General features: G+C 60.5%; 98 protein-coding genes and 3 tRNA genes (2 of these 101 cut by a window edge). 42 read left to right on the forward strand and 59 right to left on the reverse strand.

Annotated elements, in window-relative coordinates; translation table 11 throughout:
* Window positions 1–660, reverse strand: partial view of a bifunctional methylenetetrahydrofolate dehydrogenase/methenyltetrahydrofolate cyclohydrolase FolD gene (gene folD, locus BLS60_RS14155; RefSeq protein WP_070883389.1) — the 5' portion only. Its footprint begins 195 nt before the window's first position; only the first 660 of its 855 coding nucleotides appear in the window; it begins with the start codon at window positions 658–660; its stop codon lies off the left edge, out of view.
* A 267-nt stretch (window positions 661–927) separates the two neighbouring features.
* Here folD and BLS60_RS14160 point away from each other — a divergent pair.
* The 9 genes from BLS60_RS14160 to BLS60_RS14200 all read left to right on the forward strand — a co-directional run bounded on the left by BLS60_RS14160 (window position 928) and on the right by BLS60_RS14200 (window position 9857).
* A tRNA-Arg gene (locus BLS60_RS14160) sits at window positions 928–1004 on the forward strand.
* 38 nt (window positions 1005–1042) lie between these two features.
* Window positions 1043–1118 (forward strand) — tRNA-His (locus BLS60_RS14165).
* Between the two features lie 62 nt (window positions 1119–1180).
* Window positions 1181–1265, forward strand: a tRNA-Leu gene (locus BLS60_RS14170).
* Between the two features lie 126 nt (window positions 1266–1391).
* The gene (gene tig / locus BLS60_RS14175) at window positions 1392–2702 is read left to right on the forward strand and encodes a trigger factor (protein WP_092369197.1); all 1311 of its coding nucleotides are present in this window, start codon (window positions 1392–1394) and stop codon (window positions 2700–2702) included.
* Between the two features lie 93 nt (window positions 2703–2795).
* Window positions 2796–3437: an ATP-dependent Clp endopeptidase proteolytic subunit ClpP gene (gene clpP, locus BLS60_RS14180; protein ID WP_070883387.1), complete on the forward strand. Its 642-nt coding sequence runs from the start codon at window positions 2796–2798 to the stop codon at window positions 3435–3437.
* Between the two features lie 109 nt (window positions 3438–3546).
* On the forward strand, window positions 3547–4827 hold the full coding sequence (clpX, locus tag BLS60_RS14185; protein ID WP_070883386.1) for an ATP-dependent Clp protease ATP-binding subunit ClpX: 1281 nt from the start codon (window positions 3547–3549) through the stop codon (window positions 4825–4827).
* 148 nt (window positions 4828–4975) lie between these two features.
* A complete protein-coding gene (gene lon / locus BLS60_RS14190) occupies window positions 4976–7372 on the forward strand; it encodes an endopeptidase La (protein WP_092369200.1) in 2397 nt (798 codons plus the stop codon).
* Between the two features lie 135 nt (window positions 7373–7507).
* A complete protein-coding gene (gene hupB / locus BLS60_RS14195) occupies window positions 7508–7780 on the forward strand; it encodes a nucleoid-associated protein HU-beta (RefSeq protein ID WP_070883384.1) in 273 nt (90 codons plus the stop codon).
* Window positions 7781–7997: 217 nt separating this feature from the next.
* Complete coding sequence (locus BLS60_RS14200) at window positions 7998–9857, forward strand: SurA N-terminal domain-containing protein (protein ID WP_092369203.1); 1860 nt, start codon at window positions 7998–8000, stop codon at window positions 9855–9857.
* A gap of 124 nt (window positions 9858–9981) precedes the next feature.
* Here the strand turns inward: BLS60_RS14200 and BLS60_RS14205 are convergent, their stop codons facing one another.
* The 7 genes from BLS60_RS14205 to gloB all read right to left on the reverse strand — a co-directional run bounded on the left by BLS60_RS14205 (window position 9982) and on the right by gloB (window position 19926).
* Entirely contained in the window at window positions 9982–11595 is a 1614-nt protein-coding gene (locus BLS60_RS14205) for an ABC transporter ATP-binding protein (RefSeq protein ID WP_070883382.1), read from the reverse strand.
* 1 nt (window position 11596) lies between these two features.
* Window positions 11597–12616 (reverse strand): ABC transporter permease, encoded by a 1020-nt coding sequence (locus BLS60_RS14210; RefSeq protein ID WP_070883381.1) that lies wholly within the window; start codon window positions 12614–12616, stop codon window positions 11597–11599.
* Between the two features lies 1 nt (window position 12617).
* The gene (locus tag BLS60_RS14215) at window positions 12618–13706 is read right to left on the reverse strand and encodes a microcin C ABC transporter permease YejB (protein WP_092369206.1); all 1089 of its coding nucleotides are present in this window, start codon (window positions 13704–13706) and stop codon (window positions 12618–12620) included.
* Window positions 13707–15557: an extracellular solute-binding protein gene (locus tag BLS60_RS14220; protein ID WP_092369209.1), complete on the reverse strand. Its 1851-nt coding sequence runs from the start codon at window positions 15555–15557 to the stop codon at window positions 13707–13709.
* The gene (locus tag BLS60_RS14225; RefSeq protein ID WP_092369500.1) at window positions 15554–17386 is read right to left on the reverse strand and encodes an extracellular solute-binding protein; all 1833 of its coding nucleotides are present in this window, start codon (window positions 17384–17386) and stop codon (window positions 15554–15556) included. The genes BLS60_RS14220 and BLS60_RS14225 overlap by 4 nt, the downstream gene beginning before the upstream one ends.
* A gap of 107 nt (window positions 17387–17493) precedes the next feature.
* Window positions 17494–19053, reverse strand: a complete 1560-nt coding sequence (locus BLS60_RS14230; protein WP_092369212.1) for a LysM peptidoglycan-binding domain-containing protein — start codon at window positions 19051–19053, stop codon at window positions 17494–17496.
* A 99-nt stretch (window positions 19054–19152) separates the two neighbouring features.
* Window positions 19153–19926, reverse strand: a complete 774-nt coding sequence (gene gloB / locus BLS60_RS14235; RefSeq protein ID WP_092369215.1) for a hydroxyacylglutathione hydrolase — start codon at window positions 19924–19926, stop codon at window positions 19153–19155.
* Between the two features lie 88 nt (window positions 19927–20014).
* Here gloB and BLS60_RS14240 point away from each other — a divergent pair, with 88 nt between their 5' ends.
* The 7 genes from BLS60_RS14240 (at window position 20015) to nudC (ending at window position 27925) form a co-directional block, all read left to right on the forward strand.
* A complete protein-coding gene (locus tag BLS60_RS14240) occupies window positions 20015–20776 on the forward strand; it encodes a class I SAM-dependent methyltransferase (RefSeq protein WP_092369218.1) in 762 nt (253 codons plus the stop codon).
* 44 nt (window positions 20777–20820) lie between these two features.
* Window positions 20821–21273 carry a ribonuclease HI gene (rnhA, locus tag BLS60_RS14245; protein ID WP_042552587.1) on the forward strand — a complete coding sequence of 151 codons (453 nt, stop codon included), beginning with the start codon at window positions 20821–20823 and terminating at the stop codon, window positions 21271–21273.
* Window positions 21266–22006, forward strand: a complete 741-nt coding sequence (gene dnaQ / locus BLS60_RS14250; protein WP_092369221.1) for a DNA polymerase III subunit epsilon — start codon at window positions 21266–21268, stop codon at window positions 22004–22006. The genes rnhA and dnaQ overlap by 8 nt, the downstream gene beginning before the upstream one ends.
* 115 nt (window positions 22007–22121) lie before the next feature.
* Complete coding sequence (locus BLS60_RS14255; protein WP_092369224.1) at window positions 22122–24392, forward strand: Orn/Lys/Arg family decarboxylase; 2271 nt, start codon at window positions 22122–22124, stop codon at window positions 24390–24392.
* Between the two features lie 193 nt (window positions 24393–24585).
* A complete protein-coding gene (locus BLS60_RS14260) occupies window positions 24586–25398 on the forward strand; it encodes a crotonase/enoyl-CoA hydratase family protein (protein ID WP_092369227.1) in 813 nt (270 codons plus the stop codon).
* Window positions 25399–25436: 38 nt separating this feature from the next.
* On the forward strand, window positions 25437–27095 hold the full coding sequence (locus BLS60_RS14265) for a FimL-related protein (protein WP_092369230.1): 1659 nt from the start codon (window positions 25437–25439) through the stop codon (window positions 27093–27095).
* Complete coding sequence (nudC, locus tag BLS60_RS14270) at window positions 27095–27925, forward strand: NAD(+) diphosphatase (RefSeq protein ID WP_092369233.1); 831 nt, start codon at window positions 27095–27097, stop codon at window positions 27923–27925. The genes BLS60_RS14265 and nudC overlap by 1 nt, the downstream gene beginning before the upstream one ends.
* Here the strand turns inward: nudC and BLS60_RS14275 are convergent.
* Window positions 27893–28678, reverse strand: a complete 786-nt coding sequence (locus BLS60_RS14275; protein WP_070883371.1) for a TSUP family transporter — start codon at window positions 28676–28678, stop codon at window positions 27893–27895. The two genes, nudC and BLS60_RS14275, sit on opposite strands and share 33 nt — an antisense overlap.
* A 98-nt stretch (window positions 28679–28776) precedes the next feature.
* Between BLS60_RS14275 and BLS60_RS14280 the strand changes: the two genes are divergently transcribed.
* Entirely contained in the window at window positions 28777–29424 is a 648-nt protein-coding gene (locus tag BLS60_RS14280) for a hypothetical protein (protein ID WP_092369236.1), read from the forward strand.
* A gap of 23 nt (window positions 29425–29447) precedes the next feature.
* Here BLS60_RS14280 and BLS60_RS14285 read toward each other — a convergent pair whose 3' ends face one another.
* The 4 genes from BLS60_RS14285 to BLS60_RS14300 all read right to left on the reverse strand — a co-directional run bounded on the left by BLS60_RS14285 (window position 29448) and on the right by BLS60_RS14300 (window position 32564).
* Window positions 29448–30215 (reverse strand): SDR family oxidoreductase, encoded by a 768-nt coding sequence (locus BLS60_RS14285; protein WP_070883369.1) that lies wholly within the window; start codon window positions 30213–30215, stop codon window positions 29448–29450.
* 27 nt (window positions 30216–30242) lie between these two features.
* Window positions 30243–31310, reverse strand: a complete 1068-nt coding sequence (locus BLS60_RS14290) for a phosphotransferase family protein (protein ID WP_092369239.1) — start codon at window positions 31308–31310, stop codon at window positions 30243–30245.
* A 200-nt stretch (window positions 31311–31510) separates the two neighbouring features.
* A complete protein-coding gene (locus BLS60_RS14295) occupies window positions 31511–31822 on the reverse strand; it encodes an SCP2 sterol-binding domain-containing protein (RefSeq protein WP_042552596.1) in 312 nt (103 codons plus the stop codon).
* Between the two features lie 43 nt (window positions 31823–31865).
* On the reverse strand, window positions 31866–32564 hold the full coding sequence (locus BLS60_RS14300; protein ID WP_092369242.1) for a histidine phosphatase family protein: 699 nt from the start codon (window positions 32562–32564) through the stop codon (window positions 31866–31868).
* A 209-nt stretch (window positions 32565–32773) separates the two neighbouring features.
* Between BLS60_RS14300 and sohB the strand changes: the two genes are divergently transcribed.
* Entirely contained in the window at window positions 32774–33793 is a 1020-nt protein-coding gene (sohB, locus tag BLS60_RS14305) for a protease SohB (protein WP_092369245.1), read from the forward strand.
* A gap of 36 nt (window positions 33794–33829) precedes the next feature.
* Complete coding sequence (locus BLS60_RS14310; RefSeq protein ID WP_092369248.1) at window positions 33830–34822, forward strand: YhdH/YhfP family quinone oxidoreductase; 993 nt, start codon at window positions 33830–33832, stop codon at window positions 34820–34822.
* Between the two features lie 154 nt (window positions 34823–34976).
* Here BLS60_RS14310 and BLS60_RS14315 read toward each other — a convergent pair whose 3' ends face one another.
* From BLS60_RS14315 to BLS60_RS14330, 4 genes are all read right to left on the reverse strand, one after another.
* Window positions 34977–37205 carry a catalase gene (locus BLS60_RS14315; protein ID WP_420848472.1) on the reverse strand — a complete coding sequence of 743 codons (2229 nt, stop codon included), beginning with the start codon at window positions 37203–37205 and terminating at the stop codon, window positions 34977–34979.
* 559 nt (window positions 37206–37764) lie between these two features.
* The gene (locus BLS60_RS14320; protein WP_092369251.1) at window positions 37765–38262 is read right to left on the reverse strand and encodes a DUF934 domain-containing protein; all 498 of its coding nucleotides are present in this window, start codon (window positions 38260–38262) and stop codon (window positions 37765–37767) included.
* On the reverse strand, window positions 38246–39904 hold the full coding sequence (locus tag BLS60_RS14325) for a nitrite/sulfite reductase (RefSeq protein WP_092369254.1): 1659 nt from the start codon (window positions 39902–39904) through the stop codon (window positions 38246–38248). Before BLS60_RS14325 ends, BLS60_RS14320 begins: the two co-directional genes overlap by 17 nt.
* 454 nt (window positions 39905–40358) lie before the next feature.
* Complete coding sequence (locus BLS60_RS14330) at window positions 40359–40823, reverse strand: OsmC family protein (protein ID WP_092369257.1); 465 nt, start codon at window positions 40821–40823, stop codon at window positions 40359–40361.
* A gap of 113 nt (window positions 40824–40936) precedes the next feature.
* Here BLS60_RS14330 and BLS60_RS14335 point away from each other — a divergent pair, with 113 nt between their 5' ends.
* The 3 genes from BLS60_RS14335 (at window position 40937) to BLS60_RS14345 (ending at window position 43059) form a co-directional block, all read left to right on the forward strand.
* Window positions 40937–41866, forward strand: coding sequence for a ZIP family metal transporter (locus BLS60_RS14335; RefSeq protein ID WP_092369260.1), 930 nt, complete (start codon window positions 40937–40939; stop codon window positions 41864–41866).
* A 93-nt stretch (window positions 41867–41959) separates the two neighbouring features.
* A complete protein-coding gene (locus tag BLS60_RS14340) occupies window positions 41960–42718 on the forward strand; it encodes a substrate-binding periplasmic protein (protein WP_167357676.1) in 759 nt (252 codons plus the stop codon).
* A 38-nt stretch (window positions 42719–42756) separates the two neighbouring features.
* Window positions 42757–43059 carry a DUF1883 domain-containing protein gene (locus BLS60_RS14345; protein ID WP_073266852.1) on the forward strand — a complete coding sequence of 101 codons (303 nt, stop codon included), beginning with the start codon at window positions 42757–42759 and terminating at the stop codon, window positions 43057–43059.
* A 6-nt stretch (window positions 43060–43065) separates the two neighbouring features.
* On the opposite strand, the gene BLS60_RS14350 is transcribed toward BLS60_RS14345, so the two are convergent.
* Genes BLS60_RS14350 through metH form a run of 3 tightly spaced genes read right to left on the reverse strand, consistent with a single transcriptional unit; the run spans window position 43066 to window position 47543 of the window.
* On the reverse strand, window positions 43066–43485 hold the full coding sequence (locus tag BLS60_RS14350; protein ID WP_070883357.1) for a hypothetical protein: 420 nt from the start codon (window positions 43483–43485) through the stop codon (window positions 43066–43068).
* Between the two features lie 24 nt (window positions 43486–43509).
* The gene (locus tag BLS60_RS14355; protein WP_070883356.1) at window positions 43510–43830 is read right to left on the reverse strand and encodes a DUF5629 family protein; all 321 of its coding nucleotides are present in this window, start codon (window positions 43828–43830) and stop codon (window positions 43510–43512) included.
* Window positions 43827–47543, reverse strand: coding sequence for a methionine synthase (gene metH / locus BLS60_RS14360; protein WP_092369266.1), 3717 nt, complete (start codon window positions 47541–47543; stop codon window positions 43827–43829). Before metH ends, BLS60_RS14355 begins: the two co-directional genes overlap by 4 nt.
* A gap of 252 nt (window positions 47544–47795) precedes the next feature.
* Here metH and BLS60_RS14365 point away from each other — a divergent pair, with 252 nt between their 5' ends.
* The 5 genes from BLS60_RS14365 to BLS60_RS14385 all read left to right on the forward strand — a co-directional run bounded on the left by BLS60_RS14365 (window position 47796) and on the right by BLS60_RS14385 (window position 54026).
* Window positions 47796–50021 (forward strand): fatty acid cis/trans isomerase, encoded by a 2226-nt coding sequence (locus tag BLS60_RS14365; protein WP_420848466.1) that lies wholly within the window; start codon window positions 47796–47798, stop codon window positions 50019–50021.
* Between the two features lie 159 nt (window positions 50022–50180).
* Window positions 50181–51200 carry an acyltransferase family protein gene (locus BLS60_RS14370; protein WP_092369272.1) on the forward strand — a complete coding sequence of 340 codons (1020 nt, stop codon included), beginning with the start codon at window positions 50181–50183 and terminating at the stop codon, window positions 51198–51200.
* 71 nt (window positions 51201–51271) lie between these two features.
* On the forward strand, window positions 51272–51856 hold the full coding sequence (nfuA, locus tag BLS60_RS14375; protein ID WP_092369275.1) for a Fe-S biogenesis protein NfuA: 585 nt from the start codon (window positions 51272–51274) through the stop codon (window positions 51854–51856).
* A gap of 203 nt (window positions 51857–52059) precedes the next feature.
* Window positions 52060–53064, forward strand: a complete 1005-nt coding sequence (locus tag BLS60_RS14380) for a response regulator (RefSeq protein WP_092369278.1) — start codon at window positions 52060–52062, stop codon at window positions 53062–53064.
* A gap of 5 nt (window positions 53065–53069) precedes the next feature.
* Window positions 53070–54026, forward strand: coding sequence for a sensor domain-containing diguanylate cyclase (locus BLS60_RS14385; protein WP_092369281.1), 957 nt, complete (start codon window positions 53070–53072; stop codon window positions 54024–54026).
* Window positions 54027–54039: 13 nt separating this feature from the next.
* Here BLS60_RS14385 and BLS60_RS14390 read toward each other — a convergent pair whose 3' ends face one another.
* The 6 genes from BLS60_RS14390 to BLS60_RS14415 all read right to left on the reverse strand — a co-directional run bounded on the left by BLS60_RS14390 (window position 54040) and on the right by BLS60_RS14415 (window position 58939).
* Window positions 54040–54546 carry an HPP family protein gene (locus tag BLS60_RS14390; RefSeq protein WP_070883778.1) on the reverse strand — a complete coding sequence of 169 codons (507 nt, stop codon included), beginning with the start codon at window positions 54544–54546 and terminating at the stop codon, window positions 54040–54042.
* Window positions 54547–54558: 12 nt separating this feature from the next.
* The gene (locus tag BLS60_RS14395) at window positions 54559–54807 is read right to left on the reverse strand and encodes a DUF1272 domain-containing protein (protein ID WP_083328771.1); all 249 of its coding nucleotides are present in this window, start codon (window positions 54805–54807) and stop codon (window positions 54559–54561) included.
* Window positions 54800–55810: a GlxA family transcriptional regulator gene (locus BLS60_RS14400; RefSeq protein ID WP_092369287.1), complete on the reverse strand. Its 1011-nt coding sequence runs from the start codon at window positions 55808–55810 to the stop codon at window positions 54800–54802. Before BLS60_RS14400 ends, BLS60_RS14395 begins: the two co-directional genes overlap by 8 nt.
* Window positions 55811–55905: 95 nt before the next feature.
* Entirely contained in the window at window positions 55906–56931 is a 1026-nt protein-coding gene (locus tag BLS60_RS14405; protein WP_092369290.1) for a DNA topoisomerase IB, read from the reverse strand.
* A gap of 288 nt (window positions 56932–57219) precedes the next feature.
* Window positions 57220–57489 carry a hypothetical protein gene (locus BLS60_RS14410; protein ID WP_092369293.1) on the reverse strand — a complete coding sequence of 90 codons (270 nt, stop codon included), beginning with the start codon at window positions 57487–57489 and terminating at the stop codon, window positions 57220–57222.
* A gap of 370 nt (window positions 57490–57859) precedes the next feature.
* Window positions 57860–58939, reverse strand: a complete 1080-nt coding sequence (locus BLS60_RS14415; RefSeq protein WP_092369295.1) for a patatin-like phospholipase domain-containing protein — start codon at window positions 58937–58939, stop codon at window positions 57860–57862.
* A 128-nt stretch (window positions 58940–59067) separates the two neighbouring features.
* On the opposite strand from BLS60_RS14415, the gene BLS60_RS14420 reads away from it, so the two are divergent.
* The 7 genes from BLS60_RS14420 (at window position 59068) to BLS60_RS14450 (ending at window position 66182) form a co-directional block, all read left to right on the forward strand.
* The gene (locus tag BLS60_RS14420) at window positions 59068–59376 is read left to right on the forward strand and encodes a PepSY domain-containing protein (protein WP_092369298.1); all 309 of its coding nucleotides are present in this window, start codon (window positions 59068–59070) and stop codon (window positions 59374–59376) included.
* Between the two features lie 35 nt (window positions 59377–59411).
* Complete coding sequence (locus BLS60_RS14425; RefSeq protein WP_420831593.1) at window positions 59412–59690, forward strand: PepSY domain-containing protein; 279 nt, start codon at window positions 59412–59414, stop codon at window positions 59688–59690.
* 1 nt (window position 59691) lies between these two features.
* Window positions 59692–60360 (forward strand): response regulator transcription factor, encoded by a 669-nt coding sequence (locus BLS60_RS14430; RefSeq protein WP_092369301.1) that lies wholly within the window; start codon window positions 59692–59694, stop codon window positions 60358–60360.
* A complete protein-coding gene (locus tag BLS60_RS14435; RefSeq protein WP_092369304.1) occupies window positions 60357–61679 on the forward strand; it encodes a sensor histidine kinase in 1323 nt (440 codons plus the stop codon). The genes BLS60_RS14430 and BLS60_RS14435 overlap by 4 nt, the downstream gene beginning before the upstream one ends.
* A 228-nt stretch (window positions 61680–61907) precedes the next feature.
* Entirely contained in the window at window positions 61908–63227 is a 1320-nt protein-coding gene (locus BLS60_RS14440; protein WP_092369307.1) for a Na+/H+ antiporter family protein, read from the forward strand.
* A gap of 116 nt (window positions 63228–63343) precedes the next feature.
* Window positions 63344–65026: a methyl-accepting chemotaxis protein gene (locus tag BLS60_RS14445; protein ID WP_092369310.1), complete on the forward strand. Its 1683-nt coding sequence runs from the start codon at window positions 63344–63346 to the stop codon at window positions 65024–65026.
* 91 nt (window positions 65027–65117) lie between these two features.
* Entirely contained in the window at window positions 65118–66182 is a 1065-nt protein-coding gene (locus tag BLS60_RS14450) for an AI-2E family transporter (RefSeq protein WP_070883768.1), read from the forward strand.
* Window positions 66183–66435: 253 nt separating this feature from the next.
* On the opposite strand, the gene nuoN is transcribed toward BLS60_RS14450, so the two are convergent.
* From nuoN to cspD, 24 genes are all read right to left on the reverse strand, one after another.
* Window positions 66436–67920, reverse strand: a complete 1485-nt coding sequence (gene nuoN / locus BLS60_RS14455; protein WP_070883767.1) for an NADH-quinone oxidoreductase subunit NuoN — start codon at window positions 67918–67920, stop codon at window positions 66436–66438.
* Window positions 67921–67939: 19 nt separating this feature from the next.
* The gene (gene nuoM / locus BLS60_RS14460; RefSeq protein ID WP_092369314.1) at window positions 67940–69469 is read right to left on the reverse strand and encodes an NADH-quinone oxidoreductase subunit M; all 1530 of its coding nucleotides are present in this window, start codon (window positions 69467–69469) and stop codon (window positions 67940–67942) included.
* A 41-nt stretch (window positions 69470–69510) separates the two neighbouring features.
* The gene (gene nuoL, locus BLS60_RS14465) at window positions 69511–71358 is read right to left on the reverse strand and encodes an NADH-quinone oxidoreductase subunit L (RefSeq protein ID WP_092369317.1); all 1848 of its coding nucleotides are present in this window, start codon (window positions 71356–71358) and stop codon (window positions 69511–69513) included.
* Window positions 71355–71663, reverse strand: coding sequence for an NADH-quinone oxidoreductase subunit NuoK (nuoK, locus tag BLS60_RS14470; protein ID WP_070883764.1), 309 nt, complete (start codon window positions 71661–71663; stop codon window positions 71355–71357). Before nuoK ends, nuoL begins: the two co-directional genes overlap by 4 nt.
* Complete coding sequence (gene nuoJ / locus BLS60_RS14475; RefSeq protein ID WP_070883763.1) at window positions 71660–72169, reverse strand: NADH-quinone oxidoreductase subunit J; 510 nt, start codon at window positions 72167–72169, stop codon at window positions 71660–71662. Before nuoJ ends, nuoK begins: the two co-directional genes overlap by 4 nt.
* Window positions 72169–72717, reverse strand: a complete 549-nt coding sequence (gene nuoI, locus BLS60_RS14480; RefSeq protein WP_070883762.1) for an NADH-quinone oxidoreductase subunit NuoI — start codon at window positions 72715–72717, stop codon at window positions 72169–72171. Before nuoI ends, nuoJ begins: the two co-directional genes overlap by 1 nt.
* A gap of 12 nt (window positions 72718–72729) precedes the next feature.
* Window positions 72730–73722, reverse strand: coding sequence for an NADH-quinone oxidoreductase subunit NuoH (nuoH, locus tag BLS60_RS14485; protein ID WP_070883761.1), 993 nt, complete (start codon window positions 73720–73722; stop codon window positions 72730–72732).
* On the reverse strand, window positions 73719–76463 hold the full coding sequence (gene nuoG, locus BLS60_RS14490; protein WP_092369320.1) for an NADH-quinone oxidoreductase subunit NuoG: 2745 nt from the start codon (window positions 76461–76463) through the stop codon (window positions 73719–73721). The genes nuoH and nuoG overlap by 4 nt, the downstream gene beginning before the upstream one ends.
* Window positions 76464–76569: 106 nt before the next feature.
* The gene (nuoF, locus tag BLS60_RS14495; RefSeq protein ID WP_092369323.1) at window positions 76570–77931 is read right to left on the reverse strand and encodes an NADH-quinone oxidoreductase subunit NuoF; all 1362 of its coding nucleotides are present in this window, start codon (window positions 77929–77931) and stop codon (window positions 76570–76572) included.
* On the reverse strand, window positions 77928–78428 hold the full coding sequence (gene nuoE / locus BLS60_RS14500) for an NADH-quinone oxidoreductase subunit NuoE (RefSeq protein WP_092369326.1): 501 nt from the start codon (window positions 78426–78428) through the stop codon (window positions 77928–77930). Before nuoE ends, nuoF begins: the two co-directional genes overlap by 4 nt.
* A 9-nt stretch (window positions 78429–78437) precedes the next feature.
* Window positions 78438–80219, reverse strand: a complete 1782-nt coding sequence (gene nuoC / locus BLS60_RS14505) for an NADH-quinone oxidoreductase subunit C/D (RefSeq protein ID WP_092369329.1) — start codon at window positions 80217–80219, stop codon at window positions 78438–78440.
* Between the two features lie 59 nt (window positions 80220–80278).
* The gene (locus tag BLS60_RS14510) at window positions 80279–80956 is read right to left on the reverse strand and encodes a NuoB/complex I 20 kDa subunit family protein (RefSeq protein WP_070883756.1); all 678 of its coding nucleotides are present in this window, start codon (window positions 80954–80956) and stop codon (window positions 80279–80281) included.
* A 10-nt stretch (window positions 80957–80966) separates the two neighbouring features.
* Window positions 80967–81380 (reverse strand): NADH-quinone oxidoreductase subunit A, encoded by a 414-nt coding sequence (locus BLS60_RS14515; protein ID WP_070883755.1) that lies wholly within the window; start codon window positions 81378–81380, stop codon window positions 80967–80969.
* Window positions 81381–81827: 447 nt separating this feature from the next.
* Complete coding sequence (locus BLS60_RS14520; RefSeq protein ID WP_070883754.1) at window positions 81828–83423, reverse strand: isocitrate lyase; 1596 nt, start codon at window positions 83421–83423, stop codon at window positions 81828–81830.
* A gap of 474 nt (window positions 83424–83897) precedes the next feature.
* A complete protein-coding gene (locus BLS60_RS14525) occupies window positions 83898–84704 on the reverse strand; it encodes a secretin N-terminal domain-containing protein (RefSeq protein ID WP_092369332.1) in 807 nt (268 codons plus the stop codon).
* Window positions 84701–85321 (reverse strand): DUF7931 domain-containing protein, encoded by a 621-nt coding sequence (locus tag BLS60_RS14530; RefSeq protein WP_092369335.1) that lies wholly within the window; start codon window positions 85319–85321, stop codon window positions 84701–84703. The genes BLS60_RS14525 and BLS60_RS14530 overlap by 4 nt, the downstream gene beginning before the upstream one ends.
* A gap of 39 nt (window positions 85322–85360) precedes the next feature.
* Window positions 85361–85786, reverse strand: coding sequence for a GNAT family N-acetyltransferase (locus tag BLS60_RS14535; protein ID WP_092369338.1), 426 nt, complete (start codon window positions 85784–85786; stop codon window positions 85361–85363).
* Window positions 85779–86948: a ribosomal protein uL16 3-hydroxylase gene (locus tag BLS60_RS14540; protein WP_092369341.1), complete on the reverse strand. Its 1170-nt coding sequence runs from the start codon at window positions 86946–86948 to the stop codon at window positions 85779–85781. The genes BLS60_RS14535 and BLS60_RS14540 overlap by 8 nt, the downstream gene beginning before the upstream one ends.
* A gap of 80 nt (window positions 86949–87028) precedes the next feature.
* Complete coding sequence (purB, locus tag BLS60_RS14545; RefSeq protein ID WP_092369344.1) at window positions 87029–88399, reverse strand: adenylosuccinate lyase; 1371 nt, start codon at window positions 88397–88399, stop codon at window positions 87029–87031.
* Window positions 88400–88521: 122 nt separating this feature from the next.
* Window positions 88522–89142: a high frequency lysogenization protein HflD gene (hflD, locus tag BLS60_RS14550; RefSeq protein WP_070883748.1), complete on the reverse strand. Its 621-nt coding sequence runs from the start codon at window positions 89140–89142 to the stop codon at window positions 88522–88524.
* Complete coding sequence (gene mnmA / locus BLS60_RS14555) at window positions 89139–90254, reverse strand: tRNA 2-thiouridine(34) synthase MnmA (protein ID WP_070883747.1); 1116 nt, start codon at window positions 90252–90254, stop codon at window positions 89139–89141. The genes hflD and mnmA overlap by 4 nt, the downstream gene beginning before the upstream one ends.
* A gap of 91 nt (window positions 90255–90345) precedes the next feature.
* Window positions 90346–90792 carry an NUDIX hydrolase gene (locus BLS60_RS14560; protein WP_092369347.1) on the reverse strand — a complete coding sequence of 149 codons (447 nt, stop codon included), beginning with the start codon at window positions 90790–90792 and terminating at the stop codon, window positions 90346–90348.
* Between the two features lie 81 nt (window positions 90793–90873).
* A complete protein-coding gene (locus tag BLS60_RS14565) occupies window positions 90874–93102 on the reverse strand; it encodes an NADP-dependent isocitrate dehydrogenase (RefSeq protein WP_092369350.1) in 2229 nt (742 codons plus the stop codon).
* 517 nt (window positions 93103–93619) lie between these two features.
* Window positions 93620–93886 carry a cold shock domain-containing protein CspD gene (gene cspD / locus BLS60_RS14570; RefSeq protein WP_070883784.1) on the reverse strand — a complete coding sequence of 89 codons (267 nt, stop codon included), beginning with the start codon at window positions 93884–93886 and terminating at the stop codon, window positions 93620–93622.
* A gap of 219 nt (window positions 93887–94105) precedes the next feature.
* Here cspD and clpS point away from each other — a divergent pair, with 219 nt between their 5' ends.
* Both clpS and clpA read left to right on the forward strand, forming a co-directional pair.
* Window positions 94106–94468, forward strand: coding sequence for an ATP-dependent Clp protease adapter ClpS (gene clpS / locus BLS60_RS14575; RefSeq protein WP_070883743.1), 363 nt, complete (start codon window positions 94106–94108; stop codon window positions 94466–94468).
* Between the two features lie 29 nt (window positions 94469–94497).
* The gene (gene clpA, locus BLS60_RS14580) at window positions 94498–96768 is read left to right on the forward strand and encodes an ATP-dependent Clp protease ATP-binding subunit ClpA (protein ID WP_092369353.1); all 2271 of its coding nucleotides are present in this window, start codon (window positions 94498–94500) and stop codon (window positions 96766–96768) included.
* Window positions 96769–96905: 137 nt separating this feature from the next.
* On the opposite strand, the gene infA is transcribed toward clpA, so the two are convergent.
* From infA to trxB, 4 genes are all read right to left on the reverse strand, one after another.
* Window positions 96906–97124 carry a translation initiation factor IF-1 gene (infA, locus tag BLS60_RS14585; RefSeq protein WP_002553999.1) on the reverse strand — a complete coding sequence of 73 codons (219 nt, stop codon included), beginning with the start codon at window positions 97122–97124 and terminating at the stop codon, window positions 96906–96908.
* A gap of 225 nt (window positions 97125–97349) precedes the next feature.
* A complete protein-coding gene (locus BLS60_RS14590) occupies window positions 97350–98057 on the reverse strand; it encodes an arginyltransferase (protein WP_070883741.1) in 708 nt (235 codons plus the stop codon).
* Between the two features lie 68 nt (window positions 98058–98125).
* Window positions 98126–98827 (reverse strand): leucyl/phenylalanyl-tRNA--protein transferase, encoded by a 702-nt coding sequence (aat, locus tag BLS60_RS14595; protein ID WP_092369356.1) that lies wholly within the window; start codon window positions 98825–98827, stop codon window positions 98126–98128.
* A gap of 47 nt (window positions 98828–98874) precedes the next feature.
* Window positions 98875–99825, reverse strand: coding sequence for a thioredoxin-disulfide reductase (gene trxB / locus BLS60_RS14600; RefSeq protein ID WP_092369358.1), 951 nt, complete (start codon window positions 99823–99825; stop codon window positions 98875–98877).
* Window positions 99826–100183: 358 nt separating this feature from the next.
* Here trxB and ftsK point away from each other — a divergent pair, with 358 nt between their 5' ends.
* From ftsK to cysG, 6 genes are all read left to right on the forward strand, one after another.
* On the forward strand, window positions 100184–102589 hold the full coding sequence (gene ftsK / locus BLS60_RS14605) for a DNA translocase FtsK (RefSeq protein ID WP_092369361.1): 2406 nt from the start codon (window positions 100184–100186) through the stop codon (window positions 102587–102589).
* A 20-nt stretch (window positions 102590–102609) separates the two neighbouring features.
* Entirely contained in the window at window positions 102610–103236 is a 627-nt protein-coding gene (lolA, locus tag BLS60_RS14610; protein ID WP_070883738.1) for an outer membrane lipoprotein periplasmic chaperone LolA, read from the forward strand.
* A 7-nt stretch (window positions 103237–103243) separates the two neighbouring features.
* Complete coding sequence (locus BLS60_RS14615) at window positions 103244–104569, forward strand: replication-associated recombination protein A (protein WP_092369365.1); 1326 nt, start codon at window positions 103244–103246, stop codon at window positions 104567–104569.
* Complete coding sequence (crcB, locus tag BLS60_RS14620) at window positions 104566–104940, forward strand: fluoride efflux transporter CrcB (RefSeq protein ID WP_092369368.1); 375 nt, start codon at window positions 104566–104568, stop codon at window positions 104938–104940. Before BLS60_RS14615 ends, crcB begins: the two co-directional genes overlap by 4 nt.
* A gap of 16 nt (window positions 104941–104956) precedes the next feature.
* A complete protein-coding gene (serS, locus tag BLS60_RS14625) occupies window positions 104957–106234 on the forward strand; it encodes a serine--tRNA ligase (RefSeq protein ID WP_092369371.1) in 1278 nt (425 codons plus the stop codon).
* A gap of 112 nt (window positions 106235–106346) precedes the next feature.
* On the forward strand, window positions 106347–107744 hold the full coding sequence (cysG, locus tag BLS60_RS14630) for a siroheme synthase CysG (protein WP_092369374.1): 1398 nt from the start codon (window positions 106347–106349) through the stop codon (window positions 107742–107744).
* Window positions 107745–107803: 59 nt separating this feature from the next.
* Here the strand turns inward: cysG and BLS60_RS14635 are convergent, their stop codons facing one another.
* The 5 genes from BLS60_RS14635 to BLS60_RS14655 form a co-directional block, all read right to left on the reverse strand.
* Complete coding sequence (locus BLS60_RS14635) at window positions 107804–108805, reverse strand: TRAP transporter substrate-binding protein (RefSeq protein ID WP_070883733.1); 1002 nt, start codon at window positions 108803–108805, stop codon at window positions 107804–107806.
* Window positions 108806–108965: 160 nt separating this feature from the next.
* The gene (locus BLS60_RS14640; protein ID WP_092369377.1) at window positions 108966–110267 is read right to left on the reverse strand and encodes a glycosyltransferase; all 1302 of its coding nucleotides are present in this window, start codon (window positions 110265–110267) and stop codon (window positions 108966–108968) included.
* A gap of 7 nt (window positions 110268–110274) precedes the next feature.
* On the reverse strand, window positions 110275–110781 hold the full coding sequence (locus BLS60_RS14645; protein WP_092369380.1) for a disulfide bond formation protein B: 507 nt from the start codon (window positions 110779–110781) through the stop codon (window positions 110275–110277).
* Between the two features lie 256 nt (window positions 110782–111037).
* A complete protein-coding gene (locus tag BLS60_RS14650) occupies window positions 111038–112450 on the reverse strand; it encodes an efflux transporter outer membrane subunit (protein WP_092369383.1) in 1413 nt (470 codons plus the stop codon).
* A protein-coding gene (locus tag BLS60_RS14655) for an efflux RND transporter permease subunit (RefSeq protein ID WP_070883730.1) crosses the window boundary here: on the reverse strand, window positions 112447–115343 show its 3' portion. Its footprint extends 277 nt past the window's final position; only the last 2897 of its 3174 coding nucleotides appear in the window; its start codon lies off the right edge, out of view; its stop codon occupies window positions 112447–112449. Before BLS60_RS14655 ends, BLS60_RS14650 begins: the two co-directional genes overlap by 4 nt.

A 115343-nucleotide genomic window follows, 5' to 3' on the forward strand; every position in this document is an offset into this window, starting at 1 on the left:
CCACTCGCCCTTGACCAGCCCAGGCTTGCCCGCCGCAACCACGACGATATCAGCCTGGCCCACATGACCGGCCAGATCTTTGGTGAAACGGTGGGTGACGGTCACGGTACAGCCGCCGAGCAGAAGCTCCATCGCCATCGGCCGACCAACGATATTCGAAGCGCCCACCACTACCGCGTGCATGCCATAGAGATCCTGCCCCGTGCTGGCCAGCAGCGTCATGATGCCCTTCGGCGTACAGGGACGCAGTAGCGGCATGCGTTGAGCCAGACGGCCAATATTGTAGGGGTGGAATCCATCGACATCCTTGTCCGGGCGGATGCGTTCCAGCAGCAGCGATGCATCGAGGTGTGCCGGCAACGGCAACTGCACCAGAATGCCATCGATGCTGGCGTCATTATTCAGCGAGTCGATCAGGTTGAGCAGTTCATCCTGGCTGGTTTCAGCGCTCAGGTCATAAGCACGGGAAACAAAACCGACTTCCTCGCAATCCTTGCGCTTGTGCGCGACATATACCTGAGAGGCGGGATCGCTGCCGACCAGGATCACCGCCAGGCCGGGCGCACGCAGCCCCTGCTGGCGTCGCTCGGCAACGCGCTGGGCAATCTGCTGGCGGATATTGGCGGCAATCGCTTTGCCATCTATCAGTTGTGCGGTCATTGCGCTCGATTAACCATTGGAAGGGAGTGAAAAAGGACGCGCATTCTCGCATGGCATTAAGGAAGGGCAAAGGCGCGTGCACGTGGATTTGGTGTAACTCCTTTATCTAACTGAATTTTTTCGATTCAGGTGTTGACGGCATTTAGGTGGCTCTATAAGATGCGCACCACTTGGCGAGCACAGCAAGTCACAGGGTAAAGCGGCAACGGCAGCAACGAAAGTGGCCGCTCTAGCCGAAGCTTGAAATCTGCTCTAGTGGATGGATAAGTGCCCGTAGCTCAGCTGGATAGAGCATCCGCCTTCTAAGCGGATGGTCGCAGGTTCGAGTCCTGCCGGGTGCGCCACTAGGTGAGTCGGCACAAGTAAGCAGTAAAGCAATATGGTGGGCGTAGCTCAGTTGGTAGAGCACAGGATTGTGGCTCCTGGTGTCGAGGGTTCGATCCCCTTCGTCCACCCCATATTCTGAAAGCGCCAGGCCTTAAAAAGCCTGGCGTTTTTGTTTGTAAAAGGTATTTACCACGCGGACGTGGTGGAATTGGTAGACACACTGGATTTAGGTTCCAGCGCCGCAAGGTGTGAGAGTTCGAGTCTCTCCGTCCGCACCATCTTTAGCGCCCCTCCCGTTTGCCACCTGCATCTAGGGTGACTTCTGCAACACCTCCCTCTAGAATGCATGCCCTTAAATGGGGCCGGTGAACGGCTGGCATATGTCTGTGCAACGAGGAATATCCATGCAAGTTTCTGTTGAAAGCACTTCCGCTCTCGAGCGCCGCATGAGCATTACTGTGCCGGCCGAGCGTATCGAGACTCAGGTCAACAAGCGTCTGCAGCAGACTGCCCAGAAAGCCAAGATTCCTGGTTTCCGTCCAGGCAAAGTGCCAATGAGCGTAATTCGTCAGCGTTTTGAAGCTGATGCGCGCCAGGAAGCCGTGGGTGACGTGATTCAGTCCTCCTTCTATGAAGCCATTGCCGAGCAGAAGCTCGCGCCTGCCGGCCAACCATCGGTCGAGCCGAAAGTGCTGGAGAAGGGCAAGGACCTGGAATTCATCGCGACCTTCGAAGTGTTTCCGGAAATCACCATCGGTGGTCTGGAAGGCATCGCTATAGAGCGTCAGCAAGCTGATGTGGCTGATTCCGATGTCGATAACATGCTGGACATCCTGCGCAAGCAGAACACCCGTTTCGAAGCCGTTGAGCGTGCTGCGGAAAAAGACGACCAGCTGAACATTGATTTTGTCGGCAAGATCGACGGCGAAGCGTTTGCTGGCGGTTCCGCCACCGGCACTCAGCTGGTGCTGGGCTCAGGCCGTATGATTCCAGGCTTTGAAGACGCGCTGATCGGCGCCAAGGCCGGTGAAGAGCGCGTGATCAATCCGACTTTCCCCGAGGATTACCAGAACCTCGACCTGGCCGGCAAAACTGCCGAATTCACCGTCAAGGTGAATAACGTCTCCGCGCCGCAGCTGCCGGAACTCAACGACGAGTTCTTCACCCTGTTCGGCATCAAGGAAGGCGGCCTGGAAGGTTTCCGCGCCGAGGTTCGCAAGAACATGGAGCGCGAGCTGCGCCAGGCTATCAAGTCCAAGATCAAGAATCAGGTGATGGACGGCCTGCTGGCCGCCAACCCGATCGAAGTGCCGAAAGCGCTGATCGCCAGCGAAGTCAACAATCTGCGCGTGCAGGCTGTTCAGCAGTTCGGTGGCAACATCAAGCCTGATCAACTGCCGGCCGAGCTGTTCGAAGAGCAAGCCAAGCGCCGTGTCTCCCTCGGCCTGATCGTTGCCGAAGTGGTCAAGCAGTTCGAGCTGAAGCCAGACGATGCACGCGTGCGTGAGCTGATCCAGGAAATGGCCTCGGCCTACCAGGAGCCAGAGCAGGTCGTGGCGTGGTACTACAAGAACGACCAGCAAATGAACGAAGTCCGTTCGGTTGTACTGGAAGAGCAAGTTGTAGATACTGTTTTGCAGAAGGCCAATGTGACTGACAAATCGGTCTCTTACGAAGAAGCAGTCAAGCCGGTAGAAGCTCCGCAAGCCGCCTGATTTCTTCACCTCGTTCGAGAACACCATAAGCCAGCCACAGTGCTGGCTTATGCGTATTCGAGACATGACTTTTATTAGGAGTGAGTGCTGGAAATGTCGCACAATCCTTTCATGCAGCAAATGTCCGATATTCAGGCCGCTGGCGGTCTGGTACCTATGGTTGTTGAGCAGTCCGCCCGTGGCGAGCGCTCTTACGATATCTACTCGCGCCTGCTGAAAGAGCGGGTGATCTTCCTGATCGGCCCGGTCGAAGACTACATGGCCAATCTGGTAGCTGCGCAACTGTTGTTCCTTGAAGCCGAGAATCCGGACAAGGACATTCACCTGTACATCAACTCGCCAGGCGGTTCGGTGACTGCCGGCATGTCGATCTACGACACTATGCAGTTCATCAAGCCCGACGTGTCGACCACCTGCATTGGCCAAGCCTGCAGCATGGGCGCGCTGTTGCTGGCGGGCGGCGCTGCTGGCAAGCGTTACTGCCTGCCGCATTCGCGGATGATGATTCACCAGCCGCTGGGCGGATTCCAAGGCCAGGCCTCGGATATCGAGATCCATGCGAAGGAAATCCTCTTCATTCGTGAGCGTTTGAATCAGGTTCTTGCCAATCACACCGGCCAACCGATTGAAGTGATTGCCCGTGACACCGACCGCGACCGCTTCATGAGCGGCGAGGAAGCTGTTAACTACGGCCTGATCGACAAGGTACACAGCCGTCGCGAACAAATCGGCTGATGAGCGAGGCGAGCTGATCGACAATGGTCGGTCAGCCGCACATCGGGCTTGAAAATGCCCCGGTTTGGCTCCATCTTGTGTTTTAAGCCTACGGTATTGGATTGATCGAATGACTGACACCCGCAACGGCGAGGACAACGGCAAGCTGCTTTATTGCTCCTTCTGCGGCAAAAGCCAGCATGAAGTGCGCAAATTGATTGCTGGCCCCTCGGTTTTTATCTGCGACGAGTGCGTCGACCTGTGCAATGACATCATCCGTGAGGAGGTGCAGGAAGCCCAGGCAGAGAGCAGCGCGCACAAACTGCCGGCTCCCAAGGAAATCAGCGCGATCCTCGATCAATACGTGATCGGTCAGGAGCGCGCTAAGAAGATTCTGGCAGTCGCGGTTTACAACCACTACAAGCGCCTCAACCAGCGCGAGAAGAAGGATGATGTAGAGCTCGGCAAGAGCAACATCCTGCTCCTCGGTCCGACAGGTTCGGGCAAAACGTTGCTGGCTGAAACCCTGGCGCGCTTGCTGAACGTTCCGTTCACCATCGCGGATGCCACAACCCTGACCGAAGCTGGCTACGTGGGTGAAGATGTCGAGAACATCATCCAGAAGCTGCTGCAGAAGTGCGATTACGATGTCGAGAAGGCCCAGATGGGCATTGTCTACATCGACGAAATCGACAAGATTTCCCGCAAGTCGGACAACCCGTCCATTACTCGAGACGTATCGGGTGAGGGCGTCCAGCAGGCACTGCTGAAGTTGATCGAGGGCACCGTTGCCTCCGTTCCGCCTCAAGGGGGCCGTAAGCATCCTCAGCAGGAATTCCTGCAGGTCGACACGCGCAACATCCTGTTCATCTGTGGCGGCGCTTTCGCAGGCATCGAGAAGGTGATTCAGGGGCGCTCTACCAAGGGCGGCATCGGTTTCAGTGCCGAAGTACGTACCAAGGATGTAAGCAAGAAAATTGGCGAGTCGTTGCGCGAAATCGAGCCTGATGACCTGGTCAAGTTCGGTCTGATTCCAGAGTTCGTTGGCCGTCTGCCGGTCATTGCGACGTTGGAAGAGCTTGATGAGGCTGCACTGGTGCAGATTCTCACTGAGCCGAAGAACGCCTTGACCAAGCAATACGGCAAGCTGTTCGAGATGGAAGGCGTTGATCTTGAATTCCGTCCAGATGCGCTCAAGGCTGTGGCGCTCAAGGCGCTGGAGCGCAAGACTGGGGCTCGCGGTCTGCGTTCGATTCTCGAAGGCGTTTTGCTCGACACCATGTATGACATTCCGTCGCAAACGGATGTCAGCAAGGTGGTCATTGATGAAAGCGTGATCAACGGCACTTCCAAGCCATTGTTGATCTACGAAAACAGTGAGGCGCCAGCCAAGGCTGCGCCTGACGCGTAACGCGTTTATCAGCTGATGAAAGCAAGGGGCCTGTGGGCCCCTTTGCTTTTGCCCTCGCGGCGCTTGTTTTTTCCTGGGGTAACCCCCATCTTAGAATCAAGGGTACTCCCACCGTTCACGGCCGCAAGGCCGCCGTAGAGCCAAAATCATGAAGACAACCATCGAATTGCCTCTCCTGCCTTTGCGCGATGTCGTGGTCTATCCGCACATGGTCATCCCGCTATTCGTGGGTCGCGAGAAATCCATCGAAGCACTCGAAGCCGCGATGAATGGGGAAAAGCAGATCCTGCTGCTGGCCCAGAAGAATCCCGCTGACGATGAACCTAATGAAGAAGGGCTCTACCGAGTCGGCACTGTGGCCACGGTGCTGCAGCTGCTGAAACTGCCTGATGGCACCGTAAAGGTGCTGGTTGAAGGCGAGCAGCGTGGTGAAATCGAGCAGTTCATCGAGGCTGACGGGCATAGCCGTGCCGAAGTCCAGTTGCTCGACGAAGTCGATGCGCCGGAACGCGAGTCCGAAGTCTTCACCCGCAGCCTACTGAGCCAGTTCGAGCAGTACGTCCAGCTTGGCAAGAAAGTACCTGCCGAGGTGCTGTCCTCGCTCAACAGCATCGATGAGCCGAGCCGCTTGGTCGATACCATGGCTGCGCACATGGTGCTGAAGATCGAGCAGAAGCAGGAAATCCTCGAGATCGTTGACCTGCCCACGCGTGTCGAGCATGTGCTGGCATTGCTGGATGCCGAGATCGACCTGCTGCAGGTCGAGAAACGCATCCGCGGGCGCGTCAAGAAACAGATGGAGCGCAGCCAGCGCGAGTACTACCTGAATGAGCAGATGAAGGCCATTCAGAAAGAGCTCGGTGATAGCGAAGATGGCCATAACGAGCTCGATGAGCTCAAGCGCCGCATCGAGAATGCCGGGCTGACCAAGGAAGCCTATACCAAGGCTCAGGCGGAGCTGAACAAGCTCAAGCAGATGTCGCCAATGTCCGCCGAAGCCACCGTAGTGCGTTCCTATATCGACTGGCTGGTGAATGTTCCATGGAAGGCGCAGAGCAAGGTCCGTCTCGATCTGACTCGTGCTGAAAGCATTCTGGACGCCGATCACTACGGCCTCGAAGAGGTGAAAGAGCGCATCCTCGAGTACCTCGCGGTGCAAAAGCGCGTGAAGAAGCTCAAGGGACCGGTTCTCTGCTTGGTCGGCCCGCCTGGCGTCGGCAAGACCTCTCTGGCCGAGTCCATCGCCAGTGCCACGAACCGCAAGTTCGTGCGCATGGCGTTGGGTGGCGTGCGTGACGAAGCGGAAATCCGTGGTCACCGTCGCACTTACATTGGTTCGATGCCGGGCCGCCTGATCCAGAAGATGACCAAAGTAGGGGTGCGCAACCCGCTATTTTTGCTCGATGAAATCGACAAGATGGGTCAGGACATGCGCGGAGATCCTGCCTCGGCACTTCTGGAAGTGCTCGATCCCGAGCAAAATCACAATTTCAACGACCATTACCTTGAGGTCGATTACGACCTGTCCGACGTGATGTTCTTGTGCACGGCCAATTCCATGAATATCCCGGCAGCCTTGCTGGACCGAATGGAAGTGATTCGTTTGCCAGGCTACACCGAAGACGAAAAGATCAATATCGCGGTCAAATACCTCGCGCCCAAGCAAATTCAGGCCAATGGTTTGAAAAAAACCGAGCTTGAATTCGAAGAAGCGGCAATTCGCGACATTATTCGTTACTACACGCGAGAAGCCGGTGTGCGAAGCCTGGAGCGGCAGATTGCCAAGGTCTGTCGGCGCGCGGTGAAGCAGCACGCGAAGGAAAAGCGCTTCCATGTGCTGGTTACGGCCGAGTCGCTTGAGGATTTCCTGGGCGTGCGCAAACACCGCTATGGCCTCGCTGAGCAGCAGGATCATGTCGGTCAGGTGACGGGGCTCGCGTGGACTCAGGTAGGTGGCGAATTGCTCACTATCGAAGCCGCTGTGGTGCCTGGCAAGGGTAATCTGATCAAGACTGGCTCGCTGGGCGACGTGATGGTCGAATCGATCACAGCCGCACAAACAGTGGTGCGCAGCCGTGCTCAGAGCCTTGGAGTGGCACCCGATTTCTATGAGAAACGTGATATTCACATCCACATGCCCGAAGGCGCGACGCCCAAGGATGGCCCAAGCGCCGGTGTTGGCATGTGCACTGCGCTGGTGTCTGCGTTGACGCAGATTCCGGTGCGCGCGGATGTCGCGATGACCGGTGAAATCACCCTGCGCGGGCAGGTGCTGGCCATCGGTGGCTTGAAGGAAAAGCTGCTTGCAGCACATCGCGGTGGAATCAAAACCGTGATCATTCCTCAGGAGAATGTCCGCGACCTCAAGGAAATTCCTGAGAACATCAAGCAAGACCTGCAGATTAAACCGGTTAAATGGATTGACGAGGTCCTGCAAATTGCGCTGCAATACGCCCCGGAGCCCTTGCCAGACGCGGCTCCGGAGTTGGTTGCAAAGGATGAAAAACGCGAGTCTGATTCCAAGGAGCGAATCAGCACGCATTAGCCGGGTGGCTTCCTTGACACTATTTTAGAGCCCTTGTTATAAAGCGGCTCTTACCGTGTCGGCAGGCCATCTAGCACCCGATTCGCTTCCATTAAAATCAAGAAACAAACTCAACCGAAATTAAGGGGACTTAGAGTGAACAAGTCGGAACTGATCGATGCCATCGCTGCATCTGCTGATATCCCGAAAGCTGCTGCTGGCCGTGCGCTGGACGCAGTAATTGAATCCGTTACTGGTGCTCTGAAGGCTGGTGATTCCGTGGTACTGGTAGGTTTCGGTACTTTCGCTGTGAAAGAGCGCGCTGCTCGCACTGGCCGCAACCCGCAGACTGGCAAGCCGATCAGCATCGCTGCTGCCAAGATCCCAGGTTTCAAAGCTGGCAAAGCTCTGAAAGACGCTGTCAACTAAGCGTCTTCGGGCCTTTGCCCGCCGGGTCGGCTAACCCCGGCTCAGTTGTGAAGCGGCAATAGGACCATTTGGTCCGTGATACCGGGGATTGTAGATAGATGATCCCGTTCCGCTCCGCACGCTACGAGAAGGCGCATCCCAGGATGCGCCTTTCTTCTATCCGGATTTTACCCACGCTGCGCGGCCATTTTTAGTACGTGGTCGTTCTGGGGGAAGCATGCTGCAAAATATCAGGGACAATTCACAGGGTTGGATTGCCAAAACCATCATCGGCCTGATCGTCGTCCTTATGGCGCTGACAGGTGTTGATGCGATTATCACCGGTACCAGCAACAGCCAGAACGCTGCCGAAGTGAATGGCGAGGCGATCAGCCAGAATGAACTCAATCAAGCTGTGGAGATGCAGCGCCGCCAGTTGCTGCAACAACTGGGGCAGGAGTTTGACCCTTCGCTGCTGGATGAAAAGCTTCTCCGTGAAGCCTCGTTGAAAGGATTGATCGAGCGCTCCCTGCTATTGCAAGGTGCGGCCGACGCCAATTTTGCCTTTTCCCAGCCAGCCCTTGACCAGGTGATCGTTCAGACCCCTGAGTTCCAGGTGGATGGGCGTTTCAATGCCGAACGTTTCGACCAGGTAATTCGCCAGCTGGGTTATACCCGCATGCAGTTCAGGCAGATGCTCGAGCAAGAAATGCTGATCGGCCAGCTGCGTGCCGGGCTGTCTGGCAGCGGCTTTGTCACCGACGAAGAAGTGGCTGCCTTCGCACGGCTTGAAAAGCAGACCCGCGACTTCGCCACCCGTACCATCAAGGTGGATGCCGATGCGGTGCAGGTCAGCGACGACGACATCAAAGCCTACTACGATGCCCAGCAGGCTCAGTTCATGAGTCCTGAACAGGTCGTACTCGATTACGTCGAGCTGAAGAAAGACTCCTTCTTCTCTGGTATCACGGTCAGCGATGACGAGTTGAAGGCCGCATACGAGTCAGAAATCGCCAGCCTGGCCGAGCAACGCGACGCCGCGCACATCCTGATCGAAGCGGGCGGCGACGTCAGTGATGAACAGGCCAAGGCGAAGATCGAAGAGATTCAGAAGCGTCTGCAGCAGGGCGAAGATTTCGCCGCGCTGGCCAAGGAGTTTTCTCAGGACCCAGGTTCTGCCAGCGATGGCGGTGATCTCGGTTACGCGGGCAAGGGCGTGTATGACCCAGCCTTCGAGGATGCGCTTTACGCACTGAACAAGGATGAAGTATCGGCACCGGTTCGCACCGAATTTGGCTGGCACCTGATCAAGTTGCTGGGCGTTCAAGCTCCTGAAGTGCCGCCGTTGGCGAGCATGAAAGATAAGCTTGAAGCTGATCTCAAGACTCAGCGTGTCGAGCAGCGTTTCGTGGAAGCGACCAAACAGCTGGAAGATGCGGCGTTCGAATCCTCCGATCTGGCTCAGCCTGCACAAGAGCTGGGGCTGAAGGTGCAGACCAGTGAGCCAATCACCCGTCAGGGCGGAGAAGGTATCGCCGGTAATCGCCAGGTGCTGCAAGCTGCCTTCAGCCAGGAGGTACTGGAAGACGGTAGCAACAGCAGCGTCATCGAGCTTGATCCGAGCACGCTGGTGGTGATCCGTGCCAAGGAGCACCGCAAGCCAAAGCAGCTGGAGCTGGAACAGGTGAGCGACAGCATCCGTGCTCAGTTGACCCAGACCCGTGCCAGCGAAGCCGCCAAGGCAGCCGGAGAGAAATTGGTTGCCGACCTGCGTGATGGCAAGGCGCAGGCGGAGGGCGATGATTGGCAGGTAGTTGAAGCGGCCACCCGCAATCAGGACGGCGTTGATCCGGCGGTGCTGCAGGCGCTGTTCCGTATGCCCAAACCAACCGACGGCAAATCCGAGTTCAGTGGCGTAACGCTGAACAATGGTGATTTCGTGGTGGTGCGCCTCAAGGGTGTCAGCGAGCTAACGGAAGCGCTCAGCGACGAAGAGAAGGCCATGTACCGCCGTTTCCTCGCCTCGCGCAGTGGCCAGCAGGATTTTGCGGCGTTCCGTAAGCAGTTGGAAGCCAAGGCTGATATCGAGCGTTTCTAACCCCGACACCCGCTGAATGACAAAGGCCCCAATTCGGGGCCTTTGTGTTTCTTTAGCAACGCACCCGATAAACAAAAGGCCCCGTGTCGATGAGGACAACGGGGCCTTTTTTATTATCGCCCAGTTATGTGGCGCTGACGGGTGACAGAAACGCAGCTTCCAGCAGCTGCTGCGTGTAGGCGTGTTGCGGGGCGTGGAAGATCGACTCGGCATCTCCTTGCTCGACCACCTGGCCTTGTTTGACCACCATCAGTTGATGGCTGAGGGCTCTGACCACAGCCAGGTCATGACTGATGAACAGATAGGTCAGGTTGTATTTGCTCTGCAGCGCACGCAGCAGCTCCACCACCTGACGCTGCACGGTGCGGTCCAACGCCGACGTCGGTTCGTCCAGCAGAATCAACGCTGGCTTGAGCACCAGCGCCCGGGCAATGGCGATGCGCTGCCGTTGCCCACCCGAGAACTCGTGAGGGTAGCGATGGCGGCTCTCGGGATCCAGGCCCACCTCGAGAAGCGCGTCGATGATCGCTTGCTGCTGTTCAGCCGCATTGCCGATGCCGTGAATACGCAGCCCCTCGCCAACGATCATGCCCACGGTCATGCGGGGGCTCAGGCTGCCGAACGGGTCCTGGAACACCACCTGCATCTGGCGCCGGAAGGGGCGCACCTGATTTTGCGAGAGGCCATTCAACGCCTCGTTACCGAAACGGATCGCGCCCTGGCTGCCGATCAGGCGCAAGATAGCCAGCCCCAGCGTGGACTTGCCCGAGCCGCTTTCGCCAACGATTCCAAGAGTCTGCCCGCGCTGCAGGCTGAAGTTGATGCCATCCACAGCCTTTACGTGATCAACGGTGCGCCGTAGCAATCCCTTCTTGATCGGGAACCAGACACGCAGATCCTCGACTTCGAGCATGGTTTCGGCAGCGTGGGTAGTCACCGGGCCGCCATCCGGTTCGGCTGCCAGCAGCTCGCGGGTGTAGGGATGTTGTGGGCTTGTAAACAAGGCTTCGCAATCGGCCTGCTCGACCAGCTCGCCGTTCTGCATGACGCATACGCGGTTGGCGATGCGCCGCACCAGGTTGAGGTCATGGCTGATGATCAGCATGGCCATGCCCAGACGGGCCTGCAGATCCTTGAGCAGTTCGAGGATCTTCAACTGCACGGTGACATCAAGCGCCGTGGTCGGCTCGTCGGCAATCAACAGCTCCGGTTCGTTGGCCAGGGCCATGGCGATCATCACACGCTGACGCTGCCCGCCGGAGAGCTCATGTGGCAACGCCTTGAGGCGCTTCTGTGGCTCGGGGATGCCGACCAGCTCCAGCAGCTCCAGCGTGCGCCGAGTAGCAGCCTTGCCACTCAACCCCTTATGCAGGGCGAGCACCTCGTTGATCTGCTTCTCGATGCTGTGCAGCGGATTCAGCGACGTCATCGGCTCTTGAAACACCATGGCGATGCGGTTACCGCGGATACCACGCAGTTTCTTCTCGCTGAGCTTGAGCAGATCCTGATCGGCATAATGAATGGTGCCGCTGGGATGCTGCGCCTGGGGGTAGGGCAGCAAGCGCAGGATCGAGTGGGCGGTCACCGACTTGCCAGAGCCGCTCTCACCAACCAGTGCCAGTGTTTCGCCGCGGCGTATGTCGAAGCTGATGCTATTGACCACCTGCCGTCGGCTGTCGCCGTTGACGAATGCCACGGACAGGTCACGTACTTCGACGAGGTTTTCGGGATGAGTCATCTTATTTCCTCGGGTCGAAGGCATCGCGAGCGGCCTCGCCGATAAACACCAGCAGGCTGAGCATGATGGCCAGCACGGCGAATGCGCTCATGCCGAGCCAAGGCGCCTGCAGATTGGATTTGCCTTGCGCCACCAGTTCGCCGAGCGACGGTGAGCCGGCAGGCAGGCCGAAGCCGAGGAAGTCCAGCGCAGTGAGCGTGCCGATGGCGCCAGTGAGGATGAACGGCAGGAAGGTCATGGTCGACACCATGGCGTTGGGGAGGATATGTCGGAACATGATGGCGCCGTTACGCATGCCCAGCGCACGGGCTGCGCGCACGTATTCCAGATTGCGGCCACGCAGAAACTCTGCACGCACCACATCCACCAGGCTCATCCAGGAAAACAGCAACATCAGGCCCAGCAGCCACCAGAAGTTCGGCTGCACGAAACTGGCCAGGATGATCAGCAGGTACAGTACTGGCAGGCCGGACCAGATCTCCAGGATGCGCTGCCCGGTCAGGTCCACCCAACCGCCATAAAAGCCCTGCAGGGCACCGGCGACGACGCCGATCACCGAGCTGGCGAGGGTCAGGCTGAGGGCAAACAGCACGGAAATCCGGAACCCGTAGATCACCCGCGCAAGCACATCGCGGCCCTGGTCATCTGTGCCCAGCCAGTTGTCCGCTGAAGGCGGAGCGGGGGCCGGTACCGTGAGCTCATAGTTGATGCTCGAGTAGCTGAACGGAATGGGCGGCCAGACCATCCAGCCATCCTTTTTCTCGATCAGATCCTGGATATATGGGCTTTTATAATTGGCCTGTAGCGGAAATTCTCCGCCAAAGGTGGTTTCCGGGTAGCGCTTGAGTACCGGGAAATACAGCTCGCCGTCGTAGCTGACTACCAGTGGTTTGTCGTTGGCGATCAGCTCGGCGCCCAGGGTCACGAAGAACAGCGCGAGGAAAATCCACAGTGACCACCAGCCGCGTTTATGCGCTTTGAAGTGTTCGAAGCGTCGCTGATTGAGCGGGGATAGTGCCATGTCAGGCCTCCCGGCTTTCAAAGTCGATACGTGGATCGACCAGGGTATACGTGATATCGCCGATCAGTTTCACGACCAGTCCCAGCAAGGTGAAGATGAACAAGGTGCCGAAGACCACCGGATAGTCACGGTTGATCGCCGCCTCGAAGCTCAGTAGGCCGAGGCCGTCGAGCGAGAAGATCACCTCGATCAACAGCGAGCCGGTGAAGAACAGGCCGATGAACGCAGCCGGGAAACCCGCAATGATCAACAGCATGGCGTTGCGGAATACGTGGCCGTACAGCACGCGGGTGTTGCTCAGGCCCTTGGCACGTGCTGTGGTCACGTACTGTTTGTTGATCTCGTCGAGAAAGCTGTTCTTGGTCAGCAGGGTCAGGGTGGCGAAATTGCCAATCACCAACGCCGTTACCGGCAACGCCAGGTGCCAGAAATAATCGATTATCTTGCCGCTCAGGCTCAGTTCATCGAAGTTGCTCGACGTCAGGCCACGCAGCGGGAACCAGTCGTAATAGCTACCGCCTGCGAACAGCACGATCAACAGGATGGCAAACAGAAAGGCGGGGATCGCATAACCGATGATGATCGCCGAGCTGGTCCACACATCAAAGGCGCTGCCATGCCGGGTGGCCTTGGCAATCCCCAGCGGGATGGACACGAGGTACATGATCAACGTGCTCCATAACCCCAGGGAAATGGACACGGGCATCTTCTCGATGATCAGGTCGATGACTTTGGCGTCGCGAAAGAAACTCTCGCCGAAGTCGAGTTGTGCGTAGTTCTTGAGCATGATCCAGAAACGCTCCGGCGCCGACTTGTCGAAACCGTACATTTTCTCGATTTCGGCAATCAGTTCGGGATCGAGGCCTTGGGCGCCGCGGTAGTTGGATCCAGCGGTGGCCACTTCGCCACCGCCGCCTCCGGATATACGCCCCGTGGCGCCGCCGGAGGCCGCATCAAAGCCCTCGAGCTTGGCGATCATCTGTTCGACCGGACCGCCAGGCGCGGCCTGGATGATCACGAAATTGATCACTAGGATGCCGAAGAGGGTCGGGATGATAAGCAGCAGGCGCCGCAGAATATAAGCCAGCATCTAGCGTTCTTCCTGCTCGGTGGTGGGCTTGTCTTCGGGCGTTATCACTTCTCCAATAGGCTTTTCCTGCCACCAGTTCATCAGGCCGTAGTCATACAACGGCGATTTCTGCGGGTGGCCGAAACGCTTCCAGTAGGCCACACGATAGGCATCCACGTAATAGTTCGGAACCACGTAGTTGCCCCACAGCAGAACGCGATCTAGTGCCCTGGTGTGGGTGATCAGCGACTCACGCGAGTCGGCGCGGATCAGGCCGTCGACCAGCTGGTCGATGGCCGGGTCACGCAGGCCGATGAGGTTGCGGCTACCGGGGTTGTCGGCGCTGCTGGAATGCCAGAATTCGCGCTGTTCGTTGCCCGGAGAGCTGGACTGCGGCCAGATCGACGAAGTCATTTCAAAGTCCCGCGAGCGCAAGCGATTGACGTACTGGGACACGTCGACACGACGAATCTGCAGGTCGATGCCCAGTTCTGCGAGGTTGCGCTTGAAGGGCAGAATCACCCGCTCCAGGTTGGCCTGGTGATTGAGAAACTCGAACGCCAGCTGATTGCCGTTGGCATCGACCATCTTGTCGTTCTCGATACGGTAGCCTGCATCAGTCAGCAACTGATACGCACGGCGGGCCTGATCGCGGATGATGCCGCTACCATCGCTGACCGGTGGCTTGAACGTCTCGGTGAACACCCGATCGGGAATTTGCCCGCGCAGCGGCTCCAGCAATTTCAGCTCGGCTTCGCTGGGCAGGCCGGTAGCGGCCATTTCCGAGTTCTCGAAGTAGCTATGGGTGCGCTTGTAGGCGCCATAGAAGAGCTGCTTGTTGGCCCATTCAAAATCGAACAACAGGGCGATGGCCTCGCGCACCCGAGGGTCCTGAAACATGGGTTTGCGGATATTGAAGACGAAGCCTTGCATGCCAGCCGGATTGCGGTTGGGGAAGGCTTCCTGGACGAAGCGCCCGGCGCGAAGCGCTGGCGAGTTGTAGCCCGTGGCCCAGTCTTTGGCGGAGTACTCCAGGTTGACGTCGAACTGGCCGGCCTTGAACGCTTCCAGCGCGACGGCCATGTCGCGGAAGTACTCGATGCGGATCTCGTCGAAATTGTATTGGCCGCGGGCGACGGGCAGATCCTTGGCCCACCAGTCCTTGACCCGCTCGAAGCGAATCGAGCTGTTGGCCGAGAAGTCGGCGATGCGATAGGGGCCGCTGCCGAGCGGAATTTCCAGCCCGCCGCGCGAGAAGTCGCGACCGGCCCACCAGTGCTTGGGCAGTACCTGCAACTGGCCGAGAATCAGCGGTAGCTCGCGGTTGCCGGCATGCTTGAAGGTGAACCGCACGGTCCGCTCGTTTTCCGCCACCACCTGGGCGACGTCCGCGTAGTAATGGCGGTACATCGGGTCGCCATGCTCGATCAGTGCGTTGAAGGTGAAGATCACGTCCTCGGCGGTAACCGGCTCACCGTCATGGAACCGCGCCTTGGGGTTGAGAAAGAAACGCACGTAGCTGTCATCGGCAGCTTTCTCGACTTTCTCGGCCAATAACCCGTACTCGGTGAACGGCTCGTCGGGCGAATGGTAGGTCAGCGTGTCGTAGATCAGGCCCAGGCGATCGGCCGAGTTACCCTTGGGGATGAACGGGTTGAAGCTGTCGAAACCATTCAGGCCAGGCAAGCGCAGGATGCCGCCCTTGGGCGCGTCAGGATTGACGTAGTCGAAATGCTTGAAATTGGCAGGGTATTTGGGCGGCTCCCCGTACAGCGTCAGCGCGTGTTTGGGTGCGGCCTGGGTCAGGCTGGCGAGGCCAAGCAGCAGCAGGGCGCTGCCATGCATCAGAAATGAGCGCAGCGGACGCGTCATTGGGTGGTCTCCGTGGGTTTCAGCCACCACGTTCGCAACCCCAGCGTGTAGGGCGGCGTGGTGACGAAGGCAAAGCGGTTACGGTACGCCAGGCGGTGATAGTCGATGTACCAGTTGGGAATGGTGTAGTGCTGCCAGAGCATCACGCGATCCAGGGCGCGGGTCGCGGCCACTTGTTCGTTGCGGCTGCGGGCTGAGAGCAGTTTGTCGAGCAGGGCATCGACCACCGGGTCGCTGATGCCCGCGTAATTCTTGCCACCTTTTACGCTGGCCTGGCTGGAATGGAAGTACAGCGATTGCTCCAGGCCAGGGCTGAGGGTTTGCGGCAGGGTCAGCAGTATCATGTCGAATTCGAATTGGTCCAGGCGCTGCTTGTACTGGGCGCGGTCCACGGTTCTCAGGTTGGCCTGTATGCCGATGCTTGCCAGATTCTCGGTGAAGGGCTGCAGGATGCGTTCGAGGTTGGGGTTGACCAGCAATATCTCGAAGCGCAGCGCCTGCCCCTTGTCGTTGAGTAGACGCTGACCAGAGGGCTTCCAGCCGGCATCGGCCAATAGACCCAGAGCACGACGCATGGTTTCCCGGGGAATGCCGCGGCCATCGGTAATCGGCATCTGGAACGGCTCGGTGAAGAGCTGGGATGGCAACTGCGCGCGATAAGGTGACAGCAGCAGCCACTCAGCGCCCTTGGGTTTACCCTTGGCGGAGAACTCGCTGTTGGGGTAATAGCTGGCGGCGCGGGTGTAGGAGCCGTTGAAGAGCGTGCGATTGGTCCACTCGAAATCGAACATCAGGCCGAGGGCCTCGCGAACACGCACGTCCTCGAACGTGTTGCGCCGCGTGTTCATGAACAGCGCCTGGGTCTGGGTGGGAATCTGGTGGGGAATTTCTGCACGGACCACGTCGCCGCGAGTCACCGCCGGGAAGCGATAATTGTTCGCCCAGTTCTTCGCCTGCTGCTCAATGTACAGATCGAATTCGCCGGCCTTGAACGCTTCGAAAGCCACATGACTGTCGCGATAGAAATCCACTTCGACGCGATCGAAGTTGTACTTGCCACGGTTGACCGGTAACGACGCCCCCCACCAGTTTTCGACTCGCTCAAAGCTGAGGCTGCGCCCTGGATTGACCTGGGTAATTCGGTAAGGGCCGCTGCCCAGTGGCGGCTCGAACGTAGTGGCCTTGAAGTCCCGATCTTTCCAGTAGTGCTGCGGCAGCACAGGCAGTTCGCCGAGGCGCAGGATCAGCAGCGGGTTGTTCGAGCGCTTGAGCACGAAGCGCACACGGTGCCGATTGAGGATATCGACACGCTTCACCTCCTGCAGGTTGGTGCGGTACTGCGGGTGGCCTTCCTTGAGCAGTAGCCGGTAGGAGAACGCCACGTCGTAGGCAGTGATCGGCTTGCCATCGTGGAAGCGCGCTTCCGGGCGCAGGTTGAACACTACCCAGCTGCGGTCCTCGCTGTACTCGACGGATTGGGCAATCAGCCCATAGCTGGACGCGGGCTCGTCGCCAGAGGGGTCGTATTGGCCGGTACCGACCATCAACGGCTCGTTGAGCTCGGTGACGCCATATTGCAGGAAGTTGGCCGTGGCGACCGGGCTGGTGCCCTTGAAGGTGTAGGGGTTGAGGGTGTCGAAACTGCCCGCGGCCATGATTCGCAGGGTGCCGCCTTTGGGCGCTTCGGGATTGACCCAATCGAAGTGGGTGAAGCTGGCGGGATATTTGAGCGTGCCGAACTGCGCGTAGCCATGGCTTTCGCTGAGCGTTGCCAGGGCCGGGAAGCTGGTGGCCAGGCCGAAAATCAGCGAGAGGAGAGGGCGTCTCAAGTGCAATGTCCGATCCGGGGCCGCATAGATCGCCGTACAGTAACAGCTTGTCTGTACAGGAAAAAGGCCAGCCCCGGCCGCTTGCGTCATGTGTGTGGCATGAAGCTTCAGTCAGGCAGACGCAGGGTCAGCACCTGGCCAGGTTTCAGCGCCTTGCCGGTCCTTGGATTCCAGCTTTGCAGGCTCTTCATCTGTACATTGAAACGTTTGGCAATCAGGTGCAGCGAGTCGCCTTTGCGCACCTTGTAATAGGTCACGTCGTCACGCGAGAGCTGCGCAACTGAGGGGCGCTCGGTGGTACCGCGCACTTTCAGATCCTGGCCGACCCGCAATGCATTGCCTTTCAGTGCATTCCAATGCTGGATGTCGGTGACCGACACGCTGTGCGCTTTGGCGATCGTCCAGAGGTTGTCGCCGCTGCGTACCTGATAGGTGCGCGATGCCAGCGCAGTATTGCCGGCACGTTGCGGCGCTGCTTCCTGTGTTGGCTGAGCCGTGGTCGGCAGATTGATATGCTGGCCGACGCGCAAGGTACTACTGGCGAGCTGGTTGAGCTCCTTGATGCTGGCGACGCTCAGCTCGTAGCGGCTGGCGATACCATGCAGGTTGTCGCCCGGGCGCACCACGTATTCCTGCCAGTTGCGCAGGTCCTGAGGCTTGAGGGTCGACAGGTTGGCCGTCAGCAGCTCGACCTTCTCGGTTGGCACCAGCAGGTGCTGCGGGCCGTCCATGGTGATACGTTTTTTGAACGCCGGGTTGAGCAGGTACAGCTCGTCTTCATCGACCTCGGCGAGGGCTGCGATGCGCGACAGGTCCATGCGCTGCTTGAGCTCCACTTCTTCGAAGTAAGGCTCGTTGGCAATCGGGTTGAGGCTCACGCCGTAAGCGCCGGGCGCCATGATGACCTGAGACAGGGCCAGCAGTTTGGGAACGTAATTCTGGGTTTCCTGGGGCAGCGACAGGTTCCAGTAGTCAGTCGGCAAGCCAAGCTTCTGATTGCGCTCGATGGCGCGGCTGACGCGTCCTTCACCAGCATTGTAAGCTGCCAGCGCCAGTAGCCAGTCGCCGTTGAACATCTCGTGCAGGCGCGCCAGGTAATTCATGGCTGCCTGGGTGGAGGCCGTAACATCGCGACGGCCGTCGTACCAACTGGTCTGGCGCAGGTTGAAGTGACGGCCCGTAGACGGTATGAACTGCCACAGCCCAACAGCATTGGCTGGCGAGTAGGCGAACGGGTTGTAGGCGCTTTCGATCATCGGCAGCAGCGCCAACTCCATGGGCATGTTGCGCTCTTGCAGGCGTTCAACAATGTAATGAATGTAGGGGCTGCTGCGCTCACCGGACGTTTCCACGAAGGACGGGTTGCTGGCGAACCAAAGGCGCTGCTGCTCGATCCGCGGATTGACGCCAATGGTGTCCTGTAGTTGATAACCTGCCCGTACCCGCTCCCAAATGTCCTTGGGCTGCTCGGCTTGAGCCGCAGCATTGATCCAAAGGGGCTCTTGCGGCGTTCTGCCACTCAAATCGACAGTCGGGCCTGTATCGTTAACGGCCTGTTGGTCGAGGCTTTGGCAGCCACTGAGAACAGCGCAAATAGCCATGGCGAGCGCCGGGGAGCGCAAGGCCAATGCCTTTTGGTTCAACGAGTTACGGGGACAGGAAGGCATTGGTTAGTGGGGGTGTCCTGGATCGAAAGTCGGGGGATTCTAGAAACCGATCCAGGTGTGGTCAAGTTTTGACCAGTATTTTGCGGCCTAGTCGGCGCTTCAGAAATGATCTTTCCAGGCGCGCAGCGCGGCGAAAACCTCACCCTCACTGCCCATCGCGCGGCCTTCACGGCTGGTGACCATTTCTTTAACCGATGTTTCAGCAGCTCGTAAAAAGGGGTTGGTGGCGCGCTCCAACGCCAGTTGCGAAGGCAGGCTGATACGGCCCTGTTCACGCCATTCGCTAACTTGCTGCAAGCGTGCGGCAACGGCCGGATTGTCAGGCTCGACAGCGTGGGCGAAGCGCAGGTTGCTCAAGGTGTACTCATGGGCGCAGTACACCAGCGTACTGTCCGGCAATGCCGCCAGACGTTGCAGCGAATTGTGCATTTGCGCAGGTGAGCCTTCGAACAGCCGGCCGCAGCCGGCCGCGAACAGCGTATCGCCACAGAACAACCAGTGATGGTCGCCCTGATAGAAAGCAATGTGGCCTAGGGTATGACCGGGCACCTCGATGACCTGCAACGTGAGGCCAAGCACTTCTATGCGCTCGCCATCGACCAACGCCTGATCCCGGCCGGGGATGGTTTCATTCGCCGGGCCATGCACGCGCGCACCGGTCTCGCTGCGCAATTGCTCGACGCCGCCGACATGATCGGCGTGGTGGTGGGTGATCAGAATATCGCTCAAGGTCCAGTCGCTATGCGCCTGCAGCCAGGCCTTCACCGGCGCGGCGTCACCGGGGTCGACGACAGCGACGCGTTTGCTTTGCTGGTCCTGGAGCAGCCAGATGTAATTGTCTGAGAATGCGCTGAGGGCTTCGATCTTGATCATCAGGTGGTCGCCAAGCGGGGGACAAAGGTGCATCTTAGGTGTCATTGTTGAAGATGGCTATGCAGGTACTGTCCATGAGCAAGAATCCATGAACGACGATCCCTTTGCCCAGGCTGACGCCGATTGGCTGCAGTTGATTGGTGCGGCCCGTGAGTGGTTCACCAGCCCCTTAGGGCGGTTGCTGCTGGAGCAGGAGCAGCGCCTGCTGGACGAGGAACTGGCGCGCTTCTTCGGCGGCTACCTGGTGCACTACGGCCCGTGTGCCGAAACCTCCATCGACACACAGCAGATCCAGCGCAGCGTGCGCGTTGGCGCCCCGTTCGCGGGCGTCGAGATCGTCTGTGAAGAGCAGTCCTGGCCGCTGGTCGAGCATGCCGCCGACGTGGTGGTACTGCAGCACGGTCTGGACTTCTGCCAGTCCCCCCACGGCCTGCTGCGCGAGGCTGCGCGCAGCGTGCGCCCGGGCGGTCACCTGCTGGTGGTCGGCATCAACCCGCTGAGTGCCTGGGGCATCCGTCATCTGTTCGCCCATGACATCCTTCACGAGGCTCGTTGTATCGCGCCGGGGCGCCTTGGCGACTGGCTCAACCTGCTTGGCTTCGCGCTGGAGAAACGGCGCTTCGGATGTTATCGTCCGCCGCTTGCTTCCGCTGCCTGGCAGGCTCGGCTCGCCCCCCTGGAACGCTGGGGCGGCGCCTGGCAGTCGCCGGGTGGCGGTTTTTACGTATTGGTGGCGCGCAAGCTGGTGGTCGGCCTGCGCCCCCTGCGCCAGCCCCGTCGCGAACCGATGGGCAAGCTGGTGCCCATGCCGGTCGCCAAGGTCAGCCGTCGCGATAGCGAAGCGTCCTGATCCGGCAATCGCAACATCGATCAGACCATAGACGAAGGCGCTGAATGTCCGAACAAGTTGAGCTTTACACCGACGGTGCCTGCAAAGGCAATCCCGGCGTCGGTGGCTGGGGCGCATTGCTGGTGTTCCAGGGTGTGGAAAAGGAACTTTGGGGCGGCGAGGCCGTGACCACCAACAACCGCATGGAACTGATGGGGGCGATTCGCGGCCTGGCCGAGTTGAAACGTCCCTGTGACGTACGCCTGGTTACCGACTCGCAATACGTCATGAAGGGCATTCAGGAATGGATGCCCAACTGGAAGAAGCGTGGCTGGAAAACCGCTGCGAAAGAGCCGGTAAAGAATGCCGACCTGTGGCAGCAACTGGACGAGCAGGTCAACCGTCACAACGTGACCTGGCAGTGGGTGCGCGGCCACATTGGCCACCCAGGCAATGAACGCGCGGACCAGCTGGCCAACCGCGGCGTCGAAGACATCAGGAGCATGAAGCGTGCGTAGAGTTGTACTGGATACTGAAACTACCGGTATGCCGGTTAGCGATGGTCACCGGGTCATCGAAATCGGCTGTGTCGAGGTCGAGGGGCGTCGCCTGACCGGGCGGCACTTCCATGTGTACCTGCAGCCCGATCGTGATATCGATGAAGGCGCTATCGCCGTTCACGGCATCACCAGCGAAGACCTCAAGGACAAACCGCGCTTCAAAGACGTTGCCGACGAGTTCTACGAGTTCATCAAGGGCGCGCAGCTGATCATCCACAATGCGCCGTTCGACGTGGGCTTTCTGGCCAATGAGTTCTCGCTGATCGGCCAGCACGAGCGCGCGGACCTCGCCTCGTATTGCGACGTGCTGGACAGCCTGCAGATGGCCCGCGAGCGCCATCCGGGCCAGCGCAACAGCCTCGATGCGCTGTGCAAACGCTATGGCGTCGACAACTCCGGCCGCGAGCTGCACGGCGCCTTGCTCGACTCCGAGATTCTTGCCGACGTCTATCTGGCGATGACCGGTGGGCAGACCAATCTTTCGCTGGCGGGTGATGGTTCCGAAGGTGACGGCAACGGCCGTCAGCAGCCGACACCGATTCGCCGCCTGCCCGCCGACCGGGCCCAGGGTGTGGTGATTGCCGCCAGCGCCGAAGATATCGCCGCTCATGTCGCGCGCCTGGCGGCAATCGAGAAGGCCGCCGGCGCCCCCGCGCTGTGGGCGCAGATGGAAGAGGGCGCCGCCTCCTGATCGGCGAATTGCGACCTTTTCGTACAGCTGCGCTTGCAGGGGGTTCCGTCCTTTCCGGCGAGCCTCTACCCTGAGGACACAGCGGGTCGATCCCGTGTGACCTCAGGTGTAGCTGATGTACAAAGACCTCAAGTTCCCGGTACTCATCGTTCATCGTGATATCAAGGCCGATACCGTGGCCGGCGAGCGTGTACGGGCCATCGCCCAAGAACTGGAGCAGGACGGTTTCACCATTCTGCCCACGGCCAGTTCTGCGGAGGGGCACATCGTCGCTTCTACCCATCATGGCCTGGCGTGCATCCTGGTCGCCGCCGAGGGCGCTGGGGAAAATCGCCACTTGCTGCAGGACATGGTCGAGCTGATTCGCATCGCTCGTCGACGCGCGCCGCAGCTACCGATTTTCGCCCTTGGCGAGCAGGTCACCATCGAGAACGCGCCGGCCGAAGCCATGGCCGACCTCAATCAGCTGCGCGGCATTCTCTACCTGTTCGAAGATACCGTGCCGTTCCTGGCCCGGCAGGTGGCGCGAGCTGCGCGCAATTACCTCGATGGCTTGTTGCCGCCGTTCTTCAAGGCGCTGGTGCAGCACACCTCGCAGTCCAACTATTCCTGGCATACGCCTGGCCATGGCGGGGGGGTGGCCTACCGCAAGAGTCCGGTGGGCCAGGCGTTTCACCAGTTCTTCGGGGAAAACACGCTGCGCTCCGATCTGTCGGTGTCGGTGCCCGAACTCGGGTCGCTGCTCGACCACACCGGCCCGCTGGCGGCCGCCGAGGAGCGTGCCGCCCGCAACTTCGGCGCCGACCACACCTATTTCGTGATCAACGGCACCTCGACCGCCAACAAGATCGTCTGGCATTCGATGGTCGGCCGTGACGACCTAGTGCTGGTGGATCGCAACTGCCACAAATCGATTCTCCACGCGATCATCATGACCGGCGCGATTCCGCTATACCTCTCGCCGGAGCGCAACGAGCTGGGGATCATCGGGCCGATTCCGCTGAGCGAGTTCTCCCGCGAGTCTATCCAGGCCAAGATCGATGCCAGCCCGCTGGCGCGCGGCCGGGAGCCCAAGGTCAAGCTCGTGGTGGTGACCAACTCGACTTACGACGGGCTGTGCTACAACGCCGAACTGATCAAGCGCACCCTGGGCGACTCGGTCGAGGTGCTGCATTTCGATGAGGCCTGGTACGCCTACGCCGCGTTCCATGAGTTCTACGCCGGCCGCTACGGAATGGGCACCACACGTGAGGCCGGCGGCCCGATGGTGTTCACTACGCATTCGACTCACAAGCTGCTGGCAGCCTTCAGTCAGGCGTCGATGATTCACGTGCAAGAGGGCGGCGCGGGCACCGGTGTGCGCAAGCTTGATCGCGATCGCTTCAATGAAGCTTTCATGATGCACATTTCCACGTCGCCGCAGTACGGCATCATCGCCTCGCTGGACGTCGCCTCGGCGATGATGGAAGGGCCGGCCGGGCGTTCACTGATCCAGGAAACCTTCGACGAAGCCTTGAGTTTCCGCCGTGCCCTCGCCAACCTCGGGCAGAGCCTGAGCAGCGAGGATTGGTGGTTCAGTATCTGGCAGCCACCACAGACCGAAGGCGCCGATGATGTATCCACGACGGACTGGCTGCTGCAGCCCGAAGCTGATTGGCACGGTTTCGGTGACGTGGCCGAGGACTACGTGCTGCTCGACCCGATCAAGGTGACGCTGGTGATGCCCGGCCTGACCGCCGGCGGCCGCCTGGATGACCGCGGCATTCCCGCTGCGGTGGTCAGCAAGTTCCTCTGGGAGCGTGGCCTGGTGGTCGAGAAAACCGGCCTGTACTCGTTCCTCGTGCTGTTTTCCATGGGCATTACCAAAGGCAAATGGAGCACGCTGCTGACCGAACTGCTGGAGTTCAAGCGCAGCTACGACGCCAACCTGCCATTGACCAGCGTGCTGCCTTCCATCGCCAGGGACGGTGGCAGCCGCTACCAGGGCATGGGCCTGCACGACCTCTGCGATGCGCTGCACGATTGCTACCGAGAGAACGCCACCGCCAAATCGCTCAAGCGCATGTACACCGTGCTGCCTGAGATCGCCTTGAAGCCGGCCGACGCCTACAACCAGCTGGTGCGCGGTGAGGTGGAAGAAGTGTTGGTCGACGATGTGCAAGGGCGCATCGCGGCAGTGATGCTGGTGCCTTATCCGCCGGGTATTCCGCTGATCATGCCTGGCGAGCGCTTCACCACGGAAACACGCTCGATCATCGATTACTTGCGCTTCGCTCAGGCATTCGAGCAGCGCTTCCCCGGTTTCGATGCCGACGTACACGGGCTGCAGCGCCATGAGGGCGATCAGGGCCGCTATTACACCGTGGATTGCATCACGCAAGCGTGAAACGACATAAATGCGCCATATTGGCGCATTCGCTTGAGCGAGGCGTGCTGCACGTCACACCGGGTGTGATCGACTTTCCAGCCGCGCTTGCTATAGTTGCGCGGTTCCCAGTAACCGCCATCACGGGGCCATTAGTGCCGCCGTTGCCCCTATGATCCATAGCGCTCAGCGCTTGCTGCCGAGGATGACTGTCATGGCCGACTATCAGGCTTTTCGCGTCGAGTTGGCTGACAAGGTCGCCCATGTGGTTATCAATCGCCCGGAAAAGATCAACGCGATGAACGCCGCCTTCTGGACGGAGATCATCGACATTTTCCGTTGGGTCGATGAGACCGATGAAGTCCGCGTCGTGGTGTTATCCGGCGCAGGAAAGCACTTTTCTTCCGGCATCGACCTCAGCCTGCTGGCGCAAATCGGCAGCCAGTTGGGCACGGACGTCGGGCGCAACGCGCAGACCCTGCGGCGCAAGATTCTCGAGCTGCAGGCCTCGTTCAATGCTGTCGACCAGTGCCGCAAGCCGGTGCTGGCCGCGATCCAGGGCTATTGCCTCGGTGGCGCCATCGACCTCGTGTCGGCGTGCGACATGCGTTATTGCGCCGAAGACGCGCAGTTCGCCATCAAGGAGATCGATGTCGGTATGGCTGCCGATGTCGGGACCCTGCAGCGTCTGCCAAGAATTATCGGCGATGGCATGATGCGCGAGCTGGCGTTCACGGGGCGCACGGTTGGTGCGGCGGAAGCCCGTCAGATTGGCCTGGTCAACCAGGTTTTTGCCGACCTCGATGGCCTGCAGACTGGGGTAATGGATATCGCTCGGCTGATCGCCGCAAAATCGCCAATTGCCGTGCGCGGTACCAAGGAAATGATTCGCTATATGCGCGATCATCGCGTCGACGACGGGCTTGAGTACGTCGCGACCTGGAACGCCGCCATGCTGCAGTCAGTCGACCTGCGTGTGGCCATGGCGGCTCACATGAGCAAGCAAAACCCGGAATTCGCTGACTGATGTCGGCTTTATCACTTATGCGAGAGGCACAATAGCGGATGGTTTCTGGAGCATCGTCACTGGGGCTGGTTCGCGACGAACTGTTCGCCACGATCGAAGAGGCCGAGGCGAGCCTCGAGCAGTTCATTGTCGAGCGCAATAACGGCAGCCTGTTGCAACAGGCCGTGGACAACCTGCATCAGGTGCGCGGCACGCTCAATCTGATCGAGCTGACCGGCGCCGAGCTGCTTGCCCAGGAAGTACTCGACCAGGCCACCGATATTCCCGCTGGTGTCGGTCAGGAGCGCGACGCTCAACTGGCGGCGCTGAGTAACGCCCTGCATGTGCTGCGCCGTTATCTCGAAGGCCTCGATGTGCATCGTCAAGAGATGCCCGAGCTGCTGCTGCCGGCAATCAACGATCTGCGCCAGGCCTGCCGGCAACCGCCGCTGCCGGAGAGCTTCTTTTTCAGCGTGCGCCTCGACCAGGCTCGCCCACGCATGGCGCCGCCGGCGCTGGATGCTGCGGCGAAGGAGAGCGAAGGCCGTCGGCTGCGGCAGATGTATCAGGTCGGCCTGCTGGGCTTCATCCGTGAGCAGAACCCTGCCGCCAGCATGAAGTTGATGGGCCGCGCCATGGGCCGCCTGGACAAACTGTTTGCCAACGAGCCCCGCGGGCGCCTGTGCTGGTTGAGCGCTGCTGCCCTTGAAGCACAGAACGATGGGCAGCTGTTGCCGCGCAAGTCGCGTAAGCAGCTGTTCTCGCGTATCGACCGCGAATTGCGGCAAATGCTGATCAATGGCGCCTACGAGCCACCGCGCAGCCTGCTCAAGGAGCTGCTGTATCTGGTCGCGCTTTCCGGCGGCCAGGGTCCGATGGCTGCTGAGGTGCGTGAGCTGTTTGGCATCACCGCGCTGCCGTTCACCGACCACCTTCTCGAAGAGGAATACCAGCGTCTGTCTGGGCCGGGCAAGGCTGTCATGCGCTCGCTGAGTTCGGCGATTCGCGAGGAGCTGGCCAGCGTCAAGGACCTGCTCGACCTGATCGAACGGGGCACCTTGCAGGGCGATGGCTTGAGCAGCCTGCATGCGCTGCTGGGCAAACTGAGCAAGACCCTGGCGATGGTTGGGCTCAGCTCGGCCGGCAATTCGCTGGCCACCCAGCTGCCGACGGTCAACAAGTGGTGCGAGGGCACACCTGCCGAGGCGGATGAGCTGATCACCCTGGCAGACGCTGTGCTGTACGTCGAAGGCATGGTGGCGACCCTGGAGCGCGGCGAGCGCGTCAGCCTGCCGCGGCCCGAGCCAGAGCTGTGCACCTTTGCCCAGCATCAACTCTTCGAGGCGCGCGTTGTCGTGCTTGATGAAGCCCGCGCTGGGCTGGCCCTGGCGAAACGGGCGATCACCGCTTACCTCGAAGCGGCGGGCGACCGTATGCACCTCGCCAACGTACCGTTCAGCTTGCAGGCTGTGCGTGGCGGCCTGTGGTTTCTTGGCCAGGAGCGCGCCGCGGTACTGGTCGGAGCCTGTGCCGACTACATCCAGACGCAGATGCTCGACGCCGAGCAGATGCCCGCAGAAGCGCGTCTGGAAGTGCTCGCCGATGCATTGAGTAGCCTTGAATATTACCTGGAAGCCGATACCGGGCTGGCGCAACCGAGCGTGCTGGATCTGGCCACCGAAAGCGTACGCGCGCTGGGCCAGGAGATAGCGGCGTGATGCCGACTCGCTGGTTGCCCGAACTGCTGGATTGTGAACAGCCTGGTGGCTTGGCTGTGGTACATCATCGCCAGCACTTCCTGAGCGATTCCAGCGGGCTTTTCTTTCCACGCGCCTGGTTGAAAAAACAGGACTTGCCGGCGATTGCCGAGCACGGCCTCGGGCACTTCCGGGGCGAGCCGCTTTACCTGATCGAACTCGACCACAAGGCCGAACTCCCAGGCTGCAGCTGGCAGGGGCTGCGACAGATCATGCTGGAAGGCGACAGCGAGCTGTTCCAACTGCTCGGTTACGCCGCGCAGATCGGCACCTGGGCCAGCGACAATCGATTCTGTGGCGGCTGCGCCACTCCCATGGAACTGGTCGCTGGCGAGCGCGCCATGCATTGCCCACGCTGCAACCTGCGCCAGTATCCGCAGCTATCGCCGAGCATGATCGTGCTGGTCACCCGCGGTGACGAAGTACTCTTGGCCCGTTCACCGCGCTTCGTTACCGGGGTGTACAGCACGCTGGCCGGGTTCGTCGAACCCGGCGAGTCGGTCGAGCAGTGCGTGGCTCGGGAAGTCCGTGAAGAGGTCGGCGTAGAAGTCTGTGACATCGAGTACCAGGGCAGCCAGAATTGGCCATTCCCCCACTCGCTGATGCTCGGCTTCCATGCTCGCTATGCCGGTGGCGAGATCGTCCGGCAAGAGGCGGAAATCGAAGACGCACGCTGGTTTTCCATCCACGAGATGCCACCTCTGCCGGCATCTCGCTCGATTGCCCGTTATCTGATCGATTTGTACGTCGCGCGACGCTTAGGGCTGGCCGAACCAGTGCTGCCAGGCTAGGCGTACGGTCAGCGCGAGTACCACCGCGATAAATACCGGACGGATGAATTTCGAACCGCCACCGATAGCGGTGCGTGCGCCGAGGAAGGCGCCTGCCATCAGCGCAAGGCCCATGCACAAGCCCAGCACCCAGGCCACCTGGCCGGCGGCAATGAACACCACCAGTGCACAGGCATTGCTGACGAAGTTCATGCTGCGCGCCACACCGCTGGCACGCAGCAGATCCAGCGGATAAAGCAGCAGCGTACTGACCGTCCAGAAGGCACCGGTGCCTGGACCCGCCACGCCGTCATAAAAACCCAGGCTCAGACTCTGTGGCCACTGCCGCTTTTTAGCGATAGGCCGGTCAGCGTCCAACGGGGCCGCTGGCGTTTTGCCAAACAGCAAATACAGGCCGCAGGCGAAGACCACCACCGGCAGCATCTGATTGAGCCATTCGGCCGGCATCCAATGCACCACCACTGCGCCGATCGCCGAACCTACAGCGGTGCCGATCAGCGCATTGCGCCACTGCCGCGGTACGAACAACTTGCGACGGTAGAAGGTATAGCTGGCAATCGCGGCGCCAAACGTCGAGCTGAGTTTGTTGGTACCCAGCACCAGGTGCGGCGGCAGGCCGGCGGTGAGCAGCGCTGGAATGGTCAGCAGGCCACCACCGCCTGCGATGGCGTCGATAAATCCGGCAATGAAAGCGACCAGGGCAAGCAGTAGCAGCGTCGTGGGATCGACAGCCATTTCAAAGGGGAAGGGCATAAAAAGCGACCTGTATCCAATTGTGCGGTGGCGGCGCTATTCGCAGAGGAATGCGCTGCGCATAATGCCGACATTTTCTCGCACAAGGAATTGATTCCATGCAGTACAACGGTCTTGCCTGGGCAACAGCCCTGCTGGCGTTGCTGGTGCTGTTCGTCGCGGTTCGGGTGTTATTCGGCGGGCGCTGGTTTCTGGCCTGGTTGCGGGGTACCTGCGGGCTGGTGTTTCTCGCCCTGGCGGTGATGGTAGGGCTGGTGGCTTACGATTTGAGCCGCTACGACCCGTACCCGACAGATAAGCCATTGCTGACCCTGAGCTTCCACCGTAGCGGCAACCTTTATCAGGTCGACATTCTCGAAAACGGCGTTCAGCGCAGCGTCAATCTTGAGGGTGATCTCTGGCAGTTGGATGTGCGTCTACTGCAGTGGAAAGGGCTGGCGGCGTTGATCGGGCTGGAGCCGGGCTATCGCCTCGAAAAGCTCGATAGCCGCTTTTTGGCTATCGAGCAACAGACCCAGGCTCGTTACACGCAGGCTGAATTGACCCAGAGCCTATATGGCGTCGATTTGTGGCGCTGGCTGCGCCTGGGCCAGCATGACCTGTTGATGTTCGATGCCCAGGCTCGCCGCGTGACTTACCTGCCGATTGCTGAAGATGCGGTGTTCAATATCAGCCTCACGCCCACCGGCCTGCTGGCACAGCCGATGAACCAGGCTGCCCACCAGGCCCTGCAGGACTGGCAGTAAGGCGCCGACTCGGGGCACCGCTTTCAGGACAGGAAGCCGCCGTCTACATTCAACGCCACACCCGTGGTGTAGCTGGAGGCATCGCTGGCCAGGTAAAGCACTGCGCCGGCCATTTCGCTCGGGTCGGCCACGCGCTTGAGCGGAATGCGTTGCAACGCGAAGTTGAGGATCGCCTCATTCTTGGTCAGTGCTGAGGCGAAGCGCGTGTCAGTGAGGCCGGGAAGCAGTGCGTTACAGCGAATGCCGAACTGCGCGCATTCCTTGGCGAAGACTTTGGTCATGCTGATCACGGCGGCCTTGGTCACCGAATAGATGCCCTGGAACTCGCCCGGTGACACGCCATTGATCGAGGCGACGTTAATGATGCTGCCGCCACCGTTTTCCTTCATCAGCTTGCCGCCTTCGATGGACATGAAGTAATAGCCGCGAATATTCACGTCGACGGTTTTCTGAAAGGCGCCAAGGTCAGTGTCCAGCACGTTGCAGAATTGCGGGTTGGTAGCGGCGTTATTGACCAGGATATCGAGGCGGCCGAAGCGATTGCGTATCTCTTCGAACACCGCTTTGATCTGCTCCATTTCACCGATATGGCAGGCCATCGCCACGGCTTTGCCGCCCTTGGCGATGATCGCGTCGGCCACCGTCTGGCAGTCATCCAGTTTGCGGCTGGCGACGATCACTTCGGCGCCTTGTTGAGCCAGCAGGTGGGCGATCGCTTCACCGATCCCGCGGCTGGCACCGGATACGAAGGCAATCTTGCCGTCGAGGTCGAACAACTGGGTCTTGGACATGGCGTGAGCCTCTCTCAAAGGTTGGCGTCAAAGTGACGAGCGGGCGGTGACCCCAAGGGCCATCTGCTCGAGCAATGCGTTCATCTGCACGAAAGGGGCGAAACGCTTGTCGGCGGTCTGCCCGTGGTAGTAGCGGTAGTAGATCTGCTGGACGATGCCAGCGAGACGGAACAGCCCGTAGATGTAGTAAAAGTCGAAATTATTGATTTCGATGCCGGCGCGTTGCGCGTAATAGTCTACGAACGCCTGGCGCGTCAGCATGCCGGGGGCGTTGCTCGGTTGCCGGCGTATCAGTTGCACCGGCGCCGGGTCGTCTGCCTCGATCCAGTAAGCCAGCGTGTTGCCCAGATCCATCAGTGGGTCGCCCAGCGTGGTGAGCTCCCAGTCGAGCACGCCGATGATGCGCATCGGGTCTTGCGGGTCGAGGATCACGTTGTCGAAGCGGTAATCGTTATGGACGATTGCCGGCTGTGGGTGATCGGCGGGCATTTTTTCCTGCAGCCAGTCTCTGACTTCCTGCCACAGTGGTGCGTCCGGCGTGCGGGCATTGTCGTAGCGCTGGTTCCAGCCGCTGATCTGGCGCGCCACGTAGCCGTCGGGTTTGCCGAGATCGCCTAGCCCGCAACGTTGGTAGTCGACCTGATGCAGCTCCACCAGCCGGTCGATGAAACTCTTGCACAGAGTGGTCGTTTGCGCGGGTGTGAATGCCAGCTCGGCGGGCAGGTCGGCGCGCAGGATGATGCCTTCGACCCGCTCCATGACATAGAACTCGGCGCCGATCACCGACTCATCGGTGCAGTGCACAAAGGCCTGCGGGCAATAAGGGAAGACATCTCGCAGTTTGTTGAGAATGCGAAACTCGCGACCCATGTCGTGGGCCGATTTGGCCTTGCTGCCGAACGGCGGGCGGCGCAGCACCAGGTCCTGATCGGCATAGCGCAGCAAGTAAGTGAGATTGGAAGCGCCACCGGGAAACTGGCTGATCTGCGGTTCGCCACGCAAGTCGGCGATATGGGCCTTGAGATAGCCATCGATACAACGCGTATCGAGTTCCTCGCCTTGGCGAATGGCGCTGGAGCGGTCGGTGAGTGTCATCCCTATCCCTTCTACTTGTCGTTGGCGGTGATGAGCGGGCCAATCTAATCAGCCCTTGACGCTGCTACAAGCCCGGCACGGGCTTATCTATCTGGCTGTTGGCGGCGGATCAAGGCGGCTGATACGCGTGCGCGGCAGGCCAAAAAAAAACCGGAATCCATCGACTCCGGTTTTCGTTGTAGAACCCGTGGGCCTGGCACTCAGACCGGGAACAGTTCGCTCAGCTTGAGCGCCAGCATCATGTCGCCTTCGGCGCGCAGCTTGCCGGCCATGAATGCCTGCATGCCATCGGTTTCACCGGTGGTGATGCCCTTGAAGGTTTCCTTGTCCATGATCAGGGTGACGTTGGCGTCTGGGCTGTCGCCCTGTTTGACGTCACAGGTGCCGTCCTTGACGATCAGGTAGTGGTTGTCGGCATCTTCGATGTTGAACTGAAACACCAGGTCCAGGCCTTCGGCGGCGCTTGGGTTGAACTTGGCCTGCATGGTTTGGACGATGTCTGCGACGCTCATGGTGGTTTCCTTTGTTTTCGGTTTGGGGCACATGGACCGTGGCTCAGCGATAAGTGATGAGCGACGGCGTGTTCAATAGCTGCAAATGGGCGTGGCTGTTGAACGAAGCTAAGGTCACCCGCTCGCCCTGAAACTTCAGGCAGCTTAGCGAGGTGTTGACGATTTGCCAGTTCATGGCGAAGGCGCTGCTGACTGGCATGCCGGTCAGCACATGCAATAAAGCTGTGATGGTACCGCCGGAGGTGAACACGGCAATTCGCTCTCTGGCTGGAGCGCCCGCCAGCAGGCGCTCCAGGCCGCCTGCGACCTGATCCACGAACGCCTGCCAGCTTTGTAGCGCCGGCGCGTCGTAATCGCCGCCGATCCAGGTGTCCATCAGGCGTACGAACAGGCGTTGAAACTCCGCGCGATTGTGCGCTGCGTTGCGCATGATTTCGACCGCTTTCGGCTCGTGAGGCAGCAGCGTTGGGAGCAGGGCGCGGATCACGCCTTCGGCGTCGAACTCGTTGAATGCAGGGTCGGTTTGTAGCACTGGCGCCTCGTCCAATTGGTCCAGCACCAAGCGACCGGTGTGCGATTGCCTGAGCAGGCTGCCGCTAAAGGCACGATCGAAGCGCATCCCGGTTTGTGCCAAATGCTGGCCGAGCAACACGGATTGACGCTCACCCAGCGACGAGAGGACGTCGTAATCCTGCGCACCGAACGATGCCTGGCCATGTCGAATGAGATAGATGCTGCCCACGTGCGCTGCAATCCGGGAACCTGAATGTTGGCCGAGGTTAGGAGGGATGCCCGGAGGCTGTCAACGAAAAATCATACGTTTGTTTGAATTCGCTTTGAGCCGCTATGCCGAAAGCCACGACGCTGTCTGGTCGCGGTCAGGTGGCGTCGGTATGCTTGAGCAACGCAGGACCTCGAAGAGAGGCCGTAGATCATAGATAGGGGAAAAGTGTGGAGTTTCTTGCTGATTACGCAGGGTTTCTGGCCAAGACAGTCACTCTGGTGGTGGCCATCATCGTCGTGCTGGTCGCACTGGTTGCGGTACGCAGCCGCGGTCGGCGCAGCGGTGGTCAGTTGCAGGTGACCAAGCTCAACGATTTCTACAAGGCGCTGCGTCAGCGTCTCGAACAGTCGATTCTGGACAAAGACCAGCTCAAGGCGCTCGGCAAGGAAGAAGCTAAAGCCGCCAAGCAGGCAAAAAAACAGCCGCAGCAGAAGTCCCGCGTCTATGTGCTGGATTTCGACGGCGACATCAAGGCCTCGGCCACCGATGGCCTGCGTCACGAAATCACCGCGTTGTTGAGCCTGGCCACGCCGCAGGATGAAGTGGTGCTGCGCCTGGAGAGCGGTGGTGGCATGGTGCACAGCTATGGGCTGGCCTCGTCGCAACTGGCGCGCATCCGCCAGGCCGGCATCCCGCTGACAGTATGCATCGACAAAGTCGCCGCCAGCGGCGGCTACATGATGGCCTGCATCGGCCAGAAGATCATATCCGCGCCGTTCGCCATCCTCGGCTCCATCGGTGTGGTCGCCCAACTGCCCAACGTCAATCGCCTGCTCAAGAAGCATGACATCGATTTCGAAGTGCTGACCGCCGGCGAGTACAAGCGTACCCTCACGGTGTTTGGCGAGAACACCGAAAAGGGCCGGGAGAAGTTTCAGGAAGACCTGGAAACTACCCACGAGCTGTTCAAGAACTTCGTGGCCCGCTATCGCCCGCAGCTGGAGATCGACGAGATTGCCACAGGTGAGGTATGGCTGGGCATGGCTGCACTGGAGAAACAGCTGGTCGATGAGTTGAAGACCAGCGACGAGTACCTGGCCGAACGCGCCCGCGAGGCCGAGTTGTTCCAGCTGCACTTCGTGCAGAAGAAATCCCTGCAGGAGCGTGTCGGCCTGGCTGCCAGCGTGGCGCTGGACCGCTTCGCCCTGACCTGGCTGAGCCGCCTGGGCCAGCAACGTTTCTGGTAACCGCAGCGTCCGCCGAGGCGGATGAAGGAGGTTTGGATGACGAGTTTTTTCGCGCTACAGGCAGCACCTGATGCAAACGGCGCCTTCGCCCAGCAAGTGGTTGAGCGCGATGTGGCCGACCTGCCAGCCGGCGAGTTGCTGATCCGCGTTCAGTACTCCTCACTCAACTTCAAGGACGCACTGTCGGCCAGTGGCCAGCGCGGCGTCAGCCGTCACTATCCGCATACGCCTGGGATCGACGCAGCCGGTGTGGTCGAGCATTCCAGCGCCGCCGAGTTCGCCGAAGGTGATGAGGTGATCGTTACCGGCTACGACCTCGGCATGAACACCGCAGGCGGTTTCGGTCAGTACATCCGCATTCCGGCGGGCTGGGCAATCAAACGGCCTCAGGGGCTTTCGCTGCGTGAAGCGATGATTCTCGGCACCGCGGGGCTGACGGCTGCCTTGTGCATCGACAAGCTGGAGCGTAGCGGGCTCGAACCGGATGACGGCCCTGTGCTGGTCACCGGCGCTACCGGCGGTGTCGGCAGCATTTCGGTGATGCTGCTCAGCGCGCTCGGGTACAACGTGGCCGCGGCTACCGGCAAGGAACAGCAAGCGGATCTGCTGACTCGCCTCGGTGCCAAGCAGATCGTGCCACGCCTCGAACTGCAAAGCGGGACCGACCGCCCGTTGCTGCGTGAACAATGGGCCGGCGCGGTCGACACGGTGGGCGGCGATATTCTCTTCAACGTGCTCAAGGCCACCCAGTATGGCGGTAGCGTCGCCTGCTGCGGACTGACCGCGGGTGTTGATTTCCAGGCCAGCGTGCTGCCGTTCATTCTGCGTGGCGTCAACTTGCTGGGTGTCGACTCGGTCGAGTTGCCGCTGGTGGTCAAGGCGTCGATGTGGGACAAGCTGTCGCTGCAGTGGAAATTGCCGAATCTTGATGACTTGGTCACCGAAGTCAGCCTGACGCAGCTGCCTGCCGCTATCGCGCAGATTTTGCGCGGTGAGCAGGTCGGCCGGGTACTGGTCCGGTTGGATTAAACGCTTCCATTTAGCGCATCGCTGAAGCAAACGCCCGGTGTAAATGACCGGGCGTTTTGCATTTCAGATACAGGCAATCCGCCGTATTATCGGCTTCCTACCGCGAACAAGGCAAAAAAAAGCCCGGCGGATGCCGGGCTCATGTATCAGCGGATCAGACCTTGGGGGGATCGGTCTCGCGCTCTGGATGGCGGTGCTGGGCGATGCCGTCGATCAATTGCTTGATCAATGGCTGGTCAGCGCTGTCGCCTATGTAGACGCCGACAGGCGCCTCCTGCAACGGCACATCGGCCTTCTCCAGCAACGTCGAACCGGCACCCACTGCGAGAATAGTCTTGCCGTGGCGGAAGCTGTCACGCACGAACTCCAGGGCGCGGCCATCAGCCTGCAGCATGTTGCTGGCCTCTTTACCATCCGGCACCACCAGCGCATCGAACAGCGGCGCCGGTTGGTTTTCCAGGGAGCAATCGGCCTCGATCACGCTGCCGTCGGCCGCAGTGAACGGCCCGACACGCGGGCCAACCAAACGAACCACGGCGCCCTCGGCCTGCAGAGCAGCAGACACGGCCTGTAACGACGTAGCATCAACACCACCCGCCAGCAGAATGGCTACCTGACGAGTGCGGATGCTGCCGTCTCCTGGCCGTGCCAGCAGTGACAGCGCTGGCGAGTTGTCGATTTCTGCGGCGATTGGCTCTGGGTTGGCGCGTGGCAGCGGTTCGGGTAATGGCATGCCGAGGCCATCGGCTACGCCTTGCGCCAGCGTGTCGCTGATATTGCGCAACATCGCCACGGTACGAACACGGATGCCCGGCACGGTCACCTTGCTCAATTCGAAACGCAGCGCGTCAATGATGTGTTGCTGCTCGTGGGGCGCCTGGCTGTTGAAGAACAGGCTGGCTTGGTTGTAATGCTCGGCGAACTTCTCCGGCTTGCCGCGCGTTTCATTGCCCTGCACCGGCTCGGGAAACGACATGTAGCCCATCTCGCCATTCTGGAACGGGCAGCCACCGGCCAGGGAGTTCGGCTCGTAGGCCACTCGACCACGGTGAATGGTCTGGCGATGCATGCCGTCACGCTGGTTATTGTGCACTGGCACCACGGGCGCGTTGATCGGCAACTCCTGGAAGTTGGCGCCGCCAAGGCGGGTGATCTGCGTGTCCACGTAGGAATGGATACGCCCGGCCAGCAGCGGGTCGTTGCTGAAGTCGATACCTGGCACGACGTGGGCGGTGCAGAAGGCGACCTGTTCGGTTTCGGCGAAGAAGTTGTCCGGGTTGCGGTTGAGCACCATGCGGCCAATCGGCCGCACCGGCACCAATTCCTCGGGAATCAGTTTGGTGGAGTCGAGGATGTCGAAGCTGAACGACTCGGCGTCGGCTTCCGAGATGATCTGGACGCCCAGTTCCCATTCCGGGTATTCGCCGGCTTCGATGGCCTCCCACAGATCACGGCGATGAAAGTCCGGATCGGCCCCGGAAATTTTCACGGCTTCGTCCCACACGTGGGAGTGAGTGCCGAGCTTCGGGCTCCAGTGGAATTTTACGAAGTGCGACTCCCCGGCGGCGTTGACGAAACGGAAACTGTGCACGCCAAAGCCCTGCATCATCCGGTAGCTGCGCGGGATGCCGCGGTCGGACATGACCCACATGATCATGTGCGCAGATTCCGGCATCAGCGAGATGAAGTCCCAGAACGTGTCATGGGCAGAAGCTGCCTGTGGCATGCCATGGTGCGGCTCGGGTTTGACCGCGTGCACCAGATCGGGAAATTTCATGGCGTCCTGAATGAAGAACACCGGAATATTGTTGCCCACCAGATCCCAGTTGCCCTGGTCGGTGTAGAACTTCACCGCGAAGCCTCGAGCGTCACGGGCGGTGTCCTTGGAGCCACGCTCACCGGCCACGGTTGAGAAACGCACGAATACGGGCGTTTGCTTGCCGGCTTCGGCGAACAGCGAGGCGCAGGTCAGGTCCTGCAGCGAATCGTAGGTTTCAAAATAGCCGTGAGCTGCCGAGCCACGGGCATGGACGATGCGCTCGGGTATCCGCTCATGGTCGAAATGGGTGATCTTCTCACGAAGGATGAAATCCTTGAGCAGCGCCGGGCCACGCAGGCCAGCTTTCAGCGAGCTCTGGTTGTCGCCGATCGGCACACCCAGGTTGGTGGTCATGCCCTGGCCGCCGCTGTCGGCACGCACTCTCGGCAGATGGCCGGTAGCGGCGTTGACGCCTTGCTGTGGCGCATCACCCGTCTTCTCGTTGCGATTGGCCTCGCTCACGGTGCTTGCGCCCACGCTGAACGGGCAGCCGGCGGTTGCACCCTGGGGCGGCCTGCCAGAAGCCTCGCCGTATTCGGCTGCCTTGGTGGCATTGTGCGGCATGGCGTCGACGGTTTCGCCGGTGGCGCGTTTCTGTTCGATCACGGCCTTGCCGGTGTCGGCGGGTGGCGCCGCATTGGCAGCGCTGTCGCTTTTCAGGTAAGCGCTGTCGGCGGAAGATTTCGGGCTGGACGGTTTGCGCGAAGCCATTTGCATATCCTCATCGGGCTGTTGGGGTGGCTGCACCTCGGTTGCGCGCAGCGTGGTTTGGTCACCCCAAGGCATCGAGCGGTCTGATGACGCACTGCTTCGATACCCACGGGCTTCTCAGGTCTATGGGTATCGAACGGGCGTGTACAACTTAGGTTCAGGGTAATTAACCCAACGGTTGCAGGCATTTAGCCACCAGCTAAGGAAGGCAGACCGATTGGCTTAGGAGCTGCCTGAAGACTTACGGCAGTTGATGAGCAGCCAAACAGCGCTGCGCTTTGCAAGCGACTGTACGTGCCAGGAAGGCGGGGGAATGAGTGCGAAGAGGCCGCTACGGCTGTGGCGACGTTTTGTACAGTTTTGCGGAGCAGGGCGCATAAAAAAGCCCCGCCGACTGGCAGGGCTCTTGGCATCAGGCGCGGCGCCTGAAAAGAGGCACCGGCTGGTCGCTGGAGGCCTGATACACCTCGCTGAATTCCTCGAAGGCTTTCAGTGCGTCTTCAGGGTCCTTGTCTTCACGCAAGGCGAAGGCATCGAAACCGCAGCGCTTGAGCGCCCACAGTTGGTCACGCAGCACATCGCCGATTGCGCGCAGCTCGCCCTTGAAGCCGTAGCGAGTGCGCAGCAGGTAAGCGGAGGACGAGTGACGCCCGTCGGTGAAGGCCGGAAAATTCAGCGCGATGACCTGGAAATCGTCCAGCGAGTCGACGATGGATTCAATTTCTTCCTCGGCATCCAGCCAGACACCAAGGCCGCCGTCACGAGCTTTCAACGCACGGCCGTGCTCCAGCCACAGGGACAACGGGACGATCAGGTCGTCACAGTTGGACAGCTCCTCGAAGGTAGTTTCCTTCGGCAGCACGTGCCAGCTTTCGTCGACGATCTGGCCGTTCTTAATGATTCGCTGCATATACGCGCTCCTTGAACGGGGCGACACCAATACGGCGGAAGGTGTCGATGAAACTCTCTTCTTCGGTGCGTTGCTCGACGTAGACGTTGACGATCTTGTCGATCACGTCCGGCATATCGTCCTGGGCAAAGGACGGGCCGAGGATCTGCGCCAGGCTGGCGTCGCGACCGGCGCTGCCGCCGAGCGATACCTGATAGAACTCCTGACCCTTCTTGTCGACACCGAGGATGCCGATGTGGCCGACGTGGTGGTGGCCGCAGGCGTTCATGCAGCCGGAGATGTTCAGGTCGATATCACCGATGTCGAACAGGTAGTCGAGGTTGTCGAAGCGACGCTGGATGGCTTCGGCCACAGGGATCGACTTGGCATTGGCCAGGGAGCAGAAGTCGCCACCCGGGCAGCAAATGATGTCCGTCAGCAGGCCCACGTTTGGCGTCGCGAAACCCTGCTCGCGCAACTCACCCCACAGGGTGAACAACTGCTCCTGCTCGACGTCGGCAAGGATGATGTTCTGGTTGTGGCTGTTGCGCACCTCGCCGAAGCTGTAGCGGTCGGCCAGCTCGGCAATGGCGTCGAGCTGCTTGTCGGTGACGTCCCCGGGGGCCACGCCGGTTGGCTTGAGCGACAGGGTCACGGCCACGTAGCCGGGTTTCTTGTGCGCGAAGGTGTTGCGCTCACGCCAGCGTGCGAAACCAGGATGCTCGCTGTCGAGGGTGGCGAGGAGGGCGTCCTGATCCTGCAACGCCTTGTACGCCGGGTCGACGAAATGTGCGGCAACGCGCGCCACTTCATCGTCGGTCAGGGTGGTAGGGCCGTCTTTCAGGTGCGCCCACTCGGCGTTCACGCGCTCGGCGAACACTTGCGGGGTCAGCGCCTTGACCAGGATCTTGATACGCGCCTTGTATTTGTTGTCACGACGGCCGTAGCGGTTGTACACACGCAGGATGGCGTCAAGGTAGGAGAGCAGGTGCTGCCACGGCAGAAATTCATTGATGAAGCTGCCCACGATCGGTGTACGGCCCAGGCCGCCACCAACGGCAACGCGGAAGCCCAGTTCGCCAGCCTTGTTCTTCACCGCTTCCAGGCCGATGTCATGCACTTCAATCGCCGCACGGTCGCCGGCAGCGCCATTGACGGCAATCTTGAACTTGCGCGGCAGGTGGCTGAACTCGGGATGAAAGGTCGACCACTGGCGGATAATCTCGCACCACGGGCGCGGATCGATCAGCTCGTCTTTGGCAACCCCGGCGAACTGGTCGGTGGTGGTGTTGCGGATACAGTTGCCGCTGGTCTGGATCGCGTGCATCTGCACGGTAGCCAGCTCGGCGAGAATCTCCGGCACGTCTTCCAGCTCAGGCCAGTTGAACTGGACGTTCTGACGGGTGCTGATGTGGGCGTAGCCCTTGTCGTAGTCACGGGCGATCTTTGCCAGCTTGCGAACCTGAGTGGACGACAACAGGCCGTAAGGCACGGCGATGCGCAGCATGGGCGCAAAACGCTGGATGTACAGACCGTTCTGCAGGCGCAGCGGACGGAATTCTTCACCGCTCAGTTCGCCACTGAGGTACCGGCGGGTTTGATCGCGGAACTGCTTGACGCGGTCCTCGACGATTTGTTGGTCGTACTGGTCGTATACGTACATGGACAATCCTGTTATCAGGCTGCTTGCCAGATCGGTGAATGGCTACTGCGATCAGTAAACGGTGTGACGAATCTGCATCGGACGGCTCACCGCTCGATAGCAGATCGTATTGCTCACCGGCTGTCGCTCACGGCTTTTTCGATGACCTGTTACAGCAAATCTGCGCGCACGGCCGCGCACTCCAGGCGGAGCCGAGGGAAGATACCAGTTCGGGTTTATGCGCAAAAGTGAAGTTTTAATATATACAAAGAGCTTTTTGAACTAAGCGCTTCAAGAAGCATAACCAGGCTGGTCGACCGTCGCGAATTGCTTAAATAATCGGATTCAGGCGCGTGCGTTCAGCATCCGCCTCCGAGAGGCGGAAACTGAAAGCCGGGCACAGCACAGCTGCTCGATGTTTATCGCTAACTCGGTTGATCACAATGCTTGTGCCAACCACCTGCCCACAGAACCGCTAGAGAATTGGCTCGCAGCGTACGTCGCAACTGACCGAGTTGGCCAGGAAACAGGCCTCGTGCGCAGCGTGATGCAAGGCGTGTATATCCGTGTCGCTGGGCTGCTTGTCCCCGCTGAAAACAACCCGAGGGCGCAGCAACACATCGGTGATAGCCACGCGGCTCTGCTTGTTTCGAGCACGTGTACCTTGCGCTTGATCCTGATAATCATCGACCTGGAAGCCCTGTTGTGCAGCCAGCGACAAGAACCACAACATATGGCAGCTCGACAACGAGGCAATAAAGGCTTCCTCGGTATCAACAGCGTTCGCATCGGACATCGGTAGTGGCACCACCGAAAGCGAAGACGAGGCGGGTATTTCCAAACCGCCATCTAATTGCCAGCGGTGTGCGCGGCTGTAGCGGTTATCAAGGAAAGGTTGATCGCCCCGTGACCAGAAAATGGTGGCACTGTGGCTTGCCATGCTGGTAATCGCACTCCATGTTGGATGAACACTCATCATCGCCAGAGTGTCGCAGCTACTACAGAGGTATTGAAGGCATTCGCCAATTTCGTTGGGGTTGATCAGAGGGATACATGCAAACACTTCCACAGTCGAACAGCGGGTTTCTCCAGGCTTGGCTCACCCAGGCGCGTGCCTCGCCCTGGGTCGCTGCCGGGCTGGGGCTGGCACTTCTGGTGGTGCTCTGGCTGTTGGTGGCGAGCTTGTTCAATGTGCTCGATGAAGGGCATTCCGAACGTATGCGCTACGCGCTGTATGGCGGCGGTGCGGGCTTTGCGGCTACTGCGCTGGGGGCGATGGCCGCCTTGGCGTTGGGCAGCATCAGCGTAAAAACCCAGGACAGCCTGTTGGGCTTCGCTGCGGGTATGATGCTCGCCGCCAGCTCCTTTTCGTTGATTCTTCCAGGCCTCGAGGCCGCCGAGACGATTACTGGCAGCGGCCTTCTGGGTGCCGCGACCGTGGTGCTCGGCTTGGCGCTCGGCGTGCTGTTGATGCTCGGCCTCGATCATTTCACCCCACACGAGCATGAGAGCACCGGGCCGCTTGGGCCACACAATGAGCGCTTGAATCGGGTGTGGCTGTTCGTATTCGCCATCACGCTGCACAACCTGCCGGAAGGCATGGCAGTCGGTGTCGGGTTTGCCGGTGATGACATGAAGGTGGGCATTCCCCTGGCAACCGCCATTGCAATTCAGGACATTCCCGAAGGGCTTGCTGTTGCACTGGCGCTGCGCACGACGGGCATCTCCGCATTACATGCGGCGCTGATCGCTGCGGCTACCGGATTAATGGAGCCACTGGGCGCACTGGTTGGCGTTGGCATGTCCAGCAGCTACGCACTGGCTTATCCCATTGGCTTGGGCTTGGCGGCAGGCGCCATGCTGTTCGTGGTGTCCCACGAAATCATCCCCGAGACTCACCGCAACGGCCATCAAACGCCTGCGACGTTGGGTCTAATGGGCGGATTTGCTGTGATGATGTTCTTGGATACCGCATTAGGCTGATTACCTTTGCCCGTACTTGATGCACACTTTACAAGCGATTGGTAATGGGGCCTGCGTGTGCACATAAGCGATGTAATAGCCTTGATGCGGCGAATGGGCTGCAGATTTTCATTGGTTGCGGCGTTGGGTTGGGTGAGCGCGGTGCAAGCCGAGCCGCTCGACATTTATGTCGGCCAGGGGCAAATGCCATTTGCCGATGCGACCGTCGGACCAACCGGGTTGTTTGGCGATCTCATGCGCGAACTGTGCGGGCGCATCCAGCGGCAGTGTGTGTTTCGCAGCGTACCCTGGCGCCGGGTATTGAATGAAGCGAACGCCGACCCACACGGTATCGTGCTGAATCTTGGCTACACGGCAGAGCGCGAAGATGAATTTCTCTGGCTGCTCGATGTGCTACCGACTCCTTACGTACTTGCCAGCGTGAGCCGCTCTTTCGATAGCCTGGCCGATGCACTGAACACCGGCCCTGTAGCGGTGATGGCCGGCACGCCCCGTGCTGATGCGATCAACGCGATACGCACGGGTGCGCAGCGGGTAGTCGAAGTCACTGACCCTGAACAAGCCGCCCAGCTTCTACAGAGCGGCCGCGTGGTCGCCTGGTATGAAATCGACCTACGCGCCATTTACCTGTGGCGTCAGCTGGGCTACCAGGCACCTTTGCGTTTCGGCAAGCCGATCAGCCGCACGCGCAGCCATATAGCTGGCAGCCTCAAGCTCGACAATGCGGCTGCATTGGGCCAGCAGATGAACGACGCCTTCGTCGACATGCGCAGAGACGGCAGCTGGCAGCGCATATTGGCACGCTACCTCGGTGCCGAGAAATCAGAGGCTTTGCTGTCCGAGGGCTGGTGAGTCATGCTATTGCGCTGAAAACATGCGTGGAGCGTCTGATGAAGTACATACACCAGCGCGAGCACCTTAACGAAGACGACCTGGTCGTGATCGAATGCTCGCAACCCTGCAATATCCGCCTGATGAACGACGCGAACTTCCGCAGCTTCAAGAATGGTGGTCGACACACTTACCACGGCGGCGCGTTCGACAAGTTTCCGGCCAAGATCACCGTTCCCAGCAGCGGCTTCTGGAACATCACCATTGATACCGTGACCCGCAAGGCGATCAGTGTCACGCGCAAGCCGACCTTGAAGCACTCCATCAAGCTCGTACGCAGGTCGTCGTCCGATCTGTCGTGATGGTCGTCAGATTACGCTGGTGTTGAACCCTTCCTCGATCATCAATTCGCCGGTGGCCGGCGTAAAGCTGCAGATCACTTCCAGGCCGAGGTAATCGGCCTGCTCGTGCCCGCCGAGCCCCAGACAGCGAATCTGAACCCACAGTTGATAATCACCATCGTCGCGATAGCCTTCGAAGGTTTGCGAACCGATGTAGTAATCGCCCGATAGCTGGCTGCGGCTGGGGAATTGCTCATCGTCGCCGAAGCACTGCCGAGGATCGTTGACAAATGCATTGATCCGCTCGTCCAGGCTGGCATGGATCTGCGTCAGCAAGGGTTCGAAGGCACGCTGACTGGCCTCGCCATCGTCACCGAGGTAGTCGATTACGTTGCGTGCATAGTCGGGAGCCCAGTGCGGCGGGTCGATGCGGGTCATCTTCAGCACGTGGTCACTCCCTGTTGGTTACGGCTAGTCGTCTTCGCTGTCGGCTGCGGTTGCATCGAAACAACGTAAGCGGTGTTCACCCAGCGTCCAGCTGTCGTCGGCCGATTGATACTCGGCTTCCATCACTGCGTTATAGCTGAACTGCCAGCGTTTGCGCTCGCGGCCATCCTGCGCCTCGATGTGCAGAACAGTGGCTTCGCTGGCGAACGACTCATCGGCTTCGGCCGCAACGTCGGCCTGGTCGAGCAGGGCGTCGTCGAGCTGGAAGTCGAAGGCATGCAGGCCATCGATCTCCAGCATGTCGGCGCTCTCCAGTTGGTCGAGCAGATAAGGTTGTTCACTCATTCGTCATACCCCAGATTGGGTGCCAGCCAGCGTTCGCTGACGGCGATGTCCTGATCCTTGCGTGCGCTGTACTGCTCGATCTGGTCTTTGTCGACCTTGCCGACGGCAAAGTATTGCGCCTCGGGATGGGCGAAGTACCAGCCGCTGACCGCCGCCGCCGGGAACATGGCGTAGTGCTCGGTGAGGAACACGCCGCTGCGGCCGGCCTTGTGATACTCAGCCTCGGGGTCGAGCAGGTTGAACAGGGTTCTTTTTTCGGTGTGATCCGGGCAGGCCGGGTAGCCGGGGGCAGGGCGGATACCTTTGTAGGCTTCCTTGATCAGCTCGTCGTTGCTCAGGTGCTCGTCGGGCTGGTAGCCCCAGTGCTCCTTACGCACCTGCTCATGCAGCCATTCCGCGCAGGCTTCGGCGAGGCGATCGGCCAGTGCCTTGACCATGATCGAGTTGTAGTCGTCGCCCTTGGCCTCGTAAGCCTTGGCGACTTCCTCGGCGCCGATGCCGGCGGTGGTGATGAAGCCGCCTACATAGTCAGTGATGCCGCTGTGCTTCGGCGCGACGAAGTCGGCCAGCGACAGGTTTGGCTTGCCGTCCGGCTTGATGGTCTGTTGCCGCAGGTGGTGCAGCGTTGCCATTGGCTGGCCGTCTTCGCCATACACTTCGATGTCGTCGTCACACACCTGATTGGCCGGCCAGAAACCGAATACTGCACGGGCCTTGATCAGTTTCTCGTCGATCAGCTTTCTGAGGATCGCCTGGGCGTCTTCGAACAGGCTGGTGGCCGCTTCGCCGACCACTTCGTCGGTGAGAATGCGCGGGTACTTGCCGGCTAGGTCCCAGGAGATGAAGAACGGCGTCCAGTCGATGTATTCGGCCAGCACGTTGAGGTCGATGTCATCGAGAACCTTCACTCCGGTAAAGCTCGGTGTCGGTGCGGTATAGCCGCTCCAGTCGAACGTCGGCTTGTTGGCGATGGCCTTGTCGTAGCTCAGCCGCTCGGTACGCGAGGCACGCGCCGAGGTACGCTCGCGCACCACTACATAATCGTCACGGGTGCGCTGCACGAAGTCGGACTTGAGTTCCTTGGACAGCAACTGCGTCGCCACGCCGACGGCTCGCGAGGCATCGGTCACGTAGACGACCGCATCGTTGCTGTACTGCGGATCGATCTTCACTGCGGTGTGCGCCTTGGAGGTGGTCGCGCCGCCGATCATCAAAGGCAGGGTGAAGCCCTGGCGCTGCATTTCCTTGGCGACATGCACCATTTCGTCCAGCGACGGGGTGATCAGCCCGGACAGGCCAATAATGTCGCATTTCTCGGCGATGGCGGTCTGCAGGATCTTCTCTGCCGGCACCATCACGCCGAGGTCGACGATGTCGTAGCCGTTACAACCCAGCACTACGCCAACGATGTTCTTGCCGATGTCATGTACATCGCCCTTGACGGTGGCCATGAGGATCTTGCCCTTGGCTTCCGGCTTGTCGCCTTTCTCGGCTTCGATGAACGGAATCAGGTGGGCCACGGCCTGCTTCATCACCCGGGCGGATTTGACCACCTGAGGCAGGAACATCTTGCCCGAGCCGAACAGGTCGCCAACGATGTTCATGCCGCTCATCAGCGGACCTTCGATGACCTCGATGGGGCGCGCGCACTGCTGGCGGCATTCTTCGGTGTCTTCGACGATGAACGCGGTGATGCCCTTGACCAGCGCGTGTTCAAGGCGCTTGTCGACCGGCAGCGAGCGCCACTCTTCATTCTCGACTTCCTTGGTCGCGCCACCGCCACGGTAGTTCTCGGCGATGGCCAGCAGGGCGTCGGTGCCGCCCGGCGTGCGGTTGAGCACTACATCCTCGACGCGGTCACGCAGCTCCTTGGGAATCTGGTCGTAGATTTCCAACTGGCCGGCGTTGACGATGCCCATGGTCAGGCCGTTCTGGATGGCGTAGTAGAGGAACACTGAGTGGATCGCTTCGCGCACCGGGTTGTTGCCGCGGAACGAGAACGACACGTTGGATACGCCACCCGAGCTCAGCGCATGGGGCAGGTGGTCGCGAATGAAAGCGCAGGCTTCGATGAAGTCTACGGCGTAATTATCGTGCTCCTCGATGCCGGTGGCGATGGCAAAGATGTTCGGGTCGAAGATGATGTCTTCCGGCGGGAAGCCCACTTCGTTGACCAGGATGTCGTAGCTGCGCTGACAGATTTCGCGCTTGCGAGCGGCAGTGTCGGCTTGGCCAGCTTCGTCGAAGGCCATCACCACCACGGCAGCGCCGTAGCGCTTGCACAGTTTGGCGTGGTGCTTGAACTGCTCGACGCCTTCCTTCATGGAGATCGAGTTGACGATGCCTTTGCCCTGGATGCACTTGAGGCCGGCTTCGATCACTTCCCACTTGGAGGAGTCGATCATGATTGGCACACGGGAAATGTCCGGCTCGCCGGCAATCAGGTTGAGGAACCTGACCATCGCCGCCTTGGAGTCGAGCATGCCCTCGTCCATGTTGATGTCGATGATCTGCGCGCCGGCTTCCACCTGCTGCAGGGCGACTTCCAGGGCCTCTGTGTAGTTCTCTTCACGGATCAGGCGGGCGAACTTGGCCGAGCCGGTGATGTTGGTGCGTTCGCCTACGTTGACGAACAGCGACTGGCGGTCGATGGTGAACGGCTCCAGCCCCGACAGACGACAGGCCTTTGGAATATGCGGGATCGGTCGCGGCTGATACTTGGCGACCGCTTCGGCGATGGCCTGGATGTGCCCAGGCGTGGTGCCGCAGCAACCGCCGATGATATTGAGGAAGCCGCTGGCAGCGAATTCCTCGACCACGGCGGCCATTTCCGCTGGCGTCTCGTCGTATTCACCGAAGGCGTTGGGCAGGCCCGCGTTGGGGTGCGCAGAAACGTGGGTGCCGGCCTTGGTCGACAGCTCCTCCAGGTAGGGGCGAAGGTCAGCGGCACCGAGGGCGCAGTTGAGGCCCACGGAAATCGGCTTGGCGTGGGCGACCGAGTTCCAGAAGGCTTCGGTGGTCTGCCCGGACAGCGTGCGGCCGGAGGCATCAGTGATGGTGCCCGAGATCATGATCGGCAACTCGACGCTGTCTTCGTCGAACACCTGCTGCACGGCGAAGATCGCCGCCTTGGCATTGAGCGTGTCGAAGATGGTCTCGATCAGGATCAGGTCGGCGCCGCCTTCGATCAAGCCGCGGGTGGCTTCGGTGTAGTTGTCGACCAACTCGTCGAAGGTGACGTTGCGATAGCCCGGGTCGTTGACGTCCGGAGAAATCGAGCAGGTGCGGCTGGTCGGGCCGAGCACGCCGGCGACGAAACGCGGGCGGTCCGGGGTTTCCAGGGTTTTGGCATCCGCCACCCCACGGGCAACGCGGGCACCGGCCAGGTTCAGCTCATAGGCCAGCGACTCCATGCCGTAGTCCGCCTGGGACACCTGGGTAGCATTGAAGGTGTTGGTTTCCAGAATGTCGGCGCCAGCGTCCAGATAGGCGCGCTCAATCTCGGCGATGATCTTCGGCTGGCTGAGCAGCAACAGGTCATTGTTGCCCTTGACGTCGCTCGGCCAGTCGGCGAAGCGCTCGCCGCGGTAGTCGGCTTCTTCCAGCTTGTAGCTTTGGATCATGGTGCCCATACCACCGTCGAGGATCAGGATGCGTTCCTTGAGGGCGTGCTGAAGTGCTTGGAGGCGGGCGCTGCGATCTGACAAGGGCATGGGAAAAGCTCTGAACGGTGGGCTATGACAAGGGTTGCGATCATAACAAAGGTTGGTGCTTTTTCTGCACGATGCGGTTGTGCATGAATTATGTTCATGTTCACGCAGCGCATCAGACTGACTGTTTGGCATGCAGGCATAGCGACAGCACAGACGAGACGGCTAGAATGGCCGGCTAATTTTGTGGGATTTGTGACCATGCGCTGCCGGCTGTTGTTGAGTGTTTGCCTTGTTTTAATCAGCCCGCTGTTGATGGCGCAGTCCGTTTCCTACAGCCGCGATATCCAGCCGATCTTCACGCAGAACTGTGTGGCCTGCCATGCTTGCTACGACGCGCCCTGCCAGCTCAATCTGGGCAGTGGCGAAGGCACCGAGCGGGGCGCCAGCAAGGTGCCGGTCTATGACGGTACGCGCAGCGAAACCCAGGCCACCACGCGTCTGTTTATGGATGCTCATGGTGAGCCCGCCTGGCGACGCAAGGACTTCAACTCGGTGCTCGACCAACAGGGCGGCCAGGCGGCATTGATGGCGCGCATGCTCGAGTTGGGCCACGCCACGCCGCTGCCGCCCAATAGCAAATTGCCCAAGGAGCTGGCCATCGGCATCGACCGGGTCAACCAGTGCCCGCTGCCGGGTGAGTTCGAGAGCTTTGCCAGCAAAAATCCTATGGTTGGCATGCCGTTCGCGGTAACGGGGCTCACCGAGCAGGACTATCAAACGGTGCAACACTGGCTGGCGCAGGGCGCTCCGGTGGATCAGCAGGCACTGCAGCCAAGCGCGGGGGAGGCACGCCAGATCGGCGAGTGGGAGCAGTTTCTCAATGCGCCCGGCGACGAACAGGCGCTGGTCAGTCGCTGGCTGTACGAGCACCTGTTTCTCGCTCACCTGCATTTCGAGGCGGGCGAGGCCGGCCACTTCTTTCAACTGGTGCGCTCGCGTACACCGAGCGGCCAACCCGTCGATATCATCGCCACGCGGCGCCCCAATGATGATCCCGGCACCACCGTCTATTACCGCGTGATACCGATACAGGGCGTGATCGTTCACAAGACCCACATCACCTACCCACTCAGCGCCGCGAAACTGGCTCGGGTGAAATCGCTGTTCTTCGCCAGCGAGTGGCAGGTAGGGGTCGTGCCAGGGTATGGCGTGCAGCGTCGTTCCAACCCCTTCGAAACCTTCGAGGCCATTCCGGCTCAGGCGCGTTATCAGTTCATGCTCGATAACGCCGAGTACTTCGTGCGCACCTTTATCCGCGGCCCTGTATGCCGCGGGCAGATCGCTACCGACGTGATTCGCGACAACTTCTGGGTGGTGTTTCAGGATCCGCAGCATGACCTGTACATCACCGACCCGGCGTATCGGGGTGAAACCACGCCTTTGTTGGCAATGCCCGGCCAGCTCGACCAGATCGGCGACCTGCTGGGCCTGTGGCGCGCCTACCGCAACAAGCGCAACGACTATGAAGCCCTGCGTACCGACGGCTACGCCCAGGCGCCGGCGCCCGACTGGTCGCATATCTGGCGTGGCAACGACAACGCGCTGCTGTCGATCTTCCGCCAGTACGACAGCGCCTCGGTGCGCAAAGGCCTGGTGGGTGAGATTCCGCAAACCCTGTGGTGGATGGACTATCCGCTGCTCGAGCGCACCTACTATCAGCTGGTGGTGAATTTCGATGTGTTCGGCAACGTCTCGCACCAGGCGCAGACGCGGCTGTACTTCGACCTGATTCGTAACGGCGCCGAGCAGAATTTTCTGCGCCTGATGCCAGCCGACGCGCGCTCGGGGCTGTTCAGCGACTGGTACCAGAACAGCGGGAAGCTCAAGGCCTGGATGGATTATTACCCGCTGGACAGAAAAACCCCGAGCGGTCTGGCGTTGGCGGGAGATGACCCGAAACGGCAGTTCAGCGAGCAACTGTTGCAACGCTTCGGCATGCTCAATGCGCGACCCGATCCCATCAATCGCTGCAGCGGTGAGCATTGCCACCGTGATGGGCTGGCTGCTGACCTGCAGCAGGCTGAGCAGGCATTGAGCCGCCTGGCCTCACGGCCAGCTTCGCAGCTCAACGTGATCCATCACCTGCCCGAGGCGACGTTATTGCGGGTAGAAGGGGACAATGGCCGTCGTGAGGTCTACAGCCTGCTGCGCAACCGTGCGCACAGCAACGTGGCGTTCATGCTCGGTGAGGAACTGCGCTATCAGCCGCGTCTGGACACCCTGACGATCTACCCGGAAGTGCTGACCAGCTACCCCAACTTCATGTTTTCGGTACCGGCCGGCCAAGTGCCTGAGTTCGTCACCGCGCTCGAGCAAGTGAGCGATACCGCGACATTCGACAAGGTGGTCGAACGCTGGGGAATTCGCCGAACCCATCCGCAGTTCTGGCGGTACTTCCACGACCTGACCGCGCATATCCGCGAACAGGATCCGCAGGAAGCGGGCGTGCTGGACATGAACCGCTACCAGAACCTCTAAGTACACGCGGCTCAGCAGGCAAGCGGTTGCCGCTGTTCAATGGCAGGGTCGCATGCCATTTCTCCCGACCTTTCTCCAGCCGCTGCGGTCGGACGCTGTGGCAGCCCGTTACGGTGCTTGCCCCGTGTCGGTTTCAACGAGAGGGAGAGTGGCGGTTTTATGCTGATTTCAGTGCAGGCATTGCGGGCGTTGGCAGCCTGGGTAGTAGTCTTTCACCATGTCATGCAGGTGTTTTTCGACTTCAAGGCCGATAGCTTTCTGGGCTATCTGTTCACTGACAAGGGCGCAGTCGGTGTCGATATTTTCTTCATCATCAGCGGCCTGGTGATTTATCTGTCGACTCAAGGCAAGAGCATCACGCCGTGGCGTTTCATGCTCAACCGCGCGCTGCGCATCGTGCCGGCGTACTGGCTCTATTCGCTGATTGCTGCGGTGATCATCGCCTTCGCCAATCCGGTGATGCCAACCCAGGCGTTCGATCTGCAGCACCTGATGATGTCGCTGCTGTTCATTCCCGCAGAAAACCCCGCCGGCTTTGGCTTGTACCCGACGTTAAACGTTGGCTGGACGCTGAATTACGAAATGTTCTTCTACCTGCTGTTCGCGCTGGCATTCATCGTGCCGCAGCGTTTCCGTCTGCTGCTCATCACCAGCAGCCTGCTGCTGTTCGGATTGCTGGCGACCCAGCCGTGGGTCAGCGACTTCTATCGCAATAGCATCGTCTACGAATTCCTCTTCGGCGTACTGCTGGGCATGGTCTACAGCCGCGGCTGGATTCGTCAGGGCCTGTGGATACCGCTGCTGCTGATCGCCGGCGCACTCATGGCCATCTACCACCTGGACAACTCCATGCGCCTGCTGCACTGGGGTGTGCCCAGCGCGATGATCGTGGCTGCTTGCATCGCCATGGAACCGTGGTTCAAGGACAGCCGGCTATTGGCTCGGATGGGCGACCTGTCCTATTCGGTGTACCTGCTGCACGTGATCGTGCTGTCGCTGGGCTGGTACCTGCAGGCCAGCCTGGATCTTAATCCGTATGTGGTGATCGCGGCCTGCATGCCGCTTATTGCGTTGGCGTCGTGGGGCAGTTACGAATTGATCGAGAAGCGTTTTTTCGTTCACGCCAAAGCCTGGTTTAGCGAGCGGACGACGCAGAAACCGCTCCAGGCTCTATCCTGAGTAAAATAGTAGGACTTTATCCAGCAGCATGATTTGGCGTACACTTCGCCACATGACCGTGAGGAGTTGCCATGAGCACTATTACCATTACCGATGCCGCCCATGATTACCTGGCAGACCTGCTGAGCAAGCAGAACACTCCGGGAATCGGCATTCGCGTTTTCATCACCCAGCCGGGAACCCAGTACGCGGAAACTTGCATTGCGTACTGCAAGCCCGGTGAGCAGAAGCCGGAAGACCAGGCTATCGGCCTGGCTAACTTCACCGCATGGATCGACGCCGTCAGCGAGCCATTTCTCGAAGACGCCGTCGTCGATTACGCCACCGATCGCATGGGCGGCCAGCTGACCATCAAGGCGCCGAATGCCAAGGTACCGATGGTCAATGAGGACAGCCCGCTCAATGAGCGCATCAACTACTACCTGCAGACCGAGATCAATCCCGGTCTGGCCAGCCATGGTGGCCAGGTGACATTGATCGATGTCGTCGACGAAGGCATTGCCGTACTGCAGTTCGGCGGCGGCTGCCAGGGTTGCGGTCAGGCGGACCTGACGCTCAAGGAAGGTATCGAAAAAACGCTGCTGGAGCGCATTCCGCAGCTCAAAGGCGTGCGCGATGTGACCGACCATAGTAATCGGGAAAATGCCTACTACTGATAGGCTCACACATGAAAAGGCGACTTCGGTCGCCTTTTTTTATTTTTGAGGTGCGCCGGTTCACGAAAAGAGGATTAAAGCCAAAGTGTAATGGCTTTTTGCTATAGCTTGGCCGAAGCACTCCAGGATGGGGCCGCGTTGTTGGCATGGTGACCATCGCGCGATGAAGTCGGATCTGTATTCAGCTCTCCCGAGGCGTATTGATGCCAAAAGCATCTCTTCTGGTCTGCGATGATTCAAACATGGCCCGCAAGCAGCTCATACGCGCCTTGCCTGCGCAATGGCCGGTGCTGGTCACTCAGGTCAGCAATGGCCAGGAAGCCCTCGACCAGTTGCGTGCGGCGCCTAGCGATCTTCTGCTGCTCGACCTGACGATGCCCGTGCTCGATGGTTATGGGGTGCTGGCTGCGCTCAAGGCCGAGGGACTGGCGCAGAAGGTCATCGTGGTGTCTGGCGATGTGCAGGAAGAGGCCATACGCCGCGTAAAAGAGCTGGGCGCATCGGCTTTTCTGAAGAAGCCGGTCGATCCTGAGTTGCTCCGGCAGACCCTAAACACGCTGGGCATGCTTGACGCAACTGCCGGCACATCCCTGACAGTACCCGCGCAAGCACTCAGCGAGCCTAAGGTGTCGTTCCGCGACGCCTTCCGAGAAGTCGTCAACGTCGCCATGGGGCAGGCCGCTGCGCTGCTCGCCCGCGTGCTCGGGGTGTTCGTGCAACTGCCAATTCCCAACGTGAACATCCTCGAAGTCAGCGAACTGCATATGGCCCTGGCCGATGCACAACGCGGCAACGGGCTGACCGCTGTATGCCAGGGTTACATCGGCGGCGGCATGTGCGGCGAAGCGCTGCTGATCTTCCACGATTCGGAAGTGGCCGACATGGCCAGGCTGATGAAGTGGCAGCAGCAAGACCATTCTTCCATGGAAATGCTGCTGGACATGTCCAGCGTGCTGATCGGTGCCTGCCTGAGCGGCATCGCTGCCCAGCTCGACGTGAGTTTCTCCCAGGGTCATCCCCAGGTGCTGGGCGAGCACGCCTCCATCGATGAACTGATCCGTATCAACAGCCAACGCTGGCGCAAAACCCTGGCAGTGGAAGTCAGCTACAGCATCGAGGGGCACAATATCCACTTCGACCTGCTGCTGTTATTCACCGAAGACTCGGTGCCATTGTTGACTGGCAAACTCGCTTACCTGATGGAATGACAGACATGGTCGCGAACATGGATTTGAACGAGTTCCACTGGTTGCTGGCGATCGTGCAGAGCATCGACGTTGGCGTGGTGGTGCTGGATCGCGAATACCGGGTCGAGGTCTGGAACAGCTTCATGGAAAACCACTCGGGGCGCACTGCGCGCGACGCCTCGGAACGCTCGTTCTTCGAGCTGTTTCCCGAGGTCGAAGAAAGCTGGTTTCGACGTAAGGTAGAGAGCGTTGCCACCCTGGGAACGCCGGCCTTCACCATCTGGGAGCAGCGACCCTATCTGGTGCGTTTCAAAAACTACCAGCCGATTACCGGGCTGGAGGATTTCATGTACCAGAACACCACCATCCTGCCGCTGCAGGCCACCAACAGCAAGATCGAACACCTGTGCCTGATCATCTACGACGTCACCAGTGTCGCTGTGAACAAGCGTCAGCTGCAGTCGATGAGCGATCAGTTCAAGCACCTGTCACGTACCGATCGGCTGACAGGACTGAATAACCGGGGTTACTGGGAGGAGGAGCTCAAGCGTGAGTACGCAAGGCACCGCCGTTATGGCAGCAGCGCTTCGCTGGTGATCTTCGATATCGACCACTTCAAGAAGGTCAACGACACCTACGGCCACCAGGCAGGCGATACGGTGATCCAAAGCTTGGCCAAGATCGTCAGCGAGCAGATCCGCGACACGGATATTGCCGGGCGCTACGGCGGCGAAGAGTTCGTGGTACTGCTGCCGGATGTCGATGCCGCGGGCGGGCGAGTGTTTGCCGAACGGCTGCGCGGCGTGGTCGAGCGCCTGCAGATCAGCCACGAGGGGCAGGTGATTCCCTTCACCGTCAGCCTCGGCGTGGCCGACCTGAGCGAGCCGTGCCATGACCACCAGCAGCTCATCGAGCGGGCCGACCAGGCGCTGTATGGCTCCAAGCGAAATGGCCGCAATCAGGTGACGGTGTACGGCGCCTGACCGCGGCTATTCATTACCAGTATTTCGGGTAGCGCGCTTCGCGGCTGGCGTTGTTGTAGACGAGTGCCACCGCGATCAGCAACAGCGAGCCGCTGAGCGTCGGATAGAGCAGAAAATCCCACCCCGGTAACGCCAGGAATACGATCACCGGGTTGGAGCCGGCAGGCGGGTGCACTGTGCGCGTGAGCATCATCAGGGCAATAGCGGTGCCGACTGCCAGCGCCACGGCCCACCAGTGCGGACCGCATATCTGCAGGAATAGCAAGCCGGTGAATGTGCTCAAAAAATGCCCGAACATGACGTTGCGCGGTTGCGAGAAGGGTACATCGGGGAAGCCGAATACCAGCACGCAGGAAGCGCCGAACGAGCCTAGTAACAAGCTCGCCGTCAGCGCGTCGCCCAGCCCCGCGATCGCAGCGATCGCCAGCACACCACCGAGCCAGGCGATCAATACCTGCCGCAGGCCAGGGCGTGCGGGCAGCGCGGCGCTATCACCACGCAGCTTGTTGAAGGTGAACATGATTTCTCGCTTTCAGGTATGCGCTGCGCAACCTGCGGGATTGTGAACCCGTAAGCTGGACGGCGGGTTGGCAGGCAATTTTGCGGCAGGCCGGATTGGCCTGCGCACCAGTTCACCCTGGCAGTTTGGGCAATGGCCGTTCAGATGCGTGTCGGCGCAATCGCTGCAGTAGGTGCATTCGAACGAGCAGATGCGCGCTTCGCTGGACTCGGGCGGCAGGTCACGATCGCAGCATTCACAGTTGGGGCGTAGTTCAAGCATGAGAAATCTCCTGGCCGAAGCGTTCGGCATATTCCTGGGGGCTGATGGACAGATGTTTTTGAAAGACCCGGCGCAAATTCTCTGGATGGCCGAAGCCGGTCAGGCGTGCGACGGTGCTGATGGAGGCCTGGGCATCCTGGAGTAACGCTCGGGCCGCCTCTAGACGAATGCGCTCCACGTAACGGGCAGGGCCGATGCCCAGTTCGCTGGCAAACACCCGTGAGAGGGTACGTGGCGCCATGTTCGCGTTACTGGCCAGTGCCTCAAGAGAGAGATCGCTACCCAGGTGGGCAGGAATCCATTCGAGCAGGTCGGCAAGCCGTGGTGTGCGGCTTGGCTCGGGAGCGAGCAGGGCGCTGAACTGCGCCTGGCCGCCCGGGCGACGCAGGAACAACACCAGCCGTCGCGCCACCGCCAGCGCCATGCTGCGTCCCAGATCGGCCTCTACCAATGCCAGGGCCAGGTCGATACCGGCGGTGACGCCTGCCGACGTGAACAGGTGGTTGTTGCGGTTGCCGGCGGTGGGGTCATAGGTGTGCAGGCAGTCACTGTCCACACGTAACCTGTCGTGTTGACGCAAGGTCTCGACATCCGCCCAGTGGGTGGTCACACGCTGGCCGTCGAGCAGCCCGGTGCGGGCGAGGATCAGCGCGCCCGAACATACCGAGCCGAGCCTGCGTACATGCGGCTCGGCGCTGCGCAGCCAGTCGAGCAGCGGCAGGTTCTCGCACTGCCGCGTCTCGCCGATGCCACCGGGAATCAACAGGGTATCCAGAGTGGCAGGATCACACTCGCGCCACGCCGCATCAGCGACCATGCGCATGCCGGATGAACTGCGTACTGCGCCGGGCACCTCGCTGAGCATTAGCAGCCGATAGGCATCGCTTAGCCCTTGGCGGTTGCGTTCAACGTTGGCAGAGGCAAATACCTGCAAGGGGCCGACCACGTCCAGGCTCATGAAGTCTGGATAGATCAGCGCAGCGATGCATTTGATGTCGTCCATGGCGGCCCCTCGGAGATGAGGGACGGATTGTGCGCGGGCGTTCATGTGACAGCAATGACATTAACCCCACATATCTCGCCATTTGGCTTGTTGGATCAGGTGACGGGGATCTTCTCCAAAAAACGCATCAGCAGGCTTTCCTCGGCCCGTAGGCCCTTGCGCGCCGATGCCAGCCGCAAGTCGGCAAGCTCGCCCGCATGGAAGGCGTCTATCAGTGCCGGGTGGATATAGCACTTGCGGCATACCGCTGGGGTGTTACGCAACTCTTCGGCGACCTGCTTGACCATTGCCACCACCTGTTTTTTAGCTGAACTCTCTGGCTGCCACTCAAGCTCTCGCAACAGCGTCAGTGCCAAAGCGCTGCCCGCCCAGGTGCGGTAATCCTTGGCGGTGAAGTCGGCGCCTGTCAGCTCGCGCAGGTAGTTGTTGACGTCACTGGAGGTGACCGTGTGGCGTTCGCCGTTGGCATCTAGGTACTGAAACAGGTGCTGGCCCGGCAGCTCCAGACAGCGGCGAATGATCCGCGCCAGACGGCGATCACTGACCTCTACCTCATGTTCAATGCCGCTCTTGCCACGAAAGTGGAAGCGGATGGCGCTGCCCTGCACCTCGACATGGCGGTTCCTCAATGTGGTGAGGCCATAAGAGCGGTTCTCCTTGGCATAACGCACGTTGCCGATACGGATCAACGTGTTGTCGAGCAGAGTGATGACCGTGGCCATGACCTTTTCGCGACCGTGCTCAGGCAGCAAGAGATGTTGTTCGACGGTCTGCCGCAGTTTCGGCAGAGCTTTGCCGAACAGCAGCAGATTGGCGTACTTGTCGGTATCGCGCACTTCACGCCAGCGGGGGTGATATCGGTACTGCTTGCGGCCGCGCGCATCACGGCCAGTCGCCTGCAGATGTCCCTTTGGGTCCGGGCAGATCCATACATCGACGTAGGCGGGCGGGATAGCCAACGCATTGATGCGGGCGATCTCATTGGTATCGCGAATGCGCTCGCCGCTAGGCTCGAAATAGCAGAATTTGCCTCGCAGCTTGCGTCGGGTGATACCGGGGATGCGGTCATCGACGTAGTGCAGGTCGTTGGGCAATTCGGGGATCGCAACCATGCTGGTCATCGGCGCACCTCCAGGCAGGACTGAAGGGCGTCTGTCAAACCGTGGCCGATAAACTGGAGCGCCCAGCGCTCCGCCTTGGCAAGCGTTACTACTACGATGTTGTACATGCCGGTCAACCCATTGCAACGGATACAAACTTAGCCCGCCAAACGAGGCGGGAAGTTCAGTGTTTCCGTCTATGCAGGGCGCCCGGGAGGCGAGGGTAATAGCAATGTGTAACTTTAAAGACAAGTTGCCGCACCCAGGTGCGGCAACTTAAAAGACAGGTAAAAGCGAACGGCTAACGCGTTATTCCGGCATGCTCCACGGCGCGAGGTCGAAGCCCTTGCTGCTCAGTTCGTCGCGGGATTTCTTCAGTGCCTTGGCCAGTTCTTGCGGGTCGCTGTAAATGCTGCTGGTGAGTTGCGTGCGATCGATCAGGCGAGTGCTGGTGCGGTCTACGACCGTCAGGCTCACCACGCCGGTACCGTCCTGAGGAGCCCAGGCGACACAGTGGAAAGGTTGAAAGGCACGATCGGCAATCAGCAGTGCATCATTGAAACGCAGCGAAGCGTTCATGGGGTCGGTTCTCCGAGGTTTTCCCAATGATTCATAGTGTCAGCGAAGCGTATAAACGCTGACGGTCATAACTGTTGATGGTTCGTTGAGCCCTGCAAGTCACATCCGAATCAATTAATTTTTAAAAAAATTGAAAATTAAATTGTGAAGTTGACGGGCATCAAAGTTTTCAAAGGTTACGCCACCTAAAAGCTGTTGCAGTCGTCAGACCAACCTTTAAAAGACACCAACACTCAATAGGAAAATAACGTCGCGCGTCGGTTCCATTCGGTTCACTATTTTTATTTGCAGACAATCGTTTAAGTCGGTTACCTGGGCGCGCGCCAACTTTTCGGCATCTTCACCCCCGGGTTTGTAGCGAGGTCTTGCGCTAGAGCGGCTGAAGCAGGTCGGCCAGACGGCCAGTTTCAACCAGCTCGAGGAAGTCATCACCGAGGCGCTGACTTTCTGCCATCGCCAGGCGCCAGTAACGCTCGCGACCGGCGTCGTCGCCGATGAAGCGGCTGAAGTCCTTGCGATCCGGCAGCTTGCCATAGGGCAGGCGTGCGAGGTAATCGCGAGAAGGTGCCAGCAAGAGGACATCCTGCAACCGCGTGGCGTCACCGCGGCGCCAGGGCATGCCTTTGTCGAACCAGCCAGGAATGATGCGATCGGTAAAGTGCGGATACAGCACGATATCGTCGCCGCTATAGGGCAGGTCCAGGTGATAGTCGAGCAAACCGCCGTCGCGGTAGGTACCGGGACCTGCGCCAGGTATGTCGCGAACGCCCTCCATGACGAAGGGAATCGAGCCGGAAGCCAGCAACGCATGGCGCAGGTTGCCCACATCCAACGGCAGACAGCGCGAGGGAAAGTCGGTGAGCGGATGCAGTGGCGGCGCCAGGCGAGCATCGTGCAGGATCACGCGTTCGAAGTGCCGCGACAGCCGCGCCCGGCCCAGCAAATTGTTGCCCACGACTGAGGAGAGCCCCAGCCCGAGCGCGCGCTTGCCATCTTCAGCGAGCCGGCCATGGCTTTTCACGACCACGATATTGAGGCGGTAATCAGCATTATCGAGCACTGCGGCGTCCTGCTGCTGCAACAACTCGTCGAGCATCTGCGCACAACGGCGCGACACTTCAACCATGCTCACGCCCTTGGCAAAGCGCATGCCGGTATACAGCTCGCCCAGGCGCCGCAACGCCACGGCAGGCTCGGGCAGGCAGGCACTGGCGAAGCGCCACGAGCCAATCGAGGCGCCAATCAACGAACGCTCCCGTGGCGCGCTAGCCAGCCAGCCACCGAACAATGCGATATCCAGCCCCTGAATGCCGAGCGCCTTGGGGCCGCCAGCCGCGCCGGGCAGGGTACCCACATCGGCAGGCTGCAAATTGCGCTCACGTATACGCGTCAGGGCACGGTGACCAGCCTTTAGGGTGAGGGAGGAAAACTTGATCTGGATGGCGCTCATACCGGTCTCCGATTGCGAGCAGCCAGTATAGGGCGCGGATGGGGGCGGGTCTGCGAGCTGATTCAGTTTGAGTTAAGTCGCAACGCTTAATCTGAACACCGTAGCAACAGATCACCAAGGAGATCACCGTGAAGAACCTGACCGTACTGCTCGCCGCTGTAGCCCTGACTGCCACCGCTGGTGTCGCCCAAGCCCGCGACCTGGGCCCGGATGAGGCGCTGAAGCTGCGCGACGCCGGGACCATTCAGTCTTTCGAAAAACTCAATGAGGCTGCCCTTGCCGAGCATCCGGGCGGTAAACTGGAGGACACCGAACTCGAGGAAGAATACGGCCGTTACCTGTATCAGGTAGAAGTCCGCGACGCCCAGAACCGTAAGTGGGATGTCGAACTGGATGCGACCGATGGCACCATCCTCAAGAACCACCAGGATGATTGATGAAAGGCAATCCGCTTTTACGCTTCATTTCCATCATGCTGCTGGCGACGCTGACTAGCGCCGCCAGTGCGCGTGACCTCGATCAGGACGAAGCGCGTGATTTGCGTTTGAGTGGCGTGATTCTGCCGCTCGACCAGTTAATGCGCGCCGCACTGGAGCGCTACCCCGGCGCGACCCTTCTGGAGGCCGAGCTGGAGGAAGAGGACGACGTCTTCGTGTATGAAGTGGAACTGCTGACCCGCGAGGGCGTGGTACGTGAGCTGGAACTGGACGCCCACGATGGGAATATCCTGAAGGATGAGGTAGACGACTGACATGCGCCTGTTGCTGGTAGAAGACCACGTTCCCCTTGCCGATGAATTGATCGCCTCGCTGACCCGTCAGGGCTATGCCGTGGATTGGCTGGCCGACGGCCGCGATGCGGTTTATCAGGGTGCCAGTGAACCGTACGATCTGATCATTCTTGACCTTGGGCTACCTGGCAAACCGGGGCTCGAGGTGCTGCAGGAGTGGCGCAAAGGCGGTTTGGCCACCCCCGTTTTGGTGCTGACGGCGCGCGGCTCCTGGGCCGAGCGGATCGAAGGCCTGAAAGTTGGTGCTGATGACTACCTGACCAAACCCTTCCACCCCGAAGAGTTGCAGTTGCGCATTCAGGCATTGCTGCGCCGTGCGCGTGGCCTGGCCAATCAGCCGCAGCTTCAGGCGGCTGGCTTGCACCTGGATGAAGGCCGCCAATGCGTCAGCCGCGGTGAGCAGGAAATCGAACTGACGGCTGCCGAGTTTCGCCTGCTGCGTTACTTCATGCTGCATGCCGGGCAGATTCTCTCCAAGGGCCACTTGGCCGAGCACCTCTACGACGGTGAAACCGAGCGCGACTCCAACGTCATCGAGGTGCACGTCAATCACCTGCGTCGCAAGCTCGGCCGCGAGGTGATCGAGACTCGCCGCGGCCAGGGATACCGGTTCAGCGGTAGCGCCGCTTGAGGTCGATCCAGCGGCGCCTCAGCCTGGGCCTGATCAGCGTCCTGCTGATCATCGGCCTGTTGCTCGCGCAAACCTGCCTGTGGCTGTTTGATAACAGCTTGCGCCGATATATACAGTCTGGCCTGGAAGAAGAGGCGCAATCGCTGCTGGTCGCCCTGGTACGCGGCCCCTCTGGCATTCAGCTGGATGAGTCGCGACTCAGCGCGGCATTTCAGCGTCCCTATTCCGGTCTGTATTTCCGCATCGATTTTGCCGACAAGAGCTGGCGTTCGCGCTCGCTCTGGGACAGTGAATTGCAACTGACAGACAAGGACGGCCTGCTGCCAGACCTGCAGGACGGCCCGCAAGAGCAGTTGCTGGTGACCTATCGGCGCGATTATCAACGGTTCGGCCAGCAGCTGACCATTTATGTGGCCCGCGATTACACGCCAGTGCTGGAAAGCTTTCGTCGTGTGCAGCGCATCGGCCTGGGCCTGGGCCTGGGGAGCCTCGCGCTGATTCTTTTTCTGCAGCGCCTGGCGGTCAGCCGTGCATTGCGGCCGTTGGAACAGACCCGCGCGCAGATCGCCCAGCTTCAGCAAGGCCAGCGTTCGGAGCTCGATGAGCAGGTGCCGGAAGAGCTGGAGCCACTGGTCGAGCAGATCAATCATCTGCTGGCCCACACCGAAGAAACCCTCAAACGCTCGCGCAATGCCCTCGGCAATCTCGGGCACGCCCTGAAAACGCCGCTGGCGGTGCTGGTCAATCTGGCTTCGCGTGACGAGCTGCGCGCCCACCCCGAGCTGCGCGACAACCTGATCGAGCACCTGCAGCAGATCGAGCAGCGCATCGCCCGTGAACTCGGTCGCGCCCGGCTGGCCGGCGAGGCACTGCCTGGCGCGCATTTCGATTGCCAGGAAGAACTGCCTGGTTTGTTTGCCACTCTGGGCATGATCCACGATAACGGCCTGCAACTGAGCTGGCAGACCACACCGGCGCCACTGCGCCTGCCGAGGGATCGCGAAGACCTGCTGGAGCTGCTTGGCAACCTGCTCGACAACGCCTGTAAATGGGCAGACAGCCAGGTTCGCCTGGATATCCAGCGCACCGCTGATGCCTACGTATTGAACCTTGATGACGACGGCCCCGGGGTCGACAGCGAACGTCGAGACGAGGTGCTCAGTCGCGGCATTCGCCTGGATGAACAGACCGCAGGCCATGGTCTGGGGCTCGGTATCGTGCGCGATATCGTAGATGCCTGGGGTGGCACGATCAGGTTGTGCGACAGCGACCTGGGCGGGCTGCAGGTGAGGATCGAACTGCCATTGCGATCGCGCTAGAACAGCCCGGAGCCGTCAACAACACGTCACGCTGCCTGCCGCCGCTCTCAGCGCAATGTCGCCACGCGCGCGTCTATTTTGACAGCCCAGCGCGCTTGCGGCAGAGTGCGACGCTTTTTGTGGACAGCCCATCCTTGGCGGTCACCTTTGGGGCGGCCTTTGATGACGCCTTGAAATGACCTCTGATGATTTCAAGCGGCGTATCCACAGATCATCAAGGAGCTCTTCATGAACGCAGTTATCGCCGCCGTCGGCATCATGCTGATACTCAGCCTTTGTCGAGTGCATGTGGTGGTGGCCCTGATTGCCGGTGCCATCGCTGGTGGCATGGTCGGCGGTCTGGGCATCGAAGCCTCACTGGCGGCGTTCAACAAAGGCCTGGGTGGTGGTGCCACCGTGGCGCTGTCGTATGCCTTGCTGGGCGCCTTCGCCGTGGCGATTGCCAAATCCGGGCTTGCTCACGCGTTGGCCGACAAGGCACTGGTCATGGTCGGTCGGCAGGGTGATAGCGGCGGTGGTGGCATGCTGAAATGGATGCTGATCGGCTTGCTGCTGACTGTTGCTATTTCGTCGCAGAACATTCTGCCGATTCATATCGCTTTCATTCCGCTGCTGGTGCCACCGCTGCTTTATGTCATCACTCGCCTGCAGATCGATCGTCGACTGATCGCCTGCGTGCTCACTTTCGGTCTGGTTACGCCTTACATGTTTCTGCCGGTGGGCTTCGGCAATATCTTCCTCAATGAAATCCTGCTGGCCAACGTGGAACGTAGCGGTGTGGATGTAACCGGCGTGAACGTCAGCCACGCCATGTTGATTCCCGCCATGGGCATGCTCGCCGGTCTGTTGATGGCGCTGTACAGCTACCGCCGCAAGCGCAGCTATGACGTGTCGCGTGTCGAGCGGACCGAGCGCGTCGAGGTCACCTACAACCGTCGCAGCCTGATCGTGGCAGGCGTAGCCGTCGCGGTGGCGTTCGGTGCGCAGCTGTGGCTGGACTCGATGATTATCGGTGCGCTGCTGGGTTTCGTGGTGTTCTCCGCTTCCGGCATTGTGCGCTGGAAAGAAACCGACGATCTGTTCACCGAAGGCATGAAGATGATGGCGATGATCGGCTTCATCATGATCGCCGCTTCGGGCTTTGCCGAAGTCATGCGCGAAACAGGGGAAATTCAGGGCCTGGTGGATGCCAGCGCGGCCTGGATCGGCGACAGCAAAGGCATCGGCGTACTGGTCATGTTGCTGGTTGGTCTGCTGGTAACCGTGGGTATCGGCTCCTCGTTTTCCACCGTGCCAATCATCGCGGCGATATTCGTACCGCTGTGTATCCAATTGGGCTTCAGCCCGCTGGCCACGGTGTGCATCGTTGGTACCGCCGGCGCCATCGGGGATGCGGGTTCGCCCGCTTCGGATTCGACACTGGGGCCGACCGCGGGGCTCAATGTAGATGGCCAGCACAACCATATCTGGGACACAGTGGTGCCGACATTCCTGCATTACAACCTGCCGTTGATGGCGTTCGGCTGGGTCGGTGCGATGGTGCTTTAAATCTTTAAGGCAGCTTCCTGGCGGGCGATGGAGGGACTAAGGTTTCCTCAGCGCCTGCCGATGGATTGAGTAGATGCGCTATTGCGTCATTTTGCTCGGCCACTAGGAAAATAAAAATGCGCCTGACCTTGAAGTCTAAAGTGGTGCTATTGGCACTTGTCCCCGTTTTACTGTTCGCTTTCGTGCTCAGCGGCGCCGCCGCCAAAGTGCTGTACAGCCTGGCGGAAGAAGAAGTCGACGAGACCCGCGAGCGCCTGTTGCAAGAGAAACGTGAGGAGCTGCAGAACTACAGTTCGATCGCCATGGGGGCGGTACAAAGCCTCTACGATGCTGCTCCGCAAGGCGACCTGGAGAGCCGTAAACAAGCCATCGCCATCCTGTCCAAGATCAAATACGGCAAAGACGGCTACTTCTTCGGTCATGACTCCAACGTGGTCAGGCTGTTTCGCAGCGACAGCCCGGTAGACGTCGGCAACAGCCTTAACGACCGGCGCGACGTCAACGGCGTTTACATCAACCGCGAGCTGGTGCGCGTAGCCAAGGACAACAGCAACTACGTCAATTATTCTTCGCCGTTGCCTGGCAATGAAGCGATTCAGGTACCCAAGCTCGCCTACAGCTACTACCTGCCAAAATGGGACATGGCCCTCGGTACTGCGGTCAACCTGGACGGCGTCGAGGCACAGATCGTGGAAGTGCGCGACGGTATCGATGAACGTGTGAGCACCATCATCACCAGCATTCTGGTGATTGCAGCGGTGCTACTGGTGATCTTTGGCGTGGTAGGCGGCATCCTTGCCAATACCTTCCTTCGCCCTCTGCAACAGATAAAAGCCAACCTCGACGACATTGCCGCTGGCGACGGCGACCTGACACGTCGCCTACCGGTGACCAGCCGCGACGAATTGGGCGACCTGGCCGGCTCGTTCAACCGCTTCGTCGACAAGGTTCACGGCCTGGTGCGCCAGATCGCCGAGATGACCGGCCAGTTGACCGAGTTGGTTGGCCAGGTAGCTGCCCAGGCCCAGCGTTCCGAGCAGGCTATGGAGCGCCAGCGTCATGAAACCGACCAGGTCGCCACGGCGATCAACGAGATGTCCGCTGCCGCCCATGAAGTGGCCAAGAGTGCCCAGGGCGCCGCCGAAGCCGCCCAGCAAACCGATCTTGAGGGCCAGGCCGCCAAACAGGTGGTTGACGGCAGCATTGCGCGCATCCACTCGCTGGTGGGTGATATTCGGGGCAGTGGCACGTCCCTCGACAGCCTGCAGAAAGACGTGCACTCGATTGTCAGCGTACTCGACGTGATTCGCTCCATTGCCGAACAGACCAACCTGCTGGCCCTCAACGCCGCCATCGAAGCAGCGCGTGCCGGCGAGGCAGGCCGGGGCTTCGCCGTGGTCGCCGACGAGGTAAGGGCGCTGGCCAGCCGCACCCAACAGAGCACCCAGGAAATCCAGGGCATGATCGACCGCCTGCAAAGCGGCACGCGCGACGCGGTCAATGCCATGCGCCAGTCCAGCGACGCCGGTGAAATCACCAGCGAGCAAGCCAACAAGGCGGGTACTTCCCTGGATGCCATCGCCGGGCTGATCGGCACCATCAACGCCATGAACGCGCAGATCGCCAGTGCCGCCGAGGAACAGACAGCAGTGGCCGAAGAGATCAACCGTAGCGTGCACCAGATCGCTGGCGCGGTGGACAGCGTCGCCGACGAAACCCGTCAGGGTGCTGAAACCGCGCGCAGTCTGTCTCAGCTGGGCCAACGCCTGGAGCAATTGGTGCGGCAGTTCAGGATCTGAGCAAAGCGGGCAGGGACGCCTCGCTTGAAGTTTGTCGCACTTTGTCAGACCCGCGGGAGACTAACGGGCATACCCAGCTTGTGAGCCCACCATGCAGACCACCTCGCTCGAAAAGAAAACCTTTATTCTCCTGCTCATTCTGGTGACGATCGCCTTCATCTGGATCCTGATGCCGTTCTACGGTGCCGTGTTCTGGGCGATGGCGCTGGCGGTGGTGTTCGCGCCCTTGCAACAGCGAATGGCTCGGCGTATCGGCGGGCGCGGCAACCTGTCCGCGCTGCTAACGCTGCTTATCTGCCTGCTGGTAGCGATTCTGCCGGTAATTTTCATTACCTCAGCGGTGGTGGCCGAAGGAACCAATCTCTATCAACGCATCGAGTCCGGCGATCTGGATGTCGGCGCTTATGTCACCAGTACCAAGCAGATGCTGCCGCCGTTTTTGCAGCAACAGATCGACCGCTTCGGCATGGGTAATCTGGATGGCCTGCGCGACCAGGTGTCTAGCGGTGCCGCAGCGGGCAGCCAATACCTGGCGACCAAGGTATTCGCCATCGGTCAGGGTACGTTCCAGTTCATCATCAGTTTCTTCATCATGATGTACCTGCTGTTCTTCCTGCTGCGTGACGGCCAGGAGCTGGTGCGTGATATCCGTATGGCCATCCCTTTGGCTGACAACACCAAGCGTCGCCTGCAAATCAAGTTCACCCGCGTTGTGCGTGCCACTGTGAAAGGCAATATTGTCGTCGCTGCGGTGCAGGGTGCTCTAGGCGGGTTGATCTTCTGGGTACTGGGAATCACCAGTCCCTTGCTATGGGGCGTGCTGATGGCGTTCCTGTCTCTGCTGCCGGCCGCCGGTGCCGGCATCGTTTGGGCGCCGGTCGCTGCTTATCTGTTGCTCAGCGGCAGCGTTTGGCAGGGTGTGGTGCTGACGCTGTTCGGCGTATTGGTGATCGGCCTGGTGGACAACATCCTGCGTCCGATCCTGGTCGGCAAAGACACCCGTATGCCTGACTACCTGATCCTGATTTCCACCTTGGGCGGCATGGCGCTGCTGGGCCTCAACGGCTTCGTACTCGGCCCGTTGGTCGCCGCCTTGTTCGTCGCTAGCTGGAACCTGTTCAGCGCTGGCAAGAAGACGGTGCGCTTGCCGGAATAATCGCTCGCACAAACCAAAACGGCTGCCCAAGGGCAGCCGTTTTTCGTTATCACCCGCGCACAACCAATCAGCGGTGGCCTGGGTAGAGCGAAGCGAAACCCGGGAGCGGTACCCACGCGGGTGAGGGGCTCGTCTTCAACCGATCCTGCGCATCGCTTCGCTCAGCGGCAGGCTACGTGCTGTGCCCGGATAGCTTTCGGATGCTGAATGAAAAATGGCTGCCCGGTGGCAGCCATTTCTCGTCGCAGTGCGATCAAAGCGCAGCGCTGAGACCAGCTTGCTGCACCAGATCCAGCAGCGGTTGTGGGTAAACGCCGAGGATAAAGGCCAGCACGGCCACCAGCATCAGCATGATGCCGCCAGCGCGTTGCCCCCAGTTGAACGGTGCATCGTGACGCTGCAGGTTCGGCTCGTTGAGGAACAGCGTAACCATGACGCGCAGGTAGTAGAACACCGCGATGGCACTGCCGAGAATCAACGCACCGATCAGCCACCACAGTTGTGCCTGCACACCGGCGGCGATGACGTAGAACTTGCCGATGAAGCCCGCGGTCAGCGGAATGCCGGCCAGCGACAGCATCATCACCGTCAGCACTGCGGTCAGGTACGGGCGCCGCCAGAACAGCCCGCGGTACTCATACAGCGCATCGGCGTCACGGCCGTTGTAGGGCGTGGACATCAGCGTGATCACACCGAACGCACCCAGGCTGGTCAGCACATAGGTGGCCATGTACACACCTATGGCTTCGACGGCCAGGCCCTTGCTGGCAATCAGCGCCACCAGTAGGTAACCGAAGTGGGCGATGGACGAGTAACCGAGCAGGCGCTTGAGGTTGTTCTGCACCAACGCCAGCAGGTTGCCGAACAGGATCGAGGCGATGGCGATGACCGTCAGCAAGTCGTTCAGCCAGCCGCCCGCAGTGGCCGGGGAGAGCTGATACAAGCGCAGCAACACGGCGAAAACCGCCACCTTGCTGGCCGTGGCCAGGAACGCAGCCACCGGCGCCGGTGCGCCTTCGTAAACGTCTGGCGTCCATAGGTGGAACGGCACCATCGACAGTTTGAAAGCCAGGCCGATAAGCATCATGCCAATGCCGATCTGTACCAGCTGGCTGCCGCTGGCACCGGCTAGGCTGGTCCCGATCTCGGCGAAGCTCAGGCTGCCAGCGTCGGCATACAGCAACGCCATGCCGAACAGCAGGAAGGCGCTGCCAGCCGCCGACAGCACCATGTATTTGATACCGGCTTCCAGCGAACGCTTGTTGAAGTAGGCGTAGGCGATCATCCCGTAGGTCGGTACCGAGAGCAGCTCCAGGCCGATGAACAACCCCGCCAGGTGCTCGGTGCTGACCAGCACCAGGCCGCCGGCCGCGGACAGCAGCAGGAGCAGGTACATTTCCTCGCGGTTGCGCGGATAGCCCTTGGTCTGGCCGTCGCTGACCGTCGCCTCACCCAGGTAGGCGTGGGTGAGGGTCACGCAGGCCAGCGTGGCGATCAGCACCAGCGCCATGTAATAGCAGGCGAACGTGTCGATCTGCATCAGCGGCGTTACCTGCAGCGGGGTAACCCCGATGGCAGGCAATAACGATAGCAGGGCCAGATTGAGGCCCAGCACCGAGAGCACGAACGTCAGCTCGTGGTTGCGCTTCCAGGCGATTGCCAGCATTACCACCACCACAGTGGCGCAGGTAACCAGCAGCGGTAGCAGGGCGATCAGGTGTTGGGTGGTGAATTCCACAGCGTGATGTTCCATAACGTTACTGGCCCGTAGCGAGTTGATTGAGGGCGCCACTGAACCACTGCTGCACGCCTTGCATGCTGGCGGCAGAGGTATCGAGCACCGGCTGCGGGTAAACACCGAGCAGGATCAGCAGCACGGCCAGGCACAGCACCATGCTCAGTTCACGAAATTGCAGGCCGGGCAGCGGGCTGTCGTTCTTCACCGGGCCGAAGTGCGCGCGGTGAATCATGATCAGCGAATACACCGAACCCAGGACCAGGCCGGTGGCAGCTATCACGGTGATCCAGGGCGCGGCCGGGAAGCTGCCGATCAGGATCAGGAACTCGCCGACGAAGTTGCCCGTGCCCGGCAGGCCCAGCGCCGCGGCTGCGAAGAACAGGCTCAATGCCGGCAGCCAGGACATGCGTGCCCAGATACCGCCCATCTCGCGCATATCACGGGTATGCAGGCGCTCGTATAGCTGGCCACAGAGGATGAACAGCGCCGCTGCCGACAGGCCGTGGGCCATCATCTGCACCACCGCGCCCTGCAGGGCGATCTGGCTGCCGGAGTAGATGGCGATCAGCACGAAGCCCATGTGCGACACGCTGGAGTAGGCCACCAGGCGCTTGATGTCGGTCTGCGCGAAAGACAGCAACGCGCCGTAGATGATCGCGAACACACCCAGGCCCATGGCGATGGGCGCGAACTCGGCCGAAGCATTGGGGAACAGCGGCAGGGCGAAGCGCAGCAGGCCGTAGGCCGCCGTTTTCAGCAGGATGCCGGCCAGGTCCACGGAGCCGGCGGTGGGCGCCTGGGCGTGGGCGTCCGGCAGCCATGAATGGAACGGCACCACCGGAAACTTGACCGCGAAGGCGATGAAGAAGCCAAGCATCAGCAGGTATTCGGTGCCTTCCGACAGTTCGGTCTTGAGCAGATCCGCGTAGTTGAAGGTGAACACGCCGGTCTGGTTGAAGTGCACGAACACCAGGCCGAGGATCGCCACCAGCATCACCAGGCCGCTGGCCTGGGTAAAGATAAAGAACTTGGTCGCCGCGGTGATGCGGCTCTTGCCAGGGCTGCCGCTATGACCCCAGAGCGCGATGAGGAAATACATCGGCACCAGCATCATTTCCCAGAAGAAGAAGAACAGGAACAGGTCGATGGCCAGGAACACGCCGACCACGCCGCCGAGAATCCACATCAGGTTGAGGTGGAAGAAACCGACGCGGTTGTGAATCTCGCTCCACGAGCAAAGCACCGAGAGCACGCCGAGCAGGCCGGTCAGGGTGACCATCAGCACCGACAGACCATCCATTGCCAGATGAATGCTGATGCCGAAGCGCTCTATCCACTGCACCTGGAACTCATGAGCCCAGCGCGGATCAGCGCCAGGCGCAGGAGCCAGGCTGAAGTCGCCGGTGCCCCATAGCCACAGGCCGAGGCCGAACAGCAAGGACATAGTCAGCAGGGCGATCCAGCGTGGCAGGGTGGCGCCGAAGCGCTCGCCCTGCCAGCACAACAGGCCGCCGATGAAGGGAATCAGGATTAGCCAAGGCAGAATCATGACGGACGGGATTCCTTAGAAAAAGTATTCGGGGTCATCGGTCAGGCCACCAGCACGGCGGCGAGCACCAGCACGGCGCCCCCGGCGATAGAGATGGCGTACCAGCGCAGATGTCCGGTCTCGCTGCGGCTCAACACGCCATGACCGCCGCGCGCCAGGCGCGGGATGATGCCAATGGCACCATCGATAGGGTCACGGGCCAGCACGCGGCAAAGGAACAGGTAGGGCTGCACGAAAATCTTGTCGTAGACCCAGTCGAAGCCCCAGGCCGCGAACCACCAGGCCGACAGGAAACGCCCCGGCGCGCTGCCGGCCACGGCATTGACGAAACTGCGCTTGCCGAGGAACAGCATCGCGGCCAGCAGGATGCCGGCCAGGGCGATGCAGCCCGAGACGATTTCCAGGCTGTGCTTGGCCTCACCACCGGCATGCCCGGCGCTCTGCGGCAACACGCCCGCCAGCGGCGGAGTGATCCAGGCGCCAATGAAGGTCGACAGCACGATCAGCACCAGTAGCGGCAGGTTGTGGGCGATGCCGTGCCCGGCGTGGGCCTCGGTCTTCTGCTCGCCATGGAAGGCAATGAAGATCAGCCGAAAGGTGTAGATCGAGGTCATGAACGCGCCCAGCAGGCCGGCATAAAGCAGCGCGGAGTTACCGCTGGCGAAGGCTTCCCAGAGGATTTCGTCTTTCGAATAAAAACCCACGGTAATCAGCGGCAGCGCCGCCAGGGCCGAGCCACCGACGATGAAGCTGGCGTAGGCCAGGGGCAGTTTTTTCCACAGGCCGCCCATCTTGAAGATGTTCTGCTCGTGGTGGCAGGCATGGATCACCGAGCCGGAGGCGAGGAACAGCAGCGCCTTGAAGAACGCGTGGGTCATCAAGTGAAAGATCGCCGCATCCCACGCACCAACGCCCAGGGCCAGGAACATGTAGCCGATCTGGCTCATGGTTGAGTAGGCGAGGATGCGCTTGATGTCGGTCTGCACCAGCGCCGCGAAACCCGCCAACACCAGGGTCACGCCGCCAACAATACCTACCAGCCCGAGAATCTCAGGGGTCAGCAGGAACAGGCCGTTGGTACGGGCGATCAGGTATACGCCGGCGGTGACCATGGTCGCCGCGTGGATCAGCGCCGAAACCGGGGTTGGGCCTGCCATCGCATCGGCGAGCCAGGTCTGCAGGGGCAGCTGGGCAGACTTGCCCACCGCGCCGCCGAGCAGCATCAGGGTCGCCAGCCACAGCCAGGTATCACCGGCCGCGTATTTCTGCGGGGCGAGCACCATCAGCTCCTGAATGTTCAGGGTGCCGAGGTTCAGGAACAGCAAGAACAGACCAATCATCAGGAACACGTCGCCGATGCGCGTGACGATGAAGGCCTTCAGCGCCGCGTTACCGTTGGGCACGTGCTTGTAGTAGAAGCCGATCAGCAGGTACGAGCACAGCCCCACGCCTTCCCAGCCGAAGAACAGGGTCATCAGGTTGTCGCCGAGTACCAGCAACAGCATGCTGAAGATAAACAGGTTGGTATAGGACAGGAACCGCGAATAGCCCTCTTCGCCGCGCATGTACCAGCTGGCGAACATATGGATCAGGAAGCCCACGCCGGTGACCACACCGAGCATGGTCAGCGACAGGCCATCCAGATAAAGAGTAAAGCTCGGCGCCAAGCCCTCGACGCTCATCCATTGCCATAGGGTCTGGGTGTACACACCACCGGCGGGCGGCGCGGTGTTGAACTGCCACATGATCCAGGCCGTGGTCAGCGCCGAGAGGCCGACCGAGCCGACGCCGATGATCGCGGCAACGGTTTCCGAGAGACGCCCGCGGGAAAAGGCCAGGATGAACCAGCCAATCAGGGGAAACAGTAGGGTCAGGAATAAGACGTTCATCCGCGCATCTCGCTGGCTGCGTCGATATCGAGGGTGTGAAAGCGGCGGTACAGCTGCAGCAGGATCGCCAGGCCGATGCTCGCTTCGGCGGCGGCCAGGGCGATGATCAGGATGAACATAATCTGCCCGTCAGCCTGACCCCAGCGCGCACCCGCAACGACGAAGGCCAGGGCGGCTGCGTTCATCATCACTTCCAGGCTCATCAGCACGAACAGGATGTTGCGCCGCACCATCAGGCCGACCAGGCCAAGACTGAACAGCACGCCGGCCAGCGCCAGGCCGTGCTCCATTGGAATACCGTTCATGGCGTAGCGTCCTTGATGTCGTTGCGGCCAAGGTGATAGGCGGCGACCAGCGCGGCGAGCAGCAGCATGGAAGCCAGCTCAACGGCGAGCAGGTAGGGGCCGAACAGGTGAATGCCGACGGCTTTGGCATCGACCGTGGTATGGCCAATGGTGGCGCCGCTCGGTACGGCGAACAGCACGTACAAGAGCTGCCCGAGCAGGATCGCGGACAGCAGCGCCGGGCCGATCCAGATGCCCGGCGTCAGCCAGGTGCGTTCCTGTTCGACGGAGGCCGGGCCGAGGTTGAGCATCATCACCACGAACACGAACAGCACCATGATGGCGCCCGCATAGACGATGATTTCCAGGGCGCCAGCGAACGGCGCACCAAGGCTGAAGAACACCATGGACACGGCCAGCAGCGAGATGATCAGGTAGAGCAGGGCGTGCACCGGATTCTTGCTGGTGATCACCCCAACGGTGGAGGCCACGGCGACCCCCGCTGAGAAATAGAAGGCAAATTCCATTATGGCAACAACCCTTTGACGTTGATCGGCTCGGCTTCGTCCTGCGCAGCGCCTTTCGGCTTGCCGGCAATGGCCATGCCGGCCACTCGGTAGAAGTTGTAGTCCGGGTTCTTGCCTGGGCCGGAAATAAGCAGGTCTTCCTTCTCGTACACCAGATCCTGACGTTTGAACTCGCCCATCTCGAAATCCGGCGTGAGCTGGATCGCGGTGGTCGGGCAGGCTTCTTCGCACAGCCCGCAAAAGATGCAGCGCGAGAAGTTGATGCGGAAGAAGTCCGGGTACCAGCGGCCGTCCTCGGTTTCCGCCTTCTGCAGCGAGATGCAGCCCACCGGGCAGGCAACGGCGCACAGGTTGCAGGCCACACAGCGTTCTTCGCCGTCAGGGTCGCGGGTCAGCACGATGCGACCGCGATAGCGCGGCGGCAGGTAAACCTGCTCTTCCGGGTATTGCAGGGTGTCGCGCTTGCGAAAACCATGGCTGAACACCATAGCCAGGCTGCGCAACTGGGTCCCAGTACCGACCAGTATGTCCCATATGTATTTGAACATCGCTTTCTCTCCTTACTGGGCCGTGGCCAGCACGACGGCGCCGGTCACCAGCAGGTTGATGAGGGTCAGCGGCAGACAGAACTTCCAGCTGAAGGCCATGACCTGGTCATACCGCGGGCGCGGAATGGACGCGCGCAGCAGGATGAAGATCATGATGAAGAAGCAGGTCTTGATCGCGAACCAGAAGAACGGGATCTGCGGCAGGATACCGAACGGGCCATGCCAGCCGCCGAAGAACAGGGTCACCAACAGGGCGGAAATGGTCACGATGCCGATGTACTCACCGACGAAGAACATGCCCCATTTCATGCCGGCGTATTCGATGTGGTAACCGTCGGCCAATTCCTGTTCCGCTTCCGGTTGGTCGAACGGGTGACGGTGAGTCACGGCGACGCCAGCGATGAAGAAGGTACAGAAGCCAAAGAACTGCGGAATGATGAACCACAGGTTTTCGGCCTGGTAGTCGACGATCTCACGCATGTTGAACGAGCCAACCTGCGCGACGATGCCCATCAGCGCTAGGGCCAGGAACACCTCGTAGGAGACGGTCTGGGCCGAGGCGCGCAGCGCGCCGAGCAGGGCGAACTTGTTATTGCTCGACCAACCGGCGAACAGCACGGCGTATACCGACAGACCCGCCATGGCGAAGAAGAACAGGATACCAATGTTCAGATCCGCCACGCCCCAATTAGGGGTGATCGGGATGATCGCAAACGCGATGAGCATGGCGCCCATACCGATGATCGGCGCCAGGGTGAAGATCACCTTGTCGGCGAACGGCGGCGTCCAGTCTTCCTTGAAGAACATCTTGATCATGTCGGCAGCGATCTGGAACATGCCGAACGGGCCCACGCGGTTAGGGCCGTAACGGTCTTGCCACCAGCCCAGCAGGCGACGTTCGACGAAGCTCAACAGCGCGCCGCAGACCACCACGGCGAGCAGGATGACGATGGCCTTGAGCACTTCCTGAATGACGTCGAGTAACTCGGGAGTCAGCCAACTCATTGCACGGTCTCCCCATTACCGGCCTTCGACAGCGCCGTCACCGAGGCACCGGCAACGGCTGCGGGAATACCTGGCAAGCCAGCCGGCAGACCGATCAGGCCGACACCCAGTTCTTCAATAACACGCAGCGGCAGACGCAGGAGCTGGCCGTTGACCTGCAGTTCAAGCAGGGCGCCATCGCCTGCGCCGAGGCGATCGGCTTCATCCTGGGACAGCGCCACGTAGGCAGGCGGCATGCGCTCGGCAATCGGCTCGGCACGCGATGCCATTTCATCACTGCCAAACAGATGATGCAGCGATACCACCTGCCAGGTGCCGTGAGCCGGATTGAACGGTGCCGGTGCCGCAAACCAGCTCAGGCTCGCGCCCTGGGCTTCGATCAGGCGTACGCCCGGATCGCCAGCGCGCAGATGACCACCGACTTCGTCCTGGAACTTGTTCCAGGCCTGCGGCGAGTTCCAGCCTGGCGACCATGCGAAAGGAATCTGCTGACGGTCTTCCTTGCTGCCCGAATAGCCTTCCATCGAGAAAGCGAAGGCCGAGTCCTTGTCCTGTGGCTGACGGGGCTCATGCACACTGATGTTGGCGCGAATGGAGGTACGGCCACTGTAGCGATGCGGTTCGCGGGCAAGCTTCATGCCCTTGATGCGGAACGACGCGCCGGGCGCGGCATCGCGGATGCCAGCCAACTGGGCATTGCTTTCGGCGCATGCGGCGGTGACCTGATCCAGCTGGGTCCAGTCGACATTGCGGTTGTGCAGTGTGCTGTGCAGCGCGTGCAGCCAGCGCCAGCCTTCACGCACCAGAATGTTCGCGTCGTAGTAGGACGGGTCGTACACCTGGAAGAAACGCTGGGCGCGGCCTTCCTGGCTGACCAGGGTGCCATCGCCCTCGGCGAAGCTGGCCGCCGGCAGCAGCAAATGCGCCTTGGCAGTGGTCGCGGTGCTCTGGTGGTCGGCGACGATCACCACCTTGGCGGCCTTCAACGCGGCGTCCACGCGCGCGGCATCGGCGCGGTGATAGAGGTCGTTCTCCAGTACCACCACAGCATCGGCCTGGCCCGAGATCAAAGCCTCGAGCGCATCATCCAGACTGTTGCCGGCGAAGCGTTCAGCCATCAGCAGGGCCATGCCCATGCTGTTGGCTTCCGGCACCACCAGGCTGATCGAGCCATTTTTCTCACGGTTTTTAAGGGCGCTGGCGATATTCGCGGCGGCTTCGATCAGGGCGCGGTTGCCCAGCGAAGCACCGGAGACGATCAATGGCCGTTTGGCGTCGAGCAGGGCTGTGGCGATGCGCTGTACCAACTCGGCGGCTTCGCCATCCAGACCGTTGACCGCAGGCGCGCTCGGGTCGATGGCGTGGGCCACGGCGAACCCGATGCGGGCCAGATCATCCGGCGCTGCATGCACACATTGCTCGGCGATGTCGTCGAGGCGCGTGGCGGTGACGCTGGCGATGAACAGCGGGTTGAGCGCGTTCTGGGCGACGTTTTGCACGGCCGCCATGTGCCAGTCCTGGATCTTCGCGCCGGCGGCGATTTCGGTAGCTTTGCCCTTGACCGACTGGCGCAGGCCGAGGGCAATACGCGCCGCAGTCTGGGTCAGGTCTTCACCGAGCACGAATACCGCGTCGTGATCTTCGATATCACGCAGGGTCGGCACAGGCAGCGGGCCGTTCTGCAGGATGTCGCGGATCAGGCGGATGTTGGCCTGCTCGCCGGCCGTGATGCCGGAATAAAAGTTGGCCTCGCCGACCAGCTCGCGCAGGGCGAAGTTGCCTTCCAGGCTGGCACGCGCCGAACCGATGCCGATCACCTTGCGGTTTTTCAGCAGGGCGGCGGCCTGGTCCAGCGCGGAATCCAGACCCATCTTCATCTTGCTGAGCATCATCATCGGCTGACGCGGACGGTCTGCACGGTTGACGTAGCCGTAGCCAAAGCGGCCGCGGTCGCACAGAAAGTACTGATTGACCGAGCCGTTGAAGCGGTTCTCGATGCGACGGATCTCGCCGTAACGCTCGCCCGGGCTGGTGTTGCAGCCGCTTGAGCAGCCATGGCAGATGCTCGGGGCGAACTGCATGTCCCACTTGCGGTTATAACGCTCGGAGTGGGTCTTGTCGGTGAACACACCGGTCGGGCAGACCTCGACCAGGTTGCCGGAGAACTCGCTTTCCAGCGTGCCGTCTTCGACACGGCCGAAATACACGTTGTCGTGAGCGCCGTAAACGCCCAGGTCGGTACCGCCGGCGTAGTCCTTGTAATAGCGCACGCAGCGATAGCAGGCGATGCAGCGGTTCATCTCGTGGGCGATGAACGGGCCGAGTTCCTGGTTCTGGTGCGTGCGCTTGGTGAAGCGATAACGACGGGTGTTATGGCCGGTCATCACCGTCATGTCTTGCAGATGGCAATGGCCGCCTTCCTCGCACACTGGGCAGTCGTGCGGGTGGTTGGTCATCAGCCATTCGACGACGCTCTTGCGAAAAGCCACGGCCTCTTCGTCGTCGATGGAAATCCAGCTGTTGTCGGTGGCTGGCGTCATGCACGACATGACCAGGCGGCCGCGCTTGTCGTTTTCGTCGGTGTACTGCTTCACCGCACACTGGCGGCAGGCGCCGACGCTGCCGAGCGCCGGGTGCCAGCAGAAGTAGGGGATATCGAGTCCGAGGGACAGACAGGCCTGCAGCAGGTTGTCTGCACCATCGACTTCGAGATCTTTGCCGTCTACGTGGATAGTGGCCATTTTTCTTCAGTCTTCGTTTGCCCACCCGAAGGTGGACGGGCTAAGGGAATTCTCTTGTCGTTACCCGGGCCGGACGGCGCAGCGCCCACATGTCCGGCCATCAGGTTCATACCGCGTGGGCCGCCACTGGCGGCGTGATCGCATCGGCGATCACGCCGGCGTCGAACTCTTCGCGGAAATACTTGATCGCGCTGCCCAGCGGCTCCACGGCACCTGGCGCGTGAGCGCAGAAGGTCTTGCCGGGGCCAAGGAAATTGACCAGGCCGAGGAGGGTGTCGATGTCCTCGCGGGTGCCTTGCTTGCGCTCCAGGGCGCGCAGAATCTTCACGCTCCACGGCAGGCCATCACGGCACGGCGTACACCAGCCGCAGGATTCGCGGGCGAAGAATTCTTCCATGTTGCGCAGCAGCGACACCATGTTCACGGTGTTGTCGACAGCCAGCGCCAGGCCGGTGCCCATGCGGGTGCCGACCTTGGCGATGCCGGCAGCGTACATGGACGCCTCCAGATGCTCGGGAAGCAGAAAGCCGGTACCGGCGCCGCCGGGCTGCCAAGCCTTGAGCGTGTACCCGTCGCGCATGCCACCGGCGTAGTCTTCGAACAGCTCGCGGGCGCTGATGCCGAAGGGAAGCTCCCAGATGCCTGGGTTCTTGACCTTGCCGGAGAAGCCCATCAGCTTGGTGCCGTGGTCTTCACTGCCCTCGCGCGCCAGGGATTTGTACCAGTCGACACCGTTGCCGATGATCGACGGCACGTTGCACAGGGTCTCGACGTTGTTCACACAGGTCGGCTTGCCCCATACACCCACGGCAGCCGGGAACGGCGGCTTGGCACGCGGGTTGGCGCGGCGGCCTTCGAGCGAGTTGATCAGCGCGGTTTCTTCACCGCAGATGTAGCGGCCGGCACCGGTGTGCACGATCAGTTCGAAATCGAAACCGCTGCCCAGGATGTTCTTGCCCAGCAAGCCAGCTGCTTTCGCTTCGTCGATGGCGCGGTTGAGGTTGGTAGCAGCGTCGACATATTCGCCACGCAGAAAGATGTAGCCACGATAAGCTTTCAGGGCCCGGGCGCTGATCAGCATGCCTTCCACCAGCAGGTGTGGCAGCTGCTCCATCAGCATGCGGTCTTTCCAGGTGTTCGGCTCCATCTCGTCCGCGTTGCACAGCAGGTAGCGGATGTTCAGGGATTCGTCGTTGGGCATCAGGCCCCACTTCACGCCGGTGGGGAAGCCCGCACCGCCACGGCCCTTGAGGCCGGAATCCTTGACCGTCTGGACGATGTCGGCTTGGGCCATCTCGGCCAGTGCCTTGCGGGCAGCGGCGTAGCCGTTCTTCTGCTGGTATTCCTCTAGCCAGACCGGCTGCGCGTCGTCGCGCAGGCGCCAGGTCAGCGGGTGGGTCTCTTCGCTGCGGGTAATGCGGTTCGCCGGGCCGAAAGATGTCAGCAGGTTCGAGCTGCGACTGATCATTGGAAATTCTCCAGCAGTTGCGCCACGCCTTCGGGTTGCACATCACCGAAGGTCTCGTCGTCGATCATCATCGCCGGCGCCTTGTCGCAGTTGCCCAGGCAGCACACCGGCAGCAGGGTAAAGCGCCCGTCGGTGGTGGTCTGACCGGGCACGATGCCCAGCTCGGACTTGATGCTGTCGAGCACGTTTTCATGGCCACCGATGAAGCAGGTCATGCTGTCGCAGACACGGATGATGTGGCGGCCGACGGGCTGGCGGAAAATCTGGCTATAGAAGGTGGCGACACCTTCCACGTCGCTGGCCGGGATACCGAGGATCGCGCCGATGGCGTCGGCGGCGCCGTCGGGCACCCAGCCGCGCTCCTTCTGTACGATTTTTAGCGCTTCGATGCTCGCGGCGCGCGGGTCTTCGTAGTGGTGCATCTCGTGCTCGATGGCCGAGCGCTCGGTATCGCTGAGGGCGAAACGGTCTGTCTGAATCAGGGCTGCATTGCTCATGAGATATCCTCAGCGGTCCACGTCGGCCATAACGAAGTCGATACTGCCCAGATACGCGATCAGGTCAGCGACCATGCTGCCGCGGATCACCGAAGGGATCTGCTGCAGGTGCGGGAAGCTCGGTGTGCGGATGCGGGTTCGGTAGCTCATGGTGCTGCCGTCGCTGGTCAGGTAATAGCTGTTGATGCCCTTAGTCGCTTCGATCATCTGGAAGCTTTCATTGGCCGGCATTACCGGGCCCCAGGAAACCTGCAGGAAGTGGGTAATCAGGGTTTCGATGTGCTGCAGCGTGCGCTCTTTCGGTGGCGGCGTGGTCAGCGGGTGATCCGCCTTGTACGGGCCTTCCGGCATGTTGCGCATGCACTGGTCGATGATCTTGATGCTCTGGCGCATCTCCTCGACGCGCACCATGCAGCGGTCATAGGCATCGCCATTGACGGCCAGTGGCACTTCGAACTCGAAGTTCTCGTAGCCTGAATAAGGACGTGCCTTGCGCAGGTCGAAATCGCAACCTGTGGCGCGCAGGCCTGCACCGGTGGTGCCCCATTCCAGCGCTTCCTTGGTGTTGTACTGCGCGACACCAATGGTACGGGCCTTGAGGATGCTGTTACGCAGCGCGGCCTTTTCGTACTCATCGAGGCGCTTGGGCAACCAGTCGACGAATTCCTTGACCAGCTTGTCCCAGCCACGCGGCAGGTCGTGGGCGACACCGCCGATACGGTACCAGGCCGGGTGTAGGCGGAAACCGGTGATGGCTTCGATCACCTTATAGGCGCGCTGGCGGTCGGTGAACGTGAAGAACACCGGTGTCATGGCGCCGACGTCCTGAATATAGGTACCCAGGAACAGCAGGTGGCTGGTGATACGGAAGAACTCGGCCATCATGATGCGGATGGTGTCGACCTTCTGCGGCACCTTGATACCCGCCAGCTTCTCGACCGAGAGCACGTACGGCAGGTTGTTCATTACCCCACCGAGGTAGTCGATGCGGTCGGTATAGGGGATGAAGCTATGCCAGCTTTGGCGTTCGGCCATCTTCTCGGCGCCACGGTGGTGATAACCGACTTCAGGCACACAATCGACGATCTCTTCACCGTCGAGCTGCAGGATGATGCGAAACGCACCGTGGGCAGAAGGGTGGTTGGGGCCAAGGTTGAGGAACATGTAGTCCTCGTTCTCGCTCTGCCGTTTCATGCCCCAGTCTTCGGGGTTGAAGCGCGCAGCCTCTTCCTCGAGCTGTTGTTTGGCCAGGGTCAGGCTGAACGGGTCGAATTCGGTAGCACGCGCCGGGTAGTCCTTGCGCAGCGGGTGACCTTCCCAGGTCGGCGGCATCATGATTCGCGTCAGGTGCGGGTGACCGGTGAAATGAATGCCGTAGAGATCCCAGACCTCGCGCTCGTACCAGTTGGCGTTCGGCCAGATTCCGGTAACGGAAGGCAGGTTCAGATCGCCTTCGCGCAGGGCGACCTTGATCATCACGTCACTGTTACGTTCCAGCGACATGAGGTGATAGAAAACCGTGAAGTCGGCATCCGGCAGGCCGCGACGCTGAGTGCGCAGGCGCTCGTCGACGCCGTGCAGGTCATACAACATGACGTAAGGGCGCGAGACCTGACGCAAAAAGCGCAGGACCTCGACGAGCTTGTCGCGGCCAACCCAGATGACCGGCATGCCGGTGCGGGTGACCTGCAGCGTGAAGCTGTCGGCGCCAAAACGGGATTGAAGCTCAACGACGACGTCTTGGTCGTCCGCCTTGTAGGGCGCAATGGACACGGTGGTGTCTGCAGTCATGGTCTCGATCGCTATCGGTCAACGGTGAGAGTGAATCCGGCCTTGCTTGAAAGCGGGACTCAGACTTCGTCAGGGGAACGCAGGTTGGTAACCGCAATACGCTGCTCGCGGCGCTGTTCTTTCTGCGAAGGCATCTCGGCGCGATAAACGCCTTGATCGCCAACGACCCAGGACAGCGGGCGGCGCTCCTGACCGATAGACTCCTGCAGCAGCATCAGCCCTTGCAGGAAAGCCTCGGGACGGGGCGGGCAACCGGGTATGTAGACGTCGACCGGAAGAAACTTGTCGACACCCTGAACGACCGAATAGATGTCGTACATGCCGCCGGAATTGGCGCACGCGCCCATGGAAATGACCCACTTGGGTTCGAGCATCTGCTCGTAAAGGCGCTGGATGACGGGGGCCATCTTGATGAAGCAGGTGCCGGCGATGACCATGAAGTCGGCCTGGCGTGGGGATGCCCGGATGACTTCGGCACCGAAGCGCGCAACGTCGTGAGGCGCCGTGAACGCCGTGGTCATTTCGACGTAGCAGCACGACAAGCCGAAGTTGTACGGCCACAGGGAATTCTTGCGACCCCAGTTCACCGCACCACTGACAACATCCGAGAGTTTCCCCATGTAGATGTTCTTGTGCACTTCATCTTCTAGACGCTGATCGGAAACGACCTCCCGATCGCCGATCGGGTATTGCTCGTTGGGAGCATCCGGATCGATCCGAGTGAGTTTGTATTGCATCGCCAAAGCCTCATTGTTTCAGCTTCGCTTGCCGAGACTTGCGGCCCTCGGGTGCCCAATCGAGCGCACCGATACGCCAAAGGTAGACAAGACCTGCCAACAGAATGTTTATGAAAACGGCTGCTTCGATAAAACCGGCCCAGCCGCTTTCGCGAACAGACACGGCCCAGGCGAAGAGAAAGAGGGCTTCGACGTCGAAGATCACGAACAGCATCGCGACCAGATAAAATTTGGCGGACAGGCGCAGGCGCGCACTGCCGGTAGGAAGCATGCCCGACTCGAACGGCTCGTTCTTGCTGCGGCCCCACGCCTTGCTGCCAAGCAGGCTGGATACGCCCAACATGAACGCACAGAGGCCAACGACCCCGAGCAAAAAAACGGCCAACGCCCAGTTGTGGGAGAGGGAACTGCTTGCTTCCAACATGCCGGTACTCCTCAGGCAAGGAACGGCTTCGCGTGTAATTTGAAGTTATGGCGAGACAATGTCAGCTGGCCTCGCACTCTATTGCCTTAATGTTATGCCTGTATTGGGTGTAAGTAAATTTTTCAAATTGAAAATTTAGCTGGCGACATGCCCGGGACGCAGCATCTTTCTGTTATTCATTTGGAATCATCGACTTAAATGACAATTTAGACTTGTCAGTCTACGTCGCACCACATGTAGCGGATAATTCAACGCACTTCAATGGGAATGTTTATCGTTTGTGGAAAAGTTCTCTTGAGCACTGTTGTCGCGGAACTGTCCATGCATGGCGCACTTGCACAATAAGAGTCATTGATATTTAAGCTGGATTAGCTTGATGCAAATAAAAAAGCCCCGGCATTACTGCCAGGGCCTGAGAAAATGCTGCATTTTTCGGTGTGCGGGTTCTTAGTGGAACTGGTTCATCGTGTTGTCCTTGCCGCCTGCTTTCAATGCAGCCTCGCCGGCAAAGTATTCCTTGTGGTTGTCGCCGATATCCGAGCCCGCCATGTTCTGGTGTTTGACGCAGGCGATGCCCTGGCGAATTTCCTGACGCTGTACACCTTTAACGTAGGCCAGCATGCCCTGGTCGGCGAAGTAACCCTTGGCCAGGTTGTCGGTAGACAGCGCAGCCGTATGGTAGGTGGGTAGGGTAATGAGGTGGTGGAAGATGCCTGCGTTGGCCGAACCGTCTCGCTGGAAGGTGCGGATTTTCTCGTCAGCTACCTGCGCCAGTTCAGTCTCGTCGTAATCGACGCTCATCAGCTTGGCGCGGTCGTAGCCAGAGACATCTTTGCCTTCGGCCACGAACGCATCGAACACCTGTTGACGGAAGCTCAGCGTCCAGTTGAACGATGGGCTGTTGTTGTAGACCAGCTTGGCGTTGGGAACCACTTCGCGAACGCGATCGACCATTGCCTTGATCTGCCCGACGTGAGGCTTCTCGGTTTCGATCCAGATCATGTCTGCACCGTTCTGCAGCGAGGTGATGCTGTCCAGCACGCAGCGATCTTCGCCGGTGCCTTTACGGAACTGGAACAGGTTGGATGGCAGACGCTTGGGTCGCAGCAGCTTGCCGTCGCGGTTGAGTACCACGTCGCCGTTTTTCAGTTCCGATGCGCTGATTTCGTCGCAGTCGAGGAACGAGTTGTACTGGTCACCCAGGTCGCCTGGCTGATTGGTCACGGCAATCTGCTTGGTCAGGCCGGCACCCAGGGAATCGGTGCGCGCAACGATCACGCCGTCATCCACACCCAGCTCCAGAAAGGCATAACGCACCGCATTGATCTTGGCCAGGAAGTCGACGTGCGGAACCGTGACCTTACCGTCCTGGTGACCGCATTGCTTCTCGTCGGACACCTGGTTTTCGATCTGGATACAGCAGGCGCCTGCTTCGATCATCTTCTTGGCCAGCAGGTAGGTGGCCTCGGGGTTGCCGAAGCCGGCATCGATGTCGGCGATGATCGGCACCACATGGGTTTCGAAATTATCGATCTGCGCCTGGATTTCAGCCTGTTTGGCCTTGTCACCAGCATCGCGTGCGGTGTCCAGCGCATTGAACAGCAGATCCAGTTCACGGGCGTCAGCTTGACGCAGGAAGGTGTAGAGTTCTTCGATCAGCGCAGCGACTGCGGTCTTTTCATGCATGGACTGATCCGGCAGCGGGCCGAAGTCGGAACGCAATGCGGCGATCATCCAGCCGGACAGATAGAGGTAGCGCTTGTTGGTGGTCTTCAGGTGTTTCTTGATGGAAATCAGCTTCTGCTGGCCGATAAAGCCGTGCCAGCAACCGAGCGACTGGGTATAGACGGACGAGTCTGCGTCGTACTCGGCCATGTCCTTGCGCATGATGGCCGCCGTGTACTTGGCAACGTCCAGCCCGGTTTTGAAACGGTTCTGGGCGCGCATGCGAGCGACGGATTCCGGGTTGATGGCGCTCCAGCTGCTGCCAGCGGCTTCTTTCAGGGCGGCAACGGCTTTGATGTCGTTTTCGTAAGCTGACATGGTCAATCCTTCAAGTGTGTGTTTGGTCGAGCGCTGAACGCTGCGCACAGTCCAGGCGCAGGGCTCGGCGCGAGCTCACCGCAGACGTTGAGAGGAAACCGGAAGGAGGGCGCTTGGGCCGGGTGGACGAAACGCATCGGCAGGCACACCCGCCGGGTAGGCGAGTCATGTGCGTATGGGCCCGTGGACGCCCGCGGCACTCGTGCTGATCGATACGTGAAACGCTTCCCCGTCCCTCAGGACAACCTCGTTCCAGTCGCCATCTCGTCGAACTGCCTTGTGGGCTTAACAACACGAATCGATCCTGCGGTAAGCAAGGAAGCGACCCGGAGGCTCGGTTTTCAGAGCCCCTGATTAGCGGGAGCGAGGCCATCATGCGACTGACGAAAATGTTCGTCAATCGTTTTTGTAGTGTTTTTTTAGATCTACTACATAAGTCTTAGATCGACCGTACAGTCACGTTTTACGGGCCTTTCAGTCGATTACATCGACTTTTACGCGCATGCTCATGTCAGCGCGGCCTTCGGTTGAGTAGCGGCGCAATACCCCGCTGCTATCTGCCTGGCTCTGCTCACTGCTGCCGCCGATACTGATCCACTCACCGACTCGCCCACTGACTCGCGTGTCGGCTTGCTGAATGTCGATAACCCCGGGCTGGCTCTGATTGAGGCGGTCGCGGTTACTACTGATATCCAGGTGCACGACATCACCCGCCAGGCTTGCCGTCACGTAGAAACCCTGGGTGACGTTGCGGTATTCGGTGTTGTTGTACACCTGGCCATAGGGGCCGCGGCTGCTGGTGGTCACCGGCACGCTCTGGCCCACCTGGATAAGCGCCGGATAACCTTCGCTGGTCTGTACCTGCTGGGTACCACCGCCACGGCTGTCAGTGCTGCGACGAATGATGCGCGCCTGGTCGCGACCGTTCACTTCGCCCCGACCGATTTCCACGCGACCGTTACCGGCGCTGATACTGCCGTCTACGCCATAACCGCGATCATCGCGATAGGTGGATTCGCTGGTATCGACGCTGATCAGCAAGCGCCTCGGTTGAGTGTCGAGCTGGCCGAGCAGGGCGCGGACTTCCTCGATCTTCACCGCCGAGGCATTGACGATCAGTTGGTTGCCGTAAACGCTAACGCGCCCCTCGTTGCCAAGCGTAGATTGCACCACTGGTAGAAGATCGCCGGCGGTGCGGTAGTTGAGCGTGATCACTTCCGTTGCGGCTGTCGCCGACAGGCTGAGAGCAAGCAGGGCGGCGGCGAAAAAATGCCGTTTCATAGCAGAAAGCTCCGCAGATCAGGGTCGGTGATACTGGTATCCCAGGTTTGGTTGAACAGCCGCTGCAGCTGACGGACACGTCCCGGATCCTGGTACTTCGCATAGCCGGCGAATCTGTCCGGCTCGGGACGCACCAGCATGCCTTGATCATCGGCCAGCAAAAAAGCGCCGTCAGGAAATGGATAGTCGGGGTGACAACGGCGGATTTGCACGTTACTTGGTAACTTGCGCGACAGCGCTATCAGCCGATGCCCGTCACGAACCGCTCGGCTGCTATCGCGTACCAGAATACGCAAACGGCTGTTTCGATGATCGAGCAGAAAACGCGTGCACGCCTGCTGAATGCTGCTGTGGTGATAAAGCCAGGGCTCGAGATCCGGGCTGTACAGGCATAGCGTTCGACTGGCCTGCTGCATAAACGCGAGCGCATGAGCGCGGGCGTGTTCCGGCAAGCTGAAGCGCTGCAATGCCTGCTCGACACCCAGCAGGAAGGGCGCCGGCTCCCAGCTGGCTGGCTGCGGTAATTCGCTGCCTGGGTTGTGCAGGGGAAACCGCCCGGGCGATTCGAATTCGATCAACTCGAGCTCTGTTTCGCCGGGCGTATGTTCATCGTTCATGCTGACCTCTGTGGCACTTGCACAGGCCACAGCTGATCATCAGCCGCTGCTGCGCACCATGTCGACGTGGGGAATACCTGCTTCCAGATACTCGTCACTCACTACAGTGAAGCCCAGCTTTTCATAGAACGGTGTGGCCTGCACCTGTGCGCTGAGCATTTGCTGACTCAACCCACGTTTCTCCGCCTCGGCGATAACCGCCTGCAACAGTGCTTCGCCGACTTTCAGGCCGCGCCAGTCCTTGAGCACCGATACCCGACCGATCTGTCCATCTGCCAGCAGGCGTGCAGTGCCGATCGGGTAATCACCTTCGCAGGCTAAAAAATGCACGGCATTGCTGTCTTCGGCGTCCCATTCCAGTTCAGGCGGCACTGCCTGTTCAGCAACGAAGACCGCCTCGCGGATGCGGCGCAGTTCTTCGTAATCCTTGTGCCAGTCGGCGATGCGTACGTGCAGGTCATTCATCGGCAGCAAACTCCAGGCTTCCCTGTTTGGTCAGCTCGAGAACCAATTCCCGGGCTTCGTCGTTGCCCAGCCATGGACCGAGGTTTTCAAGATGCAGGGCGTCGGCAGAGCAGATCATTTTCAGCAATTCGCGCAGACTGGCGGAAACCATCCGGCTCTGCCCGCTAGCAAACAGCACCAGATCTTCGCCGACTTCCGACCAGGCCATACGCGCGCTGGGATTGCGGATCATCACTGCGCCGTCTTCCAACTGGTCGAGGAAGCCGTCTTCGTCGATCTCGATGCCGGCGATCAGCTCAGGGTAGCGCGGCTCGGTCATGAACTGGCCAAACCAGGTCATTAGCAGGCGTTCGTCGCTCATGTGCTCGGCCAGCAATGCCTTAAGGCGATCCAGAGCGTCGCGCTGGATTTCGCTTGGGTCATTGACCGGCGCGGTGCCTGCGTCGCTGTAGCGCGTTTCGTCAGGCAGGAACTGGCCAAGAAAATCGGTGAAATGGGTCAGTACTTCGGCCGCGCTGGGTGCGCGGAAACCCACGGAATATGTCATGCAATCGTCCTCGGCGGTGCCACAGTGGGCCAGGAGCGGCGGCAGATAAAGCATATCGCCGGGCTCGAGCACCCATTCTTCAGTTTGATCAAATTGAGCCAGAATCTTCATGTCCAGATCCGGCAGCAGCGGGCTCTGTGCATCGCACATCTGGCCGATCTGCCAGCGGCGGCGACCATGAGCCTGCAGGAGAAACACATCGTAATTGTCGTAATGCGGACCCACGCCACCGCCCGGAGCAGCGAAGCTGACCATCACGTCGTCGATACGCCACTTGGGCAGAAACTTGAATTCCTCCAGCAGTTCGGCCACTTCCGGCACGAACTGGTCGACGGCTTGCACCAGCAGCGACCATTCACGTTCAGGCAGCTGTGCAAAAGCGTCTTCGGCGAACGGCCCACGGCGCACTTCCCACGGCGTATCACCGTGCTCGATCACCAGGCGCGACTCGACTTCTTCCTCAAGGGCCAGACCGGCCAGTTCGTCCGGTGTGATTGGGCTTTCGAAGTCCGCGATGGCCTGGCGCACCAGCAAGGGCTTTTTCTGCCAGTAATCACGCAGGAATTCGCGTGCGCTCAGGCCGCCCAACAGCTGAAGAGGAGCATCAGGATTCATCTGTAAGTCCTTGATATTTGTTAAAGCGTATAAAAAGAAACGCCCGGCTTCAGCCGGGCGTCCTTGAGACTGAATCGAGCTTAGATGCGTTTGGCCTGCGCCACCGCGTTGCCGATGTAATTGGCTGGAGTGAGCTGTTTGAGCTCTTCCTTGGCCTGCTGCGGCATATCCAGGCCATCGATGAAGGCCAGCAGCGCTTCCGGCGTGATCCCTTTGCCACGGGTCAGCTCTTTGAGCTTCTCGTAGGGGTTCTCGATGGCGTAACGGCGCATGACGGTCTGGATCGGCTCGGCAAGCACTTCCCAGCACGCATTCAGGTCTTCAGAAATACGTTGAGCATTGAGCTCTAACTTACTGATTCCTTTAAGACTTGCCTCGTAAGCGATAACGCTGTGAGCGAAACCGACACCGAGGTTGCGCAGCACAGTCGAGTCGGTCAGGTCGCGCTGCCAGCGGGAAATAGGCAGCTTGCTGGCCAGGTGCTGGAACAGCGCGTTAGCGATACCCAGGTTGCCTTCGGAGTTTTCGAAATCGATCGGGTTGACCTTGTGCGGCATGGTCGACGAGCCGATTTCGCCTGCAATGGTCTTCTGTTTGAAATAGCCCAGGGAGATATAACCCCAGACGTCACGGTCGAAGTCGATGAGAATGGTATTGAAGCGGGCAATAGCGTCGAACAGCTCAGCGATATAGTCGTGAGGTTCGATTTGCGTGGTGTAAGGGTTCCACTGCAGGCCCAGATCGTTTTCGATGAACTGCCGGGCGTTGGCTTCCCAATCGATCTGCGGGTAGGCGGAGAGGTGGGCGTTGTAGTTGCCAACGGCGCCATTGATCTTGCCGAGCAACGGCACGGCGGCAATCTGCACGATCTGGCGCTCGAGACGGTAGACGACGTTGGCCAGCTCTTTGCCCAGAGTGGTGGGCGAGGCTGGTTGGCCGTGGGTGCGCGACAACATCGGTACGTCGGCGAACTTCACCGACAGCTCACGAATGGAAGCGGCTATCTGGCGCATCAGCGGCAACAGCACAGTGTCACGGCCTTCACGCAGCATCAGCGCGTGGGACAGGTTGTTGATGTCCTCGCTGGTGCAGGCGAAATGGATGAATTCGCTGACCTTGTCCAATTCCGGCAACTTGGCCGCCTGCTCCTTGAGCAGGTACTCCACGGCTTTGACATCGTGGTTGGTGGTGCGCTCGATTTCCTTGACGCGCTCGGCGTGCTCCACAGCGAAGTTTTCGGCCAGCTCATTGAGCAGCGCGTTGGCTTCGATAGAGAAGGGCGCAACTTCGCTGACACCTTCATGGGAGGCCAGGCGCTGCAACCAGCGTACTTCGACCTGGACGCGGAAACGAATCAGGCCGTATTCGCTGAAAATAGGGCGCAGAGCGCTGGTTTTGCCGGCATAGCGGCCATCTACGGGCGAAACCGCGGTGAGCGAGGAAAGCTGCATGGGAGGCGTTCTCGGACAGTCGGGCGTTGAAAAGGGCGCGTATCATACACGAATTAGGGGCGCCATCGGCGGCTCCCCTGGGTGATTCGATGAACGAGATGCGCGTCGGGAAACGGATGCGCCTAGCTGCGCAGCATCGGGTAGAGCTCTTTGAGCAATTTGCGGCGGCTGAAGACCAGTTGCCAGCGGTGCCCGCCCAGTTGCCGCCACAAGCGGCCTGCGCGGATGCCGGCGAGCAGCAACGCGCGGATCTTCGAGGCATTCGCCGGTTGCTGCAGAAAGCGGCTGTCACCTTGCACCTGGATGCGCTGCTTGAAGGTGCTGATGGTGTCTTGATACAGCGCGCCGCAGGAAGAAATCACGTTTTCGTGACCAATGCCGAAGTGTTCGGCCTGGTTCTGAACCTGATCGAGGCGAGTGCCCATCAGCTGCAGCAGATCGCCGCGCTTGTCGAGTTGCCGCTCCAGGCCGAGCAAGGCGAGGGCATAGCGCAGCGGCTCACGCTGCAGGCTGGTCGGGTCGCGCTCGAGCGCACTGACCAGGGCGCGATAGCCTTCGCGCAGGTTGAGGTCGTCGCCGCCGAATACATCAAGTGTGCTCACCGCGTCGCGCACCAGCAGGCTGCCGATCAGGCACGTCACTTCGTTCTCGGCGGCCTGGCCGGTCTTGGCGATTTTGTCGACCATCACCGCCGCCTGGAATACGGCACCCAGGGCAATCAGTTGCTCTTGTATCGGATTCATCGCGGTGCACCCTCGCTCCACGGCTCGGCGCTTTCAATTACGCCACCGCCAAGACAGATATCGCCATCGTAGAACACCACGGATTGGCCGGGCGTGACCGCGCGCTGCGGCTGCTCGAAAGTGGCGCGGTAGCCGTCCGCCGTGCGTTCCAGCGTACAGGCCTGATCAGCCTGGCGATAACGCACCTTGGCGGTCAGTTGCAGCGGCGCATCGAGGGCGATCGGGTTGACCCAGTAGATCTGCGACGCATTCAGCGCGCGCGAGAACAGCCAGGGGTGTTCATTGCCCTGACCAACGACCAGCACGTTGCGCGTCAGGTCTTTGTGCAGCACATACCAGGGCTCGTCACTGGCGTCCTTGAGGCCGCCGATGCCCAGCCCCTGACGCTGGCCGATAGTGTGGTACATCAACCCGTGGTGCCGACCGATGACATCGCCTTCGGTGGTTTCGATATCGCCTGGCTGCGCTGGCAGGTATTGCTTGAGGAAATCACTGAAGCGCCGCTCGCCGATGAAGCAGATGCCGGTGGAGTCTTTCTTCTTCGCGGTGGCCAGCTCGTACTTCTCGGCAAGCGCACGGACCTGGGGCTTCTCCAATTCGCCGACCGGGAACAGGGTTCTGGCAATCTGTTCGCCACCCACGGCATGCAGGAAATAACTCTGATCCTTGTTGCCGTCGAGGCCCTTGAGCAGCTCGCTGCGCCCTTCGATATCGCGGCGGCGCACGTAGTGACCGGTCGCAATGAGATCGGCGCCGAGCATCAGCGCGTAGTCGAGGAACGCCTTGAACTTGATCTCGCGGTTGCAGAGGATGTCCGGGTTCGGCGTGCGGCCGGCCTTGTACTCGGCCAGGAAGTGCTCGAACACATTGTCCCAGTACTCGGCCGCGAAGTTAGCGGTGTGCAGCTTGATGCCGATGCGATCGCACACGGCCTGGGCGTCTGCCAGGTCGTCCATGGCGGTGCAGTATTCGGTGCCGTCGTCTTCGTCCCAGTTCTTCATAAACAGGCCTTCGACCTGATAGCCCTGTTCGAGCAGCAACAGGGCCGAAACGGAGGAGTCGACACCGCCGGACATGCCGACAATAACGCGCTGAGTAGCTGGATCTTGCATGGTCGGAATCAATACAGGCTTCAAAGGGGCGCGATTCTATCAGGATGCGCCTGACGTTTCAGCGTGGCCGCACCAGGAGCCGCTCAGCGCGCTACATCGGTTCGTGGAGCAGGCTCAGCGAATAACGGGCGCCGGCCCGGTAGTCGTCCAGGCAGCGCAGCACCAGTTCGCTGCGCAGCTGTTGGCGCTCGGCCAGCAACTCATCATAGGTCAGCCAGCGAATGCCACTGATGTCGGTATCTAGGGCACGCTCGGGGTAATGCCTGATCAACTCGGCGGTAAAGCAGATGCGCTGGTACGTGACGCCATTGCTGGGCGCGGTGTACAGGTAGATGCCGGTGACGGCGGTCAGCTCCACCTCACAGCCAGTTTCCTCCAGCGTCTCGCGTACGGCGGCCTGCTGAAGACTTTCACGTGCCTCGAGGTGGCCGGCGGGCTGATTCAGAACCAGGCGTCCACCCTTGAGCTCTTCGACGAACAGAAAGCGCCCCTCATGCTCGACGATAGTTGCGACGGTAACGTGTGCATGCCACTGCATTGAAGAATCCTTTTGTCAGGCTGAAAACGACAACCCCGGCGCGAGGCCGGGGTTGTTGGTGCTACTTCATCAGCGCATTGCTCAGACCAGAGAGGCCAGGGCAGCGTTGAGGGTTTCGCTCGGGCGCATGACTTTTTCAGTCAGCGCTTTGTCCGGCGCGTAATAGCCGCCGATTTCAGCTGGCTTGCCCTGCACGGCGCCCAGTTCGGCAACGATTTTGGCTTCATTGTCACTCAAGGCCTTGGCCAGCGGCGCGAACTGCGCCTGCAGCGCGGCGTCTTCAGTCTGGGCAGCCAGGGCCTGAGCCCAGTACAGCGCCAGGTAGAAGTGGCTACCGCGGTTGTCGATACCGCCAACCTTGCGCGCGGGCGACTTGTCATTGTCGAGGAATTGGCCAGTAGCCTCATCCAGGGTTTTGCTCAGTACCAGCGCCTTCGGGTTGTTGTAGGTGTTGCCCAAATGCTCCAGCGAAGCCGCCAGTGCCAGGAACTCACCCAGAGAATCCCAACGCAGGAAGTTTTCCTCGACCAGTTGCTGCACGTGCTTCGGCGCGGAGCCGCCAGCGCCGGTTTCGAACAGGCCACCGCCATTCATCAGCGGTACGATCGACAGCATCTTGGCGCTGGTGCCCAGTTCCATGATCGGGAACAGGTCAGTCAGGTAATCGCGCAGTACGTTGCCGGTCACCGAGATGGTGTCCTTGCCGTCGCGGATGCGCGCCAGGGAGAACTTGATGGCCTCGACTGGCGACAGCACGCGGATGTCCAAACCGCTGGTGTCGTGATCCTTCAGGTACTTTTCTACTTTCTTGATCATTTCGGCGTCGTGGGCGCGCGCCGGGTCCAGCCAGAATACGGCCGGGGTGTCGCTCAGGCGAGCGCGGTTGACGGCCAACTTGACCCAATCCTGGATCGGCGCATCTTTGGTCTGGCACATGCGGAAGATGTCGCCTTCTTCCACCTGTTGCTCCATCAATACCTTGCCGTTGGCATCGCTGACGCGAACCACGCCATTGGCCTGGATCTGGAAGGTCTTGTCGTGGGAGCCGTACTCTTCGGCTTTCTGCGCCATCAGGCCAACGTTCGGCACGCTGCCCATGGTGGTCGGGTTGAAGGCGCCATTGGCCTTGCAGTCCTCGATTACGGCCTGGTAGATGCTGGCGTAGCAGCGATCCGGGATTACCGCTTTGGCATCCTGCAGCTCACCAGCGGTGTTCCACATCTTGCCCGAGTCACGGATCATCGCAGGCATCGACGCATCGACAATGACGTCGCTTGGCACGTGCAGGTTGGTGATGCCCTTGTCAGAGTTGACCATCGCCAGCGCCGGGCGCTCGGCATAGACGGCCTTGATGTCAGCTTCGATCTCGGCCTGTTTGTCAGCCGGCAGCTTCTTGATGCTGGAGTACAGGTCGCCGATACCGTTGTTCAGGTTGAAGCCGGCTTCTTGCAGCGCAGCAGCGTGCTTGTCCAGAGCCGACTTGTAGAACTCAGCAACGATCTGGCCGAAGATGATCGGGTCGGAGACCTTCATCATGGTGGCTTTCAGGTGAACGGAGAACAGCACGCCTTGTTTCTTGGCGTCTTCGATCTCGGCAGAGATGAAACTGCGCAGCGCCTTCTTGCTCAATACCGAGCAATCCAGGACTTCGTCAGCCAGAACCGAGGTTTTCTCTTTCAGCACGGTAGTGCTGCCGTCAGCACCGATCAGTTCGATTTTGACGCTGCCGTTAGCTTCGATCAGAGCAGCCTTTTCGCTGCCATAGAAGTCGCCGCTGCTCATATGAGCCACGTGGGACTTCGAATCTGCAGCCCACGCACCCATTTTGTGCGGGTGCTTGCGGGCGTAGTTCTTGACCGACAGCGGCGCGCGGCGGTCGGAGTTGCCTTCGCGCAGAACCGGGTTCACGGCGCTGCCCTTGACTTTGTCATAACGGCTGCGGATGTCGCGGATTTCGGCGCTGTCGCCAGTGTCCGGGTAATCCGGCAGGGCGTAACCCTGGCTCTGCAGTTCTTTGATCGCGGCCTTGAGCTGCGGCACAGAAGCACTGATGTTCGGCAGTTTGATGATGTTGGCTTCTGGCGTGGTGGCCAGTGCGCCCAGCTCTGCCAGGTGGTCACCCTGCTTCTGAGCATCGGTCAGAAACTCGGGAAACAGCGCCAGAATACGGCCGGCCAGCGAAATGTCGCGGGTTTCGACGGCGATATCCGACGAGGCGGTAAAGGCTTTGACGACGGGGAGCAGGGAGTAGGTCGCGAGCGCAGGGGCTTCGTCGGTGAGGGTGTAGATAATCTTCGAGCGTGTGGTCATATTTGATTTAACTCTCTTTTTGCTGAACTTGCACAAGGCACTGATCCGGGTGAGGTGGCTTCTGGCCACAGCGCGGCATCAATGATGTGAATTCGAAGTTCCATCCCGATGATGTTGGGTGCCGCAACCAACCGGTGGCGATAGCGGATCGCCTATGAAAGGTCGTCACGACGAGTGCTGGAAGCCGTACTCCAGGCGAATGCGCCTCAATGACTACTCAGTCAGCGCCCGAGTATATCAAACCCGCGGTCGATGGCAGTGACCAAGTTGCCCGTGCTGCCTTGATGCCGCATAACCAGATGGATGGTTTTGAATACCTGCTGCGCCGTTTCACTGCATCTGGGCGGCGAGCGCTACGGTTCGGCTGACTTGGCAAGTGGACTGCCCGAGCTGTCACCGCGTCAATACGATTAAAGTCCTGCACGATCACCGACCGGGGGAGAAGACGAGCCCCCTGATAAGCAAGCAAATACGAAAAAGCCGGTCGTGCGACCGGCTTTTTCGTACCACGTGGCAGTCAAACCTCGACTGTTTGTTCGCGCACCCTGCTAGTGGCGGTGGTGGCGACTTCGGCGGTCGCCTGCGCAGCGCTGATGTTCACGGCGTGGAGGCCTTTGGGGCCCTGAATAATATCGAAGCTTACGGCTTGCCCAGCTTTCAGCGTCTTGTATCCGTCCATCTGGATGGCCGAGTAATGGGCGAACAGGTCCTCATCTCGGCCATCGGCCAGGATGAACCCATAGCCTTTGGCGTTGTTGAACCACTTGACCTTACCACTTAGCATGCTGATATCCCTCTGCAAGGAACTCCATTGCTGGAGTATCATCCACATTAGATCCCGCGTTCGCATGATGACTCACTCGAGCGCAAGCCCCTCCACCCCGTATGGGTATGCTTTGGTTTTAACACCCTTTTGCCGATAGTCAAGGCAACGCGCAAAGCAACGATAAACGGGTCCCGTTTTGTGACCTGCCATCATTCACCCACGAACCTTTTATCCAGCATGCATGCAAGTAGCCAGATTCGACTAACATTCAATCAGGATCGACCCGCACCGCATGACGACGACTCGTCGGGACTAGCCGTCGAGGAGTCCAAGCCGGCATTGCAGGCGCCTCCGCTTTATAAGGTGATCTTGTTCAATGATGACTACACCCCCATGGATTTCGTGGTCGAAATACTCGAGACCTTCTTCAACCTCAATCGCGAGGTGGCGACCAGAATCATGTTGACGGTGCATACCGAAGGTCGGGCAGTGTGCGGGCTCTATACCCGTGACATCGCCGAGACCAAGGCCACACAGGTCAACCAATACGCGCGTGAAAGCCAGCATCCATTACTCTGTGAAATCGAGAAGGACGGTTAACGCCGGCCGCTTGGGCATGAGGTGAAGCTATGTTAAATCGAGAGCTCGAAGTCACCCTCAACCTGGCCTTCAAGGAGGCACGCGCCAAGCGTCATGAATTCATGACGGTTGAGCACCTCCTGTTGGCTCTACTGGACAACGAAGCTGCAGCCAGCGTGTTGCGCGCTTGTGGCGCCAGTCTGGACAAACTGCGCAGCGACCTGCAGGAATTCATTGATTCCACCACGCCGCTGATCCCCCAGCATGATGAAGAGCGTGAAACCCAACCGACATTGGGTTTCCAGCGCGTGCTGCAGCGGGCGGTATTCCACGTACAGAGTTCCGGCAAGCGTGAAGTAACCGGCGCCAACGTACTGGTTGCGATCTTCAGCGAGCAGGAAAGCCAGGCCGTGTTTCTGCTCAAGCAGCAGAGCGTGGCGCGCATCGACGTGGTCAATTTCATCGCCCACGGCATCTCCAAGGTGCCGGGGCATGGCACGTCTCCAGAATCCGAGCAGGAAATGCAGGATGAGGAGGGCGGTGAGTCCTCGTCGTCGAGCAATCCGCTGGATGCCTATGCCAGCAACCTGAACGAACTGGCCCGTCAGGGCCGCATCGATCCGCTGGTCGGCCGTGAGAATGAAGTCGAGCGCGTCGCGCAGATTCTTGCCCGTCGCCGCAAGAACAACCCGTTGTTGGTCGGTGAGGCAGGCGTGGGCAAGACGGCCATTGCCGAGGGCCTGGCTAAGCGCATCGTCGACAATCAGGTACCTGATCTGCTCGCTGACAGCGTGGTGTACTCCCTCGACCTGGGCGCGCTGCTGGCAGGCACCAAGTACCGTGGCGACTTCGAGAAGCGCCTCAAGGCGCTGCTTACCGAACTGCGCAAGCGTCCTCAAGCGATCCTGTTCATCGACGAGATTCACACCATCATCGGTGCCGGCGCGGCTTCGGGTGGTGTGATGGACGCATCCAACCTGCTCAAGCCGGCGCTGTCGTCCGGTGAAATCCGCTGTATCGGCTCCACCACCTTCCAGGAGTTTCGCGGCATCTTCGAAAAAGACCGTGCGCTGGCACGGCGCTTCCAGAAGGTCGACGTGGTCGAGCCTTCCGTGGAGGACACCATCGGTATTCTTCGCGGGCTAAAAGGTCGTTTCGAGCAGCACCACGACATCGAGTACAGCGACGAGGCGTTGCGTGCGGCTGCTGAGTTGGCATCTCGCTACATCAATGATCGTCATATGCCGGATAAAGCCATCGATGTGATTGATGAAGCGGGTGCCTTCCAGCGCCTGCAGCCGCAGGACAAACGCCTCAAGCGTATCGACGTGCCTCAGGTCGAAGACATCGTCGCGAAAATCGCGCGGATTCCACCAAAGCACGTCAGCAGCTCCGACAAGGAACTGCTGCGTAATCTGGAGCGCGACCTGAAACTGACCGTATTCGGTCAGGACGCTGCCATCGACTCGCTGGCGACGGCTATCAAGCTCTCGCGTGCAGGCCTCAAGGCGCCGGACAAGCCCGTGGGCTCTTTCCTGTTCGCAGGCCCAACCGGCGTTGGCAAGACCGAGGCGGCACGTCAGCTGTCCAAGGCGCTGGGTGTGGAGTTGGTACGTTTCGACATGTCCGAGTACATGGAGCGGCATACCGTTTCCCGCCTGATCGGTGCACCACCCGGCTATGTCGGTTTCGACCAGGGCGGCTTGCTGACCGAGGCAATCACCAAGCAGCCGCATTGCGTGCTGCTGCTCGATGAGATCGAGAAGGCGCACCCGGAAGTCTTCAACCTGCTTCTGCAGGTCATGGACCACGGTACGCTGACCGACAACAACGGGCGCAAGGCGGACTTCCGCAACGTGATTTTGATCATGACCACCAACGCCGGCGCCGAAACAGCAGCACGCGCGTCGATTGGCTTCACCTATCAGGATCACTCGTCCGATGCCATGGAAGTGATCAAGAAGAGCTTCACGCCGGAGTTCCGCAACCGTCTGGATACCATCATCCAGTTCGGTCGTCTCAGCCATGAAACGATCAAGAGCATCGTCGACAAGTTTCTCATCGAGCTACAGGCACAGCTCGAGGACAAGCGCGTCATGCTCGAGGTCAGCAATGCTGCACGTGACTGGCTGGCAGAGCAGGGTTACGACGTGCAGATGGGGGCGCGGCCGATGTCGCGGCTTATCCAGGATCGGATCAAGCGTCCGCTGGCAGAAGAAATCCTCTTCGGCGAGCTATCCGAGCATGGCGGTACCGTCCATGTGAATCTTGTGAACGGAGAGCTGACGTTCGACTTCGAGACCACAGCGGAAATGGCCTGAGAAGACTCACTTGGCGGGCTCTGTACGAGCCCGCCAAGCTGGCAGGCTTGCAGTGCTACAAAAACGAAAACGCCCGGCATATGCCGGGCGTTTTCGTTAGCGCGTTACTGAAGGTGGGAAGCGTTGCTTCCTGCCTGTTAGCGGGCGCGGTAGGTGATACGACCCTTGCTCAGATCGTAAGGTGTCAGCTCTACGCGCACCTTGTCACCAGTCAGAATGCGGATGTAATTCTTGCGCATCTTTCCGGAGATGTGCGCGGTAACGACGTGCCCGTTTTCCAACTCCACGCGAAACATGGTGTTGGGCAGGGTGTCGACGACAGTGCCTTCCATTTCGAAGCTGTCTTCTTTCGACATGCAGTAAAGCCCTCGGTATCCAATGAATGGCCCGGCGCAACTGGCCCCAGGCAAAAGCGGCATGCATTGTGCCCGAAAAACAGGGTTGACGCCAAGGGTCTCTACCTGTTTCAGCGCAAGCTAGATAGCTTATCCACTAATTGGCCAGACAAATGGCGTGGCGTTATGAGGTTGGCTTCTCAAAAGGCACCGGCATTAGTCCTGCCGACAGACTGATGCGAGGCCTCAGGTGAGCGCCACCCAGCGCTGATTGACGAATAGCTCGATGGGCCGATATTGCGTTTTGTAGTTCATCTTCCGGCAGTTTTTAATCCAGTACCCCAGGTACACGGCCTGTAAGCCCAACCGACGAGCCTCGTTTATCTGCCAGAGAATGGCAAAGCGCCCCAGGCTGCGCTGCTCCTCGTCCGGATCATAAAAGGTGTAAACGGCTGATAATCCATTGGGCAGCACGTCGGTGACGGCGATCGCCAGCAGCCGGCCTTGATCACGAAATTCGTAAAAGCACGAAAAAGGCAAATCACGCACCAGAAACGTGGAAAATTGCTCACGATTGGGCGGGTACATGTCACCGTCGGCATGGCGCTGCTCGATATAGCGCGCGTAGAGCTGATAATACTCCTCGCTGAACAACGGCCTGACGCCGCGAACCTGAATGGAGTCGTTGCGCTTGATGATTTTGCGTTGCTGACGATTGGGCGCGAAGGGTGCGGTTGGAACCCGTGCCGGGACACAGGCCGAGCAGCGCTGACAGTGCGGGCGGTAGAGGTGATCGCCACTGCGTCGAAAGCCCAGCTCGGAGAGCTCGGCATAGGTGCTCGCATCCATGGGCTGGCTGGGATCGAGAAACAGCGTAGTAGCCTGCTCCTCGGAGAGGTAGCTGCACGGATGCGGCTGAGTGGCATAGAACTTCAGGCGAGCCAGCTCGGTCATGGTCGAATCCCGAAATTGTCCTTCAGTGAGTGTATGTCAGCTCATCAAGGCCGACCACAATGCAAAGGTCACCCGTCGGCTCGCACCGACAGGGTCGGCCATTCGCCGCCAGGGGGATGGTCGAGAAAGCGCTGCAGGTAACCAGCGAACTCGGCGCGAGTGATGGCGCGCGCGCCCAGGCTGTGCAGATGCTGGGTTGGCATCTGGCAGTCGATCAGCTCGAATCCCCAGGCCTTCAGACGCTCTACCAGCGTGACGAAGCCGACCTTGGATGCGTTATCGGCACGGCTGAACATCGACTCACCAAAGAACAGTTTACCCATGGCCAACCCGTAGAGCCCGCCGACCAGTTGCTCGTCCTGCCAAACCTCCACGCTGTGAGCCAGGCCGCGCTGGTGCAGGTCGATGTAGGCGTGCTGCATGGGCGTGGTGATCCAGGTGCCGTCAGCGTAATCGCGCGGCGCAGCGCAGGCCTGGATGACGCTCTGAAACGCCTGATCCATGCTCACGCGATAACGTCCCTGGCGGATGACCTTACGCAAGCTGCGTGACACATGCAGCTCGCCGGGGAACAGCACGGTGCGTGGATCCGGTGACCACCACAGCAGTGGCTGACCCTCCTGATACCAAGGGAAGCAGCCATGCCGGTAGGCGGCGATCAGGCGCTCGGCACGCAGGTCACCACCCGCGGCCAGCAGGCCATTCGGCTCGCGCAAGGCATTGTCGAGGGGCGGAAAGGTCAGTGACTCACGTTGCAACCAGGTAAGCATCGGCGAAACCGCGGCAGGGGAGGGCGGGGGATTCCCGCCCGGAATGGTCAGTTGTCGTCGAGGAATTTTTCGACGTCGAGAGCGGCCATACAGCCAGCACCGGCCGAAGTAATGGCCTGGCGGTAGACATGGTCGGCAACATCGCCAGCGGCGAATACGCCTTCGATGCTGGTGGCGGTAGCGTTGCCCTCGTTGCCGCCCTTGATCAGCAGGTAGCCATCACGCATTTCCAGCTGCCCCTGGAACAGATCGGTATTGGGTTTGTGGCCGATGGCGATGAATACCCCGGCCAGCGGCAGGTCGGTGGTGCTGCCGTCCTGCGTGCTACGCAGGCGCGCGCCGGTCACGCCAGTCGCATCACCCAGCACCTCGTCCAGGGTGTGGTTCCAGTGCAGGCGCATATTGCCGTTGGCGACCTTGTCGAACAGCTTGTCCTGGAGAATCTTCTCGGAACGCAGCTTGTCGCGGCGGTGCACCAGATGCACCTCCTTGGCGATATTGGACAGGTAAAGCGCTTCCTCGACTGCGGTGTTGCCACCACCAATCACCGCGACTACCTGGTTGCGGTAGAAGAAACCATCGCAGGTGGCACAGGCCGAAACGCCTTTACCGGCGAAGGCTTCTTCTGATGGCAGGCCCAGGTACTGCGCCGAAGCGCCGGTGGCAATGATCAGCGCATCGCACGTATAGGTCCCACTGTCACCTTTGAGGGTAAACGGTCGGCTCTGCAACTCGGCGGTATGAATGTGGTCGTAGATGATCTCGGTTTCGAAGCGCTCGGCATGCTTCTGCATCCGCTCCATCAGCCCCGGACCAGTCAGCCCTTCGACATCACCCGGCCAGTTGTCCACTTCGGTGGTGGTGGTCAGCTGTCCGCCTGGCTGTATACCGGTGATGACAACCGGCTTCAGGTTGGCGCGGGCCGCATAAACAGCAGCGCTGTAGCCGGCAGGGCCGGAGCCCAGGATAATCAGGCGGGAGTGCTTGACTTCGCTCATAAAAACACCTCATAAGCCTTTGTCACAAAAGAGAATGCGTGCTCAAATTGAGCCGCACGGACGAAATGATGGCCGCTATGCTACACCGAAGCATGAAGCGAGCGGGAGCCAGCCAGGCTGATGAAAACGGCGATGTTCTATCAGGTGACGCCCACGCGCGGCACCAGGTGTCCATCCGCTGGGTGAGTACGGGACTTTTTGGCTATTTGCAGCCTTGGCCATCCGTCGCTTGCCGGTCGTTCACAAGGCCTGGACGCAACCATCAGCAGCCCATTACTGGCAGGGCATGCCGTACAATGGCTGCATTTCGTCCTCCACCGTTCATTCGGCGCGCTAACGGCGCAGGAACAGATGCGTTTTGAAGAATTCTAGCTCTACAGCAGCGGTGCCAGTCTGGCGTCAACAACTCCCATATCGCCTCAAAGAGGGTGCACTGATCGCCCTTGGTGCGTTGTGCCTCTACGTGTGGATGGCACTGCTCACCTACGACCCTGCTGATCCGGGCTGGACCCACACCAGTAATGTCGAGCAGGTGCAGAACGCTGCCGGCCGTGCAGGCGCCTGGTTTGCTGATGTGCTGTTCATGGCGCTCGGCTATTTCGCGTACCTGTTCCCGTTGCTACTGGGCTTTAAAACGCTGCAGGTATTCCGTGCGCGGCACGAGCCTTGGCACTGGAGTGGCTGGCTGTTCTCCTGGCGCCTGATCGGCCTGGTATTTCTTGTGCTCTCAGGCGCTGCGCTGGCCTATATACATTTTCAGGGCGCAGCAGGCATGCCGGCGTCAGCAGGTGGGGCGCTCGGTGAAAGCCTGGGCCAGCTGACGGTCGCCGCACTGAACGTGCAGGGCAGCACGCTGCTGTTCATCGCCCTTTTTCTGTTTGGCCTGACCGTCTTTACCGATTTGTCGTGGTTCAAGGTCATGGACCTGACCGGCAAAATCACCCTGGACCTGCTGGAGCTGGTACAGAGCGTGGTCAATCGCTGGTGGAGTTCGCGTCAGGAGCGCAAGCAACTGGTTGCGCAACTGCGCGAAGTGGATGAGCGCGTCCACGACGTGGCTGCCCCCGTGGTACGTGATCGCCGCGAGCAAGCCAAGGTCAAGGAACGCCTGATCGAGCGTGAAGAGGCGCTCAGCAAGCACATGATCGAGCGCGAAAGCCGTCCCGCTCCGGTGATTTCCGCACCAGCTGCCCCCAGAGCACCTGAGCCAAGCAAGCGCGTACAGAAAGAAAAGCAGACGCCCCTGTTTATCGACAGCGCCGTGGAAGGCACCTTGCCGCCGATCTCGCTGCTCGACCCGGCTGAAGCCAAGAAGATCGAGTACTCGCCCGAGTCGTTGGCAGGCGTCGGTCATCTGCTGGAGATCAAGCTCAAGGAATTCGGCGTCGAGGTATCGGTTGACTCGATTCACCCAGGTCCGGTGATTACCCGCTACGAAATTCAGCCTGCAGCCGGCGTCAAGGTCAGCCGCATCGCCAACCTGGCCAAGGACCTGGCGCGCTCGCTGGCAGTGACCAGCGTGCGGGTAGTAGAAGTGATCCCTGGCAAGACCACCGTCGGCATCGAAATCCCCAATGAGAACCGCCAGATCGTGCGCTTCTCCGAAGTCCTGTCGACCCCAGAATATGACGACGCCAAGTCACCGGTTACCCTGGCGCTAGGCCACGACATTGGCGGCAAGCCGGTGATCACCGATCTGGCGAAGATGCCGCACCTGCTGGTCGCCGGTACCACCGGTTCCGGTAAGTCGGTGGGCGTGAACGCGATGATTCTGTCGATCCTGTTCAAGTCGGGGCCGGAAGACGCCAAGATGATCATGATCGACCCGAAAATGCTCGAGTTGTCGATCTACGAAGGTATTCCTCACCTGCTGTGCCCAGTGGTTACCGACATGAAAGAGGCGGCCAACGCCCTTCGTTGGAGCGTCGCCGAGATGGAGCGCCGCTACAAGCTGATGTCGAAGATGGGCGTGCGTAACCTGGCGGGCTTCAACCGCAAGGTGAAGGATGCCATTGAGGCTGGCGAGCCACTTTCCGATCCGCTGTACCGCCGCGAAAGCATGGAAGACGAAGCGCCTCTACTGAAAACGCTGCCAACCATCGTGGTGGTGGTCGACGAATTCGCCGACATGATGATGATCGTCGGCAAGAAGGTCGAAGAGCTGATCGCCCGTATCGCCCAGAAAGCGCGGGCAGCTGGTATCCACCTGATTCTCGCCACTCAGCGCCCTTCGGTGGATGTGATCACCGGTCTGATCAAGGCCAACATTCCAACCCGCATGGCGTTCCAGGTATCCAGCAAGATCGACTCGCGCACCATCATCGATCAGGGCGGCGCCGAACAGCTGCTCGGCCACGGCGACATGCTGTATATGCCGCCGGGCACCAGCTTGCCGATCCGCGTACACGGTGCGTTCGTCTCTGACGAAGAAGTGCACCGCGTGGTCGAAGCGTGGAAGCTGCGCGGCGCTCCGGATTACAACGAAGACATTCTGGCCGGTGCGGAAGAAGGCGGCGGTGGCTTCGATGGCGGCAGTGGCAGTTCCGAAGGTGACGACAGCGAGTCCGATCCGCTGTACGACGAAGCGGTCAACTTCGTACTGGAAAGCCGCCGTGCATCCATCTCCTCGGTGCAGCGCAAGTTGAAGATCGGCTACAACCGCGCCGCACGCATGATCGAGGCGATGGAAATGGCCGGCGTGGTAACGCCGATGAACACCAACGGTTCACGCGAAGTGATTGCGCCCAGCGCGAACCGCGACTAATTCCCTGATAGAGGATTCACATGCGCCTGATTCGCCTGATGTTGCTCGCTGTGCTGAGTACCGCGAGCCTGTTTGCCCACGCTGACGATGAGGCCGCCGTAAAGCGCCTGACTCAGCTGCTCAACCAGGCGCAGACCATCACTGCGCGCTTTTCTCAGCTGTCGCTCGATGGCAGCGGCACCCAGCTGCAGGAAACTGCCGGTGAATTGGCACTGAAGCGCCCAGGCCTGTTCCGCTGGCACACCGACGAGCCGATGGAACAGCTGCTGGTATCCGATGGCAAGCAGGTCTGGCTGTATGACCCGGACCTGGAGCAAGTGACCATCCAGTCGCTTGACCAGCGCCTGACCCACACACCAGCCTTGCTGCTCTCCGGCGATGTTTCGCAGATCCGCGAGAACTTCGAGATCACCTTCAAGGAAGGTGGCAGCGTGGTCGACTTCATCCTCAAGCCGAAGTCCAAGGACACCCTGTTCGACAGCCTGCGCTTGTCGTTCCGTAATGGCGTGCTCAACGACATGCAGCTGATCGACAGTATCGGCCAGCGCACCAACATTCTGTTCATGAGCGTGAAAATGAACGAGCCCCTGGATGACAAGCAGTTCAGCTTTGAAATCCCCGAGGGTGCAGACGTCATTCAAGAGTAGGTAAGTCGTGGATCTGTTTCGCAGTGCGCCCGTCGCCCAGCCGCTGGCCGCCCGTTTAAGGGCGACCACACTGGACGAGTACGTTGGCCAGGAACACCTGCTGGCTCGTGGCAAGCCGCTGCGCGAAGCGCTGGAGCAGGGCGCCCTGCATTCGATGATCTTCTGGGGCCCACCCGGCGTCGGCAAGACCACCCTGGCCCGATTGCTGGCCCAGGTTACCGACGCGCATTTCGAGACCATTTCCGCGGTGCTTTCCGGGGTCAAGGAAATCCGCCAAGCCGTCGAGGTCGCTCAGCAACATGCCGCTCAATATGGGCGGCGCACCATCTTGTTCGTCGACGAGGTGCATCGCTTCAACAAGTCGCAGCAGGATGCATTTCTGCCGTATGTCGAAGACGGCACGCTGATCTTCATCGGCGCGACTACCGAAAACCCTTCATTCGAACTCAACAATGCCTTGCTGTCGCGCGCCCGCGTCTATGTGCTCAAGAGCCTGGACGATGCCGCGCTGCGCAAGCTGGTCGACCGCGCATTGAGCGAAGAGAAGGGGTTGGGCGAGCGCCACCTGAGCGTGCCTGACGAGAGCTTCGAGATTCTCAAGAGCGCCGCTGATGGTGATGGTCGGCGCTTTCTCAATTTTCTCGAAAACGCTGCAGACCTGGCGGATGACGGCGGCGAAATCAGCAGCGCACTGCTGCTCGATCTGCTCGGCGATACCCGGCGCCGTTTCGACAAAGGCGGTGAAGCGTTCTACGACCAGATATCTGCGTTGCACAAGTCGGTTCGTGGCTCCAGCCCGGACGGCGCGCTGTACTGGTTCACACGCATGCTTGATGGCGGCTGTGATCCGTTGTACATCGCTCGCCGCGTGGTGCGCATGGCCAGCGAAGAGGTTGGCAACGCCGATCCGCGCGCGCTCACGCTGTGCCTGAACGCCTGGGACGTGCAGGAGCGCCTGGGCAGCCCGGAAGGTGAGCTCGCGGTGGCGCAGGCCATCGTCTACCTCGCTTGCGCGCCCAAAAGCAATGCGGTTTACAGCGCCTTCAATGCGGCCAAACGTGATGTCGCCGAAAACGGCTCCCGTGAAGTTCCGCTGCACCTGCGCAACGCCCCGACCAAATTGATGAAACAGCTGGGCTATGGCGACGAATATCGTTACGCCCATGACGAGCCGGACGCCTATGCCGCGGGCGAGGATTACTTTCCTGACGACCTTGAACCGCGCCGTTACTACCAGCCCGTCCCCCGTGGATTGGAGCTGAAAATTCGCGACAAACTCGCGCACCTCGCCGAACAGGACGCCAACAGCCCGCGTCAGCGGAGAAAACCATGATGCTCACCTTGCTTGCCGTTGCGCTGGGCGGAGCGTTCGGGACATTGCTGCGCTTCACCGTCGGCAACTGGGTGAATGCACACTGGCCACAGCATTTTTATAGCGCAACCCTGCTGGTGAACCTCGTCGGCTGCCTGCTGATCGGGGTACTCTACGGGCTGTTTCTGCTACGCCCCGAGGTGCCAGCGGCAGTTCGGGCAGGTTTGATCGTCGGTGTCCTCGGCGGTTTCACGACCTTTTCTTCATTTTCCCTGGACACCCTGCGCCTGCTGGAAAGCAGCCAGGCCCCGCTGGCCCTGGGCTACGTGGCGGTAAGTGTGCTGGGCGGCCTGCTCGCAACCTGGGCAGGCCTTTCGCTAACCAAACTCTGATCGACGAGAACCTGAAATGCTCGATTCCAAACTGGTGCGCAGCCAACTGCACGATATTGCCCAGCGTCTGGCCACCCGTGGCTATGAACTGGACGTGACCCGCGTCGAAGCCCTCGAGGCGCAACGCAAGTCCGTTCAGACCCGTACCGAGCAATTGCAGGCAGAGCGCAACAGTCGATCCAAGTCCATCGGCCAGGCCAAGCAGCGCGGCGAAGATATCGCACCGCTGCTGGCCGACGTCGACCGCATGGGCAGCGAGCTGGAGGAGGGCAAGCGCGAGCTGGACGCCATCCAGGTCGAGCTGGACAACTTGCTGCTGAGCATTCCCAACCTGCCGCACGAGTCGGTACCGGTCGGTGCTGACGAAGACGATAACGTCGAAGTTCGCCGCTGGGGCACGCCCAAGGCATTCGACTTCGCCGTGCAGGATCACGTCAGCCTCGGCGAACAGCACGGCTGGCTGGACTTCGAAACCGCCGCCAAACTGTCCGGCGCACGTTTTGCCCTGCTGCGCGGCCCGATCGCCCGTCTGCACCGCGCCCTGGCTCAGTTCATGATCAACCTGCACACCGCCGAGCATGGCTACGAAGAGGCCTACACGCCTTATCTGGTGCAGGCACCAGCGCTGCAGGGCACCGGCCAACTGCCGAAGTTCGAGGAAGACCTGTTCAAGATCAGCCGCGAGGGCGAGGCCGATTTCTATCTGATCCCGACTGCTGAAGTGTCGTTGACCAACATCGTTGCCGGTGAAATCGTCGACGCCAAGGAGCTGCCGCTGAAGTTCGTTGCCCACACTCCGTGCTTCCGCAGCGAAGCCGGTGCGTCGGGCCGTGATACCCGCGGCATGATTCGCCAGCACCAGTTCGACAAGGTCGAAATGGTCCACGTGGTCGAGCCGGGCAAATCCTTCGACGCGCTGGAAGAACTGACCGGCCATGCCGAAAAGGTGCTGCAACTGCTCGAACTGCCGTATCGGGTGTTGGCGTTGTGTACCGGCGACATGGGCTTCAGCGCGACCAAAACCTACGACCTGGAAGTCTGGGTGCCGAGCCAGGACAAGTACCGCGAAATTTCCTCGTGCTCCAACTGCGGCGACTTCCAGGCCCGCCGTATGCAGGCACGCTATCGCAACCCGGAAACCGGCAAGCCGGAGCTGCTGCACACCCTCAACGGCTCCGGCCTGGCGGTGGGTCGCACGTTGGTTGCGGTGCTGGAAAATTACCAGCAGGCCGATGGCACCATCCGGGTGCCCGATGTGCTGAAGCCGTACATGGGTGGTATCGAGGTCATCTGAGGCGTACCGTCGACGCCAGTCGATAGTTTCCGGTAGGCACGCTGACCCCGAGTTGATCTCGGGGTCATTATTTTCACATCGTCACTTGCGGACGACTGTAACGGGCTTCGTCATGGACTTTCTTCCTCTGTTCCACAAACTGCAGGGTCGTCGCGCTCTGGTGATCGGCGGCGGCGAGGTCGCCTTGCGCAAGGCGCGTCTGCTGGCGGATGCCGGCGCACTGTTGCGCGTGGTATCCCCTGAGGTTGGCGCGGAGTTGCGTGAGCTGGTCGAACATGGCGCTGGCGAACTGCTGGTGCGCGGTTATCTGCCGAGCGATTTGCAAGGCGTGTCGCTGGTCATTGCAGCGACTGATGATGTGCCACTCAACGCGCAGATATCCGAACAGGCACAGGCGCTTGGCATTCCAGTCAATGTGGTCGATGCGCCAGCACTGTGCAGCGTGATTTTTCCGGCCATTGTCGACCGTTCGCCGTTGATCGTAGCCATCAGCAGCGGCGGCGATGCGCCGGTGTTGGCGCGGTTGATTCGCGCCAAAATCGAAACGTGGATTCCGGCCACTTACGGTCAGCTGGCCGGCTTGGCGAAGATCTTTCGCGCGCAGGTCAAGAGCCTGTTTCCGGATGTGCAGCAGCGCCGCGTGTTCTGGGAAGACGTGTTTCAAGGGCAGATCGCCGAAAGCGTTTTCGCCGGCAAACTCGGCGAAGCCCGACGTATGCTGGAAGACAAGATCAACGGTGCCGCACCGCGCGCTCTAGGCGAGGTTTATCTGGTCGGGGCCGGCCCAGGCGACCCGGACCTGCTGACCTTTAGGGCCCTGCGCCTGATGCAGCAAGCCGATGTCGTGCTCTATGATCGCCTGGTCGCGCCGGCGATCATCGAGCTGTGCCGCCGCGATGCCGAGCGCATCTACGTGGGCAAGCGCCGCGCCGACCATGCCGTGCCGCAGGAGCAGATCAATCAGCGTTTGATTGACCTGGCCAAATCCGGCAAGCGCGTGTTGCGCCTCAAGGGGGGCGACCCGTTCATCTTCGGTCGTGGCGGTGAAGAGATCGAGCAATTGGCTGCCCACGGCATTCCTTTTCAGGTCGTGCCCGGCATCACCGCAGCCAGCGGCTGTTCGGCCTATGCTGGAATTCCGCTTACGCACCGTGATCACGCGCAGTCCGTGCGTTTCGTCACCGGCCACCTCAAGGATGGCAGCGCCGATCTGCCCTGGTCAGAGCTGATCGCGCCAAGCCAGACGTTGGTGTTTTATATGGGGCTGGTGGGCTTGCCGACCATCTGTAAGCAGCTGGTCGCTCACGGCCGAGCGGCCAGTACGCCGGCTGCGCTGGTGCAGCAGGGCACTACGGAGAATCAGCGGGTATTTACCGGCACCCTGGCCAACCTACCGGATTTGGTCGCTCGCCACGAGGTGCATGCGCCTACGTTGGTGATCGTTGGCGAAGTGGTGCAGCTGCGGGAAAAACTGGCCTGGTTCGAAGGCGCCCAGCAGTCAGGGCTGTAACAATTCTCTGACTTCAATCATGCAGGCCAGGCGCGATTGCGCCTGGCCTGCCCGACGCATCAGTCGCGATGCTTGCGGTTGACCGTTTGTGCAGCCTTGATCACATCGCTGCCAATCTCTGCTTCGAACTGCTGCCAGACTGGGCGCATGGCTTCACGCCAGGCATCACGCTGTTCGGCGGTCAGGGTAATGACCTGGCTCTTGCCTGAGGCCTCGATGCGACGGCGATCAGCCAGGTTGGCTTCTTCGGCCTGACGGTTCACCGCAAAGGTGACCTCGTCGATGATGGCCTCCAACTCGGTGCGGATCTGGTGAGGGATGCCATACCAGAAACGCGCGTTGCTGATCAGCATGTAGTCGAGCACACCGTGGTTGGTCTCGGTGATGAACGGCTGCACCTCGTGCAGTCGCTGGCTGTACAGGTTCGACCAGGGGTTCTCGGCACCCTGCACCTGGCCGCTCTGCAAGCCTTTGTAGACCTCGGCGAACGGCATTTTCACCGACTTCGCGCCCAACTGGGCGAACTGCGCATCGAGTACATTCGAGTTCTGGATACGGAAGCTCAGGCCAGTGGCATCGGCTGGCAGGCGCAGCGCCTTGGTGGCCGACATCTGTTTCATGCCGTTGTGCCAATAGGCCAGGCCGACAATATTCTGGTCTTCCATGGAACGGAGCAGCTGGCGGCCCTTGGCGCGTTTCTGGAAACGGTTGACGGCTTCCAGGTCATCGAACATGAACGGCAGATCGAAGACCTGCAGCTGCTTGGTGTACTTGTCGAATTTGGCCAGCGACGGGGCGAGCATCTGCACGTCATTGTTGCGCAGCGCCTCCAGCTCGTTGGCATCGCCATACAGCGAGGAGTTCGGATACACCTCGACCTTGACCTTGCCCTCCAGACGCTGATCGACCAGGCGCTGGAACATCAGGGCACCCTGACCTTTGGGGGTGTCGTCGGTCACCACGTGGGCGAGCTTGATGACCAGTGGGCCTTCTTGGGCAAGGGCAGCGTAGGAACTGAGCGTCAGGGCGCAGGCGGCCGCAACGGCGATCTTTTTGAACATGCGGGTGACCTTTTTTTATCGACTATTTTTAGGTCGGACACTGGTTGGCAGGAGCGTCCGTGCGAGAACCGATTTGGTTACTGGCAAAGTCTACTGCAATCATGACGCCAGATTTGTGACATCCGTCTGAGGCGGGGAAGAACGCTCGGCAGATTTGCTATCAGCCTTCAGTTTTCTGCGTTGTAGCCGCGTTTTTTGCGGCAATCCATTGCGACATGTACTGAGTGCTCTTGTGCTGATGGTGGCGAAGCATGGCGCCGATAAAATTGCCACGGCGATGCTGCTCACGGTTCATCAACAGCTCCTCGAGCCGGGCGATCAGCGCTTCGCCAAGACGGCCGCGCTCAAAGCGGCTATCGAGCAGAACGTGACCCTGCTGCTGCGCCTGCGCCCAGCGATCTTCGTCCTGATAGAACTGCACGGCAGCATCGGCGAACGCATGTGCGTCGGCGGCAACAGAACCCGGCCAGGGCAGCTCGCCATGCATGCCTTCGCTACCGATTGGCGTAGTGATGCTGGGAGTGCCGCAGGCCATGGCATCGGCCAGCTTGCCCTTGATCCCCGCACCAAAGCGCAGCGGCGCCAGGCAAACCCTGGCCTGGGCCATCACCCGGTGCGCATCGTCGACCCAACCGAGCACATGAAAGCCTTGTTTGGGGTTATGCAATGCCGTGGCCTTGGGCGGCGGGTAAGCACCGTAGACATGCAACTGAGCCTGCGGCAGGCGCGCGCGGATCAGGGGCCACAGGGCGTGCTTGAGCCACAGCACGGCGTCCCAGTTCGGCGCATGACGGAAGTTGCCGATGCTCAGAAAGTGCTGCCGGTCGGCGAACGGCAGTGCATTGTGCGTTGGTGGAATCAGCATCAACGCGCACTCGTGCAGCAGCGCAGCGGGTACGCCGAAATGCTCCTGCAGGAGCGCCATTTCGAAGCTGGAAATCATCAACGTTAGATCGCAGCGATAGATCGCTGCCACCTCGCGCTGCGCCATGTCGCTGTCGGCCATCACCTCGTACAGCACCTGCGGCGTGGCTTGCACGGGGCCAACCTGGTATCGCTCAGTTTCGTTCGCGCAGGCCTGCTGATTGGCTTTGAGCAGGGCGTGGCGGGTGTCACGCAAGCAGTGCAGGTCGCTGGTGTCGAGCACCCGCAAGGCTGTCGGCCAAGCGCGCTCGACGCGCCAGGCAAACTGTTCCTCGGTGAAGAAACGGTCGAACAGCACCAGATCCGGCTGCAGCTGCGCGACAAAGCCATCGAAACTGTCGCAATTGAGCGCAACCGCTACTTCCTCGATCTGCAGCTCACTCAGATCTGCGCGGTGTGATGAAAGCGCCGCGGCGCTGGCGAATGTGACGTGCCAGCCTTCGCCGCGAAACACCCCAAGCAGTTCGAGCATGCGGCTGCCCGCCGCGGACGAGCGGGGCTCCGGCCAGACGTAGCCGATGACCAGTACCTTGCGCATGAGCGGCTCAGCGCTTGCCGCGGATGCTGCGCCACAGCGTGAACAGCACCACAGCGAACAGCGCGGCGATGCTGGCCAAGGTCCAGACCGTGAAAGGCAGGCCGAGAATCTTGTAGTCGTTCTGGCCGCAGATGCCGCCGCTCATGAATACGCCCGGCCAATACTCGTGCAGCGGCAGGGTCTGGTAATAGAACGGGAAGGGCGAGCAGCTGAAGCTTTCCATGACGCCAAGTTCGATCAGCGTGACATGGGCGTTGTCGATCAATGCCATGCCACTGGCGGCGAGCAGCAGCGGCCAGAGCAGCACGGCTAGCCAGGTTTGCCGAGCGGCTGCAGCGGCGCTGAGCAGCAGCGCGAGCAGCGTTGTCAGTGCCAGCCACAGGCGGATCTGCACGCACAGCGTGCAGGGCTCCCAGCCAAACATGTGCTGCGCGATCAAGGCGCCGGCGAGCATGGCAGCGCTGGCCAGGGCAATCACCAGCAGCAGCGCGGCGGGCGTAGTGGAGCGGGACATGGAGTTCTCCAGAAATACGGGGCGGCCAGTACCGCGATCAGGTGCCGTTTGTACCGGAAGGTGGCGTGCGCGGCAATCGAGGATTCCGATGGAAATCATCATTTCAGTGACACATAACAATGCCCGCAGCTTTAGCGCCTTCAATGGCACAGGTTAAACAACATGGAACAACCCATCATAAAAAAGCCCCACGGTCAGGGACATGAACCGTGGGGCATCAAAGGCCAGCTACGCCAGCCGGGAGGGAACGGTACGCTCAGGTCTGTGGCTGCCAGCCGCCACCCAGCGCCTTGTAGATAGCGACAATGCCCTGGTACAGCTCGACCTCGGCCTGGGCTTGGCTGTCTTCAGCTGCCAGCCGCTCGCGCTCGGCATCGAGCAACACCAGAAAGTCAGCGGTACCTTCGCGATACTGCAATCCGGCCTGAGCCGCCGCCGCGCGACTGGCCTCCGACTGGCGCGCCAGGGCGAGCAGGCGTTCCTGACGTTTGCCGTAATCGCTGAAGGCGTTTTCAGACTCTTCCAGGGCGAGCAGCACCTGCTGCTCATAACCGGCCAGCGCGCCATCGGCATCTGCTTCGGAGCCGCGCAGGCGGGCGCGTACGCTGCCCAGGTCGAACGCGGCCCAACTGATGGTCGGGGCTACGCTCCAGGCACGCGCCGCTGACGAGCCCAATTGCGAGCCGCGGCCCGCGGTGAATCCAAGGAAGCCAGACAGGCTGACCCGCGGGAACAGGTCCGCGGTGGCCACTCCGACCTGGGCTGTGGCGGCGGCCAGTTTGCGCTCGGCGGCGCGAATGTCCGGGCGACGGCGCAGCAACTCGCCAGAGTCGCCGATCGGCAACGCCTTGGCGATAGCGGGCAGGGGACGCGGCGCCAGGTCCACGCTGAGCTGATCCGGCCGCTGGCCGAGCAGGGTAGCGATGCGGTTGCGGGCACGTACCTGTTCGGCCTGCAGGCGAGGCACCGTGGCTTCGGTCGCGGCCAGCCGCGCATCTGAGCGCAGCACGTCCAGTTCGCTGCCGACACCGGCCTCACGACGCCGCTCGATGATGTCCCGCGACGAACGCTGGTTCTCCAGGTCGTCCCGAGCAATACGCTCGCGCAGTTGAGCGCCACGTAGCGTTCCGTAGGCATCCACCAGCTCGGCAATCAGGCTGACTTGCAGTTGCTGGTAGTCGGCCTGAGCGACATCAATCTGCGCTTCGCTGGCTTCCAGTTGGCGCTGAATACGGCCGAACAAATCGAGCTCCCAGGCCATGTCCAGGCCCAGGTCATAACGCTCCGCATTGATTCGTTCCTCGGTCACGCCAGGTTGCTGGCCCTTGCCGATTTCGCTGCTGGCCCGGCTGGTCACCGTGGGCAAGCGGTCATTGGCGACATCGTCACGGATCGACCTGGCGGCGCGCAGGCGGGCGTAGGCCACACGCAGCTCACGGTTGTCCTGTAGCGACTGTTGCACCAGCTGGCTCAGGGTCGGGTCTTCGAACTGCTGCCACCATTGGGCTTCAAAGCGGCTGCTGTCGTAAGCGGCCCCGGCGCTGTGCGCCGAGGTCACGGTGGTGCTTTCCGGCGCCTGGTAGTCAGGGCCGACCGCACAGGCGGTAAGCGCCAGGGCCAGGGCAGTCAGCAGCAGGCTACGAGGGATCATGTCGGTCAGCGAATTCATGCTTGCACCTCCTGCACACGTGCAGCCTTGCGTGCCTCGCGTTTTTCCACGAATGCGCGGATCAGCACATAGAACACTGGCGTCAGCAACAGGCCGAAGAAGGTCACCCCGAGCATGCCGCTGAACACCGCGACGCCCATCGCATGACGCATTTCCGCACCGGCGCCGCTCGACAACACCAGGGGCACCACGCCCATGATGAACGCGAAGCTGGTCATCAGGATCGGCCGCAAGCGCAGGCGGCAGGCTTCCAGCACCGCAGCGACGCGATCGAGGCCATGCTCCTGTTGCTCTTTGGCGAACTCGACGATCAGGATGGCGTTCTTGCACGCCAATCCCACCAGTACGATCAGTCCGATCTGCGTGAAGATGTTGTTGTCACCGCCCGCCAGGATCACACCGGTGATGGCCGACAGCAGCGTCATCGGCACGATCAGGATCACCGCCAGCGGCAGGCTCCAGCTTTCGTACTGAGCAGCCAGCACCAGGAAGGCCAGCAGCACACAGAGTGGGAACACGAACAGCGCTGTGTTGCCGGCGAGGATCTGCTGATAGGTCAGCTCGGTCCACTCGAAGCTCATGCCGTTGGGCAGTTCTTCCTTGAGCAGTTTGGCCATTGCCGCTTCGGCCTGCCCGGAGCTGTAGCCAGGCGCCGCCGCACCGTTGATTTCCGCGGTGATGAAGCCGTTGTAATGCATCACCCGGTCGGGGCCGGAGCTATCGCTGACCTTCACGAAGGTCGACAACGGAATCATCTCGCCGCGGTTGTTGCGCACCTTCAGTTGACCAATCTGCTCGGCCTCCAGGCGGAACTGCTGATCGGCCTGCACGTTGACCTGGTAAGTGCGGCCAAAACGGTTGAAGTCGTTGGCGTACAGCGAACCGAGGTAGACCTGCATTGTGTCGAAGATCTGATCGATGTCCACGCCGTGGGTCTTGGCCTTCTCACGGTCGATGTTGGCCTCCACCTGCGGCACGTTGACCTGGTAGCTGGTGAACAAGCCGGCCAATTCTGGTACCTGACGGCTCTTGGCGATGATGTTCTGGGTTTGTGTGTACAGCTCGTCATAGCCGAGATTGGCGCGATCCTGAATCTGCACGCGGAAGCCGCCGATGGTGCCAAGGCCCATCACCGGTGGTGGCGGGAAGATGGCGATATAGGCTTCCTGAATGCCGGCGAACTGCCCATTGAGCTCGGCCGCGATGGCATTTGCGCTCAAGGATGGGTCCTTGCGGTCGCCAAAATCTTTCAGGGTGACGAACACGATGCCGCTGTTCGGGCTGTTGGTGAAACCGTTGATCGACAGCCCAGGGAAGGCCACAGTGTTGGCCACGCCGGGGTGCTTGGAGGCGATGTCGGACATGCGCTTGATAACCGCTTCGCTGCGGTCCAGGCTGGCAGCGTCCGGCAATTGCGCGAAGGCGACCAGATACTGTTTGTCCTGCGGCGGCACGAAGCCGGTCGGCGTGCTGGCGAAGCCCAGGTAGGTCAGGCCCATGAGGCCCGCATAGACGATCAGGGCGATGCCGCTGCCACGCAATACGCGGCGCACGGTACCCACGTAACCATTGCTGGCCCGCTCGAAAACGCGGTTGAACGGCGCGAACAGCCAGCCGCCGAACAGACGATCCAGGCCACGGGAGAAACGGTCCTTGGGCTCGTGGTGACCTTTGAGCAGCACCGCAGCCAGGGCCGGCGACAGGGTCAGGGAGTTGAAGGCCGAGATCACCGTGGAGATGGCGATGGTCAGCGCGAATTGCTGATAGAACTGCCCGGTAAGGCCGGAAATGAACGCCGTCGGGATGAACACCGCGCACAGCACCAGGGCCGTGGCGACGATAGGGCCGGTTACTTCCTTCATCGCCTGCTTGGTAGCCTCGACCGGCGTCTTGCCGAGCCCGATGTTGCGCTCGACGTTCTCCACCACGACGATGGCGTCGTCCACCACGATGCCGATCGCCAGTACCAAACCGAACAGCGACAGGGCGTTGAGCGAGAAGCCGAACATGTGCATCACCGCGAAGGTGCCGATCAGCGACACCGGCACCGCGGCCAGGGGAATGATCGAGGCGCGCCAGGTCTGCAGGAACAGGATCACCACCAGCACCACCAGCACGATGGCCTCGAGCAGGGTGTGCACCACCGCCTCGATGGAGCCGCGTACGAAGATGGTCGGGTCGTAGACGATTTCGTAATCCACGCCCTGGGGGAAGCTTTGCTTCAGTTCAGCCATGCGCTCACGCACCGCATCGGAAATGGCGATGGCGTTGGAACCCGGGCGCTGAAAGATCGGCATGGCCACCGCAGGCTGGTTGTTGAGCAGCGAACGCAGGGCATATTGCTCGGAGCCCAGCTCAATCCGTGCAATGTCCTTGAGGCGAGTGATTTCACCGTTCTCGCCAGCACGGATGACGATGTTCTCGAACTCTTCTTCGCTGACCAGGCGGCCCTGGGCATTGATCGACAGCTGGAAGCTGGTGTCACTGGCGGCGGGCGGTGCGCCCAGCGAGCCGGCGGCTACCTGGCGGTTCTGCTCACGGATGGCGTTGACCACGTCGGTGGCGGTCAGCCCGCGCGAGGCGACCTTGTCCGGGTCCAGCCAGACGCGCATCGAGTAGTCACCGAGGCCGAACAGACGCACATCACCGACACCGTCCAGACGTGACAGCTCGTCCTTGATGTTCAACGCGGCGTAGTTGGACAGGTAGAGCATGTCGTAGGTGTTATCCGGCGACGTCAGATGGACCACCATGGTCATGTCCGGCGAGGCCTTGTCGACCGTCACGCCGAGGCGCTGAACTTCGGTCGGCAGCGTCGGCATGGTGCGCGTCACACGGTTCTGAACCTGCACCTGCGCGGTGTCCAGATTGGTACCCAGCGCGAAGGTGATGG

The sequence above is a fragment of the Phytopseudomonas seleniipraecipitans genome, from assembly GCF_900102335.1.
Taxonomy (GTDB): Bacteria; Pseudomonadota; Gammaproteobacteria; order Pseudomonadales; family Pseudomonadaceae; genus Aquipseudomonas; species Aquipseudomonas seleniipraecipitans.

Coding starts and splice junctions, on each gene's coding strand:
- nuoL (WP_092369317.1), bottom strand. CDS start 71,358: ATGAACGTCTTATTCCTGACCCTACTGTTTCCCCTGATTGGCTGGTTC.
- BLS60_RS14255 (WP_092369224.1), top strand. CDS start 22,122: ATGTACAAAGACCTCAAGTTCCCGGTACTCATCGTTCATCGTGATATC.
- nuoI (WP_070883762.1), bottom strand. CDS start 72,717: ATGTTCAAATACATATGGGACATACTGGTCGGTACTGGGACCCAGTTG.
- gloB (WP_092369215.1), bottom strand. CDS start 19,926: ATGATCAAGATCGAAGCCCTCAGCGCATTCTCAGACAATTACATCTGG.
- cspD (WP_070883784.1), bottom strand. CDS start 93,886: ATGCTAAGTGGTAAGGTCAAGTGGTTCAACAACGCCAAAGGCTATGGG.
- tig (WP_092369197.1), top strand. CDS start 1,392: ATGCAAGTTTCTGTTGAAAGCACTTCCGCTCTCGAGCGCCGCATGAGC.
- BLS60_RS14450 (WP_070883768.1), top strand. CDS start 65,118: ATGCAGACCACCTCGCTCGAAAAGAAAACCTTTATTCTCCTGCTCATT.
- BLS60_RS14370 (WP_092369272.1), top strand. CDS start 50,181: ATGCTGATTTCAGTGCAGGCATTGCGGGCGTTGGCAGCCTGGGTAGTA.
- BLS60_RS14540 (WP_092369341.1), bottom strand. CDS start 86,948: ATGAATCCTGATGCTCCTCTTCAGCTGTTGGGCGGCCTGAGCGCACGC.
- nuoE (WP_092369326.1), bottom strand. CDS start 78,428: ATGAGCAATGCAGCCCTGATTCAGACAGACCGTTTCGCCCTCAGCGAT.
- BLS60_RS14355 (WP_070883356.1), bottom strand. CDS start 43,830: ATGAGTGAACAACCTTATCTGCTCGACCAACTGGAGAGCGCCGACATG.
- BLS60_RS14220 (WP_092369209.1), bottom strand. CDS start 15,557: ATGACGCGTCCGCTGCGCTCATTTCTGATGCATGGCAGCGCCCTGCTG.
- BLS60_RS14280 (WP_092369236.1), top strand. CDS start 28,777: ATGCAGTACAACGGTCTTGCCTGGGCAACAGCCCTGCTGGCGTTGCTG.
- BLS60_RS14240 (WP_092369218.1), top strand. CDS start 20,015: ATGAACGACGATCCCTTTGCCCAGGCTGACGCCGATTGGCTGCAGTTG.
- cysG (WP_092369374.1), top strand. CDS start 106,347: ATGGACTTTCTTCCTCTGTTCCACAAACTGCAGGGTCGTCGCGCTCTG.
- BLS60_RS14410 (WP_092369293.1), bottom strand. CDS start 57,489: ATGAACGCTTCGCTGCGTTTCAATGATGCACTGCTGATTGCCGATCGT.
- trxB (WP_092369358.1), bottom strand. CDS start 99,825: ATGAGCGAAGTCAAGCACTCCCGCCTGATTATCCTGGGCTCCGGCCCT.
- BLS60_RS14515 (WP_070883755.1), bottom strand. CDS start 81,380: ATGTTGGAAGCAAGCAGTTCCCTCTCCCACAACTGGGCGTTGGCCGTT.
- BLS60_RS14340 (WP_167357676.1), top strand. CDS start 41,960: ATGGGCTGCAGATTTTCATTGGTTGCGGCGTTGGGTTGGGTGAGCGCG.
- BLS60_RS14365 (WP_420848466.1), top strand. CDS start 47,796: ATGGCGCAGTCCGTTTCCTACAGCCGCGATATCCAGCCGATCTTCACG.
- BLS60_RS14565 (WP_092369350.1), bottom strand. CDS start 93,102: ATGACCACACGCTCGAAGATTATCTACACCCTCACCGACGAAGCCCCT.
- BLS60_RS14535 (WP_092369338.1), bottom strand. CDS start 85,786: ATGAATGACCTGCACGTACGCATCGCCGACTGGCACAAGGATTACGAA.
- BLS60_RS14385 (WP_092369281.1), top strand. CDS start 53,070: ATGGTCGCGAACATGGATTTGAACGAGTTCCACTGGTTGCTGGCGATC.
- BLS60_RS14415 (WP_092369295.1), bottom strand. CDS start 58,939: ATGAGCGCCATCCAGATCAAGTTTTCCTCCCTCACCCTAAAGGCTGGT.
- BLS60_RS14295 (WP_042552596.1), bottom strand. CDS start 31,822: ATGAGCGTCGCAGACATCGTCCAAACCATGCAGGCCAAGTTCAACCCA.
- lon (WP_092369200.1), top strand. CDS start 4,976: ATGAAGACAACCATCGAATTGCCTCTCCTGCCTTTGCGCGATGTCGTG.
- BLS60_RS14210 (WP_070883381.1), bottom strand. CDS start 12,616: ATGGCACTATCCCCGCTCAATCAGCGACGCTTCGAACACTTCAAAGCG.
- BLS60_RS14200 (WP_092369203.1), top strand. CDS start 7,998: ATGCTGCAAAATATCAGGGACAATTCACAGGGTTGGATTGCCAAAACC.
- nuoG (WP_092369320.1), bottom strand. CDS start 76,463: ATGGCCACTATCCACGTAGACGGCAAAGATCTCGAAGTCGATGGTGCA.
- rnhA (WP_042552587.1), top strand. CDS start 20,821: ATGTCCGAACAAGTTGAGCTTTACACCGACGGTGCCTGCAAAGGCAAT.
- BLS60_RS14345 (WP_073266852.1), top strand. CDS start 42,757: ATGAAGTACATACACCAGCGCGAGCACCTTAACGAAGACGACCTGGTC.
- nuoK (WP_070883764.1), bottom strand. CDS start 71,663: ATGAACGGTATTCCAATGGAGCACGGCCTGGCGCTGGCCGGCGTGCTG.
- clpA (WP_092369353.1), top strand. CDS start 94,498: ATGTTAAATCGAGAGCTCGAAGTCACCCTCAACCTGGCCTTCAAGGAG.
- BLS60_RS14445 (WP_092369310.1), top strand. CDS start 63,344: ATGCGCCTGACCTTGAAGTCTAAAGTGGTGCTATTGGCACTTGTCCCC.
- BLS60_RS14205 (WP_070883382.1), bottom strand. CDS start 11,595: ATGACTCATCCCGAAAACCTCGTCGAAGTACGTGACCTGTCCGTGGCA.
- BLS60_RS14645 (WP_092369380.1), bottom strand. CDS start 110,781: ATGTCCCGCTCCACTACGCCCGCCGCGCTGCTGCTGGTGATTGCCCTG.
- clpX (WP_070883386.1), top strand. CDS start 3,547: ATGACTGACACCCGCAACGGCGAGGACAACGGCAAGCTGCTTTATTGC.
- mnmA (WP_070883747.1), bottom strand. CDS start 90,254: ATGCAAGATCCAGCTACTCAGCGCGTTATTGTCGGCATGTCCGGCGGT.
- BLS60_RS14510 (WP_070883756.1), bottom strand. CDS start 80,956: ATGCAATACAAACTCACTCGGATCGATCCGGATGCTCCCAACGAGCAA.
- nudC (WP_092369233.1), top strand. CDS start 27,095: ATGCCGACTCGCTGGTTGCCCGAACTGCTGGATTGTGAACAGCCTGGT.
- BLS60_RS14290 (WP_092369239.1), bottom strand. CDS start 31,310: ATGACACTCACCGACCGCTCCAGCGCCATTCGCCAAGGCGAGGAACTC.
- infA (WP_002553999.1), bottom strand. CDS start 97,124: ATGTCGAAAGAAGACAGCTTCGAAATGGAAGGCACTGTCGTCGACACC.
- BLS60_RS14405 (WP_092369290.1), bottom strand. CDS start 56,931: ATGACCAGCATGGTTGCGATCCCCGAATTGCCCAACGACCTGCACTAC.
- BLS60_RS14425 (WP_420831593.1), top strand. CDS start 59,412: ATGCTGCTGGCGACGCTGACTAGCGCCGCCAGTGCGCGTGACCTCGAT.
- clpP (WP_070883387.1), top strand. CDS start 2,796: ATGTCGCACAATCCTTTCATGCAGCAAATGTCCGATATTCAGGCCGCT.
- BLS60_RS14330 (WP_092369257.1), bottom strand. CDS start 40,823: ATGGCAAGCCACAGTGCCACCATTTTCTGGTCACGGGGCGATCAACCT.
- BLS60_RS14310 (WP_092369248.1), top strand. CDS start 33,830: ATGACGAGTTTTTTCGCGCTACAGGCAGCACCTGATGCAAACGGCGCC.
- BLS60_RS14520 (WP_070883754.1), bottom strand. CDS start 83,423: ATGTCAGCTTACGAAAACGACATCAAAGCCGTTGCCGCCCTGAAAGAA.
- BLS60_RS14560 (WP_092369347.1), bottom strand. CDS start 90,792: ATGCAGTGGCATGCACACGTTACCGTCGCAACTATCGTCGAGCATGAG.
- nuoJ (WP_070883763.1), bottom strand. CDS start 72,169: ATGGAATTTGCCTTCTATTTCTCAGCGGGGGTCGCCGTGGCCTCCACC.
- nuoH (WP_070883761.1), bottom strand. CDS start 73,722: ATGAGTTGGCTGACTCCCGAGTTACTCGACGTCATTCAGGAAGTGCTC.
- BLS60_RS14230 (WP_092369212.1), bottom strand. CDS start 19,053: ATGCCTTCCTGTCCCCGTAACTCGTTGAACCAAAAGGCATTGGCCTTG.
- BLS60_RS14650 (WP_092369383.1), bottom strand. CDS start 112,450: ATGAATTCGCTGACCGACATGATCCCTCGTAGCCTGCTGCTGACTGCC.
- aat (WP_092369356.1), bottom strand. CDS start 98,827: ATGCTTACCTGGTTGCAACGTGAGTCACTGACCTTTCCGCCCCTCGAC.
- serS (WP_092369371.1), top strand. CDS start 104,957: ATGCTCGATTCCAAACTGGTGCGCAGCCAACTGCACGATATTGCCCAG.
- BLS60_RS14265 (WP_092369230.1), top strand. CDS start 25,437: ATGGTTTCTGGAGCATCGTCACTGGGGCTGGTTCGCGACGAACTGTTC.
- BLS60_RS14315 (WP_420848472.1), bottom strand. CDS start 37,205: ATGCCGCACAATGCCACCAAGGCAGCCGAATACGGCGAGGCTTCTGGC.
- BLS60_RS14335 (WP_092369260.1), top strand. CDS start 40,937: ATGCAAACACTTCCACAGTCGAACAGCGGGTTTCTCCAGGCTTGGCTC.
- BLS60_RS14320 (WP_092369251.1), bottom strand. CDS start 38,262: ATGCAGCGAATCATTAAGAACGGCCAGATCGTCGACGAAAGCTGGCAC.
- BLS60_RS14390 (WP_070883778.1), bottom strand. CDS start 54,546: ATGTTCACCTTCAACAAGCTGCGTGGTGATAGCGCCGCGCTGCCCGCA.
- BLS60_RS14325 (WP_092369254.1), bottom strand. CDS start 39,904: ATGTACGTATACGACCAGTACGACCAACAAATCGTCGAGGACCGCGTC.
- metH (WP_092369266.1), bottom strand. CDS start 47,543: ATGCCCTTGTCAGATCGCAGCGCCCGCCTCCAAGCACTTCAGCACGCC.
- clpS (WP_070883743.1), top strand. CDS start 94,106: ATGCATGCAAGTAGCCAGATTCGACTAACATTCAATCAGGATCGACCC.
- BLS60_RS14380 (WP_092369278.1), top strand. CDS start 52,060: ATGCCAAAAGCATCTCTTCTGGTCTGCGATGATTCAAACATGGCCCGC.
- BLS60_RS14530 (WP_092369335.1), bottom strand. CDS start 85,321: ATGAACGATGAACATACGCCCGGCGAAACAGAGCTCGAGTTGATCGAA.
- nfuA (WP_092369275.1), top strand. CDS start 51,272: ATGAGCACTATTACCATTACCGATGCCGCCCATGATTACCTGGCAGAC.
- BLS60_RS14275 (WP_070883371.1), bottom strand. CDS start 28,678: ATGCCCTTCCCCTTTGAAATGGCTGTCGATCCCACGACGCTGCTACTG.
- nuoC (WP_092369329.1), bottom strand. CDS start 80,219: ATGACTGCAGACACCACCGTGTCCATTGCGCCCTACAAGGCGGACGAC.
- BLS60_RS14430 (WP_092369301.1), top strand. CDS start 59,692: ATGCGCCTGTTGCTGGTAGAAGACCACGTTCCCCTTGCCGATGAATTG.
- BLS60_RS14395 (WP_083328771.1), bottom strand. CDS start 54,807: ATGCTTGAACTACGCCCCAACTGTGAATGCTGCGATCGTGACCTGCCG.
- BLS60_RS14635 (WP_070883733.1), bottom strand. CDS start 108,805: ATGTTCAAAAAGATCGCCGTTGCGGCCGCCTGCGCCCTGACGCTCAGT.
- BLS60_RS14590 (WP_070883741.1), bottom strand. CDS start 98,057: ATGACCGAGCTGGCTCGCCTGAAGTTCTATGCCACTCAGCCGCATCCG.
- hflD (WP_070883748.1), bottom strand. CDS start 89,142: ATGAATCCGATACAAGAGCAACTGATTGCCCTGGGTGCCGTATTCCAG.
- BLS60_RS14260 (WP_092369227.1), top strand. CDS start 24,586: ATGGCCGACTATCAGGCTTTTCGCGTCGAGTTGGCTGACAAGGTCGCC.
- BLS60_RS14400 (WP_092369287.1), bottom strand. CDS start 55,810: ATGGACGACATCAAATGCATCGCTGCGCTGATCTATCCAGACTTCATG.
- nuoM (WP_092369314.1), bottom strand. CDS start 69,469: ATGATTCTGCCTTGGCTAATCCTGATTCCCTTCATCGGCGGCCTGTTG.
- lolA (WP_070883738.1), top strand. CDS start 102,610: ATGCGCCTGATTCGCCTGATGTTGCTCGCTGTGCTGAGTACCGCGAGC.
- crcB (WP_092369368.1), top strand. CDS start 104,566: ATGATGCTCACCTTGCTTGCCGTTGCGCTGGGCGGAGCGTTCGGGACA.
- nuoF (WP_092369323.1), bottom strand. CDS start 77,931: ATGATCAGTCGCAGCTCGAACCTGCTGACATCTTTCGGCCCGGCGAAC.
- BLS60_RS14640 (WP_092369377.1), bottom strand. CDS start 110,267: ATGCGCAAGGTACTGGTCATCGGCTACGTCTGGCCGGAGCCCCGCTCG.
- BLS60_RS14285 (WP_070883369.1), bottom strand. CDS start 30,215: ATGTCCAAGACCCAGTTGTTCGACCTCGACGGCAAGATTGCCTTCGTA.
- BLS60_RS14440 (WP_092369307.1), top strand. CDS start 61,908: ATGAACGCAGTTATCGCCGCCGTCGGCATCATGCTGATACTCAGCCTT.
- BLS60_RS14525 (WP_092369332.1), bottom strand. CDS start 84,704: ATGAAACGGCATTTTTTCGCCGCCGCCCTGCTTGCTCTCAGCCTGTCG.
- purB (WP_092369344.1), bottom strand. CDS start 88,399: ATGCAGCTTTCCTCGCTCACCGCGGTTTCGCCCGTAGATGGCCGCTAT.
- BLS60_RS14215 (WP_092369206.1), bottom strand. CDS start 13,706: ATGCTGGCTTATATTCTGCGGCGCCTGCTGCTTATCATCCCGACCCTC.